This window comes from Solibacillus sp. FSL K6-1523 (assembly GCF_038005225.1).
Lineage (GTDB): Bacteria > Bacillota > Bacilli > Bacillales_A > Planococcaceae > Solibacillus.
The window spans coordinates 3,281,930-3,397,272 of the sequence record NZ_JBBOSU010000001.1 but is presented as its reverse complement, the minus strand read 5'-3'; the positions used below and the strand labels follow the sequence as shown (position 1 = coordinate 3,397,272).

Annotated in this window: 103 protein-coding genes, 1 riboswitch and 2 other annotated features (1 of these 106 cut by a window edge); of the genes, 78 read left to right on the top strand and 25 right to left on the bottom strand. The window is 37.8% G+C overall.

Annotated features, from left to right (window positions below; genetic code table 11):
- From menD to MHI10_RS16300, 6 genes are all read left to right on the top strand, one after another.
- A protein-coding gene (gene menD / locus MHI10_RS16325; RefSeq protein ID WP_340787299.1) for a 2-succinyl-5-enolpyruvyl-6-hydroxy-3-cyclohexene-1-carboxylic-acid synthase crosses the window boundary here: on the top strand, positions 1–111 show its end. It extends 1,623 nt beyond the left edge of the window; 111 of the gene's 1,734 nt are visible here — the last part of the coding sequence; its start codon lies beyond the left edge, outside the window; it ends in the stop codon at positions 109–111.
- Positions 93–911: a 2-succinyl-6-hydroxy-2,4-cyclohexadiene-1-carboxylate synthase gene (gene menH, locus MHI10_RS16320; RefSeq protein WP_340787297.1), complete on the top strand. Its 819-nt coding sequence runs from the start codon at positions 93–95 to the stop codon at positions 909–911. Before menD ends, menH begins: the two co-directional genes overlap by 19 nt.
- A 20-nt stretch (positions 912–931) precedes the next feature.
- Positions 932–1,756 (top strand): 1,4-dihydroxy-2-naphthoyl-CoA synthase, encoded by an 825-nt coding sequence (menB, locus tag MHI10_RS16315; protein WP_340787295.1) that lies wholly within the window; start codon positions 932–934, stop codon positions 1,754–1,756.
- Between the two features lie 159 nt (positions 1,757–1,915).
- Positions 1,916–3,358, top strand: a complete 1,443-nt coding sequence (locus MHI10_RS16310) for an o-succinylbenzoate--CoA ligase (protein WP_340787293.1) — start codon at positions 1,916–1,918, stop codon at positions 3,356–3,358.
- Between the two features lie 40 nt (positions 3,359–3,398).
- Positions 3,399–4,370 (top strand): transglutaminase domain-containing protein, encoded by a 972-nt coding sequence (locus MHI10_RS16305; RefSeq protein WP_340787291.1) that lies wholly within the window; start codon positions 3,399–3,401, stop codon positions 4,368–4,370.
- 200 nt (positions 4,371–4,570) lie between these two features.
- On the top strand, positions 4,571–9,193 hold the full coding sequence (locus MHI10_RS16300) for an S-layer homology domain-containing protein (protein WP_340787290.1): 4,623 nt from the start codon (positions 4,571–4,573) through the stop codon (positions 9,191–9,193).
- Between the two features lie 116 nt (positions 9,194–9,309).
- Here the strand turns inward: MHI10_RS16300 and MHI10_RS16295 are convergent, their stop codons facing one another.
- The 3 genes from MHI10_RS16295 to MHI10_RS16285 form a co-directional block, all read right to left on the bottom strand.
- Positions 9,310–10,272, bottom strand: coding sequence for a metal ABC transporter solute-binding protein, Zn/Mn family (locus tag MHI10_RS16295; RefSeq protein ID WP_340787288.1), 963 nt, complete (start codon positions 10,270–10,272; stop codon positions 9,310–9,312).
- A 309-nt stretch (positions 10,273–10,581) separates the two neighbouring features.
- Entirely contained in the window at positions 10,582–10,818 is a 237-nt protein-coding gene (gene yidD, locus MHI10_RS16290; protein WP_340787286.1) for a membrane protein insertion efficiency factor YidD, read from the bottom strand.
- Positions 10,815–10,973 carry a hypothetical protein gene (locus MHI10_RS16285; RefSeq protein WP_340787284.1) on the bottom strand — a complete coding sequence of 53 codons (159 nt, stop codon included), beginning with the start codon at positions 10,971–10,973 and terminating at the stop codon, positions 10,815–10,817. The genes yidD and MHI10_RS16285 overlap by 4 nt, the downstream gene beginning before the upstream one ends.
- Before the next feature lie 351 nt (positions 10,974–11,324).
- On the opposite strand from MHI10_RS16285, the gene MHI10_RS16280 reads away from it, so the two are divergent.
- The 4 genes from MHI10_RS16280 (at position 11,325) to MHI10_RS16265 (ending at position 13,504) form a co-directional block, all read left to right on the top strand.
- On the top strand, positions 11,325–11,768 hold the full coding sequence (locus MHI10_RS16280; RefSeq protein ID WP_340787283.1) for a Dps family protein: 444 nt from the start codon (positions 11,325–11,327) through the stop codon (positions 11,766–11,768).
- Between the two features lie 124 nt (positions 11,769–11,892).
- Entirely contained in the window at positions 11,893–12,213 is a 321-nt protein-coding gene (locus MHI10_RS16275) for a transposase (protein ID WP_340787282.1), read from the top strand.
- A 57-nt stretch (positions 12,214–12,270) separates the two neighbouring features.
- A complete protein-coding gene (locus MHI10_RS16270) occupies positions 12,271–12,738 on the top strand; it encodes an NUDIX hydrolase (protein ID WP_340787280.1) in 468 nt (155 codons plus the stop codon).
- The gene (locus tag MHI10_RS16265) at positions 12,722–13,504 is read left to right on the top strand and encodes an alpha/beta hydrolase family protein (RefSeq protein ID WP_340787279.1); all 783 of its coding nucleotides are present in this window, start codon (positions 12,722–12,724) and stop codon (positions 13,502–13,504) included. The genes MHI10_RS16270 and MHI10_RS16265 overlap by 17 nt, the downstream gene beginning before the upstream one ends.
- 129 nt (positions 13,505–13,633) lie before the next feature.
- Here the strand turns inward: MHI10_RS16265 and pckA are convergent, their stop codons facing one another.
- A complete protein-coding gene (gene pckA, locus MHI10_RS16260; RefSeq protein WP_340787277.1) occupies positions 13,634–15,220 on the bottom strand; it encodes a phosphoenolpyruvate carboxykinase (ATP) in 1,587 nt (528 codons plus the stop codon).
- A gap of 202 nt (positions 15,221–15,422) precedes the next feature.
- Positions 15,423–15,543: riboswitch (SAM riboswitch) on the top strand.
- 361 nt (positions 15,544–15,904) lie between these two features.
- On the opposite strand from pckA, the gene metK reads away from it, so the two are divergent.
- Positions 15,905–17,101: a methionine adenosyltransferase gene (gene metK, locus MHI10_RS16255; RefSeq protein ID WP_340787276.1), complete on the top strand. Its 1,197-nt coding sequence runs from the start codon at positions 15,905–15,907 to the stop codon at positions 17,099–17,101.
- Between the two features lie 201 nt (positions 17,102–17,302).
- On the opposite strand, the gene MHI10_RS16250 is transcribed toward metK, so the two are convergent.
- Complete coding sequence (locus tag MHI10_RS16250; protein ID WP_340787275.1) at positions 17,303–20,080, bottom strand: GLUG motif-containing protein; 2,778 nt, start codon at positions 20,078–20,080, stop codon at positions 17,303–17,305.
- Between the two features lie 524 nt (positions 20,081–20,604).
- Positions 20,605–21,117: a gamma carbonic anhydrase gene (locus MHI10_RS16245; protein WP_340787273.1), complete on the bottom strand. Its 513-nt coding sequence runs from the start codon at positions 21,115–21,117 to the stop codon at positions 20,605–20,607.
- A gap of 148 nt (positions 21,118–21,265) precedes the next feature.
- Here MHI10_RS16245 and MHI10_RS16240 point away from each other — a divergent pair, with 148 nt between their 5' ends.
- A complete protein-coding gene (locus tag MHI10_RS16240) occupies positions 21,266–22,069 on the top strand; it encodes an alpha/beta hydrolase (RefSeq protein WP_340787271.1) in 804 nt (267 codons plus the stop codon).
- Between the two features lie 125 nt (positions 22,070–22,194).
- Positions 22,195–23,655 carry an alanine/glycine:cation symporter family protein gene (locus MHI10_RS16235; RefSeq protein WP_340787269.1) on the top strand — a complete coding sequence of 487 codons (1,461 nt, stop codon included), beginning with the start codon at positions 22,195–22,197 and terminating at the stop codon, positions 23,653–23,655.
- Between the two features lie 76 nt (positions 23,656–23,731).
- On the opposite strand, the gene MHI10_RS16230 is transcribed toward MHI10_RS16235, so the two are convergent.
- The 3 genes from MHI10_RS16230 to MHI10_RS16220 all read right to left on the bottom strand — a co-directional run bounded on the left by MHI10_RS16230 (position 23,732) and on the right by MHI10_RS16220 (position 25,927).
- Positions 23,732–24,262 (bottom strand): hypothetical protein, encoded by a 531-nt coding sequence (locus MHI10_RS16230; RefSeq protein ID WP_340787268.1) that lies wholly within the window; start codon positions 24,260–24,262, stop codon positions 23,732–23,734.
- Positions 24,263–24,389: 127 nt separating this feature from the next.
- Positions 24,390–24,971: a class I SAM-dependent methyltransferase gene (locus MHI10_RS16225; RefSeq protein WP_340787266.1), complete on the bottom strand. Its 582-nt coding sequence runs from the start codon at positions 24,969–24,971 to the stop codon at positions 24,390–24,392.
- Complete coding sequence (locus tag MHI10_RS16220) at positions 24,971–25,927, bottom strand: TIGR01212 family radical SAM protein (protein WP_340787264.1); 957 nt, start codon at positions 25,925–25,927, stop codon at positions 24,971–24,973. The genes MHI10_RS16225 and MHI10_RS16220 overlap by 1 nt, the downstream gene beginning before the upstream one ends.
- A 178-nt stretch (positions 25,928–26,105) precedes the next feature.
- Here MHI10_RS16220 and MHI10_RS16215 point away from each other — a divergent pair, with 178 nt between their 5' ends.
- From MHI10_RS16215 to MHI10_RS16175, 9 genes are all read left to right on the top strand, one after another.
- Positions 26,106–26,918 (top strand): TrmB family transcriptional regulator, encoded by an 813-nt coding sequence (locus tag MHI10_RS16215; protein WP_340789275.1) that lies wholly within the window; start codon positions 26,106–26,108, stop codon positions 26,916–26,918.
- Between the two features lie 28 nt (positions 26,919–26,946).
- On the top strand, positions 26,947–27,726 hold the full coding sequence (locus tag MHI10_RS16210; RefSeq protein ID WP_340787262.1) for a cyclase family protein: 780 nt from the start codon (positions 26,947–26,949) through the stop codon (positions 27,724–27,726).
- Positions 27,727–27,737: 11 nt separating this feature from the next.
- Positions 27,738–28,715, top strand: a complete 978-nt coding sequence (locus tag MHI10_RS16205) for a fumarylacetoacetate hydrolase family protein (protein WP_340787261.1) — start codon at positions 27,738–27,740, stop codon at positions 28,713–28,715.
- Positions 28,716–28,720: 5 nt separating this feature from the next.
- Positions 28,721–29,827 carry a TRAP transporter substrate-binding protein DctP gene (gene dctP, locus MHI10_RS16200; RefSeq protein WP_340787260.1) on the top strand — a complete coding sequence of 369 codons (1,107 nt, stop codon included), beginning with the start codon at positions 28,721–28,723 and terminating at the stop codon, positions 29,825–29,827.
- A 12-nt stretch (positions 29,828–29,839) separates the two neighbouring features.
- Entirely contained in the window at positions 29,840–30,412 is a 573-nt protein-coding gene (locus MHI10_RS16195; RefSeq protein WP_340787258.1) for a TRAP transporter small permease subunit, read from the top strand.
- A 34-nt stretch (positions 30,413–30,446) separates the two neighbouring features.
- Complete coding sequence (locus MHI10_RS16190; RefSeq protein WP_340787256.1) at positions 30,447–31,745, top strand: TRAP transporter large permease; 1,299 nt, start codon at positions 30,447–30,449, stop codon at positions 31,743–31,745.
- 107 nt (positions 31,746–31,852) lie between these two features.
- Positions 31,853–33,022 carry an MDR family MFS transporter gene (locus MHI10_RS16185; RefSeq protein WP_340787254.1) on the top strand — a complete coding sequence of 390 codons (1,170 nt, stop codon included), beginning with the start codon at positions 31,853–31,855 and terminating at the stop codon, positions 33,020–33,022.
- A 92-nt stretch (positions 33,023–33,114) separates the two neighbouring features.
- Positions 33,115–33,330: a binding site (T-box leader), on the top strand.
- 182 nt (positions 33,331–33,512) lie between these two features.
- Positions 33,513–35,927: a leucine--tRNA ligase gene (gene leuS, locus MHI10_RS16180; protein ID WP_340787253.1), complete on the top strand. Its 2,415-nt coding sequence runs from the start codon at positions 33,513–33,515 to the stop codon at positions 35,925–35,927.
- A 153-nt stretch (positions 35,928–36,080) separates the two neighbouring features.
- Positions 36,081–36,770 (top strand): response regulator transcription factor, encoded by a 690-nt coding sequence (locus tag MHI10_RS16175; RefSeq protein WP_340787252.1) that lies wholly within the window; start codon positions 36,081–36,083, stop codon positions 36,768–36,770.
- 129 nt (positions 36,771–36,899) lie between these two features.
- Here MHI10_RS16175 and MHI10_RS16170 read toward each other — a convergent pair whose 3' ends face one another.
- Positions 36,900–38,597 carry an HD-GYP domain-containing protein gene (locus MHI10_RS16170; protein WP_340787250.1) on the bottom strand — a complete coding sequence of 566 codons (1,698 nt, stop codon included), beginning with the start codon at positions 38,595–38,597 and terminating at the stop codon, positions 36,900–36,902.
- Positions 38,598–39,311: 714 nt separating this feature from the next.
- Between MHI10_RS16170 and MHI10_RS16165 the strand changes: the two genes are divergently transcribed.
- A complete protein-coding gene (locus tag MHI10_RS16165) occupies positions 39,312–39,746 on the top strand; it encodes a CoxG family protein (RefSeq protein ID WP_340787248.1) in 435 nt (144 codons plus the stop codon).
- Between the two features lie 213 nt (positions 39,747–39,959).
- Complete coding sequence (gene trhA, locus MHI10_RS16160; protein ID WP_340787247.1) at positions 39,960–40,601, top strand: PAQR family membrane homeostasis protein TrhA; 642 nt, start codon at positions 39,960–39,962, stop codon at positions 40,599–40,601.
- A 73-nt stretch (positions 40,602–40,674) separates the two neighbouring features.
- On the opposite strand, the gene MHI10_RS16155 is transcribed toward trhA, so the two are convergent.
- Both MHI10_RS16155 and MHI10_RS16150 read right to left on the bottom strand, forming a co-directional pair.
- Entirely contained in the window at positions 40,675–41,490 is an 816-nt protein-coding gene (locus MHI10_RS16155; protein WP_340787244.1) for a cysteine methyltransferase, read from the bottom strand.
- Between the two features lie 33 nt (positions 41,491–41,523).
- Positions 41,524–42,795 carry a BaiN/RdsA family NAD(P)/FAD-dependent oxidoreductase gene (locus MHI10_RS16150; protein WP_340787243.1) on the bottom strand — a complete coding sequence of 424 codons (1,272 nt, stop codon included), beginning with the start codon at positions 42,793–42,795 and terminating at the stop codon, positions 41,524–41,526.
- 272 nt (positions 42,796–43,067) lie between these two features.
- On the opposite strand from MHI10_RS16150, the gene MHI10_RS16145 reads away from it, so the two are divergent.
- The gene (locus tag MHI10_RS16145; protein WP_340787240.1) at positions 43,068–44,684 is read left to right on the top strand and encodes a putative polysaccharide biosynthesis protein; all 1,617 of its coding nucleotides are present in this window, start codon (positions 43,068–43,070) and stop codon (positions 44,682–44,684) included.
- A gap of 69 nt (positions 44,685–44,753) precedes the next feature.
- Positions 44,754–45,470 (top strand): pseudouridine synthase, encoded by a 717-nt coding sequence (locus tag MHI10_RS16140; RefSeq protein ID WP_340787237.1) that lies wholly within the window; start codon positions 44,754–44,756, stop codon positions 45,468–45,470.
- Positions 45,471–45,948: 478 nt separating this feature from the next.
- Here MHI10_RS16140 and MHI10_RS16135 read toward each other — a convergent pair whose 3' ends face one another.
- Complete coding sequence (locus MHI10_RS16135) at positions 45,949–46,170, bottom strand: DeoR family transcriptional regulator (protein WP_057989039.1); 222 nt, start codon at positions 46,168–46,170, stop codon at positions 45,949–45,951.
- A 486-nt stretch (positions 46,171–46,656) separates the two neighbouring features.
- Between MHI10_RS16135 and nagA the strand changes: the two genes are divergently transcribed.
- The 16 genes from nagA (at position 46,657) to MHI10_RS16055 (ending at position 62,098) form a co-directional block, all read left to right on the top strand.
- Complete coding sequence (gene nagA, locus MHI10_RS16130; RefSeq protein ID WP_340787231.1) at positions 46,657–47,814, top strand: N-acetylglucosamine-6-phosphate deacetylase; 1,158 nt, start codon at positions 46,657–46,659, stop codon at positions 47,812–47,814.
- Between the two features lie 15 nt (positions 47,815–47,829).
- Positions 47,830–48,564: a GntR family transcriptional regulator gene (locus MHI10_RS16125; RefSeq protein ID WP_445683192.1), complete on the top strand. Its 735-nt coding sequence runs from the start codon at positions 47,830–47,832 to the stop codon at positions 48,562–48,564.
- 55 nt (positions 48,565–48,619) lie between these two features.
- Positions 48,620–48,889, top strand: coding sequence for an HPr family phosphocarrier protein (locus MHI10_RS16120; protein ID WP_445683191.1), 270 nt, complete (start codon positions 48,620–48,622; stop codon positions 48,887–48,889).
- Entirely contained in the window at positions 48,883–50,592 is a 1,710-nt protein-coding gene (gene ptsP, locus MHI10_RS16115; protein WP_340787227.1) for a phosphoenolpyruvate--protein phosphotransferase, read from the top strand. Before MHI10_RS16120 ends, ptsP begins: the two co-directional genes overlap by 7 nt.
- Before the next feature lie 33 nt (positions 50,593–50,625).
- Positions 50,626–51,801: a GNAT family N-acetyltransferase gene (locus tag MHI10_RS16110; protein ID WP_340787226.1), complete on the top strand. Its 1,176-nt coding sequence runs from the start codon at positions 50,626–50,628 to the stop codon at positions 51,799–51,801.
- 225 nt (positions 51,802–52,026) lie between these two features.
- Positions 52,027–52,338 carry a PTS sugar transporter subunit IIB gene (locus MHI10_RS16105; protein ID WP_340787223.1) on the top strand — a complete coding sequence of 104 codons (312 nt, stop codon included), beginning with the start codon at positions 52,027–52,029 and terminating at the stop codon, positions 52,336–52,338.
- Between the two features lie 12 nt (positions 52,339–52,350).
- The gene (locus MHI10_RS16100; protein WP_340787221.1) at positions 52,351–52,662 is read left to right on the top strand and encodes a PTS lactose/cellobiose transporter subunit IIA; all 312 of its coding nucleotides are present in this window, start codon (positions 52,351–52,353) and stop codon (positions 52,660–52,662) included.
- Positions 52,663–52,882: 220 nt separating this feature from the next.
- A complete protein-coding gene (locus MHI10_RS16095; protein ID WP_340787219.1) occupies positions 52,883–54,151 on the top strand; it encodes a PTS sugar transporter subunit IIC in 1,269 nt (422 codons plus the stop codon).
- Positions 54,152–54,168: 17 nt separating this feature from the next.
- A complete protein-coding gene (locus tag MHI10_RS16090) occupies positions 54,169–55,251 on the top strand; it encodes a DUF871 domain-containing protein (RefSeq protein ID WP_340787218.1) in 1,083 nt (360 codons plus the stop codon).
- Positions 55,252–55,324: 73 nt separating this feature from the next.
- Complete coding sequence (locus MHI10_RS16085) at positions 55,325–56,023, top strand: glucosamine-6-phosphate deaminase (protein ID WP_340787216.1); 699 nt, start codon at positions 55,325–55,327, stop codon at positions 56,021–56,023.
- A 166-nt stretch (positions 56,024–56,189) separates the two neighbouring features.
- Positions 56,190–57,584, top strand: coding sequence for a dipeptidase PepV (gene pepV, locus MHI10_RS16080; RefSeq protein ID WP_340787213.1), 1,395 nt, complete (start codon positions 56,190–56,192; stop codon positions 57,582–57,584).
- 19 nt (positions 57,585–57,603) lie between these two features.
- Positions 57,604–58,455: a D-amino-acid transaminase gene (gene dat, locus MHI10_RS16075; protein WP_340787211.1), complete on the top strand. Its 852-nt coding sequence runs from the start codon at positions 57,604–57,606 to the stop codon at positions 58,453–58,455.
- A 113-nt stretch (positions 58,456–58,568) separates the two neighbouring features.
- Positions 58,569–59,558 (top strand): NERD domain-containing protein, encoded by a 990-nt coding sequence (locus tag MHI10_RS16070; RefSeq protein ID WP_340787208.1) that lies wholly within the window; start codon positions 58,569–58,571, stop codon positions 59,556–59,558.
- Between the two features lie 2 nt (positions 59,559–59,560).
- Positions 59,561–60,481 (top strand): diacylglycerol/lipid kinase family protein, encoded by a 921-nt coding sequence (locus MHI10_RS16065; RefSeq protein ID WP_340787206.1) that lies wholly within the window; start codon positions 59,561–59,563, stop codon positions 60,479–60,481.
- A gap of 77 nt (positions 60,482–60,558) precedes the next feature.
- Positions 60,559–61,209, top strand: a complete 651-nt coding sequence (gene trmB / locus MHI10_RS16060) for a tRNA (guanosine(46)-N7)-methyltransferase TrmB (protein ID WP_340787204.1) — start codon at positions 60,559–60,561, stop codon at positions 61,207–61,209.
- Between the two features lie 22 nt (positions 61,210–61,231).
- Positions 61,232–62,098 (top strand): YtnP family quorum-quenching lactonase, encoded by an 867-nt coding sequence (locus MHI10_RS16055; protein ID WP_340787202.1) that lies wholly within the window; start codon positions 61,232–61,234, stop codon positions 62,096–62,098.
- A 120-nt stretch (positions 62,099–62,218) separates the two neighbouring features.
- On the opposite strand, the gene MHI10_RS16050 is transcribed toward MHI10_RS16055, so the two are convergent.
- Entirely contained in the window at positions 62,219–62,533 is a 315-nt protein-coding gene (locus MHI10_RS16050) for a hypothetical protein (protein WP_340787199.1), read from the bottom strand.
- 146 nt (positions 62,534–62,679) lie between these two features.
- Between MHI10_RS16050 and MHI10_RS16045 the strand changes: the two genes are divergently transcribed.
- The 9 genes from MHI10_RS16045 to MHI10_RS16005 all read left to right on the top strand — a co-directional run bounded on the left by MHI10_RS16045 (position 62,680) and on the right by MHI10_RS16005 (position 72,685).
- Positions 62,680–63,756: a M42 family metallopeptidase gene (locus MHI10_RS16045; RefSeq protein ID WP_340787197.1), complete on the top strand. Its 1,077-nt coding sequence runs from the start codon at positions 62,680–62,682 to the stop codon at positions 63,754–63,756.
- Positions 63,757–63,860: 104 nt separating this feature from the next.
- Positions 63,861–64,382 carry a DUF84 family protein gene (locus MHI10_RS16040; RefSeq protein WP_340787195.1) on the top strand — a complete coding sequence of 174 codons (522 nt, stop codon included), beginning with the start codon at positions 63,861–63,863 and terminating at the stop codon, positions 64,380–64,382.
- A gap of 79 nt (positions 64,383–64,461) precedes the next feature.
- Positions 64,462–64,989, top strand: a complete 528-nt coding sequence (locus MHI10_RS16035) for a hypothetical protein (protein ID WP_340787192.1) — start codon at positions 64,462–64,464, stop codon at positions 64,987–64,989.
- Positions 64,990–65,105: 116 nt separating this feature from the next.
- On the top strand, positions 65,106–65,921 hold the full coding sequence (locus tag MHI10_RS16030) for a DUF1444 domain-containing protein (protein WP_340787190.1): 816 nt from the start codon (positions 65,106–65,108) through the stop codon (positions 65,919–65,921).
- The gene (ytpR, locus tag MHI10_RS16025; RefSeq protein ID WP_340787188.1) at positions 65,918–66,523 is read left to right on the top strand and encodes a YtpR family tRNA-binding protein; all 606 of its coding nucleotides are present in this window, start codon (positions 65,918–65,920) and stop codon (positions 66,521–66,523) included. The genes MHI10_RS16030 and ytpR overlap by 4 nt, the downstream gene beginning before the upstream one ends.
- Positions 66,524–66,726: 203 nt before the next feature.
- Positions 66,727–69,843: a DNA translocase FtsK gene (locus MHI10_RS16020; RefSeq protein ID WP_340787187.1), complete on the top strand. Its 3,117-nt coding sequence runs from the start codon at positions 66,727–66,729 to the stop codon at positions 69,841–69,843.
- 197 nt (positions 69,844–70,040) lie between these two features.
- Complete coding sequence (murC, locus tag MHI10_RS16015; RefSeq protein WP_340787185.1) at positions 70,041–71,351, top strand: UDP-N-acetylmuramate--L-alanine ligase; 1,311 nt, start codon at positions 70,041–70,043, stop codon at positions 71,349–71,351.
- Positions 71,352–71,668: 317 nt separating this feature from the next.
- Positions 71,669–72,178 carry a DUF948 domain-containing protein gene (locus tag MHI10_RS16010; RefSeq protein ID WP_340787183.1) on the top strand — a complete coding sequence of 170 codons (510 nt, stop codon included), beginning with the start codon at positions 71,669–71,671 and terminating at the stop codon, positions 72,176–72,178.
- Positions 72,179–72,211: 33 nt separating this feature from the next.
- Positions 72,212–72,685 (top strand): YtxH domain-containing protein, encoded by a 474-nt coding sequence (locus MHI10_RS16005; protein WP_340787182.1) that lies wholly within the window; start codon positions 72,212–72,214, stop codon positions 72,683–72,685.
- 80 nt (positions 72,686–72,765) lie between these two features.
- Here the strand turns inward: MHI10_RS16005 and MHI10_RS16000 are convergent, their stop codons facing one another.
- Positions 72,766–74,922 (bottom strand): cell division protein FtsA, encoded by a 2,157-nt coding sequence (locus tag MHI10_RS16000; RefSeq protein ID WP_340787179.1) that lies wholly within the window; start codon positions 74,920–74,922, stop codon positions 72,766–72,768.
- A 176-nt stretch (positions 74,923–75,098) separates the two neighbouring features.
- On the opposite strand from MHI10_RS16000, the gene MHI10_RS15995 reads away from it, so the two are divergent.
- The 6 genes from MHI10_RS15995 (at position 75,099) to MHI10_RS15970 (ending at position 80,257) form a co-directional block, all read left to right on the top strand.
- Positions 75,099–76,184: a bifunctional 3-deoxy-7-phosphoheptulonate synthase/chorismate mutase gene (locus MHI10_RS15995; RefSeq protein WP_340787178.1), complete on the top strand. Its 1,086-nt coding sequence runs from the start codon at positions 75,099–75,101 to the stop codon at positions 76,182–76,184.
- Positions 76,185–76,501: 317 nt separating this feature from the next.
- Complete coding sequence (locus MHI10_RS15990) at positions 76,502–76,939, top strand: MarR family winged helix-turn-helix transcriptional regulator (protein ID WP_340787176.1); 438 nt, start codon at positions 76,502–76,504, stop codon at positions 76,937–76,939.
- A 154-nt stretch (positions 76,940–77,093) separates the two neighbouring features.
- Positions 77,094–78,095, top strand: coding sequence for a catabolite control protein A (ccpA, locus tag MHI10_RS15985; RefSeq protein WP_340787173.1), 1,002 nt, complete (start codon positions 77,094–77,096; stop codon positions 78,093–78,095).
- Between the two features lie 280 nt (positions 78,096–78,375).
- Positions 78,376–79,536: an IS200/IS605 family element RNA-guided endonuclease TnpB gene (tnpB, locus tag MHI10_RS15980; RefSeq protein ID WP_340787170.1), complete on the top strand. Its 1,161-nt coding sequence runs from the start codon at positions 78,376–78,378 to the stop codon at positions 79,534–79,536.
- A gap of 112 nt (positions 79,537–79,648) precedes the next feature.
- A complete protein-coding gene (locus MHI10_RS15975; protein WP_340787168.1) occupies positions 79,649–79,837 on the top strand; it encodes a hypothetical protein in 189 nt (62 codons plus the stop codon).
- Between the two features lie 120 nt (positions 79,838–79,957).
- Positions 79,958–80,257, top strand: a complete 300-nt coding sequence (locus tag MHI10_RS15970) for a hypothetical protein (protein WP_340787166.1) — start codon at positions 79,958–79,960, stop codon at positions 80,255–80,257.
- A 55-nt stretch (positions 80,258–80,312) separates the two neighbouring features.
- Here the strand turns inward: MHI10_RS15970 and MHI10_RS15965 are convergent, their stop codons facing one another.
- Positions 80,313–80,498 (bottom strand): hypothetical protein, encoded by a 186-nt coding sequence (locus tag MHI10_RS15965; protein ID WP_340787164.1) that lies wholly within the window; start codon positions 80,496–80,498, stop codon positions 80,313–80,315.
- Positions 80,499–81,099: 601 nt separating this feature from the next.
- Here MHI10_RS15965 and MHI10_RS15960 point away from each other — a divergent pair.
- From MHI10_RS15960 to MHI10_RS15950, 3 genes are all read left to right on the top strand, one after another.
- Complete coding sequence (locus MHI10_RS15960; RefSeq protein WP_340787162.1) at positions 81,100–81,636, top strand: RNA polymerase sigma factor; 537 nt, start codon at positions 81,100–81,102, stop codon at positions 81,634–81,636.
- Positions 81,623–83,038: a hypothetical protein gene (locus MHI10_RS15955; protein ID WP_340787160.1), complete on the top strand. Its 1,416-nt coding sequence runs from the start codon at positions 81,623–81,625 to the stop codon at positions 83,036–83,038. The genes MHI10_RS15960 and MHI10_RS15955 overlap by 14 nt, the downstream gene beginning before the upstream one ends.
- Before the next feature lie 213 nt (positions 83,039–83,251).
- On the top strand, positions 83,252–84,244 hold the full coding sequence (locus MHI10_RS15950; protein ID WP_340787158.1) for a S66 family peptidase: 993 nt from the start codon (positions 83,252–83,254) through the stop codon (positions 84,242–84,244).
- 107 nt (positions 84,245–84,351) lie between these two features.
- On the opposite strand, the gene MHI10_RS15945 is transcribed toward MHI10_RS15950, so the two are convergent.
- The 4 genes from MHI10_RS15945 to MHI10_RS15930 all read right to left on the bottom strand — a co-directional run bounded on the left by MHI10_RS15945 (position 84,352) and on the right by MHI10_RS15930 (position 87,350).
- Positions 84,352–84,765: a universal stress protein gene (locus tag MHI10_RS15945; protein ID WP_340787156.1), complete on the bottom strand. Its 414-nt coding sequence runs from the start codon at positions 84,763–84,765 to the stop codon at positions 84,352–84,354.
- 125 nt (positions 84,766–84,890) lie between these two features.
- Entirely contained in the window at positions 84,891–86,054 is a 1,164-nt protein-coding gene (locus tag MHI10_RS15940; protein ID WP_340787155.1) for an acetoin utilization protein AcuC, read from the bottom strand.
- On the bottom strand, positions 86,051–86,692 hold the full coding sequence (locus tag MHI10_RS15935; protein ID WP_340787153.1) for an acetoin utilization AcuB family protein: 642 nt from the start codon (positions 86,690–86,692) through the stop codon (positions 86,051–86,053). Before MHI10_RS15935 ends, MHI10_RS15940 begins: the two co-directional genes overlap by 4 nt.
- Before the next feature lie 25 nt (positions 86,693–86,717).
- Entirely contained in the window at positions 86,718–87,350 is a 633-nt protein-coding gene (locus MHI10_RS15930) for a GNAT family N-acetyltransferase (RefSeq protein ID WP_340787151.1), read from the bottom strand.
- A 166-nt stretch (positions 87,351–87,516) separates the two neighbouring features.
- Between MHI10_RS15930 and acsA the strand changes: the two genes are divergently transcribed.
- The 5 genes from acsA to MHI10_RS15905 all read left to right on the top strand — a co-directional run bounded on the left by acsA (position 87,517) and on the right by MHI10_RS15905 (position 93,629).
- Positions 87,517–89,244 (top strand): acetate--CoA ligase, encoded by a 1,728-nt coding sequence (acsA, locus tag MHI10_RS15925; RefSeq protein ID WP_445683190.1) that lies wholly within the window; start codon positions 87,517–87,519, stop codon positions 89,242–89,244.
- A gap of 219 nt (positions 89,245–89,463) precedes the next feature.
- On the top strand, positions 89,464–90,498 hold the full coding sequence (argC, locus tag MHI10_RS15920; RefSeq protein WP_340787150.1) for an N-acetyl-gamma-glutamyl-phosphate reductase: 1,035 nt from the start codon (positions 89,464–89,466) through the stop codon (positions 90,496–90,498).
- Between the two features lie 38 nt (positions 90,499–90,536).
- Positions 90,537–91,760: a bifunctional ornithine acetyltransferase/N-acetylglutamate synthase gene (gene argJ / locus MHI10_RS15915; protein ID WP_340787148.1), complete on the top strand. Its 1,224-nt coding sequence runs from the start codon at positions 90,537–90,539 to the stop codon at positions 91,758–91,760.
- Entirely contained in the window at positions 91,723–92,499 is a 777-nt protein-coding gene (gene argB, locus MHI10_RS15910; protein ID WP_340787147.1) for an acetylglutamate kinase, read from the top strand. The genes argJ and argB overlap by 38 nt, the downstream gene beginning before the upstream one ends.
- Entirely contained in the window at positions 92,496–93,629 is a 1,134-nt protein-coding gene (locus MHI10_RS15905) for an acetylornithine transaminase (RefSeq protein ID WP_340787145.1), read from the top strand. Before argB ends, MHI10_RS15905 begins: the two co-directional genes overlap by 4 nt.
- Positions 93,630–93,797: 168 nt before the next feature.
- Here the strand turns inward: MHI10_RS15905 and MHI10_RS15900 are convergent, their stop codons facing one another.
- The gene (locus MHI10_RS15900) at positions 93,798–96,659 is read right to left on the bottom strand and encodes a transglycosylase domain-containing protein (protein WP_340787143.1); all 2,862 of its coding nucleotides are present in this window, start codon (positions 96,657–96,659) and stop codon (positions 93,798–93,800) included.
- A gap of 126 nt (positions 96,660–96,785) precedes the next feature.
- Positions 96,786–96,991, top strand: a binding site (T-box leader).
- A gap of 69 nt (positions 96,992–97,060) precedes the next feature.
- Here MHI10_RS15900 and tyrS point away from each other — a divergent pair.
- The 3 genes from tyrS to MHI10_RS15885 all read left to right on the top strand — a co-directional run bounded on the left by tyrS (position 97,061) and on the right by MHI10_RS15885 (position 100,323).
- On the top strand, positions 97,061–98,332 hold the full coding sequence (gene tyrS / locus MHI10_RS15895) for a tyrosine--tRNA ligase (protein ID WP_340787140.1): 1,272 nt from the start codon (positions 97,061–97,063) through the stop codon (positions 98,330–98,332).
- 104 nt (positions 98,333–98,436) lie between these two features.
- Entirely contained in the window at positions 98,437–99,606 is a 1,170-nt protein-coding gene (locus tag MHI10_RS15890; RefSeq protein WP_340787139.1) for a PstS family phosphate ABC transporter substrate-binding protein, read from the top strand.
- Between the two features lie 99 nt (positions 99,607–99,705).
- Positions 99,706–100,323, top strand: a complete 618-nt coding sequence (locus MHI10_RS15885) for a Yip1 family protein (RefSeq protein ID WP_340789269.1) — start codon at positions 99,706–99,708, stop codon at positions 100,321–100,323.
- Between the two features lie 132 nt (positions 100,324–100,455).
- Here the strand turns inward: MHI10_RS15885 and rpsD are convergent, their stop codons facing one another.
- The gene (gene rpsD, locus MHI10_RS15880) at positions 100,456–101,058 is read right to left on the bottom strand and encodes a 30S ribosomal protein S4 (RefSeq protein ID WP_340787138.1); all 603 of its coding nucleotides are present in this window, start codon (positions 101,056–101,058) and stop codon (positions 100,456–100,458) included.
- A gap of 406 nt (positions 101,059–101,464) precedes the next feature.
- Here rpsD and MHI10_RS15875 point away from each other — a divergent pair, with 406 nt between their 5' ends.
- Positions 101,465–103,399 carry a sensor domain-containing diguanylate cyclase gene (locus MHI10_RS15875; protein WP_340787135.1) on the top strand — a complete coding sequence of 645 codons (1,935 nt, stop codon included), beginning with the start codon at positions 101,465–101,467 and terminating at the stop codon, positions 103,397–103,399.
- A gap of 77 nt (positions 103,400–103,476) precedes the next feature.
- Here the strand turns inward: MHI10_RS15875 and MHI10_RS15870 are convergent, their stop codons facing one another.
- Both MHI10_RS15870 and hisJ read right to left on the bottom strand, forming a co-directional pair.
- Entirely contained in the window at positions 103,477–103,956 is a 480-nt protein-coding gene (locus MHI10_RS15870; protein ID WP_340787134.1) for a GAF domain-containing protein, read from the bottom strand.
- A gap of 13 nt (positions 103,957–103,969) precedes the next feature.
- Positions 103,970–104,773 (bottom strand): histidinol-phosphatase HisJ, encoded by an 804-nt coding sequence (gene hisJ / locus MHI10_RS15865; RefSeq protein ID WP_340787131.1) that lies wholly within the window; start codon positions 104,771–104,773, stop codon positions 103,970–103,972.
- Between the two features lie 141 nt (positions 104,774–104,914).
- On the opposite strand from hisJ, the gene ezrA reads away from it, so the two are divergent.
- From ezrA to MHI10_RS15820, 9 genes are all read left to right on the top strand, one after another.
- Positions 104,915–106,621, top strand: a complete 1,707-nt coding sequence (gene ezrA, locus MHI10_RS15860; RefSeq protein ID WP_340787129.1) for a septation ring formation regulator EzrA — start codon at positions 104,915–104,917, stop codon at positions 106,619–106,621.
- Between the two features lie 200 nt (positions 106,622–106,821).
- Positions 106,822–107,970, top strand: coding sequence for a cysteine desulfurase family protein (locus tag MHI10_RS15855; RefSeq protein WP_340787127.1), 1,149 nt, complete (start codon positions 106,822–106,824; stop codon positions 107,968–107,970).
- Positions 107,967–109,178, top strand: a complete 1,212-nt coding sequence (gene thiI, locus MHI10_RS15850; protein WP_340787125.1) for a tRNA uracil 4-sulfurtransferase ThiI — start codon at positions 107,967–107,969, stop codon at positions 109,176–109,178. The genes MHI10_RS15855 and thiI overlap by 4 nt, the downstream gene beginning before the upstream one ends.
- Positions 109,179–109,291: 113 nt before the next feature.
- Positions 109,292–109,504: an alpha/beta-type small acid-soluble spore protein gene (locus MHI10_RS15845; RefSeq protein ID WP_340787123.1), complete on the top strand. Its 213-nt coding sequence runs from the start codon at positions 109,292–109,294 to the stop codon at positions 109,502–109,504.
- 184 nt (positions 109,505–109,688) lie between these two features.
- Positions 109,689–111,260: an acyl-CoA synthetase MbcS gene (gene mbcS, locus MHI10_RS15840; protein WP_340787121.1), complete on the top strand. Its 1,572-nt coding sequence runs from the start codon at positions 109,689–109,691 to the stop codon at positions 111,258–111,260.
- A gap of 143 nt (positions 111,261–111,403) precedes the next feature.
- The gene (gene sppA / locus MHI10_RS15835) at positions 111,404–112,414 is read left to right on the top strand and encodes a signal peptide peptidase SppA (RefSeq protein WP_340787118.1); all 1,011 of its coding nucleotides are present in this window, start codon (positions 111,404–111,406) and stop codon (positions 112,412–112,414) included.
- Positions 112,415–112,427: 13 nt separating this feature from the next.
- Positions 112,428–112,919: an RDD family protein gene (locus MHI10_RS15830; RefSeq protein WP_340787115.1), complete on the top strand. Its 492-nt coding sequence runs from the start codon at positions 112,428–112,430 to the stop codon at positions 112,917–112,919.
- A gap of 171 nt (positions 112,920–113,090) precedes the next feature.
- Positions 113,091–113,597, top strand: a complete 507-nt coding sequence (gene tpx / locus MHI10_RS15825; protein ID WP_340787113.1) for a thiol peroxidase — start codon at positions 113,091–113,093, stop codon at positions 113,595–113,597.
- A gap of 141 nt (positions 113,598–113,738) precedes the next feature.
- Positions 113,739–114,668: a class I SAM-dependent methyltransferase gene (locus tag MHI10_RS15820; protein ID WP_340787111.1), complete on the top strand. Its 930-nt coding sequence runs from the start codon at positions 113,739–113,741 to the stop codon at positions 114,666–114,668.
- A 66-nt stretch (positions 114,669–114,734) separates the two neighbouring features.
- On the opposite strand, the gene MHI10_RS15815 is transcribed toward MHI10_RS15820, so the two are convergent.
- On the bottom strand, positions 114,735–115,181 hold the full coding sequence (locus MHI10_RS15815; protein ID WP_340787108.1) for a universal stress protein: 447 nt from the start codon (positions 115,179–115,181) through the stop codon (positions 114,735–114,737).
- Positions 115,182–115,343: the final 162 nt, after the last annotated feature.

Below are 115,343 nucleotides of genomic sequence, written 5' to 3'. Positions count from 1 at the left end.
GCTGTGAAGATAATTGAAGGATTTACGAATCGCGCGGACAATGTGACGGAACATCGTGCATTATGGAACCGCATTCAAGAGGTGCTAAACGAATGGCTCGATTCATTATAAATGAGCAAACGGTGCATGTAGAAGTTTTTAATGACGGGGCTAAAAATACGCTCGTACTATTACATGGTTTTACAGGTAGTACGAAAACGTGGCATCATGTTGTGAAGGAACTGCCTACTTCAGTTAAAGTCATCGCGATTGATTTAATAGGGCATGGGCAAAGTACAGCGCCACAAACGATAGATGCCTATTCCATGGAAGCGCAAATTCAATTGTTAGAAGATCTGTTTGAGCAGTTAGTAGTTCAGTCGTTCACACTTGTTGGTTATTCAATGGGGGGGCGTGTTGCACTTAGTTATACTGCACGTTTCCCTAAGCGCGTAACACAGCTAATCTTGGAGAGTGCATCACCTGGACTTGAAGGACAAGCAGAACGATTGGCTCGAAAAAATGCCGATGATGCGTTAGCCGATAAAATTGTTCACAATGGTTTGCAATCATTTATTGAAAAGTGGGAGAACATCCCCCTTTTCGCCACACAAAAGCAGTTGTCACCGATCATTCAAGCAGAAATACGCAATGAACGAATGATGCAACGAGAAATAGGTTTAGCAAATAGTTTGCGCGGGATGGGTACAGGTGTCATGCCATCCTTGTGGAACGAACTGCAACATCTTGCAATGCCTGTTACATTAATTACGGGTGAATTGGACCAGAAATTTATTGCGTTGAATGAACAAATGCAACAGCAACTTCCAAATGCAAAACATATCCTTGTCCCAGCAGTTGGACATGCAATTCATGTGGAAAATCCGACAAAGTTTGCTACAATAGTAAAGGAAACGATTTCACAAATTTAAATAAGTAAGGGGATTTCATAATGACGAAGCAACGTTTATGGACTTCATTACATACGTATGAAGACATTAAGTATGAGTTTTATAACGGTATCGCAAAAATTACGATTAACCGTCCAGAAGTACGCAATGCATTCCGCCCAAAAACAACAGCGGAAATGATCGATGCATTCACTCGTGCACGTGATGATGAGCGTGTAGGTACGATTATTTTAACTGGTGAAGGTGAGCACGCATTCTGTTCAGGCGGCGACCAAAAAGTTCGCGGTAACGGTGGCTATGTAGGCGAAGATAATATTCCTCGTTTAAATGTTTTAGATTTACAAACATTAATCCGTAAAATTCCAAAGCCGGTAGTTGCGATGGTTGCAGGTTATGCAATCGGCGGTGGTCACGTATTACACGTTGTATGTGACTTAACAATTGCTGCTGAAAATGCGCGTTTCGGACAAACAGGTCCAAAAGTAGGCTCATTTGATGCGGGTTACGGTTCAGGCTATTTAGCACGTATCGTTGGCCATAAAAAGGCACGTGAAATTTGGTACTTATGCCGTCAATATGATGCACAAGAAGCACTTGATATGGGCTTAGTTAACACAGTAGTGCCATACGAGCAATTAGAAGACGAAACAGTAAAATGGTGTGAAGAAATGCTTGAAATGTCACCAACTGCATTACGCTTCTTAAAAGCTGCAATGAACGCAGATACAGACGGTTTAGCGGGTATCCAGCAATTAGCTGGTGACGCAACACTTTTATACTACACAACGGATGAAGCAAAAGAAGGTCGTGACGCATTCAAAGAAAAGCGTAAACCTGATTTCGGTCAATTCCCACGTTTCCCTTGATGGATTAGCATTCATCATAAAAGAGCATACAATTTGTGTGCTCTTTTCTTATGGAATAGAAAGTAAAGATTATGTAGAAAATCAATATAATGAATGAGCATCCATGCAGATGAATATAAATAGAGGGATGCGATTCTAATCGGAAAGATGGGGAAAATAATGCAACCAAATTGGATTAAACAACGCGCTTATTTAACGCCGAACCGAATTGCCTTAAGTTTTCACGAGCAACAATGGACATTTCGAGAGCTTTATGAGCAATCTGTTAAAATGGCGTATCAATTAAATGCTTACGGATTATCAAATGGAAAAAGGGTAGCGATTTTAGCTCCATCTACGCCGCAACTTATACAAGTCATATATAGCTGTATGCAAGCACAGTGTGAAATGGTTCTATTAAACAGTCGCCTTTCTAAGCAAGAGTTAGCGTATCAAATTGAAGATGCAGAAGTAGATGCAATTTTAGCTCATGATGACGACCTTGTAAAACTCCAACAAGATGAGCGGATTATTCGATTTTCAAAGCTTGTGCAAAAACAAGGGCAGCCTTTTGACATCGCACAGGAATGGGACGAGCAGTTTGCGATGACGATTATGTATACGTCTGGAACGACAGGTTTTCCAAAGGGCGTTTGCCAAACAGTAGGCAATCATAGTGCCAGTGCAATTAGCTCTGCATTAAATTTAGGCATAAAAGAGCAAGATACATGGCTTTGCACGGTACCGATTTTTCATATAAGTGGTTTTTCGATTGTTGTGAGGTCATTATTGTACGGAATGAAAATACGTTTATATGAAAAATTTGATGGCAAACAATGTGCAGAGGAAATTATCCAAGGTACTGTAACAAAAATGTCCGTCGTTGCTGTGACGTTAGAAATGATTTTAACGGAGATGGAGCAGCAAAATGTAAAGGCAAGTCCAGAGTTTACGACGATGCTTGCCGGTGGAGGCCCCGTGCCAGTAGATTATTTAAAACGGGCTAGTAAGTTGGATATGCCTGTTGCGCAAACATATGGGATGACGGAAACAGCCTCCCAAACGGCAACTTTATCGAATGAGGATGCAATGAGTCATCTCGGTTCTGCTGGAAAACCATTGTTTTTTAATCAAATTCAAATTGCCAAGCAGCAGGGGGAGGAAATTGGCGAAATATTAATACGAGGCCCTCATGTTACCCCGCGTTATATTGGAAAATATAAAGATACGCCAACAATGGTAGATGGCTGGTTGCATACAGGGGATTTGGGCTATTTAGATGCGGACGGTTATTTGTATGTCGTGGATCGACGCGCGGATTTAATCATTTCAGGCGGTGAAAATATATATCCTGCTGAAATTGAAAATTGCCTTTTAGCGCATCCAGGGGTAAAAGAAGCTGGGGTTTGTGGCATTGTTCATGAGAAATGGGGACAAGTTCCAATTGCTTTTATTGTGAAGAGAAATGACGTAACGGAACAAGAAATCATCAACTTCTGTAAACAAAGCCTTGCGAATTATAAAATACCGAAATTGATCTATTTTGTACATGAATTACCGCGGAATGGTTCGAATAAGTTAGTAAGAAGAAATTTACTGCAGCTACTTGATGGGGAAAAATAATTGCAAAGCTGACTGATATACCATTTGGAGGTCTATCTACATGAAAAAGCTAGTATGTTTACTGCTCGTCACAATAGTAATCATTAGTACTTTGCCAACCGCATTTAGTGTTTTTAATACAAATACTGTGTATGCGGATCAAATTTCTACGGAGAAAACGTTAAAAGATGATATTTTAAAACAGATGGGAAATTACAATAAAAACTTTACTTTTTCTTATGAAGGTGACTTTTCAAAATTAAAAACAGTCATTAAAAAAACGATGGATGACATTCGAAAAGAACAGCAATATATTTATGAAAATACGTCAAAATGGGAAATGACGATGAAGTATACGGGCAATAAAGGGACGATTACTTTTAAGATGACGTATTTGACAGACTTAGAGAAAGAATTGTTTGTCAATGCGCAAGTCGATAAAATTTTGCCGAAAATTATTAAAAAAGGCGCGATGGAATTTGAAAAAGTGAAAGCCGTGCATGATTATATCGTTTTAAATGGAAGTTACTCGAGCAAAACGAAAAATAGTCAGTATACAACTTATACATTTTTAACGGAGCAAAAAGGTGTTTGTCAGGCATACGCGTTACTGATGTATAAAATGTTGGAGGAATTAAATGTAGAGGCGAAATACGTCAAAGGTTTTTCAAATAATGAGCATCACGCATGGATTTTAGCGAAAGTAAATGGTGAGTGGTATCATGTGGACCCAACATGGGACGACCCTGTTGGCAATAAAAATGACGAGGTTCGCTATAAATACTTCATGTTAACAGATAAGCAAATGGCGAAAACGCATTTTTGGGAAAAAGATGAATATCCAGCGGCAAAAAGTGAAAAGTACAAAGATTTTCAAGTAGCGAATCATGCATTTACGATTAAAAATCAATTTTATTTCATTAGCGAGAAAGACAAAAAAATGTATCAAATGGACTTAGCGACATTGAAAGTAACAGCCATCGCTAAAATTCAGTTTCAACACAATAAGGAACAATTTTTAATGATGATTTAACTTTGCAAAAGAAAAGAGCTTGAGGAGAAGTCATTTCCTTTCAAGCTCTTTTTAGTGTGTATTGAATTCTTACTACAGATTTCCCTAAAAAATTTTTTTAAATTCTTTTATTTTTTTAACCCAGTTTTAACCTTTCACCTGTAAAATGAATTTGTTAGATAACTATTTTATATAAAATCACACGAAAGGGGCAACATTACATGCAAAAAAAATCAAAGCAACCACTCGCACTATTTGCCATTCTACTTTTACTGATGCAAACGGTATTCACCAGCATACCAGCAGTGGCGATTAGTAACCCGTTACCATTTCAAGTGACAATGACGACAAAAGGTCAACCGTATGTAGAGGGGGAATATGCGGCAACCCCTGTAGAAGTGCAAGTAATTATGACTACTACAGACAGTGCCCAAGTAGAATATTCACAAGATGCAGGGGCAAATTGGCAGACCTTAAATGTGCCACAAACCATGACAGTTGAGGAAGAGGGAGAACATTCTTTGTGGTTCCGCTTAGCGGGTAATGATGAATCACGCCAACAGTATACGATTCATATTGCACCAAAAATGCCACAAACTCTCCAACAGACACAAACGACAACTTCTGACAGCGCTATTATTTATGTGAAAGTAGGGGGTTCAGGGAAGATAGATGGCACAAGCTGGGATGATGCATACGACAGTTTACAATCTGCATTGGATGATGCAAAAGTTAAATCGGCTTCAAGTTCAAATAAAGTTCAAATTTGGTTAGCAGCAGGTACTTATAAACCGACAAAACAAATAATTCCCCCTGATGAAAGTGCTAACAACCGCTTTGCTACCTTCCAAATGAAAAATAATGTAGCAATTTACGGCGGTTTTAAGGGTACAGAAATGGATATAGCAGAACGAGAATTGAATGAAACAGATGAAACAAAGAAAACTATTTTAAGCGGTGATATTGATAATACACCAAGCGATATTAGTGGTAATGCCTACCATGTATTTTATCATCCAGATGACTTAAAATTAGATGCTACAGCTATTTTAGATAGCGTAACGATTACAGGTGGTAATGCAAATGGTAGTGAAATATCTAGTGGTGGGGGCATGTACAATAATAGTAGTAGCCCGAGCTTAACGAATGTAACGTTCAGTGCCAACTCAGCACGAAATGGTGGGGGGATGTACAATAGTAGAAATGGTAGCCCGAGCCTAACGAATGTAACGTTCAATGCCAATAAGGCAAGATTTAATGGTGGGGGGATGTACAATGATAGTAGTAACCCGAGCCTAACGAATGTAACATTCAGTGCCAATGAGGTGGAATATGGTGGGGGGATGTACAATGATAGTAGTAACCCGAGCCTAACGAATGTAACGTTTAGTGCCAATTCAGCAATATATGGTGCAGGTATGCACAATTTTAGAAGTAGCCCGAGCCTAACGAATGTAACGTTCAATGCCAATTCAGCAGCAAAAGATGGTGGGGGCATGTACAATAATAGTAGTAGTAACCCCAACCTAACGAATGTAACGTTCAGTGCCAATGAAGCAAGCAATGGTGGAGGCATGTACAATTATGGTTTCTTATTTTATATTAGTAACCCGAGTCTAACGAATGTAATGTTCAGTGACAATAAGGCAGCAAATAGTGGAGGGGGCATGTACAATTATGGTAGTAACCCGAGTCTAACGAATGTAACCATTAGCGGCAATAAGTCTACTGGAGTTAAAGGAGCTATCTATGGCGGTGGCGGAACAATTCAAAATAGTATAATCGTCGGCAATAATAATGAGCCTGCTATAAAAGGTTATTCAGGCACGATTACTAATAGTTTATTGGATGTAGATGATAATGTCGAAATGAAAGCTAAATTCCATAAGACTAATACGGATATAGATCTAGATACATCTTATACACCTGCAGATATATTTATCGACCCTAGTAATAATGATTATAGATTACGAGCAAACTCACCCGCGATTAATAGAGGGGACAATAATCATTATAGGTCTATTGAGGATGCACCCGATACAGATCTTGCAGGCAAACCTCGTATTCAAGGGGGAAAAATTGATTTAGGCGCACTAGAAGCAGAAAAATATACGATAGTCACACCAAGCATTAAGACACAACCAAAAGATCAAACCGTAAATGTAGGGGAACCTGCTGAATTAAGTGTAGAGGCTATTGATGGGGTGACATTAAGCTACCAGTGGTATAGAAATGCAACCAATGCCAATACTGGAGGTGTACCCATTGACGGGGAAACGAATGTGACCTATACAGCCCCGACAACTGAAGCAGGAGCTACCTATTACTATGTTGAAGTAACCAATGAAGATTCGAATGCAACGGGGGATAAAAAAATTACAGTTCCAAGTAAAGTAGCAAAAGTACAAGTGAATGCCTTGACGAACGCAACCCCACCAAGCATTGATACACAACCAGTAGATCAAGCCATAAATGTAGGGGAATCGGTTGAATTAAGAATAGCGGCTAGTGGTGGGGTAATACTAAGTTATCAGTGGTATAGCAACACAACGAATAGCACGAGTGGAGGCACACCAATTAGTGGGGCAACGAATGCCACTTATACAGTACCAACAACTGCAGTAGGAACTACCTATTACTATGTTGAAGTAACCAATACAGATCCGAGTGCAACAGGGGTTCAAATAGCTACAGTTTCAAGTAAAATAGCAAAAGTACAAGTGAATGCCTTGACGAACGCAACCCCACCAAGCATTGATACCCAACCAGTAGGTAAAACTGTAAATGTAGGGGAATCTTTCGAATTAAGTGTAGAGGCTAGTGATGGGGTAACACTAAGTTATCAGTGGTATAGCAACACAACGAATAGCACGAGTGGAGGCACACCAATTAGTGGGGCAACGAGTGCCACTTATAAAGTACCAACAACCGCAGTAGGCACTACCTATTACTATGTTGTAGTAACCAATACAGATTCGAGTGCAACTGGGATTAAAATAGCTACAGCTACAAGTGATGTGACAAGAATACAGGTGAATGCCTTGACGCACGCAACCCTTCCAAGCATTGATACGCAACCAGTAGATAAAACTGTAAATGTAGGGGAATCTTTTGAATTAAGTGTAGAGGCTAGTGGTGGGGTAACACTAAGTTATCAGTGGTATAGCAACATAACCAATGCCAATATTGGAGGCACACCAATTAGCGGGGCAACGAATACCACTTATACAGCGCCGACAACATCAGCAGGCACTACCTATTACTATGTTGAAGTAACCAATACAGATCCGAGTGCAACAGGGGTTCAAATAGCTATAGTTTCAAGTAAAGTAGCAAAAATACAAGTGAATGCCTTGACGAACGCAACCCCACCAAGCATTGATACACAACCAGAAGATCAAACCGTAAATGTAGGGGAATCTGCTGAATTAAACGTAGTGGCTACTGGTGATGGCGTACTAAGTTATCAGTGGTATAGCAACGAAACGAATAGCACGAGTAATGGCACGCTAATTAGTGGTGCAACGACTGCGACTTATTCAGCACCGACAACTATAGCTGACACTACTTATTATTATGTTGAAGTAACCAATGAAGATCCGAGCGCACCTGGGAAAAAAACAGCTACAGTTAAAAGTCATGTGGCAAAAGTACAAGTAAATGCCTTGACGAACGCAAGCCAACCAAACATTGATACGCAACCAAAAGATAAAATCGTAAATGTAGGAGAAACTGCTGAATTAAACGTAGTGGCTACTGGTGATGGCACACTAAGTTATCAGTGGTATAGCAACGAAACGAACAGCACGAGTAATGGTACGCCAATTAGTGATGCAACGACTGACACTTATAGAGCACCGACAAATAAAGCAGGAACTACTTATTATTATGTTGAGGTAACCAATACAGATCTGAATGCAACAGGGGGACAAACAGCTATGGTTACAAGTGATGTGGCAAAAGTATTGGTGAAAATAGCGCCCCCACCAACACCAGGCGGAGGTAGCAACCCAACACCATCAAACAATAATAACAACGACGATTCACCACCATCCAAAGTCAAAATTACATTAAATACAAATGGTGGTACAATAATTGCCCCAATCGATATAACGTACAATACAAAAGTAAGTGATTTACCAGTACCTACTCGAACAGGTTTCCGTTTTGATGGTTGGTATCAAGATGAGGCGTTAACAAAACCTTGGTCAGAAGATACGCTCGTTCGAGAAAATATCTCGCTCTATGCGAAATGGACGGCATTGCCAGAGGAACAACTAGAGCCACAAACACCTGAGCAGCCGAAACCAGAACAACCAAAACCGCCTGTAACATTCACGGACACGGAGCAACACTGGGCAAAGGAAATGATTGAGGAACTCGCAACACTCGGCATTATTCAAGGGTATGAAGACGGTTCTTTCCGTCCGAATAATCCAATCAGCCGTATGCATGTAGCAGCCCTTTTATCGCGAGCATTTTCATTTGAAACTGTGCGTACACCAGCAAATTTCAAGGATGTATCACCAACACATCCATTCTATAATAAAATCTCTATATTACAACAAGCAGGGATTATTGATGGCGCAAATGGTGCTTTCCTACCAGCAGAAAATATGACGCGTGCCGAACTCGCAAAAGTATTGGTTGGTGTACTAGGCTTCACACCTGAAGGAAAAAGCACGTTTACCGATGTGGATCCCGCACATTGGAGCGCAGGATTTATCGCAGTATTAGAACGTGAAGAGATTGCACTTGGAGATAACGGAAAGTTCAATCCAAACGCCCCTGTAACAAGAGCCGAGTTTGTAGCGTTTTTATCTCGCATACTGCAAATGAAATAACAACGAAAAGAGCTTGAGAGGAAGTCATATCCTTTCAAGCTCTTTTATACTGTGTATTCGTTTGGAAAGCATTTTGATTCTAGGTTCAGCACTAAAAATATTGCTACTTAGTTAAATCATGAATCCGCCAATGCTTTCGTTAACGCATTCATATTTTTCCGCATCAACGTAAAATAATCTTCATTATTCGCGACATCCTCTTTCGTAAGGACACTTAAATTATGCAAAATTAATGTTTCCGCACCTAACTCTTTTTGAATGATTTTCGTTAAATTAGATGAGACATTTTGCTCGAAGAAAATAGAGTGAATGTTTTCCTCTTTTGCTAAATCAACAATTGCTGTTAATTCCTTTTGAGAAGGCTCACTTTGAGAATTTAATCCCGCTATTGCTACTTGCTTTAAACCATAATGCCCCGCTAAATAACCAAATGCTGCATGGGATACGAAAAACGTTTTTTTCGAAGTTGTGGCAGCCATTGATTCTAACTCGTTATGCAGTTCATTTAACTCTGTCAATAACTGTTCATAGTTTTTGTTGAATAGCGCTTCTTGCTCTGGTAACGCCGCCACTAATTCATCTTTAATCGAACGCGCTAATTCCTGAGAGATGATAGGAGAGAGCCACACATGTGCATCATGCTCTTGATGTCCATGATCTTCATCACCGTCATCTTCTTCATGCGCGTGACCTGTTGAAATATCAAGCTGTTCCTCCGTTACATTTGCAGCAGTGGCAACGAATTTCACATCTTCTTTTGCTAATGTTTTCTCCGCATTTTCAACAAAACCTTCAAGGCCTAACCCGATATAATAAAATAAATCGGCATCTGCTAAAGCCATCATATCCTTTTGTGTCGGTTCAAACGTGTGTTCGTTTGCGCCAACAGGGTATATAGAGGAAACATGGACAAAATCCCCACCGATGCGTTCAGTGAAGTATTGTAATGGATAAACCGTAGTGTAAATGGATAATTGATTGTCTGTCGGTTCATTATTATTAGAAGTAGCGGATTGATCTGCGCTACAAGCAGCTAATAATACAGCAAAAATCGAAAGTAAAATAAATATTTTTTTCATAAATGTAAACTCCCTAAATAGTAATTGTTACGATTTAAATTTTTAACATTTTTAATCATACAATATGGTTGCCTAAAACACAATAAAAAAACAGTAACCTTTATTAAATAAATCATGTGGGCTGCTGTTTTAATGTGTAACCGTTAGTATATATGGCTAATACGGATAGAAATGTAAAAGTGGTGGATAGAAAGTTGAAAGTGACGGATAAAAATGCGAATGTGTTGGATAGAAACTAAAATGTGACGGATAGAATGAGCTATATTATATTTCCCCGCATAATTTGTACGGGGAAATGCTCATATAGCGTTAGTTTCCTTTTTTCGAAGGCCATTTATCAGGGACTGGATCGAAACCACCAGGGTGCAGCGGCTGGCATTTTAAAATGCGGATAACCGTCATCATGAAGCCTTTGATCGCACCATGCTTTTCAATGGCCTCAACTCCATAGTGAGAACAAGTAGGATGAAAGCGACAAGAGGGTGGTTTCATTGGTGATAAATATTTTTGATAAAGTTGAATGAGCCCAATAAATAGTTTTTTCAATTCTTTTCCTGCTCTCCATTTTTGTAGGTACGCACAGGATTTGCATCGACAGTTTGTTTCAAAGAGACATTATTTTTCTTAGCGAGGAAGAAAATAGCGAATGCAAAAATCCCCATAATTGTTACGATAATAATAAGTACGATTGGTAAACTCATCATTTCACCTCATTTTATAATAATAGACGAAATCCATTCATTTTGGTCTTATTTACTCTCGGTAAAAGTAGGGTCATGCGAAAATACAGTAATGGTATTGATAAAATCCGTCCATCTCAAGTGGAAGAACTTACTCTATTTTACAATAAAAATTTACAGAAGTTTTGGCTAAACATTGAATTTTGAATGTTTGAATTTTAATTAGAAAGGAAATAATGAATAAGAAATGATAATGTCGACAAATTGTCACAACTAAATGTATGTGAGAAGGGTATTATATGGGTAAATGATGCGATTTAGTGGGAACTTAATCCAATCATTTAGTATGAAAAAAAAGATGGAGTGATTAAAATGACGAAAACACAATTAAATTCCGAATTAAATGAATTAGTAGCAACTTGGTCTGTCCTTTACACAAAATTACATAACTATCATTGGTATGTAACGGGACCATCATTTTTTACATTACACGAAAAATTTGAAGAGCTTTATAATGAAGTCACATTAAACTTAGATGAAGTCGCAGAACGTATTTTATCTAAAGGTGGCAAGCCAGTAGCGACATTAAAAGAGCATTTAAACATATCACTTATACAGGAAGTGGCTAGGGAAGAATCACCAGAAGAAATGGTAAAAACGACGATAGCCGATTTCCAAATCATTATGGAAGCATTGAAAAAAACGATGGCGACAGCAGCTGAAGAAGGTGATGATCGTACTGAAGATTTATTGAATGCAAATTATCAAAGCCTAGAAAAGCATGCGTGGATGTTGAATGCGTTTTTAGGGAAATAAATAAATCTCAACGAAGAAATGACATTTGACATCGCGTCCAAATGTCATTTTTAATTCGTTAAAAAAGTAAAATTATGCATAATCACTCCTAAAATAGCACAGTTTAGGAGTGGAGGTGCTATTGATGCAAAAACAAAAAATTTATATATCAGTCTCTCATTTAACTTGTAATTTTTACCCGGGATCTTCTTATGAATTTATATTACAAATGGAACCGGTAAAGGCACGTGTTTTCGCAAAGCTCTTTAATCAGATCCAACATTTAGAGGCATCCAATGCTTTTCGGGCGTATTTACCTTGTATACCGTATCATATGGACAAAGCCAATCATGATATAGATCGACGTCTTCAAAAAGTTTATGCCTTAATCCATGAATTTGGTGATAATGAGGCGAAGAAATTTGTTGAACAGCTACCTTATTTTCAGCGTGCAGCCACATTGTAAGTTGAATGTATGCCATTCGTTCGCTACACTACTAATGAATAGGAGATGAGCGCAACGATGTTTACATTTACTGATGAAAATGGATTTCAAGTAGATTTAAGATTTGATGAAGGACCGTTTGAGGTGGAACCAAAGCATGTTTTAGTGCTTGTGCAGTATGAAGGGAAATGGCTGTGTACAATTCATCATCGCCGTGGCATCGAATTTCCAGGTGGCAAGCAAGAACCGAATGAAACTTTGATAGAGGCAGCTGTTCGGGAAGTGTATGAAGAAGCAACTGTACATATTGAAGATGTGAAATGGTTTGCTTATTATATTGTGCATGAAGAAATTCCGTTTTGTAAGGCGGTATTTACAGCAAGAGTAAAATCAATTGAACCTTTTGTTGGCGATTATGAAACGGAAGGCATGCTATGGCTTACGGAAGAAGAGCTTTGGCAACAACCGAATTTGAGCTTTTATATGCGCGATGCGGGAATGAAGAAGATGTTACAGGAAGTGAAAAATCATGAAAGACAATGGTGAAATTGTTACCATGCGCAACTACCCTTCACCGAATCCAGCTATCCGGTTAGATGAAGTTACATATTGGTCACAAGGGTTACGGGTAAAAGGATTGCTTGCACGTCCGAAACAGCAAGGAGATTATGAAGGCTTACTCTATTTACGTGGGGGCTTACAATCCATTGGTATGGTTCGTCCTGCGCGTATTGCACAATTTGCAGCACAAGGTTTTGTCGTGTTTGCGCCTTATTACCGTGGAAATCGCGGGGGAGAGGGAAAAGATGAGTTCGCCGGGGAAGATCGTTATGATGCAGTTTTTGGTGTTGATGTGTTAAAGCAATTTATAAAGAAAGATAAAGTTCACTTATACGGATTTTCACGCGGTGGCTTGATGGTATTGTGGACAGCAATTATACGAAATGATATACAGTCCATTGTCACATGGGCGGGTGTGTCTGATGCGACGGCTACTTACGCGGAAAGGGTGGACATGCGCAGAGGGTTAAAACGCATTATTGGTGGCACGCCGAATAAAGTGCCTAAACAGTATGAAAACAGGACGCCCCTCTATGAAATCGAGCAAGTTCAAGCGCCCGTATTGATTATTCATGGTACAGAAGATGCGCATGTAGGCATTGAGCATGCGTATCAATTAGAGAAGTATTTAAAGGTTGAAGGAAAGCATGTGGAAACGTGGTTTTCAAGCGGCTACAAGCATCATTATCCACCAAAGTTTAATCGGGAAACCGTTCAAAAACTTTGTCAATGGATGAAATCGCATAATTGATTGTAGTCGTAAATGAAAAGAAGGCTAACCTGCAAGTAAATTACTTACGAGTTAGCCTTTTTTCTATGATATAAAATATATGGTGAAGTTAAAAGTTTAACGTTATGTCGTTCGTTAGGGGCTAAGCGATTAAGCTAATGGGCCACCTTTTTTCACGATTGCTTCATCGACATTAGCAAATTTCGTGAAATTGTTTTTGAATAAACCAGCAAGTTCAGCTGCCTTTTTATCATAAGCGGCTTTATCTGCCCATGCATCACGAGGGTTTAATACTTCAGTTGGAACACCTTCAATAGCTACTGGAATGTTTAATCCGAATACTGCGTCTTGAATTGTTTCAACGTCGTTTAATTTGCCTTCGATTGCTGCGCGTACCATTGCACGTGTATAAGAAAGCTTCATACGGCTACCTACACCGTATTCGCCACCAGTCCAACCAGTGTTAACTAAAAATACTTGTGAACCGTGCTCGTCAATTTTCTTACCTAATTGATCTGCATAAACTGTCGCAGGAAGTGGTAAGAATGGAGAACCGAAACATGTTGAGAATACTGGTTCTGGCTCAGTAACGCCGCGCTCTGTACCTGCTAATTTAGAAGTGAAACCACTTAAGAAATGATACATTGCTTGCTCTTTTGTTAATTTAGAAACTGGAGGTAACACACCGAATGCATCCGCAGTTAAAAATACGATTGTTTTAGGGTGACCTGCTACAGATGGTAATACAATATTGTCGATATAATCGATCGGATATGCAACACGTGTGTTTTCAGTTAATGAAACATCATCGTAGTCACATACGCGTGTTTCTGGATCTACTACTACGTTTTCTAAAACTGAACCGAATTTAATTGCATTGTAAATTTCAGGCTCTTTTTCAGCTGAAAGATTGATTGTTTTTGCATAGCAACCACCTTCAATATTGAACACACCATTATCAGACCAACCATGCTCATCATCACCGATTAATTTACGGTCAGCATCCGCAGATAAAGTTGTTTTACCCGTACCAGATAAACCGAAGAATAAAGCGACGTCGCCTTCTTCACCAACGTTTGCAGAGCAGTGCATTGGGAATATTCCTTGTTCAGGTAGTAAGTAGTTCATAATACCAAAGATTGATTTTTTCATTTCGCCAGCGTATTCTGTACCACCGATTAAAATGATTTTCTTTTCAAGTGATGTAATGATAAATGTTTCTGAATCTGTGCCATCAACAGCAGGATCTGCTTTGAAGTTTGGTGCAGATACGATTGTAAAATCTGTAGCATGTGAAGCTAAATCTTCTGCAGTTGGACGGATGAATAATTGATGACAGAAAAGGTTGTGCCAAGCATATTCGTTAATTACTTTAATTGATAATTGAGATGCTTTATCGGCACCTGCAAAACCATTAAATACGAATAATTCATCGCGTTCTTTTAAGTAATTAATAACTTTAATATAAAGATTGTCGAAAACTTCAGATGAAATTGGACGATTCACTTTACCCCAGTCAATTTTTTCTTTAGAGCCATCTTCTTCAACTGTATATTTATCTTTAGGAGAGCGTCCTGTATATTTACCTGTTTCAGCGCGTAATGCACCATCAACTGTTAATGTTGCTTCACCACGTGATGTCGCTTTTTCAACTAATTGTGGTACTGATAATTGATTGTTAATATTTTCCCCGTTTAAAAGTTCTTTCAGCTCGTTAGCAATTTCTACCGAATTCATCGATTAAATACCATCCTTTTTTCATAGTATTCCCTTGTGGAGGGGAGTGGTTTGTTAATTCAAAAATAGTATAACACATTGCCTCCAATTATCTATACTAATTAGAGAAAAATTTTTTTCATATTTAGGAAAGTTTTAAAAATAAGACAAAATTAATTGACGTTAAAACGTTTTTAACGTAAGATGTTTAATTGAACGGATACTCTTATCCCGAGCTGGTGGAGGGTCAGGCCCTATGAAACCCGGCAACCTGCAATACGTGTCATAACGTAACGTGTTGGTGCCAACCTGATGCAAGGGGAATTTCCCTTGAACGATAAGAGTGAAAGGTAACGAAACATATTCCCCCTTTCCTCACGCGTGGTAAGCGCAACTATGTGAGTGAAGGGGTTTTTTTATTTTGGTGTTCTTTATAGGGTCAATAAGGGATGAAATAATTCCTGTGAATCGTAAAGAGGCAAAATGTGATTTTACAAATGAATTCTAATTTTAATCATAAATAAATAACCTTTCAAAACCCTCGTGTTAAAGCAGTGAAGCTTGGCGTTTATAATTAGCTTGTTTTTAGCGGAAGTCCCCCATCTTCATAAGTGGGGATGAAAGTAAAAACAAAATTTGAATTATAACCGGACATGGGTAACGAGTACCGTATCAATTTAGCAAAGTGACCTAGGAGGAAATGAAATGAAAAATCGTCGACTGTTTACATCAGAAAGTGTAACAGAAGGGCATCCAGATAAAATTTGCGATCAAATTTCAGATGCCATTTTAGATGCTATTTTAGCAGAAGATCCGAATGCACGTGTAGCTTGTGAAACTACGGTAACAACAGGCTTAGTATTAGTTTCTGGAGAAATTACAACGTCAACATATGTAGATATGAAGGGAATTATCCGTGATACAGTAGCAGGTATCGGTTATACGCGCGGTAAATACGGCTTTGACGCAGAAAACTTGGCGGTTCTTGTAGCTGTTGGTGAACAATCACCTGACATCGCGCAAGGTGTTGACCAAGCATTAGAAGCACGTGAAGGCTCGATGACAGATGAAGAGTTAGAAGCAATTGGCGCGGGTGACCAAGGTTTAATGTTTGGTTATGCATGTAACGAAACACCAGAGCTTATGCCGTTACCAATTTCATTAGCACATAAATTAGCACGTCGTTTAGCAGAAGTTCGTAAATCAGGCGAGCTTGCGTATTTACGTCCAGATGGTAAAACACAAGTAACGATTGAGTATGATGAAAACGATCAACCAGTGCGTGTTGATACAATTGTTATTTCAACACAACATGATGAAGAAGCAACATTAGAGCAAATTCAAGCAGATATGAAAGCATATGTGATTCAACCAATCGTACCGGCTGAATTATTAGATGAAGCGACGAAATACTTCATCAACCCAACAGGTCGTTTCGTTATTGGTGGACCTAAAGGTGATGCAGGTTTAACAGGTCGTAAAATTATCGTTGATACGTACGGCGGTTATGCACGTCACGGTGGTGGAGCATTCTCTGGTAAGGATGCAACAAAAGTTGACCGTTCAGCAGCATATGCAGCACGTTACGTTGCAAAAAATATTGTAGCAGCAGGACTTGCGGATCGTGCAGAAGTACAACTGGCATACGCAATTGGCGTTGCACAACCTGTATCAATTGCTGTCGATACATTCGGTACAGGAAAAGTGGAAGAAAGCCAAATGGTGGAGTGGGTACGTGAATTATTCGACCTACGCCCAGCAGGCATTATTAAAATGCTTGATCTACGTCGTCCAATTTATAAACAAACAGCAGCATACGGTCACTTCGGTCGTACAGATCTAGATGTTTCTTGGGAAAAGACAGATAAAGCAGCAGCATTACAGGAAAAAGCAGGTTTATAATTAAGATAGAATGTTAATCGTAAAATAGCTAAAGTTTGAAAGTGCCGAAACGCTGATGTAATCATTGTTTTGGCACTTTTTTACTTTTCGGCAAAATATTAAATGCATGTATTTTGGGCACAAAAAAGAAATGAGCCATTGTTGCACTCATTTCTTTCTGTACCTTCGTATCTGATCACATACATCCGCGTGATTTCTGTTCTATTGCATCTTCAACTTTGGATAATCCGTAATCGTACCAAAATCCCAAATATCAGTATCCCAACCAATGTAGATTGTTACTTCTGTTCCTTCTTTCATTTCGACAGTTGTGTGGGGGGTTCCTTTTCCAGTATCATCTGATTGTCCTGTTGTATCACTGTCGTAATAGCTGCTAGTTATGCTTCCACCAAAATAAACCAGCCCGACCAAGCCGCCTACATTATTACCAGTTCCCTCTACACTGCCTGTCGCGTAGCTATTTTTTATGCTTCCATAACCACGAACCAATCCGACCAATCCGCCTACATCGGAATTTCCCTTCACACTGCCAGTCGCGTAGCTATTTTCTATGCTTACATCACCATATCCGACCAATCCGCCTACATCGGAATTTCCCTTCACACTACCTGTCGCGTAGCTATTTTTTATGCTTCCATCACTAATTCCGACCAATCCGCCTACATCATTACGAGTTCCCTCTACACTTCCAGTTGCGTAGCTATTTTCTATGCTTCCAATGCTCCCCCCGGCCAATCCGCCTACTTGCCACTCTCCAATCACACTGCCAGTCGCGTAGCTATTTTCTATGCTTCCATCACTAATTCCGACCAATCCGCCTACTTGCCACACTCCAATCACATTGCCTGTCGCGTAGCTATTTGTTATGCTTCCACCATATACAATTCCGACCAAGCCGCCTACTCGGGAAATTCCCTCCACACTGCCAGTCGCGTAGCTATTTGTTATGCTTCCACCACCATATCCGACCAAGCCGCCTACATCGTCAGTTCCCTCTACACTGCCTGTCGCGTAACTATTTGTTATGCTTCCACCATCACTAATTCCGACCAATCCGCCTACTTGAGAAATTCCCTCCACACTGCCAGTCGCGTAGCTATTTGTTATGCTTCCACCACCATATCCGACCAAGCCGCCTACATAATTCCTTCCCTCTACATCCACATCCTCCAAGTGAACATTTTGCAATTCTCCTTTCAGCTCACTAAAGAATCCAACTTTATCATTACTCGGTTGATCAATCATTACATGACTGATTTTATTCCCGTCTCCATCAAAATGCCCATTAAAGACAAATGGTATCCAACTTTCACTTGTCATATTAATATCGGCAGTCTGTTTGAAGTAAACATCAGGTCCATCAAAGGATTCCATCGCTTGTAATTTGGCGACAGAATCGATTAAATATGGATTTGCGGCACTTCCATCTTCAAATATGCTATTTACAGTAATCGGTTGGCGAGCTGTTTCCCCATTTACGGTAATAAGTACTTCCGTATCTGCCGTTGTTAACACGGCCCCATCGATTGGGTTTGTAGTGATTCCGTTTGATTGGAAATCCACCAACGCTACATCTTCGGTCGTTCCATCTAATCTTTGCAACGACACGACTAAACCTCTTATATCTAACAACTCTCCTTCAACATATGTTACGTTTCGAGGTGAACTTATTACTGTTATAGCTGTCACGGGATTCGATGTAACAGGTGCTGGGTTTACCGTAATCGGTTGACTCACTGTTCGTCCCTCGACCGTAATAATTACCGCTGTATCCGCTGTTGTTAACGGTGTACCATGAGTTGGGTTAACCATAATTCCTTTTGATGCAAATGCCCCAAAACCGACCTCTTCTTCTGTCCCGTTCGATTTGTGTAACGTGACGACTAAATCTTCTAAATCTAGTGAATCCCCTTCAAAGTATGTTTCTTTTGGTGGTGTTTTTACCGTTACCGAAACCGTACTAGGCGGAGATGGAATCGGTGGTGGAGTTGGTGCTGGCGATGATGGCGCTGGCTCCCACCCTGAATCCGATGAAACGGTTTCATTCAATTTCTTTGCGACCCATTCATTTCTGTCCTTATTAAATGTGAATTCATACTCGACATTGCGAATCTTTACTTTAAACGGCTCTTTCGGAATGTCCTCTTCTGACACAAAGGTGATTTTGACAACATCCCCGTCCTTATACATCCGCGTAATGACACCTGTTGTCACCACTTCAATTCCCGTATCGGTTGAAAACATTTCTGCCAAACCTTCTACTGACACCGTAAATGTTAAATTCGGTGTTGGTTTTCGCTCGGTTATAGGAGGCTGTTCTACAATCGGTTCCTCTTCCACTTCTTCGTTTTCCAGTGATTGAACAACTTCCTCTGCGCGCACGACAAAGACTGCCAATTGTCCGCGTGTCACATGCGAGGTTCCATCAAACTCAGTCGCCGTTTGCCCTGTTGTAATGCCATTTGTGTAAAGCGCTAAAATATAATCCGCATAATCTTTATGCACATCTGTTAATGGCATTGTTGCCCCTTTTGGTGACAGTAAATGAAAAGCTTCCACCAAAATTTTCGCTAAATGATTGCGCTGAAGTGGTTCGTTCGCGCGGAATGTTTGATCCTCGTAGCCATTAATAATGCCGGCTTGTGCTAAAGCAGCAATCGCCCCGTAATAAGCATTGCTCGGTGGGACATCGGTAAAGCCTGGATTTACTACATTTTGCGTATCTAGCCCCAATATCCCAGCCATAATTTTCGCCAATTGTCCGCGCGTAATCGCTGCATTTGGCTTAAATGTTTGATCACCAAATCCTGCCACGATCCCGCGTGCAGCTAATTCATGCACCGCGTCATAGTAATACGCGGACTCGGGAACATCTGAAAAGGTGGTTGCTTGTGCGGATACAGGCGCAACCAATGGAACAGAACTGACCGCTAATGTGACACCTACTGTTGCTTTTAAGAATTTTTTATGATTCCTCATTATGATTCTCCTTTCTTTTTAATTGTTTAGATGATTGAATATTTAGTCATCTTATCCATTTTAAATCGCAAAGGTTAAAACTGGGTTAAAAAATGGGTTTTTTAAAAAATAAGTAGAAAGTACTGATTTAAATCGAATCTTAAGTTTGAGAATTGCGTATTTTAGCTGGGCTCTTCACTAAAATATATGCTTGACTATATAAAGTAGAGTAGACAATTGATTGCGATTGTCCGTCTAATTTGGAATTTCTCCGTCTATTTCGAGTTTTGTCCGTCTAATATCGAATTTACCCGTTTCCCTATAAATACTGGGATCAAGACATAGAGTAGATGTTCTATTGCACAAGAACAGATTTTGGTGTTGACCCTTTATCTGTAAAAAAATCTAAGCTGCTGGATGGCATGTCATATTGTAGAGGGAAATTATAAGGAGTTAAACGTGAAAGTAGGACAAGGCAAAATTACCCCTAGTTGTTATTCATAATACGAACGAACAACAACTAGGGGTTTTTTAAATATGCTTAATTACTCCTGCAGCGATTTATAATACTGACCTTTTTCGACATATTCGCGAATAATGCGATCCATATCTTCGCGGTCCTCTGCCGTTACTTCACGCACGACTTTCGCAGGACTTCCCATTGCTAGCATGTTTGGTGGAATGACCTTTCCTGGTGGCACGAGACTACCAGCGCCGATAAATGCCCCTTCACCAATTTCAGCACCATCTAAAATAATGGAACCCATGCCGATTAAAGCACGTTTACGAATGGTGCAACTATGTAATGTTACTTGATGTCCAACTGTCACCTCATCTTCTATAATGAGTGGGAAAGCGGGGCTTTGATGCAAGCATGATAAATCTTGAATGCTCACGCGCTCACCGATGATTGTTTTGTTAACATCGCCGCGGATGACCGTATTAAACCAAATCGATGTTTGTGCACCAATTGTGACATCACCTGTAATTGTTGCGTAATCTGCAATGAAAGCAGAAGGATCAATAACAGGGTGTTTATCTTTGTAAGGGTAAATCATTTCGAAACGCCTCTTTTCATTTTAAGTAAGAATACTACTACCGCTATCGTATCAAAGGATTGGAAATTTTCAAATATCATTTCATTTTTAAAAAGATACCTTATAATAAGATAAGTTCAATTCAGTTTAGTATTTAGGAGGTTAGACCATGTGGAAATGGGAGGCTGAAGGGCAACCGAAAGCTGTGATAGCGATACTTCATAGTGCATACGAGCATCATCACTGGTACGCATGGTTAATCGAAAAATTTCGAAGCGCCGGTTTTCATGTCGTAATGGGCGATTTGCCTGGACATGGCAAACAGGATCAATATTTAAGATATCATAATGAAGATTTTAAAAGTTATTTAAACTATACAAAATTATTATTAAATGTAGCACTTGAATATAATTTACCTCTATTTGTAATTGGTAATGGTCTAGGTGGCGCAATTGCCTTAAAAGCGTTACAACAATATAAAATTGAATGTGCGGGTTTAGTCATTACATCCCCATGGATTAATTTAAAACTAACCCCAGGGAAGATGCCAAATGCCTTAACAAGCTTTAGTGCCATTACATCAAATATAAAGTTAACTCATGAGCTGACATTGTATCAATTTTCGAGAAATACAGATGTTTTACTTGAGTTAAAAGAACATTTACCTTTGAAAAATGTTGTTACAGTAAAGTGGTATCGTGATTGGAAAAACTTAACGAGAGATTTGCGTGATCCGGAATTTAAACTCCCAAATATCCCATTACTACTCATGAATGGTGAAAAAGATAGAGTTGCAGATAGTTCGGCATCCAAAAGATGGTTAGCAAATCAAAGTTTGTCCGAATATCATTATAAAGAATGGAATGATTGTCACCATAGTCTTTATTTTGAAGTAGAGCGTGAAGAAGTATTCCGATTTACAGTAGACTTTATAAATAATGTACTGCGAGATTTAGGATATATAATAGAATAATGGAATGCCTAACAAAATATTTTGTTAGGTTTTTTTAATAATCGCGAAAAACATATCGAATATTTTGAAAACTTGTAATATACTAAAAATATAAATAATACAATGTTTACCAAAGGGGTGACTAAATGGGATTTGTTAATGATTTTGTAGGCTGGGCTAATAATATTCTTTGGGGTCCAGTAATGATTTACGGTATTTTAGTTGTAGGTTTACTTTTCTCAATTTTGACAAAGTTTGCCCAAATTCGATTAATTAAAGATATGTTTGTGTTAATGTTCACAGGTGAAAAGTCGGATGCTGGTGTCTCCTCTTTCCAAGCAATGTCGATTGCATTGTCGGGTCGTGTAGGGACGGGGAATATCATTGGTACGGCATCAGCAATTGCTTTTGGTGGTCCTGGTGCAATATTTTGGATGTGGGTAACTGCATTCATTGGTGCGTCAACAGCTTATATGGAATCAACATTGGCTCAAATTTATAAAGAAAAGAAAAATGGACAGTATCGTGGTGGTCCGGCTTTCTACATTGAAAAAGCGACAGGTATTCGTATTTTAGGAGTTATTTTCGCAATTTCTGCTATTCTTTCTGTAGCGGTGCTAATGCCAGGTGTACAAGCGAATGCGATTTCCGTAGCGGTGGATAATGCATTTGGGATTGCGCCGTGGGTTACTGGACTTGTAACAATCATATTATTAGGAATTATTATTTTTGGTGGAATTAAGCGTATTGCGAACGTAGCTCAAATATTAGTGCCATTTATGGCTTTAGGATACTTAATTGTAGCTGGAATTGTTATTGTTATGAATATTACTGAAGTACCTGCCATCTTCTCGTTAATTTTCCGTAGCGCATTTAGTTCAGATGCGGTATTTGGCGGGATGATTGGTAGTGCGATTTTCTGGGGTGTAAAACGTGCGATTTATTCTAACGAAGCAGGTCAAGGTACAGGGGCTCACCCAGCTGCTGCGGCTGAAGTTTCACACCCGGCAAAACAAGGTTTAGTGCAAGCTGCATCGGTGTATATTGATACACTTTTAGTATGTTCAGCAACAGCTTTAATGATTTTATTTATGGGTACGTATAATGTCCATGATGGTAGCCAGGACGGCCCGTTAATCGAGGCGAAAATGGATGTTGAAATCACGTATACAGGGTTTACACAAGCTGCAGCGAATGAAGCATTCCCAACGTTAAATAATTTTGGTTCTGGCTTTGTTGCAATTGCACTATTCTTATTTGCCTTTACAACATTGATGGCTTATTACTATGTAGCAGAAACAAATGTCTCCTATTTAGTATCCGGAAGTGCAGAAAAAATTGGTATCTTCCTTATGAAGTTTGTTTTACTAGCATCGGCATTTTATGGAACGGTGAAAGAATCTGATTTAGCGTGGGCATTTGGTGACGTAGGATTAGGTTTGACGGTATGGATAAACGTTATTATGATGCTATTCATTATGAAACCAGCGCTTCTTGCTTTAAGAGATTATGAGCAACAGAAAAAAGAAGGACTAGATCCAGTCTTTGATCCGATAAAACTAGGGATTAAAAATGCGAAGTTCTGGGAAACGTATAAAAAAGAATAAGCATGAAAAATCGCCATTTGGGAATACTTCCAGATGGCGATTTTTTTGGGAGATTAGTATTACTTTGGGACACTGCTTAATAATCAATGGAATTTGCTATTTGAACGAGTATTTCAGGTGTTACCGTATTAGCAACCTTTTTATCAATACTGAACATGTATTGCCAACCATCTCTTTCGAAAATGAACAAATTAAAACCACGAACTAAATTATCTGCATATAGGGCAGTGACTTTATTATTTAACTCAAATGTTTTTGGAATCGGCTTATTACTAAAGTCTATTTTATGCTGTAGTGGGCGAACATCGATTTTGAAATGGTTTTCAGGAAATTGATCACTGATGAATTTTACTTCAAACGTATCGTTCATCTCGCCATCTAAATTACTGAATCGAGCGAATTGATGTGTAAAGCTTATTGGTGGTACTCGGAGTGGTAATTTTAGTTGTTGGTTGAAATGTTGTTCGAATTCTTCTAAGGCTGCATTTACTGATTTGTATCCTATCCCAGTTAGAAATTCCTCATTAGTATTTCCATAACTATGTTCATTATTAAATCCGAAAACTAGAAAGCTTAATAAACCGATAATAAGTATCTTTTTGTTCAATTGCATCATCCTAAAGTTTATTTAAGTTTAGTTTATCCAGTGTCGTTCCAACAATACGGCAACCAAAAAAGCCGAACTAAAAATAGTTCAGCTTCAAAATAATTGGTTATGTTATTGCTTAATAAAGTTAATTTTCCACAGGTAATTCTTTCACCTTTTCCAAAGCGATAACAAACGGTGGGTCATTCTTTTGATTTAAAAATTCGTATTTCAGAACATGTACCGATTTTTGTGGCAGCTCGCTAACAAAACGAATGACTTCATCCCGTTCCTCTTTTCCACCTACATGTCCATGATAGACAACTAATACAATGACACCGCCGATTTTTAATAATGGTAATAAGGTTTTTAGTGCTTGTATTGTCGTATTTGGTTTCGTAATAATGGAATGATCACTACCTGGTAAGTAACCAAGGTTGAAAATGGCACCTGCAACGGGTTTGGCTACATATTTACCAATGTTCTCATGTCCGTCACGCAAAACGACTGCACGGTGTTCTAATGAATTGTCTAGCAAGCGGTGAAGGGTCGCGTTAACGGCTTCTTTTTGTACATCAAAGGCATAAACATAGCCATCATCACCAACTAAGTTTGCTAAAAATAACGTGTCATGCCCATTGCCAGCTGTTGCATCAACTGCGATATCACCTTCTCCAATCGACATTTGAAGTAAATTTTGAGCATATTGTAGGACGCGTTGTAGCTTCATTATTTCGTCACTTCCGCTTGATAAAATTTGCCTTGCCAACTACCTCTACGTTCCAACTCGGCATCAATGCCATTTAAAACTTCCCACTTATTCACAGACCACATCGGGCCAATCATTAAATCAATCGGACCATCTCCTGTAATGCGATGAACAATCATTTCTGGAGGAAGGATTTCAAGCTGGTCGGCAACAAGTTGGATGTAAGCATCCTTGTCCATAAATTCAAGCATCCCTTTTTCGTATTGCTTTACTAGTGGCGTGCCTTTTAAAAGGTGGAGTAAATGAATTTTAATTCCTTGTACATCCAATTTCGCTACTTCACGAGTCGTTTCCATCATCATGTCGTAATCTTCGAGCGGTAAGCCGTTAATAATATGTGTGACAACACGAATGCCATGTTTTCGCAGCTTGTTAACACCTTCAACATACATTTCATAATCATGCGCACGGTTAATTAAATTCGCTGTTTTTTCGTGCACAGTTTGTAAACCTAGTTCCACCCAAAGATACGTACGTTCATTTAATTCTGCTAAATATTCAACAACATCATCTGGTAAGCAGTCAGGGCGGGTTGCAATACTAAGCCCCATAACCCCTTCACAAGCAAGTGCTGCCTCGAACTTTTCCTTTAAAACAGGAAGCGGTGCATGGGTATTTGTGTACGCTTGGAAATAAGCCATCGTTAACCCGTCTTTCCATTTGCTCTCCATTTTCGATTTGATTTTTTCGAATTGCACAGAAATCGGATCTACTTTATCTCCAGCAAAATCGCCTGAGCCAGCTGCCGAACAAAATGTACAACCTCCAAAAGCAACCGTACCATCGCGGTTAGGACAATCGAACCCAGCATCCAATGCCACTTTATAAACTTTCTTACCAAATTCATTTCGTAAATAACGGTTCCATGTATAATAGCGCTTTCCGTCAGATGGGAAAGGGAAATTTATTTCAGTCATTAATGTATTCACTCCTCTAACGTTTTATTTTAACATGTAGGGATTTTGAAGTCATGTTTTCTGAATATTGAACAGTCATAAAAAGATGTTAATAATTACTTTTATTGAATATTCAGAAAAAAGATATTGACGTATTACTACTAAGGTAGTAAGATTTATTTGGAAGGATGAGATATTGATGAATGAGTTAACCGATAAGTTAAAAAAAATAGGATTTACAGAGTATGAGTCTAAAATCTATATAGCTCTATTAGGTATGCCTCCGGTAAATGGAAATGAAATAGCGAATCTATCTAGCGTTCCAGGACCGAAAGTATATGGTAGCCTCCAAAATATGGTGGATAAAGGAGTTGTATCCGTAGTGTATGAAGAAGGTTTCACCAAGCCTAAAGCAAAATATGTAGCGACACCTTATGAACAATTATTGGAGGCGCACTTTATGACAGTTACTCAAGACATAGATCATTTAAAGTCAGAGTTTAAAAAAATTGAAGAGAGTCGCCCAAAATCAATTTTGAAACAAGATTTATATCAAATAGTAGATTACGATTTAACGTTTAAAACAATTAAAGATTTAATTAATACGAGCCAAAAATCAATTTATTTATGCTGTTGGAAAGTACACGAAAAAATAATTCGAGTCGATTTAGAATCGGCTTTTGAAAGAGGGGTTAATATAGTTGTTCTACTATTTGATGAAGATAAAGATCAAACTCAAGCACAATGGCGGCAATTTTTCCATTTACATGCAGATGTTGTAGACGAACGACATAAGCATGAAATTAATATAGTTGTAGATGAAGAGAGCGTTATTATTTCTCAACTTGAGATAGGCAATGTATTTACCGTTGTTTCCGAAAATATTGCGCTCATTAAAACGACGATAAATTACATTCGTCATGACATATATGTGAATCGGGTTTTAACCGATTTTCATGAAGAGGCTAAGGGGAAATATGGGTTGAAGCTTCAAGATTTACTCAATATATAATTTCATAAAACTTAGGGGGTAGTTTGTAATGCGAATTATTGATTTATCAGTACCAATTAAAAATCCATCAGAAGAAGAAATTGCTTTTGAGTATCACCGACAGTTAACAGCGCGGGTTGATTATTTTGATCATCACCAAACAGTACCGCAAATTACACAAGTTTTAGGGTGCGAGGAAAAAGATTTACCAAATGGTTATGGATGGGCAACAGAGAGCGTAACTTTAACAACACATTCGGGTACTCATTTAGATGCTCCATATCATTACTATCCAACAACAGATGGGAAACCCGCAAAAACAATAGATGAATTACCATTAGATTGGTTTATGGGAGATGGAGTAGTTTTTAATTTTTCACATATGAAATCTGGCGAAACAGTTAAAGTAGTAGATTTGGAAAAAGCTTTAGAAGAGATGGCTTATGAAATAAAAGACGGAGATATTGTTTATTTGCGATTTGATGCAGATAAAAAACTGGGAACACCTGAATATTTTACAGAGTTTCCTGGTATGAGTGCTGAGGCAACACATTATTTAATTGATAAAGGTGTAAAAATTATTGGTACAGATGCAATGGGCTTTGATGTACCTTTTGAAAAAATCGCGGAAAATTTTAAAGAAACACAAGATCCTAAAGTTATTTGGGAAGCACATCGAGTAGGTATGCATAAGGAATATTGCCAAATTGAAAAAATGGCTAATTTAGATCAATTGCCTTCACATGGTTTTAAAACACATTGTTTTCCAATTTCAATTTACAAAGCAAGTGCAGGCTGGGTAAGACCAATTGCGATTTTGAATGACTAGGGGGAATTAGTATGAAATTGTGTTTGTTTTCAGTTAATGGGGTGTTTCCTTACAGTGAACAAATCGGTGTCATTTTAGATGATGTCGTTATAGATGTTGCAGCTACGTACCGCTCTTATTTGAGAGAAAATAAGATTGTCGATATAAACCGCGTTGAGGAAGTAGCTGCTATGTATATACCTAAAGATATGACGGCTTTTATAGAAGGCGGAGAACTTTCGATGAAGGCAGTCGATGAGGCAGTCGAATTTGCTCGGCAACATGCTACAAGTACATGGGAGAAGCACACGTATCCTTTTGATAATGTAAAACTTCATCCCCCAATTAAGAAACCGCCAACTGTTAGGGACTTCTTATCCTTTGAGTTGCATTATAAAAATTCACTAGGAGGAGAAGTGCCAGAAGTTTGGTATGAGCGTCCAATTTATTATAAAACAGTTGCATCGACTATTATTGGACCTGAGGAAATATGCTATTGGCCGTCTTATTCTAAGGTGATGGATTATGAGCTTGAAATTGCTTGTATCCTTGGAAAACGAGGAGTGAATTTATCACCAAAAGAAGCCGAAAAGCATATTTTCGGCTACATGATTTATAACGACTTTAGCGCAAGGGATACGCAGCTTCGTGAAATGGAAGGGCGGCTTGGTCCAGCAAAAGGAAAAGACTTTTGTACATCAATGGGTCCGTATATAGTTACAGCAGATGAAATTGAAAATGTATATAACTTGAAAATGACAGCAAAAGTAAATGGTGAATTATGGAGTGAAGGAAACACATCTACAATGTATCGAACATTTGCGGATATTATTAGTTACGTTTCACAAGGAGAGCCTGTTGTACCAGGTGATATTTTTGGATCGGGTACAGTTGGTAATGGCTGTGGATTAGAACTAGGTAAGTTTTTGAACGATGGGGATATTGTTGAATTAGAAATTGAGCAATTAGGTGTTTTAAGAAATCAAATTAAAGTTACGAAAGAGGTGTAACCAGTATGAAAAAATACGGAACTTTATTAGTCGTATCCCTATTCATTTTATTATTAACAGCGTGTGGGAATAGTGAATCCAGTTCAAGTGACACTTCAACAAAAGTTGCAGGTAATCAAAGTAATAATGACGAAATATTTTTATTTAAAGCGACTGTACAAGCGCCACAAGCCGCGGCTTTATCACAAGGTTTTGACGCTTTGTTAGACTCAATTGAATTAGAGTCAGATGGTCGTATTAAATTTGAACGTTATTATGGAGATGCCCTTGTAAAACCAGCCGATGCAGCGGATGCGGTTGGTGCAGGAATTGCAGATATAGCATTATTAGCACCAAGTTATACGCCAGCAAATAATCCTTTGGGTACAATTGAGTCAATGCCTGCTTTATGGGTGGATCAGTGGACAGGAACACGCGCTTTACTTGATTTGTATAAAGAGTTTCCTGAACTTCGAGAGGAATTTGAAAACCGTAATATTGCAGTACTAGGTGCATGGGCTTTACCAACATACCATATTATTTCAAAAAAAGATGTTTCTTCATTTGAAGATGTTAAAGGCTTAAAAGTAATTGCTGCAGGTGGGCAAGCTTTAATGGCTGAGGCATTAGGTGCTATTTCAGTAGGCGTAACAATGCCGGAAAGCTTTGAAGCAATGGAGCGTGGTGCTGTGGATGGTGGATTTTTAGGATATACTTCTGCTTCCACGTATGGTATTCATGAAATTGCAAAAAGCGTTTGGACTATTCCGGTAGGAAGCCAAGGTGGTGTCTTTGGTATGAATATGGATAAATATAATAAGTTGCCAGACGACCTAAAAAAAATTCTTGATGATGCATCTATTGAAAATGCCGCAACTTTTCATGAAATATATCAAATAAATAGCGATGAAACAGTAGCAATTAAAAAATTTGAACAATCAGGTGTGAAAATTAACGAGGCGACAGAAGAGGATTTAAAAGAGCTACAACAAATGGCGAAGGAAAAGGTTTGGAAGAAATGGATTGAAAGTCCGGAACGTAATGGTAAACCAGCAGAAGAAATATTAAATCGATTCCTTGAATTAATTGAACAATACGATCAAGAATTCCAAAATACAGGTCTTCCAAAATAGGATGTGATGAAGTTGGAAATATTAATAAAAATTCAAAAAAAAATCGAATTATCTTTAGTCTATTTAGCTGGAGTGTTGTTAATTCTGCTGATGATTGTCATATCAGCAGAGTCTCTTTTGAGGAAATTCGCAAATTATAGTATACCTGGGATTTTCGAAATTGCCTCCCAACTAATGGTTGGTATAACGATTTTAGGAATCGCTTATGTACAGTCTGAAAAAGAGCATATTCAAGTGGACATTATGAATAAAGTGTTTTCGCAGTTTTTACTTAAAGTAACAGATTTCTTTTCGTATTTAATCGGTCTTTTTTTAGCGAGTATTTTTGGCTATCAAGGCTTTTTTAAGTTCATAGAATCCTATCAAACAGGGGAAACTGCAATGGGGATTATTTCGGTACCATTTTGGCCAGGAAGACTTGCAATATTTTTAGCAATGTTTCTATTATGTACACGTTTCTTAATTGACATTATTTTATTGTTTATGAATAAAGAAAGGGTGGCAGCTACATTTACAGAAGCTCCAGATGTCATAAAAATAGAAGAAGATTTTATACAGCAATCACAATATGTAGATCAGCGATAATCGAATATAGAAAATAATTAGGTAGGTGATGACAATGAGTTCCGTGATGATAGGTGTAATAGGTATAATTATCGTCATAGCACTATTAATGCTTCGAGTGCCAGTTGCATTAGCAATGGGTATTGTAGGTTTTGGAGGATATTGGATTATTAGTGGAGCGAATCCAACATTGAAGTTGATGGGAATGGTTCCGTTCTCTACAACCGCAAACTATACATTTACAGTGATTCCTCTCTTTATATTAATGGGGTACTTTGTATTTTACGGACAGTTAGCTACGAATATGTTTTCTGCTATTAATGTTTGGTTTGATAGAGTGCGAGGGGGGATTTGCTACGCTACAATTGTAGGTGGTGCAGCATTTGGCGCAGCGAATGGATCAGGACCAGCTTCAACGGCTACATTAGCGAAGATTACGATTCCAGAAATGGAGCGTTTAGGTGTAAATAGAAGGTTAGCATACGGAATTGTTGCTTCAGCAGGCCCATTAGCACAAATGATACCTCCTTCCATGTTAATGATTATTTATGCAATTTTAGCGGAGCAATCGGTAAGTAAGCTATTAATTGCAGGAATTATACCTGGATTAATTATCGCATTTGGTTATATGATAACGGTGTATATTTTATTGAAAAGAAACCCTGAGCTTGCACTAAAGATGGAACGTCAACCATTGAGTGTAAAAATGAAGGAACTAAAAGGGATTTGGGGAATCACTTTATTAATTGGTGCTATTATGGCTGGTTTATATTTAGGCTTTTTTACACCTACGGAAGCAGGGGCAATTGGAGCGACATTGGCATTGCTTATCACACTGTTTTCAGGAAAACTATCATTAGAGGGATTTAAACTATCTATTATTGAGTCGATTAAAACGACAGCTACCGTATTTTTAATTATTATATCTTCCTTCTTATTTGGTTATTTTTTAGGGATTTCACAGATACCTAATACAGTATCAAGCTTTTTAACTGGTCTTGATGTCCATCCGATGTTCGTCATGTTTGGAATATGTTTGATGTATATTTTTTTAGGTATGTTTATTGATATGTTATCAGCTATGTTTTTAACGATCCCTATTATTTTACCTGCAGTTATCAATTTAGGGTTTGATCCAATTTGGTTTGGTGTAATCGTCGTTTTTTTAGCAGAAATTTCATTAGTGACACCCCCATTTGGGCTCAGTATATTTATGATACAAGGAGCTGTAAAGGGGAGCGAATATACAGAAATATTAAAAGGCTCCTTCCCATTTATTGTTACAGATTTTATTGTTTTATTTATCTTCCTATTCTTCCCTCAGATTATATTATTTTTACCAAATTTAATGTAAGAGTAAAATGGTGCCTTGCGAATTTTATCGTAAGGTTTTTTTCTTGTGCATTTAAAAAAACAAGCATAGACTAATATTTTGCGAGTCTAAGTATTGGAGGTGGGAGAATGCCAAAACAAGTTTGGCTTTTAATAATTGGAACATTTGTCAATACCGTCGGAAATTCATTTTTATGGCCATTAAATAGTATTTATATACATGATTATTTAGGAAAGACGTTAACAATGGCAGGCTTTGTTTTAATGCTCAATTCGTTAGCAGGTGTGTTTGGTAATGTATTAGGCGGTATATTGTTTGATAAGCTTGGCGGGTATAAAACAATTTTAATCGGTGTCGTTTTCAATTTAATTTCAATTACCTTACTTACGATTTGGCATGAATGGCCGCAGTATATTATTTTCTTAACGATGCTCGGGTTTAGTGGGGGGATTGTCTTTCCCGCACTTTATGCTATTGCGGGGAGTGCTTGGCCAGAAGGGGGCAGAAAATCGTTCAATGCTATCTTTTTAGCAAATAATGTAGGGGTAGCGATTGGACCAGCACTTGCAGGGCTCATCGCAGATATTCAATTTGAATGGGTATTTATTTCGAATTTAGTTTCTTACATCGTGTTTTTCTTGATTGTCATCTTTACATTTAAGCGCTTTGATTCGGCAAAAGTAACAACGAAAAAAGTATCTTCAGAAATGAATGAACCAAAAGCGAAGGCACCTCTTATTGCATTAACTATTTTAAGTGTTTCATTGGTATTATGCTGGCTTTCTTATTCACAATGGAGTGCAACGATTTCATCTTATACGCAATCTCTAGGCATGAGTTTGTCGCAATACAGTTTATTATGGACATTGAACGGCTTTATGATTGTAGCAGTTCAACCAATTATTAAACCGCTTGTGACGCGCTGGGAAAAGAAAATTAAACATCAGCTTGTACTTGGTTTAGCATTAATGTCTGTTTCATTTTTCGTCGTATATTTTGCAGGAGACTTTAAAATGTTTGCCGCAGCAATGGTCATTTTGACTTTAGGAGAAGTATTTTTCTCACCAGTTATCCCGATGCTTGCTAATAAAATGGCGCCACCTGGACAAGAAGGGTTTTATCAAGGGTTAGTGAACAGTGCAACAACGGTAGGAAGAATGATTGGTCCGTTATTTGGTGGAATAATGGTTGATTTATACGGAATGCAAGTATTAATGCTTATTTTATCGGTTATATTGATTGTAGCAATTATACCTTGTTTATTATTTGACCGAGGACTGAAAACGAAGGTATTTTGATAAAGGGGTCCCTGAGATGTCGGAATTATCGGTGAATAACAAACAACCACTTGTGCTTTTGGCTACAATCCGATAAAATGAATGGAATAATAAAAATGACTGTGATAAGGAATAGTAGACGGTTCTTCCTTGTAGAGAGCTAGCGGTTGGTGAAAGCTAGTAGGTAGTAAGTCGAACTCGCCTTTGAGTTAGCTTTGGTGAACGAATAGTAACTAAAAGCCGTGTATTCGCGTTAAGAAGTCAAGCTGAGTGCAGTGTCACTAATGTGGGTGGTACCGCGGGAGTATATAATAACTCTCGTCCCTTCTTTTATAAGAATGGGGCGGGATTTTTTTGTTTTTCAAATATTCTGCAAATTCAACTTGGATTATTAACGAGCTATGTATACATTTTTAAGGGAAATCACATAAGAAAGTATAGAACCTTGCGCAATCTCGTACAAGAAATAACTTTCTAATCACAGCAATCGCAAAATAGAGGAGGAATTTTCGTGAGCTTTAATCATCAACAAGTCGAAAAGAAATGGCAGAAATATTGGGCCGACAACAAAACGTTTAAAACGGAAAATGAAGGGGATAAACCAAAGTTTTATGCACTGGATATGTTCCCGTACCCATCAGGTGCAGGTCTACACGTAGGACATCCTGAAGGGTATACAGCAACAGATATTCTTTCACGTTTTAAACGTATGCAAGGCTATAATGTCCTGCATCCAATGGGCTGGGATGCATTTGGTTTACCAGCAGAGCAATATGCACTAGATACAGGAAATGACCCTGCTGAATTTACAGCGAAAAACATCGCAACATTCAAGCGTCAAATCCAAGAGCTTGGCTTTTCTTATGATTGGGATCGTGAAATTAATACGACGGACCCTTCCTACTATAAATGGACACAATGGATTTTCACAAAATTAGTGGAAATGGATTTAGCTTATGTGGATGAAGTAGCTGTTAACTGGTGTGAAGCACTTGGAACAGTACTTGCCAATGAGGAAGTAATTGATGGTCTTTCTGAACGCGGTAGTCACCCAGTAGTGCGTCGTCCAATGCGTCAATGGGTGTTACGTATTACAAAATATGCGGACCGTTTAATTGATGATCTTGTGGATGTTGATTGGCCTGAATCAATTAAAGATATGCAACGTAACTGGATTGGCCGCTCTGAAGGCGCACAAGTGAAATTCACAATTGCAGGCACAGACAAAGATTTCGAAGTATTTACAACGCGTCCAGACACATTATTCGGTGCAACTTACTGCGTACTGGCACCAGAGCATAAATTAGTAGCTGAAATTACGTCAGCTGATCAAAAAGCTGCGGTAGAAGCATATTTAGAAAAAGTTTCTTTAAAATCTGATTTAGAGCGTACAGATTTAGCAAAAGAAAAAACAGGTGTGTTCACGGGTGCATATGCAGTGAATCCAATTAACGGCAAGCAAGTACCAATTTGGATTGCTGACTATGTGTTAGCTACTTACGGTACTGGTGCAATTATGGCGGTTCCAGCACATGATGAGCGCGACTATGAATTTGCTAAAGAATTTGGCTTAGACATTGTTGCTGTTTTAGATGGTGGCAACATTGAAACAGAAGCGTTCACTGGTGACGGTGCACATATCAATTCTGATTTCCTAGACGGTTTAAATAAAGAAGACGGTATTACAAAAGCAATTGATTGGTTAGTAGAAAATGGTGTCGGTGAAAAGAAAATTACGTACCGTTTACGTGACTGGTTATTCTCTCGTCAACGTTATTGGGGTGAGCCAATTCCAGTAATTCATTGGGAAGATGGCACAATGACAACGATTCCTGTTGATCAATTGCCATTAGAATTACCGAAAACAGAAAATATCCGTCCTTCAGGTACAGGTGAATCGCCACTTGCCAATATTGATGAGTGGGTAAATGTAGTACACCCAGAAACAGGCTTAAAAGGTCGTCGTGAAACGAACACAATGCCACAATGGGCAGGTTCTTCATGGTACTTCTTACGCTATATTGATCCAACAAATGATGAGGCATTAGCAGATCCAGAATTAATCAAACGTTGGTTACCAGTTGATATTTATATCGGTGGTGCGGAACATGCGGTACTTCACTTACTATACGCACGCTTCTGGCATAAAGTGCTGTACGATTTAGGCATTGTACACACGAAGGAACCATTCCAAAAGTTATTTAACCAAGGGATGATCCTAGGTGAAGGTAATGTCAAAATGTCTAAATCATTAGGAAATGTTGTCAACCCAGATGATATTATTGAATCACATGGTGCTGATACATTACGTTTATACGAAATGTTCATGGGTCCATTAGAAGCTTCTATTGCATGGAGCACAAATGGTTTAGATGGAGCGCGTCGTTTCTTAGATCGTATTTGGCGTTTATTCATAACAGAAGAAGGTCAATTAACGGAAAAAGTGCAAGTTTCAGATGATAAAACTTTAGAAAAAGTGTATCACCAAACAGTGAAAAAAGTGACGGAAAACTATGAAGGTATCCGTTTCAATACAGCAATTTCACAAATGATGGTCTTCATTAATGATGGCTATAAAGCGGACGTGATTCCAGTTGAATATGTAGAAGGCTTTGTGAAATTATTATCTCCAATTGCACCGCACGTAGCGGAAGAAATTTGGGCGATTTTAGGCCATGAAGGAACAATTGCGTACACAGAATGGCCAGTAGCTGATGAATCAAAACTTGTAGATGATGAAATCGAAATCGTTGTTCAAGTATTAGGGAAAGTCCGTGCGAAAGTGAAAGTAGCAAAAGATATTTCTAAAGAAGATTTAGAAAAAGTAGCACTTGAGGACAGCAGAGTTCAAGAGTTTATCGATGGGAAAACAGTTGTAAAAGTCGTTGTGATCCCAGGGAAATTAGTAAACATTGTTATTAAATAATTCGCTATAAATTGAAATTAATTCAAAAATGACATTTCAGCTTTTGTCTGGAATGTCATTTTTCGTATTAAAAGGAAATTGTGTATGGTATTATTTTTAAATAGGTACTGTGCGGAAAGAACTAAAATGTTTTAATAAAGGAAGTGAACACTTGTGGAAGAATCAACAATATTAATCATTGAAGATGATGCTGATATTTTAGAAGTGCTTTCATTGTATGTTCAAAATGCAGGATATCACACGTTAAAGGCGACAACCATAGAGGAAGGCTGGAAGTTAATTGCGACAGAAACAATTGATTTAATGTTAATTGATATTAACTTACCAGATGGGAACGGTGTCGATTTAGTTAAGAGAATTCGTGAACAATCGGAAGCAATCATCTTTTTTGTTACGGCCAATGATACAATTGAAGATAAGTTACAAGGCTTTGATGTCGGCGCGGCAGATTATATTACAAAACCTTTTATTCCGAAAGAAGTAATCGCCCGAATAAAGGTTCATTTAAATAAGAAAAATACCCAACGAAAACACCAATATACGTTGAATGATATTGTCATTGATTTTGAAGAGAAGTCTGTCTACAAGGCCGGAGAGAAATTACATCTCTATACAAAAGAAAGACAAATATTATTTTATTTGGTTGAACATAGAAATCAAGTATTAAGTGTTGATCAAATTATTAATAATGTATGGGGATTTGAAGAAATCGTTGACTTGAAAGCGGTTACGGTACATATAAGCATGCTTAGAAAAAAAATAGAAGAAAACTCTGCGAAACCAAAAATTATACAAACAGTAAGAGGGTTTGGTTATAAATTTAATACGAATATTGACGAGTAAAAAAGTTGATAATCCAATCGTAGTGGATGCATAAAAAAGAGGTTGGCTCATATGTACGAGCCAATCTCTTTTTCATGATCATGAATTTTTCATGCTAAATGATCAGTTGCTGATTGGGGGGAAATAAATCTAAAAGATTTGAAAGCGAAGAGTATCTCTACCATCTCCAGTTAAGTCTACTAAGTATTGCTCCAATTCGGTTACAGAAATTTTGACGATATTCGGTAAATAATTGAATAGCGTGTTAGGATGTTCAGAATCATAAATAACACATGTTTTTGTACAGTTATTATTTTCTGATAGCCATAAAACTTCTTCAAGTATTGCATCGGTCGGAAGGATATGGGGAAAAATTCGCTCAGCATGCATTAAGCCGATAAGCGCCGTAAATAAAAAATGTTTTTGAAATGGTGCATCTACTAAAAGCAGTACATGTTTGTCATAGTCATTATGATCGACCAATTCTTCTATTTTTTGCTTCATTAACGCATCTATATACGACGTAACCTGTTGATAGCGACTTTCTGAGATCGTTTGTTGCTTTTGTAAAAGATTTAAAATGCGATATACCGGTATAAAAATCTTTATATAAAACTCAGAGGCTTTAAAATTGTCCACAAGCTTTAAATACGTTTTCTTCGCATGTTCAACATTTGCGCCAATCAGTTCATTGTAAAAATTATTGAGCACATGTGTAAAGTTTTCCGGCTGATAGGAAATTAACTTTTTGATTGTGACATGATTATTAATGGATACGTGGAAAGCCTGGCCTGTTTCAATATATTTTACTCTAGGTGATGTTGGAAATTGCGGATTACTTTTTTCAACAATTGCGTGTTTTCCATCTGAAAGGAGCACAAGTGAATTTTCAGGATAAATTCTAATAAAATCTACAAATTGTGTTAATAATTCATCATTGAATATGTGCGCATCTCGATATAAGAGGCTAAATGCATCAGCAGCACGCAATGCATCCCTATAAACACGTTTCATTGTAATCGCTGAATACACATCTATAATTTGTAAAATTTCTAATTCTATCGTAAAATCCTGAGCAAATGAAGACCGTGGATAACCTTTCCCATCTTTACGTTCATGATGAGATTCCGCTAAATACGCAAAATCGGATAAACCAAGTTCTTTGAAAATGGCAGCGCCTTCAATTGTATGTCTTTTCATAATTTCGAATTCTTGTATAGTTAGTTTACTAGGCTTTTGCAAAATAGCGAGAGGGATTTTAAGTTTGCCAATGTCATGTAATAGGTAGCCTGTTGCAAGCCGTTCTAAATTTTTCAAACGCATTTTTCTAGCAAACAATGTACCGAGAATAAATGCATCAATACAATGCAAATAAGAATAATAATCCCAATTTTTAAGCCGAATTAAATAATCTCGATAAGATAAATTGCTTAAAATTTTGTCATAAAGGTCGGTTAAATATAATATATCTGCTTCATTTTTTAAAATTTGTCCGTAGCGAATTTCGGTATCTAGTTCAGCTAAAAGAGAGTAAAATTCAACAGTTGTGTAGGCTAAGGGGGTGGCTGTCGGGTTTGAAATATCTACAATACTTAAAAGTAGCTCATCCCAATCAAACATTTGCTCATCGGGTGAGGAATGGACAACCGCTTGGTCAACATATTGATCGTGATGTGGATTCCGATAAACAGTGACAAAATGAACACTGTTCTTCTTCAATAAATCAATTGCTTTAGAGGAGAGTGGATTATCTTTTTTCATTAATAGTCTGCGATTAACGAATATATCATTTGATAAAATATCACCGATTGTAACATCATGAATAGAAATTTGTACTGTGTTTGACAAGGGAAGAACACTCCTTTAAATTTTGTAATGATTATCATTATGAATGTGACGTAGGCTACAAAGAAATAATCTAGTGAAAAACTAATGGTAGATTACTAATAAATAGTATGTATTTGGTTGGCTTCCTTAAATTTTATTTGTTCTATATTAGTATAACGAACGATTCTCTCCGTTCAATGTAGATATTCTAATAGAAATTCTTATAAAGTATTTGCTCGTTTAGGCTGGCTAAGCACATGAGGCGCACAGCTTTGTTGTCACAAATCTGCACGACTCATCTTTGTGCTTTGTGCAAAGGCCAGCCTAGTATGAAGTTTTCCGTTCTAAAATCTGTCTCAATTGAGTGCGTCGCTGCCGTGGGAGGCGACGTATTCTCAGTAAGATTTCGATTCTATTAGGATGTTCGTTTCATAAGTTGAAAATATAAATTAATAGTGAATAGTAATGGATGGAAATTGTGAAAATCATCTCATTGGAAATTCGCTGATTATTCTGTCGATATCTACACTTTATAATAAATAAAGTGCTATGTCTATGAAAAAGGTCACGTTAATGGAGGAGGGAGTCTATCGGAAAGTGTTATATAAATAGCAGTTGAAATACGTTATTCATAAGGCAAAATGACTATTTAGTACATAGTTATTTTATGTAATACTATATAGATAAATGATTTTGATCATTTATAGATTTAATAGAAGAAAGTAGTGTATAAAAATGGCACAAGCATCACATTCAGTTCAAATTCCAGTAAGTCAAGATAAAGTATGGAGTTTTGTAAGTAAAATTGAAAAATGGGCAACTTTAGTTCCGGCGTATAAAGAGCACACAGAAATCGATGATCAAACATCGAAGTGGACTTTTGAAGGGAATTTTAAAGGCCTAAAGAAAAAAGTAGAACTTGAAATTAAAATTATCGAGTTTAACGAACCATCAAATATTAAATTTGAAATTAAAGGTTTATCGGATAACTTCAAAGGTGGCGGCGAATTCAAAGCTGAAGTAAGCGGAAGTGGCACGTTGATGACAGGCACTGTAGAAATTAATGCAGGTGGCTTATCAGGTGCGGTTTTAACACCAGCGATTAAAGTTCTATTACCAAAAGTAACATCACGTTTAACAGAAAAAATCGCACGTACAATTCAAGCGTAATAGCAAGGCTCATTAAATAACCGATAAGTGGTCATATATAGTCTTGCAAGAATTTAATAACAAAAGTGGAAGTACCTCAACATCGATGTACTTCCACTTTTGATTTAGGAATAAACCAACCCATGATAAATATCACATCATCTACATGACATTTTTCTCTACTACTCATCCGGCACCTCAATTATACTTATCGTAAGAAAGAGGTGCATCGGCGTGACACAAATAATGACAAAACAAAGTAGCTATAGTGCAAAAGAGGAATTTTGGAATGGTTTGACACATGGAATTGCCGCGTTGTTAACGATACCGGCAACACTATTATTAATTGAAAAAGCTCAAATGAATGGGTCACAAACGGAAATGATTAGCTATATCATTTTTGGTATCTCAATGTTTTGCTTATATTTTGCTTCTACGATGTATCATATTTGGCCGACACATAAAGTTTTTTTGAAGAAACTTGATCATAGCTCTATTTTTCTTTTAATTGCGGGTACATATACACCTGTTGTTTTAGTTGCCATAGGTGGGAATCTCGGTTGGACGATTTTTATTATTCAATGGGTACTCGCAGCGATTGGCATTCTACTAAAACAATTTTTTGTATATCGCTTTAAGATGGTTTCGTTGCTTGTTTATATTGCGATGGGCTGGATTATTATATTTGTTGCAAAGCCATTATTAGCCCATATATCATGGGAAGGCTTTTTCACATTGCTTGTCGGAGGCCTTTGTTATACAGTGGGCACGTACTTTTATAAAAATAAGCGAATCCCTTACAATCACGCGATTTGGCATGTATTTGTTGTAGCTGGAAGCGCCGCAATGTTTGCCGCAATCTATTTCTACGTATAAGGAAATTTTGAATATAAAAGGACATCCACTCAAATTCTAATGGATGTCCTTTTTCATATTGTTTGAAAGAATCTTATATACTCGCAGTAAATTTTTCGATGAGATCCTGTAAATACTCATCATATTTTTCATTAGTGCATTTTTTCATTTGCAGTAAAATACGGTTTAGAAAATCTTTATTTTCCATAAATTGATCGGGTATCGTGTTATAAAGCTGCTCATGATGAAAATTTTCCTGATCTAAATAAAGTTCAAAGTAATAGCCTAATTTATCATCTTCGTTAAACATATGCATCATGCACTCAATTTCATAGCATTGCATAATAAATTCATGGCTAAATCCGGCTTTTACGGTAAAGGAAATATGACCACCTAAATGATCAATTGTAAAAGGACTAACATTTGAAATGAGCTTATCCCCGTTATAAAGCCAAAATAGTGCGTTTGTTTGCCGATTGGTAGAAAATGATGTAATCCCCTGAGGTGCTTGGCTTAAAAAGAATTGCTTTGCTTGCGCTGCATGGATTGTTGTTTCTGGGTCCTCTGCCGTGATCAAAGCATTTAAATTGCTTGAAATGGTTTGTAAAAACGCAGGGCTTTTTTGTATATGTTCAACAATTTTCTTCATTTGATTTGGAAAGATAGTTGGCATATTATTCAAATCGATCGCTAAAGACATGCCTAATCCATTTTTACTTAAGCCAAGTATTAATTGAAGAGGCACATTTTTAGCATAATTCTCTTGTATTTCATAATAGCAATTCGCACGAACGAGAAATCCAAATTCCTCCGCATTAAAATCCTGCATTCGATAGGATGTTAATTGGAGTTGCATCTGCTCATCCGTGGCCAAATATAGCGTTGTTAGTGAATCTTGATTATTTTGCATGTTTCGGATCCCCCCTCGTATTGTTGCTTAATATTACTTCGTTATTTGAGAACTATATTCACCGGCACTCATTCCCGCAATACGTCCTGTTACGAGTGCTGAAGTAATATTGTAACCGCCTGTATAGCCGTGGATATCTAAAATTTCACCACAGAAATAAAGTCCAAGCTTTTTCTTAGAAGCCATCGTTTTCGGCTCGATTTCTTTTACGGAAACACCGCCCCCCGTAACGAACGCTTTTTCGATTGGTTGTGTACCATGCGCATCCATTGTAAAGCTAATTAGTTCGCGCGCAAGATTTCGAATCTTTTCTTGTGATAATTCAATACCCGTCATGCTTGGGTCAATACTTGCTCGCTCCATTAAAAAGAGTAGCCAGCGTTCAGGAACGAGTGCTTTCCATAAGTTTTTTACCGCTTTTTTCGGGTCTTCTTTAATCGTTTTATTGAGCATTTGGAAGCATGTTTCTTCATTGTATGCTGTTAATGACTGAATTCGAACTTGAACAGGTGCACTCCCTGTTTTTAATTGTTCTTTCACGATAAATTGACTGCATCTTAAAATGGCTGGACCGCTTAAGCCGAAATGGGTAAAGAGCATGTCCATTTGATGGGTAACGAGTGTTTTGCCCTTTTTATTTAATACAGAAACTGCTACATCACGCAGTGCCAACCCTTGTAGTTCTCGTGATTGGATAAATGGTTCTTTTGATGTGACAGGTACTTCTGTAGGGAATAATGTTGTCACCGTATGACCTGCGCGCTCTGCCCAAGGATATCCGTCTCCCGTAGAGCCTGTTTGTGGAACGGCTTTACCACCGACTGCAACAACGACTGCTTTTGCACGAATTTCTTCGCCACTAGCTAAACGGACACCGTAAATTTGTTCATCATCCATTAATAGCTTATTCACAGCTGTATGGAATCGAACATCTACTTGAAGTCTTTTTAATTCTTTTTCTAATGCACCGACAACATCATGTGCGTTATCAGAAACGGGGAACATGCGACCATGATCCTCTTCCTTCAATGGAACGCCAAGACCTTCAAAAAATTCGATAATATTTTCGTTATTATAAACGGTAAAAGGACTATATAAAAAACGGCCATTACCAGGGATATGTTTGACGATTTCCTCCGCCGATAAACGGTTTGTGACGTTGCATCGACCTCCGCCAGAAATCGCTAATTTTTTTCCGAGCTTGGAACCTTTTTCAATAAGCATTACTTTTTTATGCTGCTCAGCTGCAGCGATTGCGGCCATTAATCCAGACGGGCCACCACCAATTACTATTACATCAATCATTGGATATTTCTCGCTTTCTCTATAAGAAAATTTGTAGTTCAAGTATGATCTATAAGACTTATTATACATGAAACAAAGAAACTATTTGAGTAAATGGGCTTTCAGTTGTAAACTTGTTAAAGGAAAGGTACGGGAACTTCGTATTTAAGATTCCGTCGATTAGGAAGAGCGACTGAAAATATAGATGAAGAATAATAATTGATTTTTGTAATATAATATTGGATGAATAGAAATAAACTTTAGTGAATTTTACATAGAACGGAAGGTTATGCATGTCTTCATTAATGAAGGGAACGGCGATTTTAACGATTGGATTATTTTTATCCAAGCTTTTAGGACTAGTTTATATTTTTCCATTTTACGCAATTGTTGGAGAAGAAAATATTGGTTTATATAATTATGCGTATATCCCATACAATATTATGCTATCGATTGCAATTTCAGGCTTGCCGATTGCGGTGTCGAAATTTGTATCTAAATATAATGCATTAGGTGATTATGATGCGGGACGTCGCTTAGTTAAAACCGGTGGACTACTTATGATAATTACAGGGGTTATCGCGTTTATTGTGATGAACTTGTTAGCAACCCCGATTGCCAATATTGTCATTGATAGTAAGGAACAAGTGTTTACTGTTGAGCAAGTAGCCGATGTTATTCAATGGGTGAGCTATGCGTTAATTTTAGTACCATTTATGAGTTTAATGCGCGGTTATTTACAAGGGTATGGTCATTTTTTACCGACTTCCGTGTCACAATTGATTGAACAAATTGCCCGTATCGTCTTTTTATTAGGCGGGGTATTCATCGTTATGAATGTACTTGGCGGCGACCCTGTTACAGCAGTTAACGTTTCGGTATTTGCAGCGTTTATCGGTTCGGTTGGAGGGCTTGCTGCGTTATTTTATTTTTGGAAAAAGCTACGTCCTGAAATAAAGGCACTTCAAGTTGTTGCACCGAAAGAATATCAATTGCCTTATTCGACGATGTATAAGGAAGTTTTTAAGTATGCGATCCCAATCGTATTCGTCGGTCTTGGAAGCTCATTATTCCAACTAGTGGATTTGTTAACATTTAACCGCGCCATGATTGCTGGTGGTGTCCCTGGCGAATTAACAGATAAATATTTTACGATGTTAAACTTATTAACGCAGAAGATCGTTATGATTCCAGTTGTGTTGGCGACAGGATTTTCGATGGCAATCATACCGACTGTTGCGAAGTTTTATGCACAAAAGGACCTTATTCAAGTGCGAGCGGCAATGGATAAAACGTATCAAGTGTTATTATTCATCACCGTACCCGCTGCATTAGGAATTTCAGCTTTATCAGAAGATTTATATCATTTCTTCTATGAAAAAAGTGAAATGGGAGCGCAAATTTTAAGTCATTATGCTCCACTTGCAATATTATTTGCATTATTTACTGTAACAGCTGCTATTTTACAAGGTATTGATTATCAAAAGTGGGTAGTATTTAGCCTATTAGTCGGAGTGTTTACGAAAACCATTTTAAATACACCTTTCATTAAAATGTGGTCTGTTGACGGTGCGATCATCGCCACAGCAATTGGTTACGGCGTGACGATAGCTATTAACGTTGCGGTCATTAGCAAAGTAACGGAATACAAGGCAAAGATTATTTTGCGTAGGATATTATTAATCTTTATTTTAACGGGTGTGATGATTCTTTCAGTATTAGTAACTCATGTCGTATTAACATGGATTTCGCCAGCTGACTCGAAAATTTTAGCCTTTATTTATGCGGTTATTTGTGCAGTAGTTGGAGGCACTATTTACGGCGTAATATCTTACAAACTTGGTTTAGCACAAGCATTACTTGGTGATAAAATGACAAAAATTGCACGTAAATTAAAATTAATTAAATAAAAGATGAACGAACACATTCCATTCGTTGTGATGGGGTGTGTTTTATTTGAAAATAAGGAGGCAAAAATCATGCGTTTAGATAAATTATTAGCTAATATGGGCTATGGTTCGCGCAAAGAAGTAAAAGTTTTATTGAAACAAAAGGCAGTTACAGTTGAAGGGGAAGTTGTAAAGGATTCAGCGATGCATGTCGATCCCGTTAAGCAAAATGTCGCTGTTTTCGGAGAGCGTGTAGAGTATGTAGAATTTATTTATATTATGATGCATAAACCACCGGGCGTTATTTCTGCGACAGAGGACCGTTATGATCAAACGGTTATTGATTTATTAGATCCATATGTACAGCATTTTCAGCCGTTTCCAGTAGGACGTTTGGATAAAGATACAGAAGGCTTGCTATTAATTACGAATGATGGCAATCTCGCGCATAATTTACTATCACCTAAAAAACATGTGCCAAAATGGTATTATGCAAAAATTGATGGCGTCGTTACAGAAGCAGATATTGAAGCATTTGCAAACGGTGTGATGCTCGATGATGGCTATGAAACAAAACCAGGAGAGTTAGTCATTTTATCATCTGGAGCCGAGTCGGAAATTGAATTGATGATTCAAGAAGGAAAGTTTCATCAGGTGAAGCGCATGTTTGAAGCGGTAGGGAAAAAGGTAACGTATTTAAAACGTATATCGATGGGGCCGTTGCAATTAGATGCAGAGCTTGAACTAGGGGATTACCGTGAATTAACGGAAGAAGAGTTATCGGCATTAATAAAACATAACGCCTAAAAAATTTAGAGGCGCGATAAAAGAGAATGCCCCGACGAAAGGCATTCTCTTTTAGTTTCCCAAAAATTTGAGGAACGAGGGCATAGCTAATGCCATACCCGATTTAACTCCATCCATAAAGTGTTTAACCAATCCATGAATGCAGGAATTACATTGTGAAGCTGATCGACACCTTATCATATGTTTGAGGCAAATTCATGCCTTTTCACATCAATTACGCCTCGGCTAATTTTAGTCCAGATTTTTTCGAGGGCCCACAGGACGTGGGTCAGTTAGCCGTTGTCACACGATGTGACGTTTTTAGGCTGGCTTCCTTTTTCCCTTAAAAATCTGTGACATCAGCCGGGGCTTAACTTGATTCAGCGGGGTTTGAGCCCCCACTGAAGTAGAATTGTCTATTAAACATTCATTCCCTACTTATAGGAGTAGGGGAATTCAGCTGAATCAAGTTTAATAAGAATCAGCCGCTATTACTATTCTAAGATGTCATTTTCACTTTTTTCTTCGTCGTTGTCCATTTACCTCGACTTGGGCTTACAACCAAGTCATTGAAGGCTAACACATTCAAATCCCTTTGAATGGTGCGAGGAGTGATGTTAAACTCTTCGACCAAATCCTGTGTAGTCACTTCACCTTTATTTAAGATAAACATATACACGTCTTTAATACGATTAAGCATTCTGTCAGTAGTTGGTTTCAAAAAAACCACTCCTTCGATCTTAATTCTCATGGCATAAGACTAGCGGACGACAAATATTTGTGCGGAGTGCACTGAGGACTTAATTGATTGCCTTAGACAGCCCCTTTTCTAAAAGTTTGGTCAGAATGATTGTTCTGACACAAACATTATAGCGAAAAATTAAGTATATTTCCATAATTGAAACCGATTTGTTAATATTTTTACCGAAAATTCATATACTTTAATTTTATTCAACAATTTGAATTTAATACCTATAAATTAGAATATAGGAGTAATGAGCCATAAAATGTCGATTTTTCACTGTAATCTCATCGATATGTATCTTATTTTAAAGGTAGAAGAAACAGATTTCTAACTATAATATTCAGAAAATACGAAAAACATTTTAAATTTAAATAATTATCGTGTATAATTGGTATAGACAACTATACCGAGTTGTAACGAGTGGCATATATCATAGTGAACAATATAGAAGGAGGAACATTGATGGAAACATTGCTCATTAAGAACATTACGATCGTCAATAGTGATGAAAGACAAGAATTATGCGACCTCTTTATCGAAAATGGAAAAATTACTGAAATGGGTCCACTTTTAAAAAAAGTAGCGACACGGACGATTGATTGTCAGCAACAAGCATTATTTTTACTTCCTGGTTTTATCGATATTCACATTCACGGAGCGAATGGTTTTGATACGATGGATAGTTCACAGCAAGCATTGGAAGGAATAGCGAAACATTTAGTAAAAGAGGGTGTAACAAGTTTTTTAGCAACGACGATGACCCAATCAACGGAAAATATTGAGGCTGCTTTAATCAATGTGAAAAACTATGAAGACCATTTTGAAGGTGCAGGGCTTTTAGGTATTCACGTTGAAGGTCCCTTTTTATCGGTTAAGCGCGCTGGTGCACAGCCAGTCGAGTTTATGCAATCACCCTCCATATCATTACTTGAGCGCTGGCATGAGTTAAGTGGTGGCTTCATAAAAATTATGACCGTTGCGCCAGAATTAGAAAATGGATTGGCGTTTGTAAAGAAGCTGCGCAACCTTAACATTATTGCTTCTATGGGACATACGGATGCAACGATGGATGAAGTGCAAACAGCTGTTGAAGCAGGTGTAACACAAGCAACCCATTTATTTAATCAAATGCGCCCATTCCATCATCGCGAGCCAGGGGTAGTAGGTGCAGCTTTGCAAGATGATAACGTATTCGTTGAGTTAATTGTTGATTTTATTCATAGTCACCCAAAAGCTGTAAACTTAGTTTATAAAGTGAAAGGGGCTAAGCAAATCATTTTAATAACAGATGCGATGAGGGCAAAGGGATTGCCTGATGGTGAATATGATTTAGGTGGTCAAATCGCTTATGTGACGAAAAACGAGGCGCGGTTAGAAGATGGTGCACTCGCAGGGAGTATATTGACGATGGAGCAAGCTGTGAAAAACATGAAAGCGGTTACGGGGTGTAGTTTAGAGGATATTGTTGCGATGACCTCGTACAATGCGGCACAGCAATTGGGTGTTACAAAAAAAGGGCGTATCGCTGTTAGCTATGATGCGGATTTCGTAATAATCGATCGTGAATTAAGCGTGCATAAAACAATTCGCCAAGGACAAGTTGTTTATGAAAAAACCTGAAATTGAGAGGTGTTAATGATGCATACAAAGATAGATAAAAACGCTAGAATCCCAATTTACGGTCAAATAGAAGAAATTTTAAAGCAAAGCATTTATTCAAAGTTTTATAAAGTTGGAGAAAATATTCCTTCTGAACGAGAGCTTTCAGTGCAATTTGATGTAAGCCGAATGACAGTTAGACAAGCCATTACGAACTTAGTAAATAGTGGTCTACTTTATCGCGAAAAAGGGCGAGGAACATATGTAGCGAACCCAAAACTAGAGCAACCAATGACAGGGCTGCGGAGTTTTTCAGAAGATATGATCGCGCGGGGGATGACACCAAGCAGTAAAGTATTGCGATTTGAAAAAATAATTCCGTCGATTGATATAGCGAATGATTTATTTTTAGAGCCGGGAGTCGAGGTGTTTTACATTGTACGTATTCGAAGTGCCGATAATAAACCAATGGGTATCGAGCACGCCTATATACCTGTAAGGCTCATGCCTGATTTAAATGAACAAAAAATATCGGGCTCACTATATGCGCTAATTGAAGGGAAATTCCAACAAAAAATTGGCAATGCCGTACAGCAAATAGAAGCTTCCCTCGTGACAAAAGATGAAAGTAAACATTTAAAAATAAGTCCAACTTCCACTGTGTTAAATATTAAGCGGATTAGTTATTTGAGTGACGGCTTTCCGTTTGAAGTAGTAGAAAGTACGTACCGTGCAGATAGCTATAAATTTATAAGTGAGATTAAAAGATGAATTGATGTCAAAAAATGCACATCAAAATCAAATTAGATAAATGGGGGAATCGATTATGGAAAAAACGTTTAAAATTACTGCACCTGAAGGACTTCATGCGCGCCCTGCTGCATTGCTTGTATCAGCAGCTACACCATTTTTGGCGGATATTACATTACATTTTAAAGAAAAAGGAGCCAACTTAAAGTCGATTATGGGTGTTATGGCACAAGGGGTTCCTTCAGGTGGTACGGTTGTTATTTCTGCACAAGGAAGCGATGAAGCGGAGGCATTACAGGCGATTGGAGATGTGATTGCTACGAAAGGAATTGGAGAGGAATGTTAGCATTAAAAGGGATTCCTGTGTCAAACGGTGCTGCCATTGCAAAGGCTTATTGTTTAGTAGAGCCTGATTTGTCCTATTCTAAAAAAACATTTCAAAATACTGATGCAGAAATTATGCGATTAAACGAAGCAATCAATCATACAAAAATTGAAATTGAACATATTCAAACGGCTGCTACGCAAAAATATGGGGAAGACAAAGGAGCAATTTTTGGGGCACATCTACTTGTTTTACAAGATCCCGAACTATTTAATGGAGTGGCAGAAAAGATTAAAAGTGGTATGAATGCGGAACAAGCTTTAGATGAAACGACGCAATTTTTCCTTCAAATGTTTGAAGACATGGACAATGATTATATGAAAGAACGTGCCGCGGATATTCGCGATGTTTCAAAGCGAGTAATGGCCCAACTTTTAGGTGTGGAGCTACCAGATTATAGTCGCATTAACGAAGATGTCATTATTGTAGCAAATGATTTAACACCTTCTATGACAACGCAATTGGATTCGACTTATGTAAAGGGATTTATCACAAATGTCGGGGGAAAAACATCGCATACAGCGATTTTGGCAAGAGCAATGGACATCCCAGCGATTGTTGGAGCGAAAAGTGCGACATTGGATATACAGCATGGTGAAGGGTTAATTATGGATGGTTCCACGGGTGAGATTTTTATTAATCCAACGAATGAGTATATTGCACAATATAAACAGTTAGAAGATGAACTCAAGCAATCTAAGCAACAGTTAGAAAAATATAGTCAATTAAAAAGTGTTTCAAAAGATGGGCATGTTGTCGAGCTTGCAGGAAATATTGGGAAGCCGCAAGATGTCGCATCAGTCTTAGCTGTTGGTGGTGAGGGGATAGGTCTTTTTAGAACAGAATTCCTATATATGGACCGACTAGATTTACCAAGTGAGGATGAGCAATTTACATCGTATAAAGAAGTTCTTGAAGCACTAAATGGCAAGCCGGTCGTTGTTCGTACACTTGATATTGGTGGGGATAAAAACTTACCCTATTTAAAATTACCAGAAGAGATGAATCCTTTTTTAGGCTATCGTGCCATTCGTCTTTGTTTGGATCGTCAAGAACTATTCCGTATTCAATTACGAGCATTGCTACGTGCAAGTGTTTATGGCAATTTAAAAATTATGTTTCCGATGATAGCTACATTGGAAGAGTTTCGTATGGCCAAGGTGATTTTAGAAGAGGAAAAAGAGAAGCTGCTAGGGGAGAATATTCCTGTGTCAGAAGAAATTGAAATTGGTTTAATGATTGAAATTCCATCAGCGGCAATGATTGCGGATTTATTTGCAAAAGAAGCCGATTTTTTATCTATTGGTACAAATGATTTAATTCAATACACATTGGCTGTTGATCGCATGAATGAAAATGTATCGTACTTATATCAGCCTTATCATCCTGCCATTTTACGTTTAGTAAAAATGATTATTGATGCGGGGCATGCAGAAGGGAAGTGGGTAGGGATGTGCGGTGAGATGGCAGGAGATTCCATTGCAGTGCCAATATTACTCGCACTAGGTTTAGACGAATTTTCAATGAGCGCGTCATCGATTTTAAGTGTCCGTAGTCAGCTTGTAACTTTAAGTAAAGAGCAGCTCGTTCCGCATATCCAAAATTTACTACAATTGTCCACTGCACAGCAAGTCGAGCGGGTAGTTAAAAATATATTAAAATAACGAATTGATATGAAAGAAAGGTGATGAAATGTTTTGGAAATCAAAAAAGTACCACCTTCTGATTATGAACAAATTTATCGTTTACGTGATTATAGTTTTCCAAGTGTTTATGAGGGCGACAAAAAAGCGGATTTTCACTATTGGGTAGCAAATAGTACAACGCTCGGTGCATATGAACAAAACGAAATAATCGGTCAATTATTAGTGCTGCCGTTAAATATGACTGTCCACGGTGTAAATATACCGATGGGGGGAATTGGCTTTGTTGCAACGTATCCGGAGCATCGGAATAAAGGCGTAATGAAACAATTAATGATAAAAGCATTAGAAAGTATGCGCAGGCAAGGGCAACTAGTTTCAGTGTTAGCACCATTTTCAGTTTCTTTCTATCGTTATTTTGGCTGGGAACTTTTTGTTGATAAAGTGCACTATACAGTTCCACGCACCGCATTTCCGGACTTTGGCAAACAGCTAGATGTCGTCAAACGTTTTAGTTTTTCAGTAAATGATGAACAGCTTTTTAACGATGTACAACAATTTCATAATGCAATATGCGCGAAGAAAAATGGTGCGATGTTGCGTGATGCAGCGTGGTGGAAACGAATTGAACGACGCCAACCAACAAGTCATTTTGCCGTTGTTTATGAACAGCAAGAAGTAATCGGCTATGTTCGCTATATAATCAGTAATTTAACATTTGAAGTGCAAGACTTTATTGTAAAAAATTATTGTGCACATAAGGCTTTATGGCGTTTTATGACCGCTCATGCAGCAAGTGTAGAAAAAATATGTGGTGTTACTTCTGTCGAGGAACAGATGGGCTTCCTATTCCAAGAACCTCAATATAAACGTGAACTGACGCGTGATGTCATGGTTCGAATTGTCGATGTAGAGAAATTTTTGCAGCAATACAATTGGCGAGCGCTTGAAGCAAATTTATATGTGCAAATTACTGATCCGTTTTGTGAATGGAATGAAGCACTTTTTGAAATAAATAAATGTGGAAAAATTTCGAAAGTGAGTGAAGAAAATGTGCGGAAGGCGCATATATTGGAGCTAACAATTAATCATTTGTCTGCATTATTAGTTGGGTATATTACGATGGAACGTTTAGTATATTTAACAAATGTTTCTTGTACAGAGGAAGTTATTCGGCTTTGGGAAAAAGCGATTCCGTCCCAGGCACCTACATTTTACGAATATTTTTGAATGTACTAAAATTTTTTGATTTTTTTACTGGACTATACCAGTTTTTTAAGAAAGGTTCATATCATCACGATTCCGTTATAGACCGCGCGATCTAATTGGTGGAAAATAAAGAATATTATGTAAAAAACATATTGTGGTATAGACCGACAGATGCTATTCTCACTTTAAGAAAGCGATTTCAAGAGGTGCAATCAGAGGACAATAATTCGAATAGGGGTGTGTAAAATGAAAAATATTATGTTAGTTTGTGTAGCGGGTATGAGCACTAGTTTACTTGTTTCAAAAATGCAAAAGGTCGCACAGGAGAAAAATGTAGAAGCACATATTTTCGCAGTTGCCGAAAATGAGGTGGACAAGGTGTTAGCGAGTGAAGAAGTCCATGTTTTGTTGCTAGGTCCACAAGTCCGTTATTTAAAATCTACGTTTGAAACGAAGTATAAAGATTACAATATTCCGATTGATACAATTGCAATGGTTGATTATGGCATGATGAACGGTGATAAAGTATTAGATCACGCATTACAGCTTATCGGATAAGGGGTTTTGACAATGGAGCAAAATGAAATGTTACAAGCAGTGATGGGATTAATCATTCATAGTGGGAATACGAAAAGTGAATGTATGGAAGCGTTGCAACTTGCTAAAACAGGAAAGCATAGCGAGGCAAAGGCAAAAATGGAACTAGCGAATAAAGCACTAATTGAAGCGCATCATTCGCAAACAGGGCTGCTGACAAAAGAGGCAAATGGGGAAAAAGTAGAACTGACGATGCTGTTAATTCATGCACAAGATCATTTGATGAATGCCATTACATTTAGAGATTTGGCAATTGAAATGATTGACCTTTATGAACGTATTTAACTTGCTTCAGCAGAAGCAAGTTAAAGCCTCCGGCGGATGTCACAGATTTTAAAAGGAGAAGGAAGTCAGCCTAAAAACGTCACATCGTGTGACAACGGCTGACTGACCCACGTCCTGTGGGCCCTCGAAAAAAATCTGGACGCAATTACGCCGAGACGTAATTGATGGAATTACCATCTAATTTTAGATGCATCTTATAAAAACAAAGGGGATAGTTGTTATGTTCAAATTTTTAGAAGAAAAATTTGTACCTGTAGCAGCAAGAATTGGGAACCAGCGTCATTTAATTGCAATTCGTGATGGCTTTATCGCGATTATGCCACTGACAATTGCGGGATCACTTGCAGTATTAGTTAATAATTTACCAATCGACTTTTATCAAAACCTGATGAACTCCATTTTCGGTGAAGGAAATTGGACACAGTGGGGCGGAAACATTTGGAATGCTACCTTTGCGATGATTTCTATTTTACTTGCATTTACAATCGCCTATAATTTAGCAAAAGGGTATAATAAAGATGGTCTATCTGCAGGAGTGATGGGACTCGCAGCATATATGACATTTGGTACATTCGGTGATGGTGGATTAACGGGATTAACAACAGGTACAGGTGGAATATTTATTGCCATTATTGTTTCATTACTTTCTTCTGAAATATTTTGTCGATTATCTGGAAATAGTAAACTAATTATTAAAATGCCAGATGGCGTACCACCAGCAGTATCCAAATCATTTGCGGCATTATTTCCGGTAATTATTACGATTAGTATTTTTGCTCTTGTTCGAACGGTAATTTCAGTTGGATTGGAAATACCTGATATTATTGGTTCGTTTTATTCGGCAGTACAAGAGCCGTTCATGGGCTTAACAAACACTTGGACAGCGGGGCTCATTATCGCATTTATTCCAGCATTTTTATGGACATTAGGTGTACACGGTGCAAATATTATTGATCCGTTCATGCAAACAATTAATGCAGACGCAATTGCTGCAAATATGGCCGCAATTGAAGCTGGAAAAACAGCACCTTATATTATCAACAAACCATTCTTTGATGCATTTGTTAATATGGGTGGTTCAGGAACAACGATCGCATTAATTATCGCAATATTCATATTTGCTAGAAAAAACAAACAATACAGTACCGTCGGAAAACTTTCAGCAGGACCAGGTTTATTTAACATTAATGAACCGCTACTATTCGGACTTCCAATTGTATTAAATCCAATTTTATTCATTCCGTTTATTTTAACGCCAATGGTCAATGTATCGATTGCATATTTCGCTACGAAAATGGGATTTGTACCTGTTGCAACAGTTGTCGCGCCTTGGACAATTCCTCCTGTTATAAACGGCTTTTTAGTAACACAACATTGGAGTGGTGCGGTATTAAGTTTATTACTTCTTATCATTTCGGTATTAATTTATTTACCATTTATCGCAATGGCGAATCGTGTTGCGAAAAATAATGAGCAAAAAGTGAACTAGTGTATGGAGGTATTGCAATGAGAAGGCTTGGAATCGCTGTTTATCCGCAGCATAGCACAGTAGAAGAACTACAAGCTTATATTCAGCTTGCACACAGTAACGGCTTTGATCGAATTTTTACTTGCTTAATGTCATTATCAAATGAACAAGAACTAAAAAAGCTACAGCAAGTCAATGCATTTGCAAAAAGTTTAGGCTTTGATATTTCCGCAGATATTGCGCCATCTGTGTTTCAAGAGTTAGGAAAAACGTACCGCGATATTAGTTATTTTAAAGAACAATTTCATGTGTCGGCATTACGTCTAGATATGGGCTTTAGTGGGCAAGAGGAGGCATTTATGTCTCTTGATAAAAGCAATATAAAAGTAGAATTAAATATAAGTAATGGTACGAAATATGTTGAAACGATATTGTCCTATGAAGCAAATCGAGATAATTTATTAGGCTGTCATAATTTTTATCCAAGAAAATATACAGCCCTTTCTCGTCCGCACTTTTTAGCAACATCGCAACTATTTAAAGCGCAACATATTCGTACAGCTGCGATGATTAGTTCGCAAAATGGAAAATTTGGACCGTGGGAAGAGACGTTGCACGGGCTACCAACATTAGAGGAACACCGCAATTTACCGATTACTGTACAGGCAAAGGATTTGTGGAATACCGGCTTAATCGATGATTTAATAATTGGCAATATGTTTGCCTCAGAGCAGGAGCTGCAGGCACTGGGCAAATTAAATCGTCAAAAACTAGAGCTGCAAGTAAGGCCTGTAGCAGCAATCACTAATATCGAGAAAACAATCGTATTTGATGAACCCCATTTTAATCGTGGAGATGTGTCAGAATACATGATTCGTAGTACACAATCACGCGTGAAGTTTAATCAGGAAGACTTTCCAGCGCATACAGTGGAACGACTAGGTTTCGGCGATGTGACAATCGATAATAATGAAGATATTCGGTATAAAGGGGAGCTGCAAATTGTCCTCAAGGAGATGCCAAATGAAGGGACAACAAACATTGTTGGAACAATTGTAGAGGAAGAGAAATTTTTAGTTCAACATATTAAGCCGTGGCAATCGTTTAGTTTCGTTAAATAACCGCATAAGAAAGGGTGGGGCAATCTATTTTGCCCGATCCTTTTGTTTGAATAATGATAAAGGGGGCAAGGAAATGGTGAATCAGATAGAAGTTATCGAGGATCATGGTCAGCTTTATACACGTGCATTAGAAATTATTGCAGATCAACTAAAAGATGGTGCTAAAGTGTTTGGATTAGCGACTGGCGGCACAATGTTACCTTTGTATGAAGAAATTTGTAAAAGCGATTTAGATTTTACGCAATGTACAAGTTTTAATTTAGATGAATATGTTGGTTTAGCAAAAGAGCATCCTGAAAGCTATCATAGCTATATGAAAGAACAATTATTTCAGAGTAAACCGTTTAAACAATCTTTTTTACCAGATGGGCAATCGCAAAATAGTCAGGCAGAGGCACAGCGTTATGAGGAGTTATTAAAGGAAAAAGGGCAAGATTTCCAGCTGTTAGGTTTAGGTGAAAATGGTCATATAGGCTTTAACGAACCCGGCACGGCTTTTACGAGTGAAACGCATATTGTCCAGCTCCAACAATCAACACGTGAGGCAAATGCACGCTTTTTTAATTCGATTGATGAAGTACCGAGCTACGCGATTACGATGGGAATTCACTCGATTTTACGTGCTAAAAAGATTTTAGTGATTGCGCTTGGAGAGAAAAAACGAGTAGCTCTCGAAGCTTTAAGAAGTGGGACGCAAACAGAACAAATACCTGCAACTAGCTTACAAAAACATCCGAATGTGACGGTTTTAACAGATATTCATATAGACTAGGTATTTGAGTGAAGCATTCTAAAGAGGGATGCTTCATTTTTTATTGGAGTTACTTACAACACAGAAATGGACTACATATAGTTCTAAGTAGTATGATTAGTTAGGAATATAAAAATGAATTTTCAAAATCATTTAGCAATACATAATTAAATGAAGGAGTGCTTAGATGGACTGGCTAAAAATTGCCGAATCAAGACAAGAAGAACTCGTGAAAGAATTACAACAACTCATTCAAATTGAAAGTATATTAGATGAACAGCATACATCTAAGGAAATGCCATTTGGACCTGGTCCGCGTGCAGCACTTGATTTTATGCTTGCTAATGGACAGCAACAAGGCATGAAGACAAAAGATGTCGACCATATGGCTGGGCATATCGAAATGGGCGAGGGTGACGAGTTAATTGGTGTCCTTTGTCACGTAGATGTAGTGCCAGCAGGAGACCCAGCTACTTGGACATATCCACCTTTTTCAGGACAAGTTGAAGGTGGAAAGCTTTTTGGCCGTGGTGCAATTGATGATAAGGGACCAACGATGGCGGCTTGGCTTGCGATGAAAATGATTCAAGATGAAGGCATCGAATTAACGAAACGTGTCCGTATGATTATTGGGACGGATGAAGAAAGCGGCTTCCGTTGTGTGGATCGGTATTTTGAACAAGAAGAGATGCCAACTGTTGGATTTGCACCGGACGCAGATTTTCCGTTAATTAATGCTGAAAAAGGAATTGCACATCTTGTGTTTAGTTTAAAAGGTGAAAAATCAGGACGCGGGCAACTCCTAACATTTGAAGCTGGAAAACGTATTAATATGGTGCCAGAGCAAGCAATTGTAACAATAAAAACGGTACAAAAGGATACAAAAGCGAATTTTGAGCGATTTATAGCAGAAAATCGTTTAGAAGGGTCTTACATTGAGTCGAATGAAGAGGCTATAATAACGATTAAAGGAAAATCTGCACATGCTATGGAGCCAGAAAAAGGACGAAATGCTGCAGTCTATTTAGCAAAATTTTTACAAGCTATTTTAGTCGAAGGACAAGATGCCGATTTCATCAAGTTTATTGTTCAACTTTTTGACGAGGATCATTACGGCTCGATGCTTCAATTAAACTTTGAAGATGCAATGTCGGGACCTACTACATTGAATCCAGGTATTTTGAAATACGATGAAAATGGTGGTTTTGTTGAAGTAAGTATGCGTTATTCTGTCTCCTATCCTTTTGAACAAAAAATGACAACTGCACAACAAATGCTACAAGGGCAACCATTTACATTGGATGTAGTAGGGAATTCGAAGCCACATTATGTAAGTGAAGAAGATGAGTCCGTGCAAACGCTGCTGGAAGTGTACCAAAAGTATAGTGGGGATTTCTCAAAGCCGCTATCAACTGGTGGTGGAACGTATGCCCGTGTTATGAAAAAAGGTGTCGCCTTTGGAATGCTGTTTCCTGGCGAGCCGGACGTGGCGCATCAAGCGGATGAATTTGTTGTCATTGAAAATTTAGTAAAAGCAGCTGCCATTTATGCAGAAGCCATTGTAAGATTAGCAAGTAAATAATAAATAGAGGATGATAAAAATGGGTTATAGCTTATGGAATGATCAAATCGTAAAAGATGAAGAAGTAGTAGTTGATAAGGAAGACCGCGGTTATCAATTTGGTGATGGGGTTTACGAAGTAGTAAAAGTATACAATGGTGAATTATTTACAGCGGAAGAGCATATCGATCGTTTTTATGTGAGTGCTGAAAAAATCCGCATGACAATACCGTATACAAAAGACAAATTACATCAATTAATCCACGAGTTAGTTGAGAAAAATAATATTGAAACAGGACATGTATATTTCCAAATTACGCGTGGTGCAGGCCCTCGTAATCATATTTTCCCTGGTGATGAAGTGAAGCCAGTATTAACAGGGAATGCAAAGGAAAACCCACGTCCAGTTGCGAACTTTGAAAACGGTGTGAAAGCAACATTTGTGGAAGATATTCGTTGGTTACGTTGCGATATAAAGTCATTAAATTTACTTGGCGCGGTACTTGCAAAACAAGAAGCAACTGAAAAAGGTTGCTATGAAGCGATTTTACATCGTGGAGAAACGGTAACAGAAGGTTCTTCTTCTAATATTTATGGAATTAAAGATGGCGTATTATACACACACCCAGCAAATAATTTCATCTTGAACGGGATTACACGCCAAGTCATTATTAAATGTGCGGCTGAAATTGGCTTAACGGTAAAGGAAGAAGCAATGACGAAAACTCAGCTTCTTGCAATGGATGAAGTCATTGTTTCGTCAACAACTTCAGAAGTAACACCAATGATCGAAGTGGATGGTACAGTGATTGGTACTGGGAAACCAGGTGACTGGACACGTAAACTACAAGCGCAATTTGATACGAAAATCCCAACAGGTATTCGTTCATAATAATGAATTTAGCAAATAGAGAGTTGCAAACTAGCAATTCTCTATTTTTTTTGGTCAATAACCTGTAAGATATGAAATAATGACAACTAGATATAAGTAGGGAGTAGAGTATTATGGCTCAGTTAGTAAAAATTCAAGATTATATTTCGCGCTATGAAACGGACTTGACACGTTATCCTACTCAATTTATTCGCTTAAAGCAAAGCCAATGGGATCGCGTCAAATACCAATGGCAATCAGGTGAAGTAATTGAGCGTTGGGAACAAGACTTGGTAGATGAAGTAGAAGAACCAAAAAAGGCTTCTATTTTTCAAAAGATTTTTTCATTTAATAAGGCAAAAGAGGACGAAGGAAATAGTGAAGAGGTAGATGTTGCCGACGAATTACTAGTGGACGGGGATGCGATTCCCGAGGAAAGTACGACATTACTGTTTGAACCGAATATTGTCTATGCACCGAATACAATAGAAGAGTTAAAGAAAATGTTTATCGACCAATTTTTCCACTTTCAAATGAAGTGGGCAAGTTCGACGTTACGTGAAAAATCTTATGTAGATCCAAAATATATGCGTGATACATTGTTGCGTGCGATGCTACAAACATTGCCAGACACGTATTTAATGTTTTACTTTCCGATTTTACGCGTCAAAAAAGCACCGATTGAATTAGATATTATGATTATGACACCAACGGAATGCATATGTGTGACATTGTTAGAACAAGAGGATCAAGCTGTATATATCGGAACAAGTGAACGATTTTGGGATAAAAAGGTGGGGAAAGTGGATAAAAAAGTGCTAAGTCCGCTTATTCAATTAAATCGCATGGAAAAAGTAGTCGAGCAATTGTTTGTGGAAAACGGTATTGATTTCCCAATTAGAAAAGTATTATTAACGCGAAATGGTTATATTGATTATCCAGGTAAAATGTATGGTATTCACCTTGTTGATAAACGAAACTTCCCTGACTGGATGCAAAGTTTACAAAAATCAGTGTCCCCAATGAAGCATATGCAAATTCGTGCAGCTCAAACTATTTTACAGACGGTCCAAACGACATCTTTCAACCGAGATATTTGGAACACGGATAAGGAAGCGGAGTAAATTTGCAACTACACTTTATTGTGAATGCATTTGCGGGCGGGGGACAAGGAAAAGAAGTTTGGCAGCGGTTTGAGCAACAATTAACAATACCATATGAAATCCATTGGACACGCTACTCTGGACATACAAGTGAGATTGCGAAAGAAATTGCACAAGCGACAATGGACCAAGAGAACGTATGCTTGATTGCTGTTGGTGGAGATGGAACAATCCATGAATTAGTAAATGGAGCGGGGATGTACGAACACATTATTATTGGTGTCATTGCAGCTGGTTCTGGAAATGACTTTGCACGAGGTTATGCCGTATTTGAAACGCCTGGGCAAATTGAGCGATTTATTGAAACACGAGATATGACGGTCCATGATTACGGTGTAGCACATTTTAACGAGCAAACGAAAATTTTTGTCAATAATTTTGGCATTGGTTTTGATGCACTAGTAGGCAAACTAACGAATGAATCCCAACTGAAAAAACTATTAAATCGGATAAAGCTAGGGAAGATAAGCTACGCATTTTTTGTTATTTATGCTTTATTTACATTTAAGCCTTTCCAATTAAAGGTGCTACATAACGGGCATGAAAAAAGGTTTAAGGATGTTTGGTTTGTAACTGTAAGCAATCAAAAGTTTTTCGGTGGGGGAATGAATTTATCCCCAACATCTGATACGACTGATGGCATACTTGAGGTAACAGTTGTATCAGAGTTGTCAAAGTGGAAGTTATTGTTTGTTTTCATGACGGTTTACTTTGCAAGGCATACGAAATTAAAGGAAGTTTACCAATTTAGTAGCAATGCCATCACTTTAAAATACGATGCGGCAATTTTAGGACATGCAGACGGAGAAACCCAAATTTTATCGCACGGACATAATACGATTGAGTTTGTCGTAAAAGAAAAAGCATGGAAGTTAGCAAAATAAAAGTAAATAATAAAGCGAAATGGTTCAATTTACGCTATAATATGGACAATGTACAACATAGAAATGAGGATTTATTCGTGAGATTAAGACATAAACCATGGGCAGTAGAATTTATTGATGCACATACAGATGTGGTAATTCCAAACCCAGAAGCACATAAAACAAAATGGCGTGAAGTATTCGGAAATGATAATCCTGTTCATATCGAAGTAGGAACAGGGAAAGGGCAATTTGTTCTAGGAATGGCCCTGCAAAATCCAGATATTAACTATATTGGTATCGAATTATTCGATAGTGTCATTGTGTGCGCATTAGAAAAAGTAATTGAGGCCGAAAAGCCAGCCAATTTACGCTTATTAAAAGTAAATGGTGAAAAATTAGAAGAGTTTTTTGAAAAAGGCGATGTCAATCGTGTGTACTTGAATTTCTCGGATCCTTGGCCAAAAGCGCGCCATGCAAAACGTCGCTTAACGCATGAAGGCTTCCTGAAATTATATGAAAATGTTTTAATTGATAATGGTGAAATTCACTTTAAAACGGATAACCGTGGTCTTTTTGAATATTCATTAGTTAGTATGAATGAGTATGGCATGGCATTAAATTATGTATCATTAGATTTACATGCTGAAATGCCAGAGGACAATGTAATGACAGAGTATGAAGAGAAGTTTTCTTCATTAGGTCAGCCAATTTATCGATTAGAATGTCAGTTCAAATTGAATAAATAATTGTTTCAAGGGGGAGAAATGGATGGATTCTTACGTATTTCATAACATGACATTAACTTGGTTAAATGGTGGTGTTACAGCACTTGATGGCGGGGCGATGTTTGGGGTAGTGCCTAAAGCGCTATGGTCGCGCAAATATCCAGTAAATGAATTGAATCAAATTGAATTAGCTTGTGAACCGATTTTAATTCAATATGAAGGCAAAAATTATTTAATTGATACAGGTGTGGGTGCTGGCAAGTTAACCGAAAAGCAATTGCGTAACTTCGGTGTTTCAGAGGAATCAACTATCGAACAAAGCTTGGCTCAACTCGACATAAAGCCAGAGCAAATTGATGTGATTTTAATGACACACTTACATTTCGATCATGCAGGTGGTTTAACGAAATGGATAGGCGATACGTTAGTACCGATATTTCCAAATGCGGTAATCTACACAACGCAAACGGAATGGGATGAAATGCAGAATCCAAATATCCGTTCGAAAAACACGTATTGGAAAGAAAATTGGGAGCCTGTGCAACATTTAGTGAAAACATTTGAAGGGGAGCTAGAAGTAGCCCCTGGTTTAAAAATGATTCATACAGGTGGGCATAGTGATGGACATGCCATTATCCGCATCGAGCAAAATGGCGAGGTCTTATTGCATATGGCCGACATTATGCCGACGCATGCACATCAAAATCCTTTATGGGTGCTTGCTTATGATGATTATCCGATGACGAGTGTATTTGCAAAGGAAAAGTTATTAAAAGAAGCGCTAGAAAATGGCTATCGTTTTATTTTTTATCACGATGCATATTTCCGCATGATTCAGTGGGATGCGAGCGGGAAAAATATTGTGGATAGCTTGAAGCGAACAAACGAGGCAATGATTCAATTTAAATAATAAGAAGAAATGTAGAAACGTTTATGTGAAGCGTTTCTACATTTTTTTGTATCGAAAAATGCCTACTGATCTAAGTCAGATAGGCATTTTGAATTGCGAACAGTTTTTTTGAGCGTTACGTTAAACTTGCTTTAATTCAACTACAGCGCCTGAACGAGCATCGGCTGCGAATTCGAAGTTTTCCATTTCGCCGTCCATCATGCGAGAAATACCACCGCGATAAACAGGTGTTTCGGTGAAGCCATTGTTAAATTGCTCCGTTTTCATATAAATCCAAGAGCCATCAATGGGTGCTTGTTTTTTAAATTCGTCTTTAATCGTTGTTAAAATGTTATTTGGTGATTGGTAAGGTGAAACGCGTTCACTCATTTCCTTAATGATGACAGCGGCCGCTAAACCCGTAACAACACCAAGTGCAAAATCTTTCATTTTCATACAAATAACCCCCTCAAATAATAAACTACTATCACTTTAACATACTGTTATTTCGGTGTACAAAAAAATAGAAGGTTCGATTTACGAAATACTCCTAAAATTTATGTTATAATGAGAAAAATTCAAAATTTTACGAGGTGTTTATAATGAATCAAGATACACTTGCGATGTTTAAAACATTAACAGAATTACCTGGCGCTCCAGGAAATGAACGAGCAGTTCGTCAGTTTATGCGCGAACAACTAACGCCGTACGCAGATGAGATTATTCAAGACAAGTTAGGTGGGATTTTCGGCGTTCGCAAAGCACAAGATGAAAATGCACCGAAAATTTTAGTTGCGGGTCATATGGATGAAGTTGGATTCATGGTCACTTCGATTACAGATAATGGAATGCTGCGCTTTCAAACATTAGGTGGCTGGTGGAATCAAGTGATGCTTGCACAGCGTGTAACTGTTTATACAAAAGACCGTGAAATTCCAGGAGTTATTGCTTCAATTCCTCCGCATTTATTAACTGATGCAGAGCGTGCCAAGCCAATGGAAATTAAAAATATGTTAATTGATATCGGTGCTGATTCGAAAGAGGATGCGCATAATATGGGCGTACGTGCAGGTCAATCCATTATCCCAATTTGTCCATTTACACCAATGGCCAATCCGAAAAAAATTATGGCAAAAGCTTGGGATAACCGTTATGGCTGTGGTTTAGCGATTGAATTATTAAAAGAATTACATGGCGAAGAAGTGAAGAGTCATATTTATTCAGGGGCAAATGTAATGGAAGAAGTCGGATTACGTGGCGCAGCTGTATCTGCGAATATGATTCAGCCAGATTTATTTTTTGCGCTTGACGCTTCACCAGCAAATGATACGTCTGGTGACAAAAATCAATTTGGTCAATTAGGAAACGGCCCGTTATTACGTATTTTCGATCGTTCAATGGTAACACATCGCGGCATGCGTGAATTTGTATTAGATACAGCGGAATCAAATAATATCCCGTATCAATATTTCGTTTCTCCTGGTGGAACAGATGCTGGTCGTGTACATACACAAAACGACGGAATTCCATCAGCAGTTATTGGAATTTGTTCACGTTATATTCATACATCCGCGTCTATTATTCATGTAGATGACTACGCTGCAGCAAAAGAATTATTAGTGAAGCTTATCAAGTCCGCAGATCGCTCGACAATTGAGTCAATTAAAGCAAACGTATAAAAAATATGAATAATGCAATATAATACAAGAATGTGGTATATTCACATTCTTGTATTTTTTTATTGAGTGCATATGAAACTAGAAAAATCAATGGAGATGAAATGATGAAAATTGCAATTGGTACAAAAAATAAGGCGAAAGTTGGTGCAGTAGAAGCGATCGTTTCACAATACTTTTCGGCTGTTCAATTTGAGTATATAGATGTTGCCTCTGAAGTATCGGTACAACCCTTTTCGAATGAGGAGACGAGACAAGGAGCAATTAATCGCGCGCGCAATGCACTGATAGCAACACAAGCAGATATTGGTTTTGGTTTAGAAGGTGGGGTAGAAGAAATTGATGGCGTGATGTATTGCTGTAATTGGGGAGCAGTTGCGTTAAAAGACGGAACAATTTTATCAAGTGCGGGCGCACAATTTGCATTACCTGAAAAAATTGCGATTGAATTACGCAGTGGTAAGGAACTTGGTCCGGTCATGGACGTCTATACAAATGAGAAGGATATAAGACAACATGCAGGAGCCATTGGAATTTTCACAAATGGTTTAATTGATCGTAAAGAGATGTTTGAACAAATTGTGAAGCTTCTAATCGGACAAATTTTATTTCATGAACGAACGAAATAACTTAAGAGATCACAAAAGTTGCAATTAGATAAAAAGAAAAATTATTATAGAAAAAACGAGTGAAGGTGAGGGAATTAAAATGAATCGCAAATGGGTTCATATTTTTGTCTTAAGTATCGTCATGTTAATTGTTTCTGGTTGTAATCAGTCTGTTGAGGAACAAGTATCAGCAGGTTTAGAAAATACAAAAACGACCTTTGAAAGTAAACCGAAAGAACCGAATGAAATGATTGGACAAATTGAATTATTTATCCCAAAAGGCTATGGCATTGAAAAAGGGATAGATGAGTTAAATTATACATTAGTGAATGGGAAAGATTCATATATATTATTTGTAAACCTCCATGAACCAAAGGATAGTCAATTGCATTATACGATATTAAAAGAGGATCCAAATATAAAAATTGTTCAAGAAGAAATATATAAGGCAGATGACATGTTTGGCTTTTCATCTGTGATCGAGCGCGAGGAAAAGCAATATGAGCTTGTTGTCAGTATTGGCGGTGTAAAATTGACAACACTTTCGGAAAACAAAAAAATCGATCAAAAATTACAGGAAATGATGGAAATTGTGCAATCTGTACGCACCATAGATTCATCCAAGTAACGAGCAAGGTATTTTTTATACTTTTTTGATACAATAAAATAATGATAGCAATATAGGAACGGTTCACTATGGTGGACCGTTTTCTACTGGTACATATAAGTAGAGGAGTGATGAAAATGGAATCTCCACAATTAGTCGCACAAATAAAAGAGCGATTAGGGGAAGCGACGTATTCGTTTACTTTTGATGAAAAGCACGATAAATTGCGCCTGGATCATAAAGTTATAGGAAAAGGAATGGATATTTCTTTAGCTGGAATTTTAGCAAAATATGAAACGAAAAAAGAGCAAGCAATTGATGAAATTATTTATACGATAAAACAAACGTTTTTGGCGATGGAACGTGAACAAAAAGAGGGGTTTTCGGGCCTTGCTGCAGTAAATCCAATCATTCGTTCGACTTCATTTCCGTTAAAATCAAATGAAGGACATGCGTTTATTACGACGGATCACACAGCGGAAACCCGTGTTTATTATGCGCTTGATTTAGGTACGACATATCGATTAATTGACGAGTCGATGCTTCCAAAGTTGGCGGTAACGGGGGAGCAAATACGAGAAGCTGCACGTTTTTCTGTAAAGAAATTACCGACCTCATTCAAACGTGATGAAGTTTCGGGCAATGTGTATTATTTTTTAAATCATAATGATGGGTACGATGCGAGTCGCATTTTAAATGAAGGCTTTTTGCAGGAGATGGCGCAGCAAATTGAAGGGGAAATGACGGTCTCTGTTCCACATCAAGACGTGTTAATTATTGGTGATATTCGCAATGAAGTAGGGTATGATGTATTAGCACAGATGACGATGCATTTCTTTACAGTTGGAGCGGTACCTATTACGTCGCTTTCGTTTGTTTATGAAAACGGTCATCTCGAACCAATCTTTATTTTAGCGAAAAACAAAGTGAAAAAGGAGCAAGAAGATTTATGAAAGTAGCATATAACAAACAATATGTCGGCGATGTTTTATTAGTTCAAATCGCAATGGAAGAAATTGTACAAACACAAATGGAGCGCATTGGCGATTTAGCCATTTTAAAAGAAGAAGCAACAGGTGAAGTGAAAGCATTTAACTTATTTAATGCAAGTAAATATATTGCATTAGATATTGTTGGTAATGTTGAGGTAACACCAGAACTTGTAGAAAAGTTACAAGCTGCAATCAAAGCAAACGGTGCAGATCTTACTTTAGATGTAGATTTTTCACCAAAGTTTGTTGTCGGATATGTAGAAACGAAAGAAAAACATCCAAATGCAGATAAATTAAGTGTATGCCAAGTAAACGTAGGTGAAGAAACATTACAAATCGTTTGTGGCGCACCAAATGTTGAAGCTGGTCAAAAAGTTGTCGTTGCAAAAGTTGGCGCGGTTATGCCATCTGGTTTATTAATTAAAGATGGTAATTTACGCGGCGAAGATTCTTTCGGTATGCTTTGTTCAGCTCGTGAGCTAGCAATACCTGATGCACCAGATGTTAAAGGGATTTTAGTGCTAGAGGACTCAGCAGAAGTAGGCAGTCCGTTCGAAATGTAAACTCGATAATTTGAATAAAAAGTCAGTGTGAGCTTATCCAATGTTCATACTGACTTTTTTATGTTGAAAAACATGTGTACAATGCCCATTTATCTCACTAAATATGATATGATTTTGAGGGATGTATTTTATAATAACACTGTAAAGACCACTGCAAAATTCAAACTTGTAGGGCGATGTTTTTTGAGAAAGAAGTGATGAACTTGAGTTGGATAAAAAATCAAATAAATAAATTTCTTTATAAGGATACAGAGGATGAATTTGAGGATGCTGAATATGAGCATTTTCCAGAAAATAAAAATGCGCAATATGAAGGACCAAAAGTAGTTCATGATACGCCGCAAACGAGCCGTACTGCATTCCGTTTCCCGTTAATTAATGATGAGGATGTTGTAGTGACAGAGCAGCCAAAGCAATCACAATATGAGCAGCCAAAGTATGAGCAACACAATAATATTTATAATAATGAAGATACCGGGGAATTTAAATTGCCGCAATATTTGCAAAAACCAGCACCTAATACCGTTTATGATGTAGAAGTATCTGGTATCCGTGATTTATTAGAGCGCCGTCGAAAAGGTCGTGGCCACTCCAATGTTATTCGTAGCCAAGATAGTATTGAGCGAAGAGCACAAGTGACAAAACCAGAACGTGAAATTTTACTAAAAAATCCAAAGCGTGAAGAACAAAAAATTAATAAGGAATTCGTAAATCCACTTGCCACTCGCAAACGATTTGTGCCGACAGATGTGCCGTCACCAGTACATGGATTTCAGAAGCCGACACCGATTGAAACATTACTAGAAGAACGACAACAACCTAATTCAAGTGAATTGCTACATAATGAAAGCGGTTCAGCTATAAACGAAAAGGTTGAAAACACGGTTGCCCCACGACCTGCTAATGAAGAAGTTATTGTACATAAGGAAAATACGGAAGCACCTAAAGTAGTACCGATTCAAGTAGAACAGCTTACGGAATTACAAACGATAATTGAAGAGGTAGCAGCGACAACGGTAGAACCAACGATAGAAAAAGAACCGATTGTATTAGAAGAGGAAGTAACCGATATACCGGCAGAAATTGTAAGTGAGCCGGTTTTATTAGAAAATCAAAGTACATTGCCGACTCAAGAAGAGGTAGTAGAGGAAGAATCGTTAAATGAAGTTCAGGTGAAGCATGTAACGATTGAAAATTCGACGATTCATATTGGGCAGTTAAATGTAGAGCAACCTTCACAAACGGAAGACGTACAAGTAGCGAATGAAGAGCATCAAATACCGCCACAATTACGTGAAAATACAGGAAGTCGAGTGCCATTTAATGTTGTCATGTTAAAATCCGACAAGCAAAAATTGATGGCTCGCCAATTGTATGGACAGCAAAATCTACAAGGACAGGTAACAGAAAGTACAAAAGTCCTAGAAATAAGTGACGAAAAATCCAACGAAAATGTACAAGTAAAAGCAGAAACACCGTTGTATGTGGAACGTGAAGAAACAAGTGAACCAATCATTGAACAGATGGATGAGCAAATAGAAATTGTTGCTGCTCCGTTGCAAGAAGCTATTGTACTGTCACCTGAAAGTGAACTGCCGCTAGAAAATAGCGAGCAATTCGAACACAGTAATGTACAGATGGAAGAACTAGTTACCGTAGAAACGGTGCAAATTGAAGACGCAAGTGAGTTCATACCAGAACAAATAGAGCTAGCTATGCCAGAAGAAGTCGTTGAAGAACAGATTGAAGAGCCCATTAAAGAACAAAGTGAAACGTTAGTTGAAGAAATAACGGAAGAACTTGTTGAAGATCAAACTCATGAACAGGTTAGCCTTCCAGTGCAGGAAATTGAGGACGTTCAAGAACTAAGTGAACCGATTCAACAAGCGGTAGAAGTGAAGAAATCCCCTTATGTGAAGCCGCCGTTAGACTTTTTAGTTCCACCAGAGGAAATGGTAGAGGACCGGGAGTGGATGGATGATCAGGGGGAGCGATTAGTCGAGGCGTTATCGTATTTCCAAATTCAAGCAAATATTGAATCGATCGTTCAAGGACCAGCTGTTACCCAATTTGAAATTACGGTCGGGCAAGGGACAAAGGTGAGTAAAGTACGTAATCTTGCAGATGATATTAAACTTGCTTTAGCAGCAAAAGATATTCGAATCGATGCGCCAATTCCAGGGAAGCGCTCGATTGGTATCGAAATTCCGAACCGTATTTCGCGAGCAGTGCGTTTGTCTGAAGTAACGGATTCGGATTCATTCTGCAATTCCGATTCACCTTTGGAAGCAGCGCTAGGCTTAGATTTAACTGGAAAGCCTGTAACGATTGATTTACGTAAAATGCCACATGGATTAATCGCAGGAGCAACAGGTTCTGGTAAATCGGTATGTATTAACTCCATTTTAGTGAGCTTATTGTATAAGTCGAATCCGAATGATTTGAAATTAATGTTAATCGATCCAAAAATGGTGGAATTAGCACCGTTTAATCATATTCCACACTTAGTAAGTCCAGTAATCACAGATGTTAAAGCTGCTACGGCTGCATTGAAATGGGCAGTGGAAGAAATGGAAAGACGTTATCAGTTATTTATGCATAGCGGTGCACGAAAAATTGAAGCATATAATAAAATGTGTGAAGAGAACGGTATGTATGCACAAAAGTTACCGTACTTATTAATTGTGATTGATGAGCTAGCAGACTTAATGATGATGTCCCCACAAGATGTGGAGGATAGTATTGTTCGCATTACACAAAAGGCCCGTGCTGCAGGTATTCATTTGATCGTTGCGACTCAACGTCCTTCTGTTGATGTTATTACTGGATTAATCAAATCGAATATCCCGACACGTATTGCCTTCTCCGTGTCATCGCAAATTGATTCTCGTACCATTTTAGATGCACAAGGCGCGGAACGATTACTTGGGCGTGGGGATATGTTATATTTAGGAAATGGAATGTCTGCCCCAACACGTATTCAAGGCACATTTGTAACAGATGATGAAATAGAAGAAATTATTGAATATGTTCGTGATCAAGGTGAGCCAGAATATATTTTCAAACAAGAAGAGTTGTTAAAACGTTCAGAAGCTGTAGAAGAACAAGATGAGCTGTTTGAAGAAATATGCCGATTTGTTTTTGAACAAGGTTCGGTATCTACATCTTTATTACAACGTCGCTATAAAATCGGCTACAATCGCGCGGCTAGATTGATTGACATGTTAGAAAGTCAAGGATTTGTATCGGAACCAAAAGGGAGTAAGCCAAGAGATGTTTTTATTACTGAAGAGGATTTAGCTGTCCAATTTGGAGACTAAAGAGCTAGTAAATGAGCGGTATTAATTTTTAGAATTGTCGTTCATTTATCGTTTTGAGCAAATAGTGCTATAATAAATTAAACTTGTTTCAGCATAAGCACCCTCTGTTATTGAATGCAGGGGAATGCCTTGAAACAACAATGAATAAAATATAGATGATTCAATGGGATCTTAGTATCCTAGGAGGTTTTTACAAAATGACACGATATCATTTTACAGGTATTAAAGGTTCGGGTATGAGCCCACTTGCGCAAATTTTATTTGATTCTGGTGAAGAAGTGCAAGGTTCAGATGTAGAAACGTATTATTTTACAGAGCAGCCTTTACGTGACCGTGGTATTAAAATTTTAACTTTTGATGAAAATAATATAGAACCAGGTTTAACAATTATTGCGGGAAATGCTTTTTCTGATGACCACCCAGAGCTTGTGCGCGCGCGCGAATTAGGTTTGGAAATCATTCGCTATCATAAGTTTTTAGGGGAGTATAGCAACCGCTGTACATCGATTGCGATTACAGGTGCACATGGAAAAACGTCAACAACTGGGCTAATGAGTCATGTAATTGGCGGCTATATGCCAACATCGTTTTTAATTGGAGATGGTACTGGAGCGGGTACAGAAGATGCGTCTTATTTTGTTATGGAGGCATGTGAATACCGCCGACACTTCTTAGCGTATCATCCAGATTATGCAGTAATGACGAATATTGATTTTGATCATCCCGATTATTTTAAAAATATCGAAGACGTATACGACGCATTCCAATCATTGGCTTTACAAGTAAATAAAGCGATTATTGCATGTGGTGATGACGAGCAATTACAAAAAATCCAAGCAAATGTCCCTGTTGTTTATTACGGCTTCGGCCAAGAAAATGATTTTGCCGCACGCAATATTGTGAAAACAACAAAAGGTACAGAATTTGAAGTATATGTCCGTAATGAATTGTATAGTAAGTTTTTCATCCCATTATTCGGTGACCATACGATTTTAAATTCATTAGCCGTTATTTCTCTGTGCCATTATGAAGGGATTCCAGCGAATTTAATTCAAGAGCGTCTCAACACGTATGGTGGGGTAAAACGACGATTTACGGAAACGACGATTGGTGACAATGTGTTAGTGGATGATTATGCACATCATCCAACAGAAATCGCTGCGACACTTCAATCAGCTCGTCAAAAATATCCGGACCGTGAAGTCGTAGCCATTTTCCAACCGCATACATTTACACGAACTCAAGCATTCCTGCAAAACTTTGCGGACAGCTTAAGTGGTGCGGATGCGACTTATTTATGTGATATTTTTAGTTCAGCTCGCGAAAAACAAGGTGAATTAACAATTACAGATTTAAGTAATCTAATCGAACGCAGTGAAGTGCTGCAAATAGAAACGATTTCGCACCTGCAAAAGCATAAACATGCCGTATTCCTATTCATGGGTGCTGGCGACGTACACAAATATCAAGATGCTTTTGAAGCACTATTGAAAGAGGGAACAGCTTAATCCATTACGGATAGGCTGTTTTTCTTCAATCGAATTGTTTTACAAATATATTTCGAAAACAAGTTAGTTGGAGCCGTGCCTGCGGAAAGCGTCCGGACCGAAATGGAAATCAACTTCCCCCTTTTTAGGGTAACTTTTGAAAAAGGGATTCTTTAGTTAATTACAAATAGTTAAGTTCCTTTACATAATATTGTTTTAGCTCTAAAATGAATGGGAATTATGGAAAAAGTAGATAATAGGTAGTGACAACTTTAAAGAAGGATTGTCACTATTTTTGTCGAATAATTATAGAGGGACAAGATGGAGGAGGTCATCAGATGGAGTTAGTACTTTATATTGCTGCTTTAATCGCAGCAGTCGGATTTTTAGTATTAAGTATAAGTATTGGTATGACAATGTTCTCATTGAAGAACACTTTAAATTCAATCGCTGGGACAGTAGCCGGGATTGAAGGTCAAATGGAAGGTATTACTCGCGAAACGACATCGCTATTAACAAAAACTAATAATTTGGCTGACGATATTTCAGATAAGTCTGAGAAGTTAAATTCAGTTATCCATGCTGTGCAAGGTGTTGGTGAATCCGTAAATGGCTTAAATACATCTGTACAACGCATTACAAATTCAATTTCAACAGAAGTTCAAAAAAATGAAGAAAAAATAGCACAAGTTGTTCAATGGAGTAATGTGGCAATGGGTATTGCAGAACAATGGCGTCAACGTAAACCGATTGATCAAGATGAAGTGATTTTTACGAGTACAAAAACAAATGAAACACCCGCAGGAATGGAAACAAAATCAAAGTTTGGCTTCTTAAAACGCAAGTAAGCATAGTTTTGTTGATAAGGGGGAGAGTGAATTATGTCTGAAAAGCAAGTTGCTGTAAACGTACCTCAAGATTATACGCATATTAACGAATCGATTTATGGAGAGGAGACAATACAGTTGAAAGATTTCATTCTCGGTGCCTTTGTAGGCGGTATTGTAGGCGCAGCTGCCGCATTACTTCTAGCACCAAAAGCAGGTAGTGAATTAAGAAGTGACGTTGCAATCCAAGCCGTTACGTTGAAAGAAAAAGGTGTAGAGTTTTCGGGAACAGCAAAAGAAAAAACAACTCAAATTTCGCACCAATTAAAAGAGCAATCAACAAATTTAGTAGAAAAAGTTAAGGCAAAAACGGCCAAACAACCACCTGCTCTTGATGATGGAACGGTGTCGTTTGAAGGGGAAGAGCCATTAGAATCAATGAAAGATGCAGTTGATAAGGTTGTAACAGAGGTGACAGAAAGTATTTCAGAAGTCGCAAATTCAACTCGCCATACATCTATAGAGTAGTACAGGTAACAACAGATAAAAAACGCACCATTTCACAAAAGTTGAAATGGTGCGTTTTGATTTTATTGAAGTGCCGTGTTTTACATTTTTAAAGAATGCTCAATTAACTGAATTTCCAATTGATCCCCACCGAAAATTTCTGCATCAAATGAAGACGGTTGGCCATTGCGTAAAATGGTAAACGAACCTTTAAAGGCGGTAGGTAATTGCCAAGATGAAAAGCGGAATACATCTTGATAAATCCACCTGCTTGTATCTTTTTCTAAAATTTTAATTGTTGCTCCATTTGGTACTGTCGCATGTTTTTCTACGACTTTTCCGTTAACAAAAAACTCCCGTGCCGTTTTTACAAGCTCAACTTGTTCCTTTTGGAATGAAACAACAGCTTTTTCTTCAAGCAATAAATTAAGCTCGTTTGCAATCATGTCAGCAGTAGGTAATTGAAGCTCTTCAAATGTAATAACATCTCCATTTTGAATCGGATACTTTAGTTTACCAGGCTTACCATTGACAAATAACTGAGATGAAAACTCTGGTAAGTGGACGGGCTTGCCATCAATATGAACAAAGTAGGAACCGAGTTGATGTAATGGCAGTAGGTTATCAGTATGTTTAAATGCCGCTTCAATCGTCTCAACGGTTTCAACTTCGATAACATCACGGTCTTCTAATATCGCGTCCAGGTACACTACCTTGCCATTTACATATACTTTCGGTTCAATCTTAAACGGTGTGTTTTGAATCGTGACAGATTTCACAGAGGCGTTATCAATTATATCTTTTACATTGACCGTTGCATCTTTTCCGTCCATTCCAGCAGTCAGCTCGATTTGGTCGCCATTTTTAACGAGTGATTTTGTCGAGGCTAGTTGTCCATTTAATAAAATTTGCGCAGGTTTCCCATGTTCACCTGGAACAAAGATACTTTGACCGTTTACTGTGATAGACAAACCATGACCAGGTTTCCCGTAAAGTTGTTTCGCTCGAATATTTGCGGCTAAAAAGGCATCCCCGACAGTCATTTCTTTTAGCTCAAATAGCCGAACAACTTGTTCATTTACAGAAAGTGACATGTAGTGAATAGGAGATTTTTGTGCAGCAATAGCGATACCAATCGGTGTCACGAGCTCCGGTGTTACCGCAATATTTTCATCGCGTGTTAAATTTTGAATGGCATCAATTCCTCGAACAGCTACTCGATTTGCGGGCAATCCTAAAATATTGCCAAGCTCCTCAGGTAAATTCGGCGTTAAACTGCCTCCACCGACTAGCATCACCGCTTTTGGGGCAACATTATTATTAAGGCGTAAAATTTCTTTCCCAATCGATTCAGCTAAGTTTTGGATTGCAGGATAGATGGCTTTTAAAACATCGGCATGAGGGAAATATTGATCGAAACCTAAAATATCTTGAATTAAAATTTCTTGTGCTGCATGCATTTGACGCTTTGCCATTTCTGCAACTGGGAAGTCGAGTAAATAATGGTCACTCAGCGCTTCTGTAATCTCATCCCCAGCAGTCGGCACCATTCCGTAGGCAACAACCGTACTATTATCCGTAATGGCAATGTCGGATGTGCCAGCGCCAATATCGACAAGTGCAACATTTAATCGACGCATTGTAGGTGGGATAAGAACATTGATTGCTGCAATCGGTTCTAGCGTAAGTGCATCCATTTCTAAGTCGGCTCGTTTTAGTGCTGCGAGTAAAGATTCAATAACGACGCGCGGTAAGAAAGTAGCAATGACTTCAATCGTAGCCTCGTCACCTTGTTGGTCTAATAAGCTACCGATTTCCTCACCATCTAAACGGTAGTACAACACAGAATATCCAACGCAGTAATAATGATTGGATTTTGCATCTTCTTTTTGTTGCAAAAGCTGCTGCTGTGCTTGCTGAACCGCTTGTAACTCTAAACGGTTAATATCTTCTTCAGTAAAAATAGGGCGGTTTTTAATCGGAATTGTGACGCTTGCTTGCTCTGTTTTTAAAGCACGACCAGCTGCAGCTACACTTACTTTTGTTAAAGGACCATGCTGAGCTTCTAATTCCTTCTTTATTGCTTGAATCAGTTCGGCTACATAGAGAACATTATGTATTTGACCATCGACCATTGCGCGTTCTTTATGTTCCTTTACTAAAATATCTGAAACATGGTAATGGTCGTCGTGCTGTTCTAAAATAATGCCGACTACAGAGCGCGTACCAATGTCCAAAGCAAATAATTTATTCGTCATATGAAAACGCTTCCTTCCATGCAATTCCTACGTTTTAACTTTAGCGAGTTGAAGCGCTAAATTAAAAATGCGTGACATTCTATCATTAGTTGATTATAATAAGATTATTATTTTAAAATGTATCATACTTTTATAGTAACTGAAAGTGCCGGATACGAGGAAGAGGGGAACAAGAGATGGGTCAACAAGATTTAGAAAGCTTACGTAGTCAGATTGATGGTTTAAACTTAGAAATTTTACGTTTAATTAATGAACGTGCTACAGTAGTTGAAGAAATTGGTAAAATTAAAGAAAAGCAGGGCGTTAATCGATACGATCCTCTACGTGAACGTCACATGTTAGATTTAATTAAAGAGAATAATAATGGTCCTTTAAACCAAATGACGGTTGATTTTATTTTCAAACAAATCTTTAAGACAGCTTTAAAACAACTTGAAGCCGAAAAGAAAAAAGAGCTACTTGTTTCACGTAAAGAAAAATCAGAAGATACTGTCATTAATGTAAATGGCGATTTAATTGGTTCTGGGGCACCTTCCTTTGTATTCGGACCGTGTGCAGTGGAATCTTATGAGCAAGTGGCAGCAGTTGCCGCAACTATTAAAGAAAAAGGCTTAAAATTAATTCGTGGTGGCGCATACAAGCCGCGTACATCACCATATGATTTCCAAGGTTTAGGATTAGATGGTTTGAAAATTTTAAAACAAGTTTCAGATGAATACGGTTTAGGTGTAGTGACAGAAATCGTAACGCCATCTGATTTAGATCATGCATTAGATTACATTGATGTCATTCAAATCGGTGCGCGTAATATGCAAAACTTTGAATTATTAAAAGCAGCAGGTGCTACGAATAAGCCAGTATTATTAAAACGTGGTTTAGCTGCGACAATTGATGAATTCATTCATGCGGCAGAATACATTATGTCAAAAGGCAATGAAAACATTATCCTTTGCGAACGTGGTATTCGTACGTACGAAAGAGCGACACGAAATACACTAGATATTTCAGCTGTGCCAATTTTAAAGCAAGAGACACATTTACCGGTAATGGTAGACGTAACGCACTCAACGGGTCGCCGTGATTTATTATTACCATGTGCAAAAGCAGCGATTGCCATTGGTGCAGACGGTGTGATGGCAGAAGTGCATCCAGATCCATCAATTGCACTATCTGACCAACAACAACAAATGGATATCCCAACGTTCAATGCTTTCTATGAAGAAATTCAAAAATTCATGAAGCAATATGAAGTATCTAAATAAGTGAAACTCAAATCTCTAAGTCAATCGGGCTTAGAGATTTTTTTATTAATAACTTTATGGCTTGGCTAGATATAATAAAATAGTTTTCTGCAAATTTTAAGAGAAGAATAAAAAAGGCTAAATCCAATATAATAAAAAGAGATTCCATTAAACATTCTGTGGAAGTCCTACTAGATACAATAGGTTTATTCATTTACCTTTAAACTATTTAATGTTAAGCTAGTTATCATTAGCAGAATGTAAGCAGCATACAATCAATTATGGTAGACGATAGATCAATTATGTTAAGATAATGATTAAAAAGGTTAGGTTTTCAAATGGAAAAAAAGAGTATTTTTCAATTAATTCATACGATTGAGCAAATGAATAATCAAAATATTATTCATTTCACAGCAAGGTTCCCTTATCCAATCGGTGTGTCACCTGTTTTAGTATTAGCTGAGCTACGAACAAAGGGACCAAGAAAGCAAGTAGAACTAGCAGAAGTTCTCGGCTACACAAAAGGTGCCATGACGAGTATTGCCAATAAATTAGTAGCGCTCGGTTTGGCGGAGCGAATGTATGATGCGTCGGATCGCCGAATCATTCAACTTTGTATAACAGACAAAGGGAATGAAGCTTTTTCTGTGGCACAAAAAATTGGTGAAGAGATGTACTTGGATTTATTCCAAACATTTACCCCAGATGAACTTACAACCTATTTGTCGTTACAACAAAAGCTATTAAACAGTGCGAAAAATAAAGTTGGAAAATAACGTGAAGGAGTGCTATCTTATGGTAGCGCTTTTTTTGATTGAAGATATTAGGTGTATTAATTGAAAGTGGAAATGAAAGTATTATATGATATGTATATCTATCATATAGTGCTATTGTGAAATGGCGCTATAAATAAAAAAAGGGGGGATTTCTTTGACTGTCACAATTTATGATGTAGCACGTGAGGCAAATGTATCAATGGCAACGGTGTCTCGAGTAGTAAATGGTAATCAAAATGTAAAGCCTGCAACAAGAAAGAAAGTATTAGATGTTATTGAACGATTAGAATATCGACCAAACGCCGTGGCACGCGGTTTGGCAAGTAAAAAAACAACGTCAGTCGGCGTCATCATCCCGGATATTTCCAATAATTTAAATGCGGAGTTAGCAAGAGGAATTGAAGATATCGCAACGATGTATCGCTATAATATTATTTTGGCCAATTCAGATCAAAACGAAGAAAAAGAATTATCCCTTTTAGATACAATGCTAGGTAAACAAGTAGATGGCATTGTGATGATGAGTGATGAAGTAACAGCAAATATTCAACGAGCAGTGGAAGCATGCTCTGTGCCGATTGTATTAGCAGGTTCTATTAGCTTAACGGAAAAGGTAGCATCGGTTAATATTGATTATTACACGGCAACGTATGAAGCAATTCAATTATTTATCCAGCACGGTCATGAACGAATTGCATTTGTTTCAGGTCCATTAAAACATACGGTCAATGGTCAGCAAAAATTACAAGCGTATTTAGATGTGTTACAAAAGGCTGGAATTGAGCTAGATGATTCATTAATCGTTGCAGGGGATGATTCTTATGATGATGGTTTAGAAAGCTGGGAAACATTAAGCCAACTAAAAAATCCACCTACTGCAATATTTGTAGGAAATGATGAGTTAGCAATTGGCCTTGTCCACGGCATGCAAGATAGCGGCAAACAAGTTCCTGAAGACATAGAAGTAATTAGCTTTGGAAACTCGAAGCTTGCCCGCATGGTTCGTCCACAGCTAACGAGCGTTGTCTTACCGCTTTACGATATCGGAGCAGTTGCGATGCGTTTATTAACGAAGTATATGAATAAAGAAGATGTAGAAGAGCAAAAGGTTATTTTGCCACATCGAATCGAAATGCGCGACTCTACTCGAAAATAATATCAAACTCCCCATTCATCGAAATTTTCATATGAATGGGGAGTTTTTTGTGGTGGAGTTGGAATCACAGGCTAGTAAATATTTTAGGTGCTATCACGTTTTTAGTATGAGAAGGGTTTTATCATTATCCGACAGAAGACTTCCACTTCAAGGAATGTGTAGGGCATAGCCCAATAAGTAAGTGGGAGATGAATGTCGGTAGGCGGTAGCCTAAAGTTTTTTCTTACACTTGCGAACGTATATTCTGTTTGATAGAATGTAAGAAATGGAGGTGAACCGATTGTTGACGTATAAAGCGTATAAATTCCGTCTCTATCCGACAAAGGAACAGACGACATTGATTAATAAAACAATAGGCTGTTGTCGCTACATTTTCAACCATTGTCTTGCTGAGTGGCAAGCCACATACAAGGAAACAGGTAAAGGCTTGTCGTATGGAAAATGCTCCGCGATGCTGCCAACATTAAAAAAACAAGAAAAAACAAGCTGGCTAAAAGAAGTAGATAGCATTGCCCTTCAAACAACAGTACGACATTTAGCGGATAGCTATGACCGTTTTTTCAAACAACAAAACGAAGCACCGCGTTTTAAATCGAAGAAAAACCCCACACAAAGCTATACGACAAAAATGACGAATGATAATATAAAAATAATCAAAGGCCGCATCCAACTCCCAAAACTAGGTCATGTGAAATTCGCAAAATCCAAAGAAATTACAGGGAAAATCATGAGCGTAACCATTAGAAGAAGCCCCACAGGTAAGTATTTCATCGCAGTTTTAGCTGAAACGGACGTCCAAGCATACCCAAAAACAATGAAAAATGTCGGCATTGATGTTGGTCTCAAAGAATTCGCGAAATTATCTGATGGTACAACCTACGCCAACCCGCAGTTTTTCCGTAAGCTAGAGGAAAAATTAGTAGAAGAACAACGCATTTTAGCCTGTAAAAAAGAGGGGGCAATCAAACGAAACTGTCCATTAGATGAAGCGAAAAACTATCAAAAACAGCGCATAAAAGTAGCAAAAATTCATGAGAAAATCCACAATGCACGGCACGATTACTTACACAAAATATCCACTGAAATTGTCAAAAATCACGACATCATTGGAATTGAAGATTTGCGTGTTAGTAAGATGCAAAAGAATCCCCAACTTGCCAAGGCTATTAGTGACGCGGGCTGGTCAGAATTCGCGCATATGCTCGAGTACAAAGCACAATGGCACGACAAACAGGTGATTCGAGTAGGTAAAACATTTGCCTCCAGCCAGCTTTGTTCACATTGTGGCTATCAACATAAAGCCGTAAAGAATCTCGCTATCCGAACATGGACGTGTCCAAACTGTCATACGCAACATGACCGAGATCTTAACGCAAGCATCAATATTCTACAAGAAGCATTAAGGCTTCAAACCGTAGGGACTACGGGGATTGCTCGGTGAATCTCCATCTAAAAGGGGTTTCAGTCAAGAATCTCCCTCCTCTAAGCGATAGCGTAGGTGGGAGTAGTTCAAAAATGAACTTAGCGGGATCTTTCATTTAGGTGCGGTAGATATGGTGAAGGAATGTGAATTTATTGAAGAATTAGTTGGTCGGTTGCTTAGTGAAAAAGTGAAGGTTCAATGCAATACTTATGAAGATAAAGATACTACTTATTATTTCGGTCTCCAATCAATTCGTGAAGATTTACCACAATCAATTAAAATGACGAACGAAGAAATTATCACGAATTTGCTTGGTTGAATTTTAATCAACTAGAAAGTCGATGAATAGACTTATATTATGCGATTTCATTATTGATGAGGAAATTTAGGGAGCCTATAATTGAATTAACTGAAAAAACATACGATTAGGAGTGGGTTTATGCAAAAAATACACATTGAAAATCAATTAACAGAACACGCAAAAAAGGTAAGTCGTATCGTTACTCATGACAAAATGGACGTTTTAAATATTCAACTGCGCGCTGGAGAACAAATCCCAGAGCATAATGCGAAAGATATTGTTGTCATTAATGTGCAAAAAGGTGAACTAAAACTTAATGTAGAAGGCGTGGACCATCTGTTAACGAATGACGACTTTTTAATGATGGAGCCGCTAGAAATGCATAGTCTTGAAGCGGTTACAGATGTTAGTGTAATCGTCATGAAAGTACATGTTTGATTGTAGTAAATCACGAAGTCACGCCATTAGGAAGAGATGTAATGGCGTGGCTCAATTACTTCTCGCCCTTTTCATTAATCGCAGCGGTTTTTCCGAAGTAAAATGAAACAATTGAAATGATGACTGTTTGAATAAAATTCGTTTCTAGCTCGCCCATCACCGAAAGGACAAAGAATAATAATACCGAAACTAACGCAATAATTTTCCTTACTTCTAATAATGAAGTTAGCTTGTTTCTCATTCACTAACACCTCGCTTAATTGAAAACAATTCATAGCTAAACGAAACATCCAATTACAATTACTATATTGATAAATGTCGAATTTTGTCACCGATGTTGAAATTCGATAAATCTAAGGTAAGGAATAACATTTACTTGAAGATGAAAAGACTTTTTGAATATATAAGTTCAACAAAAGTTTCTATCTTTTCATTGTAAGAATTCTAATAAGGATTCTCATAAAATATGCGCTAGGTTGGGCTGGCTAAGCACATGAGGCGCACAGCTTTGTTGTACAAATCTGTACGACTCATCTGTGTGCGCATGTAGCAGGCCAGCTCCTAAAAAAGTTTTCCGTTCTATAAAAGCTACCTCAATTGAGTGCGTCGCTGCCGTGGGAGGCGACGTATCCTGATTTAGATTTTCATTCTAAAGGGATGTTAGTTTCATAAGTTGGACCTATATAGCCAATCCCTTTGCCATCAAGGGGTTGGCTATTTTAGTGTAATCGATGTACATAAACCATTTTCATTTCAAATAATAAATTTTTACTTAAAAATAAAAATGATGTCACAAAACAGCTTTATGAATTGTTATAAGGATAATAAGGGGAGGTGAGCCTGTGGAGGAAATTGATATTGGGGAAATGTTCGTTAATGGCGGAGAAGAGGAATTGGAAGAAATAATCGACCTTTATGGTGAAAAACTGCTTCGCTATGCAACGGCAATACTATGTGACTATCATGAAGCGGAAAATATTGTACAGGAAGTTTTTCTTTCCGCCTATCAAAACCGTGTGATGTTTGATGGTAATAACTTATCCGCATGGTTGTATAAAATTACATATAATCGCTGTTTAAATCAAATTAAAAAGCGAAAGTTCCTATTTTTCAATGAAATTCTTAGCGAATTCGTGGTACCTGAGAATGATAAAGGTTTCAGTGACGAAACGATGCGTGCTTTACAGAAACTAAAGCCAAAAGAACGTGTTTTAGTATATGGAAGGATTATGGATGGACAAAGCTACGAGGAATTAGCCGAGCTTACAGGAAGTTCACCAGCTGCATTACGCAAACAATATCAACGGGCAAAGGATAAATTAGTTAAATATCTTAATGTTGAATATGGTAGAAAGGAGTCTAACTATGGGCAAATTTGATAAGGACGAACAACAAATACATAAGATGTTTTCTGAGATGAAGGTGGATGCAAGTAAACTTACAGAACAGGTTAAAAGTAGGTTGCATGAGGAAAGTACGATTCGACCTGTTAAACAGCATAGAAGGTGGACAAGGCCGACCGTTGCAGCGATCGTCATGTCGTTAATGTTAGTTGTTAGTGTAACGGCTGCAGCAGTAGGAAACTTTGATTGGTTTATCGAAAGGTTTAATCCTTCTTTTAGTCAGGTAATTGAGCCAGTTGAAGCCCAAATAGATGACAAAGGAATCCGAATGGAAGTAATAGGTGCGCAAAAATATGATAATCAGGCAATTATTTACCTTTCGCTTCAGGATATAACAGGTCAAAATAGGTTGACGGAACAGACGAACTTTCAAGATGGCTTCAGTGTGAAAATGCATGAAAATGAAGAGGGTTTTTCCAGCTTGTCAACGAGCCAAAAGATGCTTTATTTTAATGAAGATACGAATACAGTTTATTATGAGTATAATATAACGGCTGATCCAAACTCACCATTAGCAGATCCACTGGAAGTTGACAGCTCTCGCATTTACTTTGATGAAAATAGATATACAGACACACCGATTTCCATAGCACTTGCAGAAGTTGAAGGAGCGGAAACACAGCCTATTAAAGAATCACAAATTTGGGGAGGGAAGACATTTAAGGGAGATGAAATTCCCTCTTTAAAGGACATACTTGTGCCAGGAAATTATGCAGACATGCCTCATGGTGAAAAAGATCAATGGGTTTCAGCGATTGGTGTAATAAATGGGAAACTGCATGTGCAAATAGGGAAGGTTTTCCCTAAGGAATTTGGTCCTAGTGATGCCCATCTTACTTTAAAGGGTCCGGATGGTAATTTAGAAAATGCTGATTATAGTAACGTATTTCTTGCAGATGAGGGAAATAATATACTTGATGCTGAAAATTACGGTTCTGATGATGTTCAGTATAAATATGAAGAATTTGTGTTTTCTATAAAAAGTGAAGATTTGAGTAAATATGCTATTTGTTATTCGGGTTTCGTTCATGCAGGGGTTGAAGGCAACTGGAAAGTAGCAGCAAATTTAAGTAATCCGAATTCTGATATGCATACTTGGAAAAGTAATATTTTAGTTGAAGATCATCTTTTTGAATATTTAACGCTCAGTCCTCTAGGGGTACAAGTAATTGGTACTTTTAAAGGGGAGGATTCCATGGCTAGTCAAATGTTACTCGAAGTTGAAACGGTAGATGGTATTATCCTATTGGAAGGTGGTTCAGGAGGCTATAGCTCTGAAAAATTTACGTTCGATGCAAGTTGGAATACGGAGGAACCGCTCGACGTTACTAAAGCTACAGTGATTATTGTAAATGGCATACGTATACCGATTAAATAACAAGATGATTAATAGTAAAATAAAAGCTCCATTTCGATAAATTAAAAGCCCTTGATTTCGGATAAATCAAGGGTTTTAACATTATACATTCGCTTGTTCCTGATATTGAATATTGCATCATGTTGAACTCCATAATTATATTAATACCTCTGCAAAATACTCCCTTATTATGTATAATGGTGAGACGAAAATGAATACGAGGGGGATTCAATTGTGCTAAATCCACTAAAATACGGTGATAAAATTGGTGTTTTTTCGCCTTCTTCAGCAGCATCTGTTTCAGCGAAAAAAAGATATGAAAGAGGTAAGGCATATCTTGAACAAAAAGGTTTTCATATTGTTGAAGGTAATTTAACGGGTAAAAGTGATATGTATCGCTCAGGAAGTCCTAAAGAAAGAGCGGCAGAATTAAATCAATTGCTTAGAAATCCATCCATTTCAATGATTATTTCGATGATAGGTGGTACAAATTCTAATAGTATGTTGCCTTATATAGACTATGATGCATTTAAGAAAAATCCAAAATTAGTCGTTGGTTATTCAGATGCAACCGCTATTTTACTGGCGCTCTATGCGAAAACAGGAATACCGACATACTATGGTCCATCGCTTGTGGCTTCTTTTGGTGAGTTTGAGCCACTCGTACATGACACATATTCTTATTTTGAAAAATATTTTTGTGTTCCGCAAGTAATACCATATGAACTTGAAATGCCGAAATATTGGTCAGATGAAAAAGTTAATTGGCTAGACTATACCGGAAAAAAGACATTATATGAAAATAAATGGCTCGGTATAAATGAGGGCATAGCAGAAGGTCGATTAATTGGTGGAAATAACAACGCAATGTACGGCTTTATTGGCACACCTTATTTTCCTGAAGTTCAACAAGGTGATATTTTACTTATAGAGGATACTACAAAAGATGCTGCAACAGTTGAAAAAAATCTTGCTATGCTAAAGCTTCACGGTATTTTTGATAAGGTTTCCGGTATTATTCTTGGAAAGTATGAACAATATAATGATTTAGGAACTGGACGAAAGCCACTAGATCTATTATTAGAGCAATTGGATGGAAAACATGTACCAATACTCGCTAATTTTGATAGTTGTCATACGCATCCGATGATTCCATTAGCCATCGGTAAAAAGGTGCGAATCGATACTTATCATAATAAAGTTCTATGTATTGAGGAATGGATATAATGACTAGACATTCTTGCTAAATACATAACAAAAGAAAACACCTTTACCGCATCAATTGTGAATGTGGTAAAGGTGTTTTATGATCCAATTGGAACCGTCTAGGCGTTTTATTTCACTAACAAAGTCGAGCAGTTCGCATTTTTCGTTACATATGTACTCACACTGCCAAATACCATCTCATGCATTGGGTTTAGTCCGCGACATCCGATGACAACTAAATTGACTTTATTGTCATTCGCATAGTTTGAAATCATGCGACCAGCATGACCATGGGCAATTACGACTTTATAGTTGGCATGATTATTCTTTACAAGTTCTTCTTCACGGGCAAACTTTACGCGGTAATCTTGCTCTAGATTATCTAAAGTACCCGCATGAACAGCTTGTGAAGTAATACCTTCTGTTGAAATAACTGAAATAATCTCAATGAGTGAATCGGCTGCTGCAATATTTACCGCATCCTGTGCTGCGCGGAATGAATTATCTGAACCATCAACTGCAAGTAAAATATGTTTATACATGGAAAATCCCCCTATTCTAGTATGATGCTATTATAGTATAAGGTTGAATATTTTTGGGTCATTCTTCTTTTTTTAATTAAAAAGCTATACCATCTTTGTCGAAAGAGTGTATAGCCAGTCATTTACTATGATCGATTCTTTTCAGTGCGAATCATATGTAGTGCCTTCGCAAGCATTTGTGCATTTTTTTCTTGGATTTCTGCCTTTCGAGGGATTGCCTCATAAAGCGGAAAGGGATCGTCCCACGTAGGAATAAGTGGTACGGGAGATTCAGGTTGCCATTTATCTAGCCAAGCTTGTGGCAAAGATCCGGATGGTTCTTGTTGATCCGTCATTTCCGTCCAAATATAAGACCATGCCCGTGGAACAACGCGCCAAATATCATAGCCACCCCCACCAACTGCAATCCATCGTCCCCCGCAATATTCATGTGCGAGCTTATGTGCAAGCTTTGGGATTTCTCTATAAATATTCATCGTTCCGTATAAGTGCGTGAGCGGATCAAAATAATGAGCATCTGCGCCATTTTGAGTGAGTACCACATCCGGTTTGAAAAACTCGAATACTTCACGCATCGATTGCTCATATATATCTAGAAAACTCTCATCCTCGGTAAATGCATCAACAGGGAAGTTAAAAGAAGTACCATAACCTTCACCGTTGCCGCGCTCGGTAATATTTCCTGTACCTGGGAATAAATAACGACCTGTTTCATGGATAGACAATGTGCAAACGTTCGGATCATCATAAAATGACCATTGTACCCCATCACCATGATGTGCATCAGTATCTACATACAGGACACGTAGACCGTATTTTTCTTGAATATATTTGATTGCAACGCTGCTATCATTGTAAATGCAAAATCCAGAAGCGCGGCCACGGAAACCATGGTGTAAACCTCCGCCAAGATTAAGCGCGTGCTGTGCTTTTCCTTGCAAAACATAATCTACTGCCTGGAGTGTACCCCCCACAAGTAATGCGCTTGCCTCATGCATATTTGGAAATATCGGTGTATCTTCTGTCCCGATACCAAAAGGTTCCCCTTGTTTAGCAGTTAACTCTCCGTGACCCGCTTTTTTGACGATTTCAATATATTGCGGATCATGTGCTAGTGCGATTTCTTCATCTGTTGCCATGCGTGCTGGAATAATATCATCATCGCTTAGTGCATGAATATTTTTTAATAAATCAATCGTTAAGTGTAATCGTTTATGGTTGAATGGGTGTGTGTCCGAAAATTTGTAATTTAATTGGTCTGGTGAATATACAAAAACCGCTTTTTTCATAGCGTGACGCCAGGAAGATTTGGCCACAGCACATTGTATCCTTGCTGACGTAAATCTTCAATAATTGAAAGTGGGTTAATAACTTGTAATCGGACACTTAAAATACGCGTATTCGTACTTTCACCATCTGGGTGGACCAAAACACTTAAAACGTTTGCTTTATGATCATTAAATATTTTTGAAATCTCAAATAACATGCCAGGTTTATCTGTAACACGAATATCAATTTTAGAGCCAGGTTTATTGGCACCAGTTAATTCGATATAGGTATACAGTAAGTCTGTTGTTGTGACAATCCCTACAAGTTCGCCAGCTGTCACAATCGGCATGCAACTAATTTTAGATTCATAAAAAGTAAGGGCGATTTCCTCGACAAAATCTAAAGGATGGCCAACAATTGGATTTTTCGTCATAATGCTATCGATTGGCGCATCAAATAATGAAGAATCTGGTACCTCTCGAGCTGGGTAAACATTTTTAATATCGCGTTCTGTAATAATACCGATTACACATTTTTGCTCATCAATAATTGGTAAATGGCGGATTTTGTGCTCACGCATTAATTGATAGGCTTCTCGAATTGTATTGTTCGGCGACAGTGTATGTATTTCCGTATTCATAATTTCTTCGACAATCATTATTCAATCCCCTTTGTGATAAGAATCAATACATGAAACGACTTTTAAAACGCAGTCTGTCAAAACGTTCAAGCGTATCGGTTTGAACGCGTGAACCTGTTCGTGCCATTAAGCAGTTCGCTGGATGGGAAGTAATTTCAGGATCATCCGTTGCATAATATTCAAAATTAGCAGAGCTCATCATCCGCTCCATCATTTTGCGGTAATCCCAAACGGATAAACCAGTGCCTTTCATATCCCAATGCCAGTAATACTCAGTTGTAATGACTAAATAATCTTCCATAGCATCATCCATAAAGGACACTTCAAGCAATTTCTTACCAGACCCTGTCCCACGGAAGGAAGGGATCACTTCAATTGCCCCAAGCTCAATCATATTTGGAATCCGGTCTTCTGCCCAACGTTCGAGTGGGTCGGGATAAAGATAGGTTACATAGCCGACGACGAGATGATTTTGCCGAATGACAATAATTCGCCCTTCTTCAAGTTCGGCAATTCCGATGAGTGCTTCATGCTGCTGTTTGGAAGGTCTAAATGCTTTGAGGTCTTCGTGTAATTCATAAGTAGCTAATTGCTCAGAGGGAACAGGACCTTCAACTAAAACTTGACCATTTTCTGTATCCATTTCAATGCTGTAAAATTTTTTTACATGCTTCATTTTCACACCACCTGCTCGTTATAATTTCATTATACAGGATTTTACGCGAAAATACGGTTAAATTTGTTAAAAGTTACTAAATTGTCACAAAATTTAAAATATTTAGCCATTTTAAATTACTTTCATGTAAAATAATATTATGTTTCAAAATGAAAGGGGATTTTTCATGGGGATGAAAACATTGGAGAAACTAGCTGCACTTCCAGGGGAACATAGTTTATTAAACTATGAGGAAACGGCGGCGAATCACGATTGGGCTAGTACGGAGAAGGCATTTTCTTGGTACGAAACAGGAAAGGTAAATATTGCGTATGAAGCAATTGACCGACATGTAAATACGCACCGCAAAAATAAAGTCGCTCTTTTTTATAATGATCGTGTACGTAAAGAGACGTATTCATTCTATGATATGAAGCGTAACTCGAACAAAGCGGCAAATATTTTCAAAGAAAAAGCGAATATCCAAAAGGGGGACCGCGTATTTATTTTTATGCCACGCACACCGGAACTATATTTTAGTTTGCTTGGCGCTTTAAAAATTGGCGCGATTGTTGGTCCGTTATTCGAGGCGTTTATGGAAGGGGCAGTATATGACCGTTTAGCTGATAGTGAAGCAGTTTCGATTGTGACGACACTATCTTTATTAAATCGGATTCCAATCGATAAATTACCAAACTTAAAAACGGTTTTCGTTGTTGGGGAAAATGTCGAAGAAACCGATATCATTATTGACTTTAATCGTAAATTTAAAGAAGCTTCTTCAAACTTTGAAATTGAGTGGATGGATAAGGAAGATGGCTCTATTTTACATTATACATCCGGTTCTACTGGAGCACCAAAAGGCGTTTTACATGTTCATTATGCGATGGTACAGCAATATCAAACGGCACAGTGGGTACTCGATTTAAAAGAAAATGATATTTACTGGTGTACAGCGGATCCAGGTTGGGTTACGGGGACGGCATATGGTATTTTTGGTCCATGGTTAAATGGTGTTACGAATGTGATTATCGGCGGTCGTTTCAGTCCGCAAGCATGGTATCGTGCGATTGAAGAATACGGGATTACAGTATGGTACAGCGCACCGACTGCATTCCGAATGCTCATGGGGGCAGGTCCAAACGTACTTGAACAATTTGACCTTTCTACGTTACGTCATGTGTTATCGGTTGGGGAGCCGTTAAATCCAGAGGTTGTACGATGGGGGATTGAGACGTTAAATCACCGTATACATGATACGTGGTGGATGACAGAAACAGGCGGGCATATGATTTGTAATTACCCATCGATGGATATTAAACCGGGTTCAATGGGGAAACCAGTACCAGGCATTTTTGCGACGATTGTGGATGACCAAGGAAATGAAGTACCACCATATACAATGGGAAATTTAGCAATTCGTAGAGGATGGCCGGCAATGATGCGTCAAATTTGGGGCAATCCAGAACGTTATGAATCTTATTTCTTAAAAGGTGAATGGTATGTTTCTGGCGACTCGGCTTATATGGATGAGGAAGGGTATTTTTGGTTCCAAGGTCGAGTGGATGATGTCATTATGACTGCGGGGGAACGTATTGGCCCATTTGAAGTGGAAAGCAAATTACTTGAGCATCCAGATATTGTAGAGGCGGGTGTTATTGGAAAACCTGACCCAGTACGCGGGGAAATTATTAAGGCGTTCGTTTCATTGCGAGAAGGGGTAGGTCCTTCAGAAGCACTAGAAGCAGATATTCGTGAATTTGTTAAAAGGGGCTTGTCTGCACATGCGGCACCGAGAGAAATCGAATTTAAGGACAAGTTGCCAAAAACACGTAGCGGAAAAATTATGCGCCGTGTGTTAAAGGCGTGGGAATTAGACCTTCCAACAGGAGACCTTTCTACGATGGAAGATTAACCGTGCGTAAATACTTGAATACCAGAGGAAGTCTTATGTCGTCATAGGGCTTCTTTTTTGTTACATCAGTTGTGAAAGATTTAGAATTATTAATATTTATATAAAAATACAGTTGACTAAATAAATATACATAACTTATACTTACTTTTATCCTTTATAAAAGCACAATAAAAATACAATCGATTGAATAAAACGATAATGAAATATTGGGGTGGCGTGATGAAAGTTGGAATTATTGGGGCTACTGGTTACGGTGGCTTAGAATTATTACGTTTTTTGCATAATCATAAAGAAGTTGAAGATATTGCATTATTTACATCTTCGGAGGAAGGAACCATTTTTTCGGCAAAGTTCCCTCATTTAACCGATTTGTATAATCAGCCATTACAAAAAATCGATTATGATGCATTGGCTAAGTTCGATGTCGTGTTTGCAAGTACCCCATCTGGCGTATCTAGCAATCTTTTTCCACGATTAGTAGGAACAGGTCCAAAGTTGATTGATCTATCAGGAGATTTTCGTTTAAAAGATGTTGCGAGCTACGAAGCATGGTATAAAAAGGCGGCAGCACCCGGAGAAGTTATTCAACAAAGTGTGTACGGCTTAACAGAGTGGAATGAACAGGCAATCGGGCAAGCAGAGCTCATTGCCAATCCAGGATGCTATCCGACAGCGGTATTGCTATCGCTTTTACCGTTAATTAAATCGAATTTGATTGATCCAAGCTTTTTAGTGATCGATGCAAAAAGTGGGATTTCAGGGGCAGGGAATAAGCCTTCACAATTGACGCATTTTAGTGAAGCAAATGAAAACTTTTCCATTTATAAAATTAATGAACATCAACATATTCCAGAAATTGAGCAGGCGATTTCAATGTTTGCACATGTGGATACAAAAATTACATTTAACACCCATTTAGTGCCGATGACACGCGGAATTTTAACAACGTCCTATGCACAAGTTCGCACGGGCGTTACACAGCAGCAATTAGTGAATTGTTTAAAGGAAACGTATGCGAACCATCCATTTGTTCGAGTAATTGAGGAAGCATCTTCTATCGGAACGAACCGAGTAAAAGGGTCCAATTACTGTGATATTTCAGTAAAGCTTGATGAACGAACAAATCGAGCAACGATTATTGGTGTCATTGACAATTTAGTCAAAGGGGCAGCGGGGCAAGCGATTCAAAATATGAATGTTCAGTTCGGACTCCCACAAAAAACAGGACTGGATCTCATTCCGTATTTTATTTAGTTAATCAAAGAGCACATTATCCTGAGGAGGAATTTTAAATGGCATCAACAATTGAAATGAAAAAATTATCGAGTAAAAATATCGTTTCACCAAAAGGCTTCATAGCGGCGGGGATTCATTGCGGTCTCAAGCATAAGAAAAAGGATTTAGCTATTTTAGTAAGTGAGGTACCAGCAAGTGTTGCAGGTGTATTTACGACAAATGCTGTGCAAGCAGCGCCGATTAAAGTGACGAAGGAAGTTGTTTATAATACACAAAAAATGCAAGCAATGATTGTGAACTCAGGAAATGCCAATGCTTGCACCGGCAAGCAAGGAGTGGCAGATGCTTATGAAATGCAACAGCTGGCAGCCCAAAAACTAGGCATTGAAAATTACTTAGTAGGTGTTGCTTCTACAGGTGTCATTGGTGAAATTATGAAAATGGAGCCGATTCAAAAAGGTGTTGAGCTATTAATACCAGATTCAAAATTAGAAAACGGCATTGATTTTGCACAAGCAATTATGACGACAGATACCGTGATGAAAAATACGACGTACGCAACTGTAATTAATGGCAAAGAGGTGCTTGTTTCAGGTGCTGCAAAGGGTTCAGGAATGATTGAACCGAATATGGCGACGATGTTAGGCTTTATTACAACGGATGCTAATATTGAATCGGATGAATTACAAAAAGCATTATCAAGTGTGACAGATTGCACATTTAATTCCATTACAGTAGATGGTGATACGTCGACGAATGACACGGTTATTGTGATGGCAAATGGTTTAGCGGGAAATGAAACGTTAACACCTGCACATCCAGATTGGGAAAACTTTTATACAGCACTACGCCTTGTAGCAGAAGATTTAGCGAAATCGATTGCCCGTGATGGTGAAGGTGCAACGAAATTGATTGAGGTCGAAGTAGACGGGGCCATTTCAGATGAGGAAGCAAGAAAAATTGCAAAAACAGTTGTTGGTTCACCACTTGTAAAAACAGCGGTATTTGGCTGTGATGCAAACTGGGGACGCATTATTTGCGCGGTAGGCTATTCGGGTGCACAAGTAGACCCTGAAAAAATTACGATTAAAATTGGCGGCACTACAATGGTTGAAAATGGTGAGCCAATTAAATTCTCAGAAGAAGAACTGATTGAAATTTTAAAGCAACATGAAGTAAAAATTTACGTGTCACTCGGAGTAGGAGAAGGGCACGGCTTTGCATGGGGGTGTGATTTAACTTATGACTACGTTCAAATCAACGCATCATACCGCTCGTAAAATGGTTATCAAGCTAGGTGGTAGTACATTAGAGGGGCTTAACGAGGCCTTCTTTCGTAATTTTAAAGCATTACAGCAACAGGGGATTCAACTCATTATTACACATGGTGGGGGACCTGCGATTAATCGCGAGCTTGCAGCAGCAGGAATTGAATCGCACACGGTTAATGGCTTACGTGTAACGAGCGAGGAAATGATTGGCACTGTCCAATCGACGTTAATCGGAAAAGTAAATCCGGCACTTGTCCATGAGTTAACAGCGGCTGGAATTGCTGCTGTTGGATTAAATGGTTTTGATGGAAACTTAATAGAATGTAATTTTCTTGATGAATCTACATATGGTTATGTAGGTGAGGTTAAATCCGTTCAGACACGTATATTGAATGCGTTATCAGCAGCAGGTATTGTTCCTGTCATTGCCTGTATTGGCACGACGAAAGAAGGGCAAGCATTAAATATTAATGGCGATACGGTTGCGAGTGAGATTGCGTTAGCTGTTGGTGCAGATCGTTTACTACTCGTAACTGATGTCGCAGGAATCCGTATTAATGACGAATACCAAACAGAAGTAACGCCGACACACATCGCGCAATGGATTGAGGAAGGTCATATTTATGGTGGGATGATTCCAAAAGTGCAAGGAGCATTAAATTGCTTAACAGCGGGAATTCCATCTGTGCAAATTGTAAATGAAACGTTAACAGGGACAACTATATTAAGTGAGGAGCTAATCCAATGAGTGCATTATTTCAAAATTATGCAAGAAGACCGATCGCGATTGTTGAAGGGAAAGGAACTGAAGTTTTTGATAGTAATGGAAAACGTTATTTAGATTTTACGAGCGGGATTGCTGTGTGCAGTTTAGGTCATGCACACCCGGCGATTGTTGAAACAGTTCAAAAACAAAGTGAAAAGCTATGGCATATTAGTAATTTATTCGAAAGCCCAGGTCAAGAAAAATTGGCAACGAGCCTTGTGAAAGATTTACATCTGTCGTATGCCTTTTTCTGTAATAGTGGTGCGGAGGCAAATGAAGCGGCGATTAAGCTCGTTCGTAAGCATACTGGTAAGCATAAAATTATTGTGTTCGAGAAAAGTTTCCATGGTCGTACATTCGGTGCAATGAGTGCAACTGGGCAAGATAAAGTACGCAATGGCTTTGGTCCACTTGTGAGTGAATTTATTACATTGCCTTTTAACGATGTAGAAGCGTTAAAGGCAGCAGTAGATGGTGAAACGGCTGCGATCATGCTCGAAATGATCCAAGGTGAAGGTGGCGTAAACGCGGTATCAGCAGAATTTGCTCAGGCAATTCATGATATCCAGCAATCAACAAATGTTTTAGTAATTGTTGATGAAGTGCAAACAGGAATTGGTCGAACAGGAACACGCTTTGCATTCGAACAAACGGTCCTAAAGCCAAATATCGTTTCAATGGCAAAAGGATTAGGTGGCGGCTTCCCAGTCGGCGGTATTTTAGGAACAGCCGATTTATTCGATACGTTTAATGCAGGGACGCACGGTACGACGTTTGGTGGAAACCCACTAGCTGTAGCTGTAGCGCAAACGGTAATTGATCACGTATTTAATGAGGTTTTTTTAGCGACAGTGCAGCAAAAATCAGCCTACTTGACTACTAAGCTGAAAGAAGCCTTCCCAGAAGAAAAATATTCAGTGCTAGGAAAGGGCTTAATGCTAGGTTTCGGCTTTGGTGAGGAAGTGGCACCCTATATTACGGCGCTCGATGAAGCAGGATTGCTAACGGTTGCAGCGGGTCCGAAAGTCATTCGTTTATTGCCACCGTTGACAGTTTCTGAGCAAGAGATTGATGAGGCGGTAGCTATTTTAAAATCAGTTATTCTAAAATAATAAAATCTGCTGAGGTTTAAATTGATTTAGCATGTGTTTAAATCTAGGTTGAATTCAGTGTATATTTTCCATTCCAGCCCCCTCTTAAAGAAGAGAAGAATTTTTGCTAAAGCAAATTAAAAAAACATCATTTCAGGCCTAAGCCAGAAATGATGTTTTTTATTATAGTTATTGCCAGTTTGTATCAGGATCTTCAATAGGTTCGTCGATGCCTGGTTCTGTTGGTATCATATCATCCTCTATCATGTCACCTGGATTTGTATTTTCTTCAGGAACTGTAGGGATTTCGATAATTTCGCCAACTTCATTTGAATGGCGGGATTCAAAACCTGTAATATCTACTGCGACAACGACATAACGTACACCTGGTGTAGTTTTAAAGCTTTTATTTTCATAAGATTTAAGTGAAGTGACGAATGCTCGTCCACCATTTGTCATACTATATACACGGTAACCGACGATATCGTTTGAACCAGAGTTCGTCCAAGTTAATATGCCATTGCTTAGTGCCGCTGTTACAGGGCTTGGAGAAACGCTATCTGCTTGGAATGTTGAACCAGAAACGACCGTATTCCCCGAGCTAGAAGGTAATAGTTTGGAAGTATCTCCACCTAATTTACCTAACATGTGATCAGCAAATGCTTGGTTTAAACCAAAGCCACCTCTTCCAACGAATTCTGGTGGTGTTTTAGAAAGCGCTGCATAAGACTTCCCATTTATGACAACCGAAGAAGCAGATGTAAAGCTATCATCAGGTTGCGTTGGTAAAAGCATATTTTTATTAAATAAATCGGACGTAACAAATCCCGCATTGGCACAAGAAGTGGATGGCGCTAAGCCGGAAATTCCACAAAATGATGCGTTTACGACATTCTCTGGTTTTTTGAACGTTTCTTTTGTCCCTATTAATTCTGGATTTACTTTGTATAAGCTATTCATATATTTTGCCCAAAGTGTGTTGACACGAGCACTTGGGTGTTGATACGTATTATTGAAAGCATATAAAGTACGTGGCTGATCATAACCTAACCAAACACCAAGTGAAATATTTGGATTATAGCCAACTAACCAGACGTCTTTATGATCTTGTGTTGTCCCTGTTTTAGCCGCAAAATCAGAAGAGAAACTTAATAAGCTCTTCGCTTTTGTTGCTGTTCCGCCGTTTGTTAATACGCCGCGCAACATATCTGTCATCATATAAGCAGTTTCTTCTGAAAATACATCTACAGGCTCTGATTTCTGTTCGAAAATAGTATTCCCATCCAAATCTTCAATACGTTCAATCATGTAGGCATCAATAAATTTCCCTTTATTCGCAAAGGTAGCAAAGGCATTCGTATTTTCTTCAACTGAAGCGCCGTGGGTAATTCCACCAATTGAAGTTGAAAGATTGACAAAATCACCTTCCGTTAATCTTGAGAAGCCCATTTTCTCTAAAAATGTAGCAGGGCGTCGATCTAAAATCGAATCATATAAACGAAGCACCGGTAAGTTTTGCGATGTTTTGACTGCTTGGCGCGCTGAAATAATACCGAGTTCCTGAGTTGGATTGTAGTTGACTGGTTCGTAGTTATCATAGCTACGTTTAAACTTCACATCAACGACTGGGCTACCTGCACCGATAACACCGTACTCTAGAGCTGGTGCATATGCGAGCAGTGGCTTCATCGTAGAACCGTTTGAACGGAATGCCCTTGTAGCGTGATTTAATTGTTCTAATTGATGATCACGTCCACCAACGAAGCTTAATATTTTTCCTGTCGTATTTTCGATAACGATACTACCAGTTTGTACAGGTACATCCACTTCAATTACTTCCCCAGTTTCAGGGTCTTTTACTTTTTTCTTATACGTTTGACCATATAATTTGAATTCATTTGTTACTTGTTGCATCGCATCATACATATCTTTATTAATTGTTGAATAAATACGATAACCGCCTGAACGAATTGTTCGGTCAGCTAAGATCATGTATTTATCTTCAAGATTTTTTTCTTCTTTTAGTCTTGCAGGGTCAATCCCATCTTTTTCAGCGAGAATCGTGGCGAAAATCTCTTTAGCGCGTTCTTCTAACTCAGCTGTTAACCACGGGTATTTATCTTCTGGACGTTCTTCACGCTCTCTAAAGTCTTGCGTAATATCATAAGCAATTGCGTTGTCATACTCACTTTTCGTAATGTACCCCGCTTCATTCATGCGATACAAAACGGTTTTCATTCGGTCAATTCCGTGCTGCGTACCTTCCTCACTTTTACGCTCTCCTTTATTAGTAAAAGGCGTATATTTAAAAGGTGCTTGTGGAATACCGGCAATATAAGCGGCTTGTGGTAGGGATAATTCAGCAGCAGAAACACCGAAAATACCTTGCGCCGCCGTTTCAATCCCAGCAATATTCCGACCGGATGCATTTCGACCATAAGGAATGATATTTAAGTAAGCCTCTAAAATTTCTTCCTTTGTCATAAAGTATTCTAAACGTAATGCAAGTAAAATTTCCTTTGCTTTACGCTCATAGGATACTTCGTTTGTTAATATTTGGTTTTTTATTAATTGCTGTGTTAACGTTGATCCACCTGTTTGTGTTGAGGAGTTCGATACGTCCTGTAACAGACCGCGAATAACTGCTTTTGGTACAATCCCGTTATGTTCTCGGAAATATTCATCCTCAGTTGCAAGGACGGCATTAATAACATTAGGTGATATATTGGCAAGTGATGTTTCACGGCGGTCTAAATCAGTACGGATTTTCCCGATGTAAATATCATTTGCGAAATAAAGCTCACTTGTTTCTTCATAGCTGAAAATTTCCTCGCGCATTTCTTCTTTTGAACGGAGTGGCTCCTCCTTAACGAGTGATGCAAAATAACCAGCGCCAACGCTCACCATAAAAATGGTTGAGGCAGCTAGGAATATAATCGTTAAAAGAGTAAGGTTCCAAAAAACGCCACCCGCTATACGGAAATGACGCATCCATTTTGAAGAAGCAAGGATCTCGATTTTTTTATTTAATTGTTCGAGCCATTCTTTCACTTCATCGACCTCCTAAAAATCTGGACGCAATTACGCCTAGGCGTAATTGATTATAGCATATTTGATTCTGAAACGAATATAATTATTGACATAGTACAAATATTGAGTAGAATAAGGAATATAAAATTTCAAACAATGAAGAGTTTGCAGTAATGAATTCATTCCCTGACTTAGAGAGCTAGCGGTTGGTGAAAGCTAGACACAGTGTATTCATGAAGTACGTGCTTAGAGTTTGGACGGGTCGTTTCGATATAAACGCTTAAAGTGGAAGGAAGTTTTTCCTTCAAGCCGGGTGGTACCGCGTTAAATTATACTTATTTGACGTCCCTGCATGCAGTTTGCGTGTAGGGACGTTTTTTCATGCCCTTACATGCAAAAAAACACATGTAAAAGGAGAGATTTTGATGAACGAATTAATTCAAGACTTACAATGGCGCGGGTTATTATACCAACAAACAGATGCAGAAGGTATGGAAAAATTATTAAACGAGCAAAAAGTGTCGTTATATGTTGGGGTAGATCCAACAGCTGATTCCATGCATATCGGTCATATTGTCCCGTTATTAACATTACGCCGCTTCCAACAAGCAGGGCATACACCTGTTTTATTAGTGGGTGGAGCAACAGGAACAGTTGGGGATCCATCGGGTCGTTCAGAAGAGCGCCAATTACAAACGATGGAGCAAATTGATCAAAACGTACAAGGTTTAAAGAAACAGATGGAGCGTTTATTTGATTTTAATTCGGGTTCTAAAAACGCAGCAAAGCTTGTGAATAACCATGACTGGGTTGGTCCATTGTCATTAATTGATTTCCTACGTGATTACGGAAAACTAATTAACGTCAACTACATTTTAAATAAAGATACAGTAGCATCACGCCTTGATTCAGGTATTTCATTTACTGAATTTGCGTACACATTAATTCAAGGAATTGACTTCAATCATTTATACGATCACCACAATGTTCGCATTCAAGTAGGTGGTTCGGACCAATGGGGGAATATTACTACTGGGTTAGAAATGATACGTAAAACACATGATGAGCATGCGAAAGCTTTTGGGATTACGATTCCATTAGTAACAAAAGCAGATGGAACAAAATTCGGTAAAACAGCAGGTGGCGCGGTTTGGTTAGATGCAGAAAAAACATCGCCTTATGAGTTCTACCAATTCTGGATTAATGCAGCGGATGCAGATGTTGTGAAATACTTAAAAATCTTCACATTCTTATCGCATGAAGAAATCGAAAGCTTAGCGGTAAGTGTGGAAGAAGAGCCACATTTACGTAAAGCACAAAAAGCATTAGCAGAAGAAATGACGCGTTTAATTCACGGAGAAGCGGGCTTAGAGGCAGCAGAGCGTATTACAAAAGCATTATTCTCAGGCGACATAAAAGCATTATCTATTGATGAAATGAAAGTTGCCTTTGCGGGTATTCCTTCTGTTGAAGTAGAAAAAGTGGACGAAAACATCGTAGAATTAATCGTTGCAGCAGGCATTTCGTCGTCAAAACGTCAAGCGCGTGAAGATGTGACAAATGGAGCGATTAGTGTTAATGGTGAAAAGGTGACGGATTTAGAATATGTTGTGGACGGCAAAGATCGTTTAGAAGATGCTTTCGCAATTATTCGACGCGGTAAGAAAAAATACCATATGGTGAAATTCGTATAAAATCATAAAATATAAACGTCTCAGAAAATAATCTGAGGCGTTTTTTGCATGTTAATAAAAGGATATTTATGTTAAAATTGGGGTTGTTAAAAGGAGAGTGGAGAATGGAAAAGAAATCATACATCATACCGATTTTTGGAGCTATTATTGGATTTATAGGAGGATGTTTTTTTACATTCATACTAGTATTCATTACTTTATTCAGCGGTGCAATACATTATATCCCGCTTATAATCGCACTTGCAGCAGTACTCTATATTGGCTTTGTACTACATAGTTTTGACTTTTTCACTAGGAAGAAGGTGGCAAAAGTTTTTTGGACATTCGCGCTCGGTGTGTTGGGCGTTACGGCAATGCAACCGATTTTTCACTGGTTTGATAACCGAATTCCGACAGTTGATGCCGAAGTGAATATTTATCAGTACGAGCCTTTTGTCAAAGGGAATCAGGTTGAAAAACTACCACAAGTTGCATCATTACAGCTGCAAGAACCATTACCAAAAATAGATGGTGCAACGGCATTGTATCCGCTGTATGCAGCTTTTGTTCAAGCAGTCTATCCTGAAAAAATGTATAATCCCTATTCAAGTGAAGTGATGGTCAATCAAACACCCGATGCGTATGCTAATTTACTTGAAGGAAAAGTAGATATGATTTTTGCGGCGGGTCCTTCCGAGCAGCAAATCCAACGCGCGCAGGCAAAAGGAATGGAACTTAAGCTAACACCAATTGGAAAAGAGGCCTTCGTATTTTTTGTGAACGCAAAGAACAATATAAATAATTTAACTTTGGAACAAATTAAAGACATTTATGCAGGAGAAATTACGAATTGGTCTCAAGTTGGAGGTAAAAAGGATGCCATTCGTGCTTTTCAAAGACCTCAAGATAGTGGGTCTCAAACAGCTTTACAAAGATTAATGGGTGACAAACCGATTGTGGAAGCGCCTTCTGAAAATATCGCTACAGGTATGGGAGGAATTATTAATGAAGTATCAAAATATAAGAACTATAAAAATGCCATTGGTTATACTTTCCGTTATTATTCGAATGAGATGGTGCGGAGTAAAGAAATTAAATTATTGGAAATTGATGGGGTTGCACCTACAAAAGAAACAATACGCGCAAATACGTATCCAATTACTTCGGATTTTTATATCGTAACGACAGGTGATGAGAATACGCATGTTCAAGCATTTATTGACTGGATTTTATCGGAAGAAGGCCAAAGATTAGTTGAGCAAGCGGGATATGTCCCTGTTACCGAATACGAGTAAAAGAAACGAAATACTTTTGTCTGTTCGATAACTTTGAATCACTTTAAAAATACCAGTATAATAGATTTTGTATTATTATTTTTAGGAGGTTCTATTTTGGTGGAGCAACAAATGCAACATGTCGATGATCGGCATACTATTTTGAGTATTGCCGTTAAACCGCGGGATACGATTCAGTATGTATTACAAACAAAAAATTTACCGTACTTTATTATTGTCGGGTTAATTGGAATGTTTAGTAGCAATATAATGGGCTTTTTAGGGACGTCAGCTTACGCGCAAAATACATTAGGTGCTATCGTTTCGGCTTCGTTTATGTCGAGCTTTTTACTGTATTTTGTATCGACTTTCATTGTAGCGGGAGTATTGCTAGGATCTGCAAAAATATTAGGCGGTCAAGGAAACTTTAAGGAAATGTTCCGTGTTATGAGCATTACGATGATTCCATATATTTGGATTTTACCATTGCTGCTATTTTGGATGCAATTTTCTCCTCAATCGTATTTCATTGTTTCCTATATTGAAATGAGTTTAGGGGATGCGATTTTACAATTTGTTGGGGGCATCTTTATTATCATCGCAAGTATTTGGACATATGCTTTAACAATTATCGGCATTTCGGAAGTACATAAAATTACAAAATGGCGTGCTTTTTTCGCCTCGATTTTAGTAGTCATTGTCCTATGTGCGATTTTGGTGTTTACAAAACTTGTGTAGTAAAATGAATTTAAAAAACGGTCAATCCATTTACAAGGATGACTGTTTTTTTATAGCTCAAGCAATTTAAATGAAAAAACTCCCAAACACTTGATAAACAAGGTTTGAGAGTTTTGTTTGAATCGCGGAAAATTAACGAGAGTAGAACTCTACGATGAATTGTTCGTTGATTTCAGAAGATAATTCAGAACGCTCTGGTAAACGTACAAATGTACCAACTTTAGAGTCGCCATCGAATGATAGGTACTCAGGTACGAAGTTGTTTACTTCGATTGATTCAGCAACAACTGTTAAGTTAGCTGATTTTTCGCGTAGTGCAATTGTTTGACCAATTTTCACTGAGAATGATGGAATATCAACGCGTTTACCGTCAACTAAAATGTGACCGTGGTTAACTAATTGACGAGCTGCACGACGAGTGCGAGCTAAACCTAAACGGTAAACTAAGTTGTCAAGGCGTGTTTCTAATAAGATCATGAAGTTTTCACCATGACGACCTGGTAATTTACCAGCTTTAAGGTAAACGTTTTTGAATTGACGTTCAGTCATACCATACATATGACGTAATTTTTGTTTTTCAGTTAATTGTAGACCGTACTCTGATTTTTTTGAACGAGAGTTTGGACCGTGTTGACCTGGTGCGTAAGGGCGTTTAGCGATTTCTTTACCTGTTCCGCTTAATGAAATACCAAGACGACGAGAAAGTTTCCAAGATGGACCTGTATAACGAGACATAATTTTGTCTCCTCCTTTAAATTTGGTTTTTGTTGTAAAAGAAAAACCAGCTGTACCCAACAAAAAAGGTATTCTATTTTCACGTATCTTCGCCCATGCAGCCGAAAGGGTTACGCAATACACCATCCTATATTAAAATAGAAGGAATAAAATACAAACAATTTAGTCATACAACTACTGCATTCATTTTACACAACTAGTATTGTAACTTTTATTATAATTTTAGTCAATGGAGAAGTATAACAAGGAAAATATAAGCATATAAATATAGTAGGATACGCTTTAGTTAAAATGACCTATAGGTGAGCTTGAAATAACGGATATTCCAATTGATTATGAAATATGTACAATAAATTAGAAAAAAAATCCATAATTTTATAGTCAAATAGACACGATAAGTGTATACTTGATTTTAAGTGAAATAGTATTTGATTCGGTAAATGTGAAAGAAAAAGGTGATTTAATGGTAGTGCATCAAAAGATGATAGAAAAATTTAAATCTGATGTCCTGAGTCTTTGTATTAATTCAAAAGAGGATTTGAATAATTTTGAAGATTATTTCTCATTACTTAATAAATGTTTGACTAAATTTTTTGGTGTAGAAGAGTGCTTTCTTTTCATAATAGAAGGTGAAACTTTAAAACCATTACACAAGGAAATTATAGAACAAACTATCAAGTTACCTTTAGCTTTTAATTTATTTGAGGCTTCCTTTAATGATAGTAAAGTTGTTGAATTGCCTGCCTTTTTTAAAGAAAAGAGCCCTTTTATCGATTATACATCCATGATGCTCGTAAAATTGGAAGAAGCTCAACCAGAGGCAATCTTATTGTTTAAATGTAATCACGAACATCCGGAATGTTTATGTTTTAATCATACAAATGAAACCGTAACGGAACTTGCATCCGTTTTTAAGTATTTATATCAAACCTTTGCGATGCAAGTGAATGAGCAACAATATCGAAAATTATATAATATGACGGATTTATTCCATTCTACAATGGATATCGATATTATTTTAGAAAATGTGCTTGTAACGATTGAAGAGAATTTTCAAGATTTAGAAGTAGAGCTTATTTTATCAAATGATCAGGACCGACAAACACGAGTACGTATTAAGCCATTCGATTATTTATCGGAAAGAGCATCGACCGTGGAAGCATTCGTTTCGGGAGAGTTAAAGGAAGAAGTAGCTGAAGATTTAAATTGCCATTTGCTGAATGCACCCATTAAAGGACGCCAAGCAATTTACGGTATCCTACAAGTGAAAGCACCTCTAACATATGCTTTCTCAGATGCACAAAAAGAATTTATATGCATGCTAGCACAAGCGTCGGGGAACTCCCTCGAAAACGCAAAACTTTATCATCAATCACATCGCTTAATAAGTGATTTACAATTAATTAATGAAACGTCCCATCGTTTAAATATGAAGCTGAATATTAATGAAATGCTCACGTTTTTACAGAAACAGTTAATCAAATCATTCCAACCTATGGAAATTGGTTTCCTATTAAAAGAGAATGAATCCTTTGAAATATCAAATTCGTGTACAGCATTGTTTCAATCAATAGATGGAAGCAAGTATATTCAGCATGTGGAGAAGCATTTTGAAAATACGCAGGATCCTCTCTTTATAGCTGACTTCAGTCGATTACTTGAAGTAGATATCGAGTATAAATCGTTAATGGCAATCCCGATGATTGTGGAAGAAAAAATTAATGGGTTTAGTATTGTTCTTCACAAAGAGCCTTATTTTTTTTCATTTGACAGCTTTAAATTAATGCAGTCACTCATTCATCACTCGTCATTAGCCATTTCAAACTCCATTTTAAGAGATCAGTTACAAGAGATGGTGGACCGCGATCATTTAACGAAACTATTTACGCGCAATTACTCAGATAAATATATTATCAATTCATTAGAACAAGATGATTCAGGAATGTTCTTATTAGTTGATATTGATAATTTTAAAAAGGTTAATGATACACATGGGCATCAAGTTGGTGATGATGTTCTCGTACAAATTAGTTCAGAAATTTTAAACTTTGTCGGAACGAGGGGAATTTGTTCTCGTTGGGGTGGGGAAGAGCTATCGATTTATATTCCAAATATATTAGAGAATGAAGCACTGAAAATCTCAAAGAAAATTGTTGAAGTCGTACCAAAAGTGACGAGTCCAGCAGTGACTATTTCCGCGGGAATGATGGCGTGGAAGAAAGAAAACCGTCCGCATTTTCAACAATTTTTCCGCCAAGCCGATGTCGCGCTTTATTGTGCAAAAAATAGCGGGAAAAATAATGTGCGTGTATTTGAAGATTCAATGCAGTTACAATCATAAAAAATGGAGGCTTATTCGTTAATGTAACGGATAAGTCTCCATTTTTAATGCTCAAGTGAGCGTATTAATTTTAAGATTTACAAGTGTTTGCAAAGTGTTTGTACAAATTGCTCAAGCCCTAATTGATCCTCTTTTGAAAATCGTGCTTCAATAGGACTGTCAATATCTAAAACGCCAATTACTGTATCATTTTTAATGAGTGGAATGACAAGTTCTGATTTCGATGCTGCGTCACAGGCGATATGGCCCGGAAATGCATGCACATCATCAACGAGTAATGTTTGTTTTTGCATGGCGGATGAACCGCACACCCCGCGACCAACAGGAATACGTACGCATGCAGGTAAACCTTGGAATGGTCCAAGCACAAGTTCGCCATCGTTCATTAAATAAAAACCAACCCAATTGATACGATCTAAAAATTGATTCAATAATGCAGAGGCATTACTTAAATTTGCAATGCGATCTTGTTCACCATCTAATAATGTGTGTAACTGTCGGGAAAGTGTTGTATATTGCTCGTCAAGCGGACCTTCATAATTAATACGAGAAAACATAATGGACCTCCATTTATAATTTAATTTTTTGAGAAATCATCGTATAATGTTGATGTAAATCGTTTGCTGTATGGGCATCAGAGCCAAAAACAATAGGGAGTTTGATCGCTTGTGCGAACGCAACAAAATCCAATGGTGGATATGGTTCTTTACATAAGGGTTTACTTAAACCAGCACTATTTAAATCGAGCTCATAACCATTTTCCATCATTAACGTAAACAACGCTTCAATTTGGTGTTTGTCATCGATTTGGAGCGCATGTGCAAGTTGGAATTTATGGATCAATGTGGGATGACCAATCCTTTTTGGCTTAAAAGGTCCTAAATCGGCCTGAATGGACATTTGTACGGTGTCGTAATATTGAGAATACATTTCCTGAATCCCTCCAACCTGCTCAGCAAAATGTAAATACACATCTTCAGAAAAATCGATGCAATAATATTCGTCGTCGTGTTTTAAAAAGTGAACTGACAAAATAGCATCGTCTAAAAGTTTCCCGTATTCGTTCAAAAATTGGCGCGTTTCTGCTTCATATCCGACAATATAATCAATTTCTAAACCGATATTAATTTTAATTTGTGCTTTATAAGATTCTTTTAGGCGCTGAAGCTGTTCAAAATAATTATGTAATTGCGCCGTATTCATCCCGCTATCTTGCTCAGGTGTGGGATCGACAAAGTTTGCGGGTAGTGGTGCATGCTCGGTAAACGTGATTTCATCAAAGCCATTCGCAATTGCTTTTTCAATATATAATTCGAATGGATCAGAAGAACCGTGTGGACAAAATGGTGTATGAATATGACCATCTCTTTTCATTCGGATGCCCTCCTTTTGTACTAGGTTTTAAGAAGTTAGAAAAAACAGTGAAATAGTTCAACAAAACTATGAAAACATGGTATTATTAGAGTTACGTATATAGCCATTTTATTGATTTAAATTTGGAGTAGGGGGCTTACAATGATAAAGTATATCATCATTGTCGTCGTCATACTATTAGCATTATTAATTACAGGTTTAGTAGTAAGGCGCAAGCATAATGCAGAAATAGGACGATTAGAAAAAGAGAAGATGCAAATTCAGCATTATCCGATATTTGAAGAGCTTGCGAAAGTAAAAGCTTTGAATATGAATGGACAAACCGAAGAACTTTTTGAAGATTGGCGTAATCGCTGGTTAGACGTTGTGGACGTTCAAGTGACAAAGCTAGATGAAATGCTTTTTGATGCTGAAGAGTATATCGATCGTTTTAAATTTAAAAAAGCGACACTTATTGAGCGAGAAATTGAACAAGAGATTACAAAATGTGAACAAGTACGTGTAGAAATTATTACAGAGCTCGATGAATTAATAGGCAGCGAAGAAAAAAATCGTATTGAAATGGAACAACTGAAGGAATATTACCGTTCTGCACGAAAAACGATTTTAGCGCATCAGCATTCATTTGGGCCAGCGCTACAACAACTAGAGAAAAAAATAGAAGATTTCACACCGAAATTTGAAGAATTTGACGTATTAACGAAAGATGGAAACTATTTACAAGCGCGTGAGATCGTTTTACAGCTTAATAATGAAGCGCAAAATATCTTTAGTTTATTAAGTGAAGTTCCTACTTTATTGACAGATATCCAAGCGAAAATTCCAACTGCGATTCATGAATTGCGTAACGGACAGCGCGAGATGGAAGAACAAAATTATTATTTACGCCATTTAGAGTTAACGCAGTATTTAGATAATCTTGAAAAAGAATTGGATACATTGAAAATCGCGATTGCAGAATTAAATTTACAAACAGTCGCGCCACGTATTCAAGAAATTAACGATGAAATTGATAATTTTTATGACTTGCTGGAAAAAGAAGTACTTGCAAGAAATTATGTAGATCGTCATTGTTCTGCTATGTATAGCACAATTTCAGAAGTGATGCGTTTAACAAAAGAAATCAGTGATGAAGCTGCCTATGTTCAACATAGTTATCGATTGCAAGATAGGGAAGCTGAAATTCCGAGAGCGGGCTTAAAGCATTTAGAAGTTTTACAAAAGCGCTACGAATTATTATCGATTAGAGTGCAGGAAGAGCAATCAGCCTATTCCAGCTTGCAAGAAGAGCTTCGAGAAATTACAGAAGAAATTGAGCGAATTGCAGAAGAGCAAGAAAGTTTCTCAAATAACTTGAAAAATTTACGTATCGATGAAAATCAAGCGCGCGCCGATTTAGAGGGATTAAAGCGTTTATTACAAAATACGGATCGTATGATAAATCGTGCAAACATTCCGGGGATTCCGAGTGAGATGGATGCACGTATTGAAGAGGCGGAAGAGAAAATATTTATTGTTATGCAAAGCTTACAAGAAGTACCGCTAAATATTGTGCAAGTAAACCAAAATTTATTGGGCGCGAAGCAATGCATTGAAGAAGTAAATGACCGCGCGCAAGAAATGATTGAAAATGTGATGATTATTGAACGACTTATTCAATTTGGAAATCGTTATCGTGCTACCAATGGACAAGTGCATGAGCGTTTATTGGAAGCGGAGGAAGCATTTACACAATTCCGCTATGTCAAAGCATTAGAGGACGCGGCAAAAGCTGTAGAAACAGTCGATCCAAGTGCAATTAAACGAATTGAAGAGCTTGTTCAAGAGGAATTACTTATAAAATCATAAGCATAACGGTTACATGTTCAGCCATTACGCGTTATAATTATAAAGCAAAAAATGAAGGCCACCTTGCATAATTTGTGCAGGTGGCTTTCTTAGTGAAATGAAGTTAAACCTCCGTAAAAATTGACGATTCCACGCAACATACTTGCGCGAGTAGCCTCTTTTTAACGGAAAAATGTTAATGAAAAAGAAGGTAAGAATTCATGATTTATTTAGATAACAGTGCCACAACAAAACCACATAAAGAAGTTCTTGCGACATTTATGCAGGTCAATGAATTGTATTATGCAAATCCGGCATCTATTCATCGTGCAGGAGTTGAAGCAAATACGTTACTCGCAAAAGCGCGAGAACAAATTGCTCAATTATTAAATACTGAGGCAAATCATGTGCTCTTTACTGCAGGTGGTACAGAGTCCAATAATTTTGCATTTTATGGTGTAGCTAAAAAGGGTAATTTTAGAGGGAAGCATATTATTACGACTGAAATTGAGCATCCATCCATTTTAGAAGCTGCTAAACGTTTACAGTCGGAAGGATATGAAATTGATTACTTAAAACCGGACAAAAACGGTGTTATTTCATTAGATGAGCTACAAAAGAAATTACGCAAAGAGACGATTTTAGTTAGTATTATGCATGTAAATAATGAAATGGGTGCGATTCAGCCGATTGAAGAAGCGGCTACAATTATCCATGAAAATAGTCGAGCAATGTTTCATGTAGATGCGATTCAAAGTTTCGGTAAGCTTCCGATTACATTTAAAGATGAGGCAGGACCTGATATTTTATCCCTTTCTGGTCATAAAATTCATGCATTAAAAGGTTCAGGCGTACTTGCTTTCCGCAAAAAGCCAATGATTGAGCCATTTCTTGTCGGAGGTGGTCAGGAATTTGGATTAAGAAGTGGTACAGTAGCTGTTCCACAGGCTGTAGCATTTGCCAAGGCGGCTCGTTTAGCAATAGAGGCATTGCCCGTGCAGCTTGAAAAGTATAAAAAGTGGTCTACTAACTTACACGAGTATTTTGCCCAATTCGGTTCGGAAATATTTGTTCTTTCACCAAAAAATGGGGCAGCACATATTTTATCTTTTAGTGTGCGCGGTTTAAAAGGTGAAATTTTAATTAATGCCATGCAAAAACGAAATATTATTATATCGACTTCAAGTGCCTGTTCATCGAAACAAACGAAAACAAGTCATGTTGTGGAAGCATTAAACGTTGATGGGCAGTTTAAAAATGGTGTTTTAAGATTAAGTTTTGGTGCTTTTACAACAAATGAAGAAATAGAAGAATTTAAAGAAGCGTTTACAGCGGTAATGAAAGAGTTAAAAGGAGATAATGAACGATGAAATTTAAAGAAATTTTAGTTCGCTATGGCGAATTATCTACAAAAGGTCGCAATAAAAAGGATTTTATTAATCGATTACGTGATAATGTCCGTTATTCATTTAATGATATTATGCCATTAAAAATTCGTGCGGAACGTGATCGCATGTTTATCGAAATTGAAAATGATGAGAAATTAAATGTATTAATGGACAGATTGCCGCATGTATTTGGCATTCAATCATTTAGCCCGGTTGCTTCATGTGGAAAAGATTTAGATGAAATGAAGGCACTTGCGTTAGACATTTTAGAAGATTACCGTGATGCAGGCGATATTACATTTAAAGTAGAAGTGCATCGTACGGATAAAACATTCCCATTAAATACACATGAATTACAACGTGAAATGGGTGCAACGATTTTACCACAGTTTTCGAATTTTACAGTGCAAGTAAAAAAACCAGATGTTACATTGCGTGTAGAAGTGCGTGAAGATGCGATTTATATGATGGCCCAAGTAATTCAAGGTGCTGGTGGTATGCCAGTTGGTTCAAATGGTAAATCATTATTAATGCTATCGGGTGGTATTGATAGCCCAGTTGCTGGATATTTAATGATGAAACGTGGCGTTCGAATTGATGCAATTCATTTCTTTAGTCCACCATATACAAGTGATAATGCGCTACAAAAAGTAAAAGAATTAGCGAATGGATTAACAAAATTCGGTGCAAATGTGCGTCTTCATGTTATTCCATTTACCGAACTACAAGTAGCGGTCAAAGATAATGTACCTGATAATATGTCTATGACTTCTACGCGACGTATGATGATGAAAGTGGCAGATAAAGTGCGTGAAGAAGTTGGCGCGCTTGGTATTGTTACTGGAGAAAGCTTAGGACAAGTTGCTTCACAAACACTTGAAAGCTTAACGGCTATTAATGATGTAACGAGCACACCGATTTTACGTCCATTAATTTCGGCAGATAAATTAGATATCATTAAAATCGCAATGGAAATTGGCACATATGAGACATCGATTCAGCCATTTGAAGACTGCTGTACTGTATTTACACCAGCAAGTCCAAAAACAAAGCCAAGACTGGATAAAGTGCAGCACTTTGAAAGCTTTACGCAATTTGACGAGCTTATTGAACGTGCAGTTAAAAATCGAGAGACCTATATATTCCCACAAAAGGAAGTAAAAGAAGATAAATTTACTGATTTATTATAGAATTTCACGGAATTGATAGTAATTACCTAATACAAGAACATATTACCTATTGTTTATAGTGTATGTTTTTTCTCATCTGGCACATTCTAATGTCACAAGGAGGTGAGAGAGACATGACAAACAACAACAACGGTTCATCAAACAAATTAAACGTACCTGGTGCAAAACAAGCACTTGACCAAATGAAATACGAAATTGCTCAAGAGTTTGGCGTACAATTAGGTGCAGAAGCTTCATCACGTGCTAACGGTTCAGTAGGTGGAGAAATCACAAAACGCCTAGTACAAATGGCAGAACAGCAATTACGCGGTTCATCAAACAAATAATTAAAAATTAAAAAAAGAGTGCTGCAACTTTAACGAGTTGCAGTTCTTTTTTTATTTTGATTCAAATTGGGATGAATTATTCGATAAAAAAATGGTTACCCTATAGAAAGTTTTTGGAAATAAGCAAAAACATTAGTATAATGAAATGGTAAATATCATTTTACAATCAAAGGGGGATTCGGAAATGATTCATAACGAACTAATTGCACCAAAGAATTATAATATTATTAATGAATTTGAAAAGCATGAAAATCTCGAACAAAAAATTGCATTAATTATTCAAGAGGAAGATGGGAGTCAGGACAGCTTTACATATAACACGCTTTTGCAAATGGCTAATCAAGTTGCAAATACGTTTCAATCTAGAGGGCTAAAAAAAGGGGACGTCATTTTAATTATGCTTCCGCGTTGTTTAGAAGCATACGTAACATATATTGCCGCGCTTAAAGCAGGACTTGTCATTATTCCAAGCTCGGAGCTATTACGTAGTAAGGATATTGATTATCGTATTGCACATTCAAATGCAAAGGCAATTATTGCAATGGAGCAATATGTGGATGAGTTTGAACAAGCAGAAAATTTAGGCGGACTTCAGCTCTTCATTGTTGGTAATGAAAAAGAATCTTGGATATCTTTAATGGAAGAAGCTAAACAGCAATCAAATGAATTCCAAGCGCAAGCAACTGAGTCATCTGATTTAGCCTTTTTAGCCTATACATCTGGCACAACGGGGAATCCAAAAGGGGTTATGCATACGCATGGTTGGGGCTTTGCACATTTAAGAACGGCAGCGCCAAAATGGTTAGGTGTGCAAAATGGAGACGTTGTTTGGGCAACAGCAGCACCAGGTTGGCAAAAGTGGATTTGGAGTCCATTTTTGGCGGTATTAGGTAGTGGTGCAACGGCTTTTGTTTATAAAGGGAAGTTTGATGCCGAGAACTATTTAAAAATGATTGAGCAGCAAAAAGTGAATGTATTATGCTGCACACCGACAGAGTACCGAATGATTGCAAAGTTAGATAACTTATCTACGTTCCAACTATCAACTTTACGTAGTGCGGTTTCAGCAGGCGAGCCATTAAATCGAGAAGTAATTGAAACGTTTGAACGTGAATATAATATCGTAGTGCGAGATGGCTATGGTCAAACAGAAAATACATTGCTTGTTGGTACATTAATTGATATGGAATTACGACCTGGATCGATGGGGAAACCGACACCAGGTAACCAAGTGGACGTAATCGATGAATTTGGACAACCATTGCCAGCAGGAGAAGTCGGTGATATTGCAGTCCATAAATCAACTCCAGCATTATTTAAAGGTTATTTCAATGATGCAGAGCGAACATCGATGCAGTACCGAGGTGATTGGTATGTGACGGGAGATCAAGCGAAAAAAGATGAGGACGGGTACTTTTGGTTTGAAGGTCGCAACGACGATATCATCATTTCTTCAGGTTACACAATTGGACCATTTGAAGTAGAAGATGCATTAGTAAAGCACCCAGCTGTGAGTGAATGTGCTGTTGTAGCAAGCCCTGATGAAATTCGAGGCAATGTTGTAAAAGCGTATGTCGTTTTAAAAAATTCTGCATTAAAAGATTCACCGACACTTGTTGCAGAGTTACAAAACCATGTGAAAGAGTTAACTGCACCTTATAAATATCCAAGAATTATTGAATTTATTGATGAACTACCGAAAACTATTTCAGGTAAAATTCGTCGTGTCGAATTACGATTAGTAGAGCAAAAATAATCGGATTTTCGGAATTATTTCCTGGGGAATGAAAAGATGGTCGAATGATGGCCATCTTTTTTCTATTGGATCTATCAATACTTGAAAAAAATGAAACTTAATGTAAAATACTTTCGTATGGAAGTATAGGAGGAGGTAATAAAATGAATACGAAACGATGGGTAGCACTAGGGATAGCGGCAGTGCTCATGTTTTTCTCACTTGGGATTAACACAATTATTACTATTTTTAAAACAGATTTCTTCAGTAGCTTCGATAATTTAATGAGCACTGAAACACTTTCATTAGAACAAGTGGTTGAAGGTGGCGATTTTGATAAACGAATTGTCAATTTAACAGTAAACGGGGTGATCCAAGATGTTGGAGAGCCGAGCGTTTGGGAGACAGTTGACTACAATCACAAATTATTTATGAATCAATTGGAATCCGTATTGCATGACGAATCGATTAAAGGCGTTGTTCTAACGGTTAACTCACCTGGTGGCGGTGTTATTGAATCTGCTGAAATTTACGAAAAGCTTGTACAAATAAAAGAAGAGCGCCAAATTCCGATTTACGTTTCAATGGGGACAATGGCTGCATCTGGTGGGTATTATATTGCTGCACCGGCAGATAAAATCTTTGCACAGCGTGAAACAATTACAGGTTCGATTGGTGTCATTATGCAGTCGATTAACTATGGGAAATTAGCAGAAAAAGTAGGCATTGAATTTGAAACGATCAAATCAGGAGCACATAAGGACATGTTTGGTGGAGTACGTCCATCAACACCAGAAGAATTGGCGATGCTTCAAGAAATGATTGATGAGTCATATGAACAATTTGTAGATATTATCGAAGCAGGTCGCGGCATGTCCGAAGCACAAGTGAAGAAGGTTGCGGATGGTCGAGTTTTAGGTGGTACGCAAGCATTAAATGCAGGGTTGGTCGATGAAATTGGCAATGAAAAAGATGTAATTGCTGCGATGCGTGTAGATTTTGGATTAGAGGATGCAGAACTATTTGAATATGCTACTAGTTCAGATAGCTGGGCATCATTATTTGGTGTGAAAATTGGTTCGATGCTAAGTCCATCTGCTGAGTCTCAATATCTTTCTAAAATCATATCTTCAACAAACTCGCCACGAATGATGTATTTATATGGTGAATATTAAGGGAGGGAACGACATGACTGAGGTAATCGAAACATTTGAGACGAAGCCGACTACTCTGTACCCCCAAATTCAACATAAAACAGCTGGATTTTGGATGCGATTTTGGGCATTTATATTAGATTCAGTAATCATTGCCGCGATTGTAGGTGTGACAATACGTCCACTGTTTGCGTTGATGGACTGGGATTTAATTGCCGTTAACTGGTACGCGCCGTTTACTATGTTATCTGCAGTAATTTATTATGCGTATTTCATTTTGTTAACAAAGTATTTTAAGCAAACATTAGGTAAAATGGTATTTGGTCTACGTGTAGAAAAGGACAATGGTGAGCCGTTAGACTGGTCCACTATTGTGTTTCGAGAAGGTGTAGGAAGATTCATTAATAGTACGTTTTTCCATGTGCCCTATTTAATTGTAGCTTTTTCACCAAAAAATAAAAGTGTAGCGGATTACTTTGCCGATACAGTCGTTGTACATGAAAAAATGTTTATTGAAAAAGTTTAAAAAAAATTGGAATGGGTATCTTTAAGTATCGACACCTTTCTATTTTGAAAAGTCGCCTAGTTTTAGGCGGCTTTTCTTTTTGGGAAAGATGTTCCATTAGTTAAGGCTAGTTAGTTGCATTCTGTAATTTATATCTAGTAATATAAGGGAATAACAAGGAGGCGGTTATTTATGGTACAAGTAACATTTAAAAATGGTCCAATAACATTAATTGGTAATGAAGTAAAAGTAGGAGATATGGCGCCTAATTTTAACGTATTAGCAAATGATTTATCAGCCGTAACATTAAATGATTCTGAAGGTAAAATTCGTTTATTCTCAGTTGTTCCTTCTTTAGATACGGGCGTTTGTGATCAGCAAACACGTAAATTTAATGAAGCAGCTGCTGAATTAGGTGACAATGTCATTATTTATACAGTGTCGATGGATTTACCATTTGCTCAAAAGCGTTGGTGCGGTGCAGCGGGAATTGATCAAGTTGTAACAGTATCCGATCACCGTGATGCATCGTTTGGTGAAGCATATGGCGTACATATTAAAGAATTACGCCTACTAACACGTGCTGTTTTTGTAGTAGATGCAGCGGGCAAAGTTGCGTATGTAGAATACGTACCTGAAGCAACAGATCATCCAAACTATGAAGCGGCAATCGAAGCCGTAAATGCCCTTTCAAAATAATATTTATTTAGTCGTAAATGAAATATGAAAACGGACACCCACTCAGGCTTTTTTGAGTGGGTTGTTCATTTTAGAAGGAAAATATGTGAAGTTCGAGTATAGTAGTACTAGTGAAGACGTTTTTTAGAAGGAGCAAGAATGATGGATAAATTTGAACAAATTTTTGGATTTTTAAATGGGCATGCAGATGAAATTGTGAAAGAGCAAGATATAGAGTATTTAGATGCCCTTTTACAAACATTAGAGGATACATTAGATGGCAAATTTGATTGGCAAGTCGAAGGTGCGACGAACGAAGATATGCGAAAAGCAATTCAAATTGCCATTTTAAAAGGAATGCGTAAAAGTGCACAGCCTAATCATCAAATGACACCTGATACACTTGGGTTACTCGTAAGTCATTTTGTTGAACAGTGCTTTGAAGAAGAATTAAAAAATGGTCCGATAACCGTTTTAGATCCGGCATTAGGAACAGGTAATTTATTGTATACAGTAATGAATGCAATGGAAGGTAAAATTCAAGCAACAGGTGTAGAGGTTGATGAGTTACTTATTCGTTTAGCAGCGGCAACAGGAGATTTAGTTGAGCAACCTGTCACATTATTCCGCCAAGATTCATTAGAAAAATTATTAGTAGATCCAGCCGATGCGGTTATTTGCGATTTACCTGTAGGGTATTATCCGAATGAAGAGGTTGCGTTAGATTATGAGCTATGCGCAACGGAAGGTATGAGCTATGCGCATCATTTGTTCATTGAGCAATCGTTGAACCATACAAAAGAGGGCGGCTATGCGTTCTTCTTAATTCCTACAAACTTATTTGAGTCGGAGCAAGCGAAGCAATTGCACAAATTTATTAAAGGGCATGCTTGGATCCAGGCTGTTATTCAATTGCCTGAAAACCTATTCTCTTCACGTGCTCATGAGAAAAGCATTTTAATTTTACAAAAACAAAGTTCTTCACTAAAAGCACCACGCGAAGTATTACTTGCAAAGGTGCCGAATATGTCGAATAAACAGGCACTTGCCATGTTCTTTGAAAAAGTGCGTATGTGGAAAGAAGGAAAATAATCGAAAAAGCCGCTGAAAGGTCATTGGAAAATGACTTTCAGCGGCTCTTTTAATTGGAAATGATCATCACTCTGGTGTACGAATAACTAATACATCACAGTGTGCAGAACGTACAATCGCTTCTGAAACAGAGCCGATTAAGAAACGCTCAACAGCATTTAAACCTGTTGCACCACAAATAATTAAATCTGCTTCTACTACTTTAGAAAGCTCTTTTGTGATGATGTTTTTTGGAGAACCGTACTCGATTACTAAGTTAACGTTTGCAACGCCAGCTTCTTCAGCTTGCTTTTTGTAACCGTTTAGTAATTCTTCTGAGTGCTCTTGTGCGCGCTCAGCGATTGTGCGGTCATATGCTTCAATTGCAGCGAATGAACGTGTGTCAATAACATTTACAAGATTGATTGTTGCACCTTCATTACGTTTTGCAACGTCAATTGATTTACGGAATGCATATTCTGCTTCTTTAGAACCGTCTACTGCAACTACAATACTTTTATAATGATTAGCCATTTTCATTTCCTCCTTAATTGTCTATATGTGTATTATACCAAATGTTTTACAGTTGGAAATAGCTATCGTTGAAAAAATGTAAATATTCCTCCTATTTGTATAATAAAAGTCAAACAATATTCTTAAATGGAAGGAGCAAGTTCATACTTACTAGAAAGCATA

Bases quoted from the DNA above. Each gene is read 5' to 3' on its own strand.
- menH (WP_340787297.1), top strand. From the start codon at position 93: ATGGCTCGATTCATTATAAATGAGCAAACGGTGCATGTAGAAGTTTTT.
- menB (WP_340787295.1), top strand. From the start codon at position 932: ATGACGAAGCAACGTTTATGGACTTCATTACATACGTATGAAGACATT.
- MHI10_RS16310 (WP_340787293.1), top strand. From the start codon at position 1,916: ATGCAACCAAATTGGATTAAACAACGCGCTTATTTAACGCCGAACCGA.
- MHI10_RS16305 (WP_340787291.1), top strand. From the start codon at position 3,399: ATGAAAAAGCTAGTATGTTTACTGCTCGTCACAATAGTAATCATTAGT.
- MHI10_RS16300 (WP_340787290.1), top strand. From the start codon at position 4,571: ATGCAAAAAAAATCAAAGCAACCACTCGCACTATTTGCCATTCTACTT.
- MHI10_RS16295 (WP_340787288.1), bottom strand. From the start codon at position 10,272: ATGAAAAAAATATTTATTTTACTTTCGATTTTTGCTGTATTATTAGCT.
- MHI10_RS16285 (WP_340787284.1), bottom strand. From the start codon at position 10,973: ATGAGTTTACCAATCGTACTTATTATTATCGTAACAATTATGGGGATT.
- MHI10_RS16280 (WP_340787283.1), top strand. From the start codon at position 11,325: ATGACGAAAACACAATTAAATTCCGAATTAAATGAATTAGTAGCAACT.
- MHI10_RS16275 (WP_340787282.1), top strand. From the start codon at position 11,893: ATGCAAAAACAAAAAATTTATATATCAGTCTCTCATTTAACTTGTAAT.
- MHI10_RS16270 (WP_340787280.1), top strand. From the start codon at position 12,271: ATGTTTACATTTACTGATGAAAATGGATTTCAAGTAGATTTAAGATTT.
- MHI10_RS16265 (WP_340787279.1), top strand. From the start codon at position 12,722: ATGAAAGACAATGGTGAAATTGTTACCATGCGCAACTACCCTTCACCG.
- pckA (WP_340787277.1), bottom strand. From the start codon at position 15,220: ATGAATTCGGTAGAAATTGCTAACGAGCTGAAAGAACTTTTAAACGGG.
- metK (WP_340787276.1), top strand. From the start codon at position 15,905: ATGAAAAATCGTCGACTGTTTACATCAGAAAGTGTAACAGAAGGGCAT.
- MHI10_RS16250 (WP_340787275.1), bottom strand. From the start codon at position 20,080: ATGAGGAATCATAAAAAATTCTTAAAAGCAACAGTAGGTGTCACATTA.
- MHI10_RS16245 (WP_340787273.1), bottom strand. From the start codon at position 21,117: ATGATTTACCCTTACAAAGATAAACACCCTGTTATTGATCCTTCTGCT.
- MHI10_RS16240 (WP_340787271.1), top strand. From the start codon at position 21,266: ATGTGGAAATGGGAGGCTGAAGGGCAACCGAAAGCTGTGATAGCGATA.
- MHI10_RS16235 (WP_340787269.1), top strand. From the start codon at position 22,195: ATGGGATTTGTTAATGATTTTGTAGGCTGGGCTAATAATATTCTTTGG.
- MHI10_RS16225 (WP_340787266.1), bottom strand. From the start codon at position 24,971: ATGAAGCTACAACGCGTCCTACAATATGCTCAAAATTTACTTCAAATG.
- MHI10_RS16220 (WP_340787264.1), bottom strand. From the start codon at position 25,927: ATGACTGAAATAAATTTCCCTTTCCCATCTGACGGAAAGCGCTATTAT.
- MHI10_RS16215 (WP_340789275.1), top strand. From the start codon at position 26,106: ATGAATGAGTTAACCGATAAGTTAAAAAAAATAGGATTTACAGAGTAT.
- MHI10_RS16210 (WP_340787262.1), top strand. From the start codon at position 26,947: ATGCGAATTATTGATTTATCAGTACCAATTAAAAATCCATCAGAAGAA.
- MHI10_RS16205 (WP_340787261.1), top strand. From the start codon at position 27,738: ATGAAATTGTGTTTGTTTTCAGTTAATGGGGTGTTTCCTTACAGTGAA.
- dctP (WP_340787260.1), top strand. From the start codon at position 28,721: ATGAAAAAATACGGAACTTTATTAGTCGTATCCCTATTCATTTTATTA.
- MHI10_RS16190 (WP_340787256.1), top strand. From the start codon at position 30,447: ATGAGTTCCGTGATGATAGGTGTAATAGGTATAATTATCGTCATAGCA.
- MHI10_RS16185 (WP_340787254.1), top strand. From the start codon at position 31,853: ATGCCAAAACAAGTTTGGCTTTTAATAATTGGAACATTTGTCAATACC.
- MHI10_RS16165 (WP_340787248.1), top strand. From the start codon at position 39,312: ATGGCACAAGCATCACATTCAGTTCAAATTCCAGTAAGTCAAGATAAA.
- MHI10_RS16155 (WP_340787244.1), bottom strand. From the start codon at position 41,490: ATGCAAAATAATCAAGATTCACTAACAACGCTATATTTGGCCACGGAT.
- MHI10_RS16150 (WP_340787243.1), bottom strand. From the start codon at position 42,795: ATGATTGATGTAATAGTAATTGGTGGTGGCCCGTCTGGATTAATGGCC.
- MHI10_RS16145 (WP_340787240.1), top strand. From the start codon at position 43,068: ATGTCTTCATTAATGAAGGGAACGGCGATTTTAACGATTGGATTATTT.
- MHI10_RS16140 (WP_340787237.1), top strand. From the start codon at position 44,754: ATGCGTTTAGATAAATTATTAGCTAATATGGGCTATGGTTCGCGCAAA.
- nagA (WP_340787231.1), top strand. From the start codon at position 46,657: ATGGAAACATTGCTCATTAAGAACATTACGATCGTCAATAGTGATGAA.
- MHI10_RS16125 (WP_445683192.1), top strand. From the start codon at position 47,830: ATGATGCATACAAAGATAGATAAAAACGCTAGAATCCCAATTTACGGT.
- MHI10_RS16120 (WP_445683191.1), top strand. From the start codon at position 48,620: ATGGAAAAAACGTTTAAAATTACTGCACCTGAAGGACTTCATGCGCGC.
- ptsP (WP_340787227.1), top strand. From the start codon at position 48,883: ATGTTAGCATTAAAAGGGATTCCTGTGTCAAACGGTGCTGCCATTGCA.
- MHI10_RS16105 (WP_340787223.1), top strand. From the start codon at position 52,027: ATGAAAAATATTATGTTAGTTTGTGTAGCGGGTATGAGCACTAGTTTA.
- MHI10_RS16100 (WP_340787221.1), top strand. From the start codon at position 52,351: ATGGAGCAAAATGAAATGTTACAAGCAGTGATGGGATTAATCATTCAT.
- MHI10_RS16095 (WP_340787219.1), top strand. From the start codon at position 52,883: ATGTTCAAATTTTTAGAAGAAAAATTTGTACCTGTAGCAGCAAGAATT.
- MHI10_RS16090 (WP_340787218.1), top strand. From the start codon at position 54,169: ATGAGAAGGCTTGGAATCGCTGTTTATCCGCAGCATAGCACAGTAGAA.
- MHI10_RS16085 (WP_340787216.1), top strand. From the start codon at position 55,325: ATGGTGAATCAGATAGAAGTTATCGAGGATCATGGTCAGCTTTATACA.
- pepV (WP_340787213.1), top strand. From the start codon at position 56,190: ATGGACTGGCTAAAAATTGCCGAATCAAGACAAGAAGAACTCGTGAAA.
- dat (WP_340787211.1), top strand. From the start codon at position 57,604: ATGGGTTATAGCTTATGGAATGATCAAATCGTAAAAGATGAAGAAGTA.
- MHI10_RS16070 (WP_340787208.1), top strand. From the start codon at position 58,569: ATGGCTCAGTTAGTAAAAATTCAAGATTATATTTCGCGCTATGAAACG.
- MHI10_RS16055 (WP_340787202.1), top strand. From the start codon at position 61,232: ATGGATTCTTACGTATTTCATAACATGACATTAACTTGGTTAAATGGT.
- MHI10_RS16050 (WP_340787199.1), bottom strand. From the start codon at position 62,533: ATGAAAATGAAAGATTTTGCACTTGGTGTTGTTACGGGTTTAGCGGCC.
- MHI10_RS16045 (WP_340787197.1), top strand. From the start codon at position 62,680: ATGAATCAAGATACACTTGCGATGTTTAAAACATTAACAGAATTACCT.
- MHI10_RS16040 (WP_340787195.1), top strand. From the start codon at position 63,861: ATGAAAATTGCAATTGGTACAAAAAATAAGGCGAAAGTTGGTGCAGTA.
- MHI10_RS16035 (WP_340787192.1), top strand. From the start codon at position 64,462: ATGAATCGCAAATGGGTTCATATTTTTGTCTTAAGTATCGTCATGTTA.
- MHI10_RS16030 (WP_340787190.1), top strand. From the start codon at position 65,106: ATGGAATCTCCACAATTAGTCGCACAAATAAAAGAGCGATTAGGGGAA.
- ytpR (WP_340787188.1), top strand. From the start codon at position 65,918: ATGAAAGTAGCATATAACAAACAATATGTCGGCGATGTTTTATTAGTT.
- murC (WP_340787185.1), top strand. From the start codon at position 70,041: ATGACACGATATCATTTTACAGGTATTAAAGGTTCGGGTATGAGCCCA.
- MHI10_RS16010 (WP_340787183.1), top strand. From the start codon at position 71,669: ATGGAGTTAGTACTTTATATTGCTGCTTTAATCGCAGCAGTCGGATTT.
- MHI10_RS16005 (WP_340787182.1), top strand. From the start codon at position 72,212: ATGTCTGAAAAGCAAGTTGCTGTAAACGTACCTCAAGATTATACGCAT.
- MHI10_RS16000 (WP_340787179.1), bottom strand. From the start codon at position 74,922: ATGACGAATAAATTATTTGCTTTGGACATTGGTACGCGCTCTGTAGTC.
- MHI10_RS15995 (WP_340787178.1), top strand. From the start codon at position 75,099: ATGGGTCAACAAGATTTAGAAAGCTTACGTAGTCAGATTGATGGTTTA.
- MHI10_RS15990 (WP_340787176.1), top strand. From the start codon at position 76,502: ATGGAAAAAAAGAGTATTTTTCAATTAATTCATACGATTGAGCAAATG.
- MHI10_RS15975 (WP_340787168.1), top strand. From the start codon at position 79,649: ATGGTGAAGGAATGTGAATTTATTGAAGAATTAGTTGGTCGGTTGCTT.
- MHI10_RS15970 (WP_340787166.1), top strand. From the start codon at position 79,958: ATGCAAAAAATACACATTGAAAATCAATTAACAGAACACGCAAAAAAG.
- MHI10_RS15965 (WP_340787164.1), bottom strand. From the start codon at position 80,498: ATGAGAAACAAGCTAACTTCATTATTAGAAGTAAGGAAAATTATTGCG.
- MHI10_RS15955 (WP_340787160.1), top strand. From the start codon at position 81,623: ATGGGCAAATTTGATAAGGACGAACAACAAATACATAAGATGTTTTCT.
- MHI10_RS15945 (WP_340787156.1), bottom strand. From the start codon at position 84,765: ATGTATAAACATATTTTACTTGCAGTTGATGGTTCAGATAATTCATTC.
- MHI10_RS15940 (WP_340787155.1), bottom strand. From the start codon at position 86,054: ATGAAAAAAGCGGTTTTTGTATATTCACCAGACCAATTAAATTACAAA.
- MHI10_RS15935 (WP_340787153.1), bottom strand. From the start codon at position 86,692: ATGATTGTCGAAGAAATTATGAATACGGAAATACATACACTGTCGCCG.
- MHI10_RS15930 (WP_340787151.1), bottom strand. From the start codon at position 87,350: ATGAAGCATGTAAAAAAATTTTACAGCATTGAAATGGATACAGAAAAT.
- acsA (WP_445683190.1), top strand. From the start codon at position 87,517: ATGGGGATGAAAACATTGGAGAAACTAGCTGCACTTCCAGGGGAACAT.
- argC (WP_340787150.1), top strand. From the start codon at position 89,464: ATGAAAGTTGGAATTATTGGGGCTACTGGTTACGGTGGCTTAGAATTA.
- argJ (WP_340787148.1), top strand. From the start codon at position 90,537: ATGGCATCAACAATTGAAATGAAAAAATTATCGAGTAAAAATATCGTT.
- argB (WP_340787147.1), top strand. From the start codon at position 91,723: ATGACTACGTTCAAATCAACGCATCATACCGCTCGTAAAATGGTTATC.
- MHI10_RS15905 (WP_340787145.1), top strand. From the start codon at position 92,496: ATGAGTGCATTATTTCAAAATTATGCAAGAAGACCGATCGCGATTGTT.
- MHI10_RS15890 (WP_340787139.1), top strand. From the start codon at position 98,437: ATGGAAAAGAAATCATACATCATACCGATTTTTGGAGCTATTATTGGA.
- rpsD (WP_340787138.1), bottom strand. From the start codon at position 101,058: ATGTCTCGTTATACAGGTCCATCTTGGAAACTTTCTCGTCGTCTTGGT.
- MHI10_RS15870 (WP_340787134.1), bottom strand. From the start codon at position 103,956: ATGTTTTCTCGTATTAATTATGAAGGTCCGCTTGACGAGCAATATACA.
- hisJ (WP_340787131.1), bottom strand. From the start codon at position 104,773: ATGAAAAGAGATGGTCATATTCATACACCATTTTGTCCACACGGTTCT.
- ezrA (WP_340787129.1), top strand. From the start codon at position 104,915: ATGATAAAGTATATCATCATTGTCGTCGTCATACTATTAGCATTATTA.
- MHI10_RS15855 (WP_340787127.1), top strand. From the start codon at position 106,822: ATGATTTATTTAGATAACAGTGCCACAACAAAACCACATAAAGAAGTT.
- thiI (WP_340787125.1), top strand. From the start codon at position 107,967: ATGAAATTTAAAGAAATTTTAGTTCGCTATGGCGAATTATCTACAAAA.
- MHI10_RS15845 (WP_340787123.1), top strand. From the start codon at position 109,292: ATGACAAACAACAACAACGGTTCATCAAACAAATTAAACGTACCTGGT.
- mbcS (WP_340787121.1), top strand. From the start codon at position 109,689: ATGATTCATAACGAACTAATTGCACCAAAGAATTATAATATTATTAAT.
- sppA (WP_340787118.1), top strand. From the start codon at position 111,404: ATGAATACGAAACGATGGGTAGCACTAGGGATAGCGGCAGTGCTCATG.
- MHI10_RS15830 (WP_340787115.1), top strand. From the start codon at position 112,428: ATGACTGAGGTAATCGAAACATTTGAGACGAAGCCGACTACTCTGTAC.
- tpx (WP_340787113.1), top strand. From the start codon at position 113,091: ATGGTACAAGTAACATTTAAAAATGGTCCAATAACATTAATTGGTAAT.
- MHI10_RS15820 (WP_340787111.1), top strand. From the start codon at position 113,739: ATGGATAAATTTGAACAAATTTTTGGATTTTTAAATGGGCATGCAGAT.
- MHI10_RS15815 (WP_340787108.1), bottom strand. From the start codon at position 115,181: ATGGCTAATCATTATAAAAGTATTGTAGTTGCAGTAGACGGTTCTAAA.